This is a genomic window from Bacillus sp. OTU2372, assembly GCF_038440275.1.
GTDB classification, from domain to species: Bacteria; Bacillota; Bacilli; order Bacillales; family Cytobacillaceae; genus Neobacillus; species Neobacillus bataviensis_B.
Map to the genome: position 1 here is coordinate 57,672 of NZ_JASATK010000010.1, position 115,343 is coordinate 173,014.

At 36.3% G+C, this 115,343-nt stretch carries 108 protein-coding genes, 1 tRNA gene and 7 pseudogenes (1 of these 116 only partly in view); 94 read left to right on the forward strand and 22 right to left on the reverse strand.

Features of this window, described 5'->3' with window-relative positions; all coding sequences use genetic code 11:
* From AAHB15_RS16730 to AAHB15_RS16740, 3 genes and pseudogenes are all read left to right on the forward strand, one after another.
* Positions 1-205 carry the 3' end of a CoxG family protein gene (locus AAHB15_RS16730; RefSeq protein WP_144568051.1) on the forward strand. It extends 236 nt beyond the left edge of the window, so the window shows 205 of its 441 coding nt (coding positions 237-441); its start codon lies beyond the left edge, outside the window; it ends in the stop codon at positions 203-205.
* 856 nt (positions 206-1,061) lie between these two features.
* Positions 1,062-1,190, forward strand: coding sequence for a hypothetical protein (locus tag AAHB15_RS16735; protein WP_342042829.1), 129 nt, complete (start codon positions 1,062-1,064; stop codon positions 1,188-1,190).
* A gap of 26 nt (positions 1,191-1,216) precedes the next feature.
* Positions 1,217-1,858 (forward strand): annotated as a pseudogene (locus AAHB15_RS16740) (acyl-CoA dehydrogenase family protein); the annotation flags it as partial.
* A 162-nt stretch (positions 1,859-2,020) separates the two neighbouring features.
* Here the strand turns inward: AAHB15_RS16740 and AAHB15_RS16745 are convergent.
* Positions 2,021-2,308, reverse strand: a pseudogene (locus AAHB15_RS16745) (LLM class flavin-dependent oxidoreductase); the annotation flags it as partial.
* A gap of 53 nt (positions 2,309-2,361) precedes the next feature.
* On the opposite strand from AAHB15_RS16745, the gene AAHB15_RS16750 reads away from it, so the two are divergent.
* Positions 2,362-2,458: transfer RNA gene (locus AAHB15_RS16750), tRNA-Sec, on the forward strand.
* Positions 2,459-2,583: 125 nt separating this feature from the next.
* On the opposite strand, the gene AAHB15_RS16755 is transcribed toward AAHB15_RS16750, so the two are convergent.
* Positions 2,584-3,717: a site-specific integrase gene (locus tag AAHB15_RS16755; protein ID WP_342042830.1), complete on the reverse strand. Its 1,134-nt coding sequence runs from the start codon at positions 3,715-3,717 to the stop codon at positions 2,584-2,586.
* Between the two features lie 161 nt (positions 3,718-3,878).
* Complete coding sequence (locus AAHB15_RS16760; protein WP_342042831.1) at positions 3,879-4,358, reverse strand: helix-turn-helix domain-containing protein; 480 nt, start codon at positions 4,356-4,358, stop codon at positions 3,879-3,881.
* 14 nt (positions 4,359-4,372) lie between these two features.
* Here AAHB15_RS16760 and AAHB15_RS16765 point away from each other — a divergent pair, with 14 nt between their 5' ends.
* The 22 genes from AAHB15_RS16765 (at position 4,373) to AAHB15_RS16870 (ending at position 22,053) form a co-directional block, all read left to right on the forward strand.
* Positions 4,373-4,609, forward strand: a complete 237-nt coding sequence (locus AAHB15_RS16765) for a helix-turn-helix transcriptional regulator (RefSeq protein WP_342042832.1) — start codon at positions 4,373-4,375, stop codon at positions 4,607-4,609.
* The gene (locus AAHB15_RS16770; RefSeq protein WP_342042833.1) at positions 4,610-4,819 is read left to right on the forward strand and encodes a helix-turn-helix domain-containing protein; all 210 of its coding nucleotides are present in this window, start codon (positions 4,610-4,612) and stop codon (positions 4,817-4,819) included.
* Entirely contained in the window at positions 4,812-5,675 is an 864-nt protein-coding gene (locus tag AAHB15_RS16775) for a bifunctional DNA primase/polymerase (RefSeq protein ID WP_342042834.1), read from the forward strand. Before AAHB15_RS16770 ends, AAHB15_RS16775 begins: the two co-directional genes overlap by 8 nt.
* Entirely contained in the window at positions 5,665-7,350 is a 1,686-nt protein-coding gene (locus AAHB15_RS16780) for a hypothetical protein (protein WP_342042835.1), read from the forward strand. The genes AAHB15_RS16775 and AAHB15_RS16780 overlap by 11 nt, the downstream gene beginning before the upstream one ends.
* Positions 7,350-7,772, forward strand: coding sequence for a hypothetical protein (locus AAHB15_RS16785; protein WP_342042836.1), 423 nt, complete (start codon positions 7,350-7,352; stop codon positions 7,770-7,772). Before AAHB15_RS16780 ends, AAHB15_RS16785 begins: the two co-directional genes overlap by 1 nt.
* A gap of 160 nt (positions 7,773-7,932) precedes the next feature.
* Positions 7,933-8,154: a hypothetical protein gene (locus AAHB15_RS16790; RefSeq protein ID WP_342042837.1), complete on the forward strand. Its 222-nt coding sequence runs from the start codon at positions 7,933-7,935 to the stop codon at positions 8,152-8,154.
* A gap of 31 nt (positions 8,155-8,185) precedes the next feature.
* Positions 8,186-8,563 (forward strand): hypothetical protein, encoded by a 378-nt coding sequence (locus AAHB15_RS16795; RefSeq protein WP_342042838.1) that lies wholly within the window; start codon positions 8,186-8,188, stop codon positions 8,561-8,563.
* 499 nt (positions 8,564-9,062) lie between these two features.
* Complete coding sequence (locus AAHB15_RS16800; protein ID WP_342042839.1) at positions 9,063-9,974, forward strand: ParA family protein; 912 nt, start codon at positions 9,063-9,065, stop codon at positions 9,972-9,974.
* Between the two features lies 1 nt (position 9,975).
* Complete coding sequence (locus AAHB15_RS16805; protein WP_342042840.1) at positions 9,976-10,437, forward strand: hypothetical protein; 462 nt, start codon at positions 9,976-9,978, stop codon at positions 10,435-10,437.
* A 2-nt stretch (positions 10,438-10,439) separates the two neighbouring features.
* Entirely contained in the window at positions 10,440-11,117 is a 678-nt protein-coding gene (locus AAHB15_RS16810) for a hypothetical protein (RefSeq protein WP_342042841.1), read from the forward strand.
* 423 nt (positions 11,118-11,540) lie between these two features.
* On the forward strand, positions 11,541-12,170 hold the full coding sequence (locus AAHB15_RS16815) for a recombinase family protein (RefSeq protein WP_342042842.1): 630 nt from the start codon (positions 11,541-11,543) through the stop codon (positions 12,168-12,170).
* Positions 12,171-12,769: 599 nt separating this feature from the next.
* Positions 12,770-13,534 carry an SDR family NAD(P)-dependent oxidoreductase gene (locus tag AAHB15_RS16820; protein WP_342042843.1) on the forward strand — a complete coding sequence of 255 codons (765 nt, stop codon included), beginning with the start codon at positions 12,770-12,772 and terminating at the stop codon, positions 13,532-13,534.
* Between the two features lie 258 nt (positions 13,535-13,792).
* Complete coding sequence (locus AAHB15_RS16825) at positions 13,793-14,353, forward strand: TetR/AcrR family transcriptional regulator (protein WP_342042844.1); 561 nt, start codon at positions 13,793-13,795, stop codon at positions 14,351-14,353.
* A 385-nt stretch (positions 14,354-14,738) separates the two neighbouring features.
* Positions 14,739-15,392 carry an ArsR/SmtB family transcription factor gene (locus AAHB15_RS16830; RefSeq protein WP_342042845.1) on the forward strand — a complete coding sequence of 218 codons (654 nt, stop codon included), beginning with the start codon at positions 14,739-14,741 and terminating at the stop codon, positions 15,390-15,392.
* 217 nt (positions 15,393-15,609) lie between these two features.
* Positions 15,610-15,930, forward strand: coding sequence for a thioredoxin (gene trxA, locus AAHB15_RS16835; RefSeq protein WP_342042846.1), 321 nt, complete (start codon positions 15,610-15,612; stop codon positions 15,928-15,930).
* Between the two features lie 328 nt (positions 15,931-16,258).
* On the forward strand, positions 16,259-17,185 hold the full coding sequence (trxB, locus tag AAHB15_RS16840) for a thioredoxin-disulfide reductase (protein WP_342042847.1): 927 nt from the start codon (positions 16,259-16,261) through the stop codon (positions 17,183-17,185).
* Between the two features lie 112 nt (positions 17,186-17,297).
* Entirely contained in the window at positions 17,298-18,734 is a 1,437-nt protein-coding gene (locus AAHB15_RS16845; protein ID WP_342042848.1) for an MFS transporter, read from the forward strand.
* A gap of 826 nt (positions 18,735-19,560) precedes the next feature.
* Positions 19,561-19,830, forward strand: coding sequence for a metal-sensing transcriptional repressor (locus tag AAHB15_RS30220; protein ID WP_446715875.1), 270 nt, complete (start codon positions 19,561-19,563; stop codon positions 19,828-19,830).
* Between the two features lie 13 nt (positions 19,831-19,843).
* Positions 19,844-20,182: a thioredoxin family protein gene (locus AAHB15_RS16855; protein WP_342042849.1), complete on the forward strand. Its 339-nt coding sequence runs from the start codon at positions 19,844-19,846 to the stop codon at positions 20,180-20,182.
* Positions 20,183-20,502: 320 nt separating this feature from the next.
* Positions 20,503-20,799, forward strand: coding sequence for a hypothetical protein (locus AAHB15_RS16860; RefSeq protein ID WP_342042850.1), 297 nt, complete (start codon positions 20,503-20,505; stop codon positions 20,797-20,799).
* A 162-nt stretch (positions 20,800-20,961) separates the two neighbouring features.
* Positions 20,962-21,300, forward strand: a complete 339-nt coding sequence (ytxJ, locus tag AAHB15_RS16865) for a bacillithiol system redox-active protein YtxJ (RefSeq protein ID WP_342042851.1) — start codon at positions 20,962-20,964, stop codon at positions 21,298-21,300.
* Positions 21,301-21,390: 90 nt separating this feature from the next.
* A complete protein-coding gene (locus AAHB15_RS16870) occupies positions 21,391-22,053 on the forward strand; it encodes a carboxymuconolactone decarboxylase family protein (protein WP_342042852.1) in 663 nt (220 codons plus the stop codon).
* 659 nt (positions 22,054-22,712) lie between these two features.
* Here the strand turns inward: AAHB15_RS16870 and pdxR (AAHB15_RS16875) are convergent.
* On the reverse strand, positions 22,713-24,191 hold the full coding sequence (gene pdxR, locus AAHB15_RS16875) for a MocR-like pyridoxine biosynthesis transcription factor PdxR (RefSeq protein WP_342042853.1): 1,479 nt from the start codon (positions 24,189-24,191) through the stop codon (positions 22,713-22,715).
* A gap of 299 nt (positions 24,192-24,490) precedes the next feature.
* Between pdxR (AAHB15_RS16875) and AAHB15_RS16880 the strand changes: the two genes are divergently transcribed.
* From AAHB15_RS16880 to AAHB15_RS16915, 8 genes and pseudogenes are all read left to right on the forward strand, one after another.
* On the forward strand, positions 24,491-25,429 hold the full coding sequence (locus tag AAHB15_RS16880) for a DMT family transporter (RefSeq protein ID WP_342042854.1): 939 nt from the start codon (positions 24,491-24,493) through the stop codon (positions 25,427-25,429).
* 264 nt (positions 25,430-25,693) lie between these two features.
* On the forward strand, positions 25,694-26,386 hold the full coding sequence (locus AAHB15_RS16885; RefSeq protein WP_342042855.1) for an AzlC family ABC transporter permease: 693 nt from the start codon (positions 25,694-25,696) through the stop codon (positions 26,384-26,386).
* 1 nt (position 26,387) lies between these two features.
* Positions 26,388-26,699, forward strand: a complete 312-nt coding sequence (locus AAHB15_RS16890; protein WP_342042856.1) for an AzlD domain-containing protein — start codon at positions 26,388-26,390, stop codon at positions 26,697-26,699.
* A gap of 195 nt (positions 26,700-26,894) precedes the next feature.
* A pseudogene (locus AAHB15_RS16895) lies at positions 26,895-27,743 on the forward strand (DMT family transporter).
* A gap of 306 nt (positions 27,744-28,049) precedes the next feature.
* Entirely contained in the window at positions 28,050-28,337 is a 288-nt protein-coding gene (locus tag AAHB15_RS16900; RefSeq protein ID WP_342042857.1) for a hypothetical protein, read from the forward strand.
* A 13-nt stretch (positions 28,338-28,350) separates the two neighbouring features.
* Positions 28,351-28,530: a hypothetical protein gene (locus AAHB15_RS16905; RefSeq protein ID WP_342042858.1), complete on the forward strand. Its 180-nt coding sequence runs from the start codon at positions 28,351-28,353 to the stop codon at positions 28,528-28,530.
* A gap of 892 nt (positions 28,531-29,422) precedes the next feature.
* Positions 29,423-30,532 carry a flavin monoamine oxidase family protein gene (locus AAHB15_RS16910; RefSeq protein ID WP_342042859.1) on the forward strand — a complete coding sequence of 370 codons (1,110 nt, stop codon included), beginning with the start codon at positions 29,423-29,425 and terminating at the stop codon, positions 30,530-30,532.
* Between the two features lie 92 nt (positions 30,533-30,624).
* Positions 30,625-31,587 carry a zinc-binding dehydrogenase gene (locus tag AAHB15_RS16915; RefSeq protein WP_342042860.1) on the forward strand — a complete coding sequence of 321 codons (963 nt, stop codon included), beginning with the start codon at positions 30,625-30,627 and terminating at the stop codon, positions 31,585-31,587.
* Between the two features lie 445 nt (positions 31,588-32,032).
* Here AAHB15_RS16915 and pdxR (AAHB15_RS16920) read toward each other — a convergent pair whose 3' ends face one another.
* Positions 32,033-33,511: a MocR-like pyridoxine biosynthesis transcription factor PdxR gene (gene pdxR, locus AAHB15_RS16920; protein ID WP_342042861.1), complete on the reverse strand. Its 1,479-nt coding sequence runs from the start codon at positions 33,509-33,511 to the stop codon at positions 32,033-32,035.
* A gap of 222 nt (positions 33,512-33,733) precedes the next feature.
* Here pdxR (AAHB15_RS16920) and AAHB15_RS16925 point away from each other — a divergent pair, with 222 nt between their 5' ends.
* The 7 genes from AAHB15_RS16925 (at position 33,734) to AAHB15_RS16955 (ending at position 45,513) form a co-directional block, all read left to right on the forward strand.
* On the forward strand, positions 33,734-34,993 hold the full coding sequence (locus tag AAHB15_RS16925; RefSeq protein WP_342042862.1) for an MFS transporter: 1,260 nt from the start codon (positions 33,734-33,736) through the stop codon (positions 34,991-34,993).
* Between the two features lie 58 nt (positions 34,994-35,051).
* Positions 35,052-35,471, forward strand: coding sequence for an acyl-CoA thioesterase (locus tag AAHB15_RS16930; protein WP_342042863.1), 420 nt, complete (start codon positions 35,052-35,054; stop codon positions 35,469-35,471).
* A gap of 76 nt (positions 35,472-35,547) precedes the next feature.
* A complete protein-coding gene (locus AAHB15_RS16935) occupies positions 35,548-36,327 on the forward strand; it encodes a PhzF family phenazine biosynthesis protein (RefSeq protein WP_342042864.1) in 780 nt (259 codons plus the stop codon).
* Between the two features lie 1,585 nt (positions 36,328-37,912).
* The gene (locus tag AAHB15_RS16940) at positions 37,913-39,709 is read left to right on the forward strand and encodes a GmrSD restriction endonuclease domain-containing protein (RefSeq protein ID WP_342042865.1); all 1,797 of its coding nucleotides are present in this window, start codon (positions 37,913-37,915) and stop codon (positions 39,707-39,709) included.
* A 318-nt stretch (positions 39,710-40,027) separates the two neighbouring features.
* Complete coding sequence (locus tag AAHB15_RS16945; protein WP_342042866.1) at positions 40,028-42,613, forward strand: MrcB family domain-containing protein; 2,586 nt, start codon at positions 40,028-40,030, stop codon at positions 42,611-42,613.
* Positions 42,585-45,062 (forward strand): restriction endonuclease-like protein, encoded by a 2,478-nt coding sequence (locus tag AAHB15_RS16950; RefSeq protein WP_342042867.1) that lies wholly within the window; start codon positions 42,585-42,587, stop codon positions 45,060-45,062. The genes AAHB15_RS16945 and AAHB15_RS16950 overlap by 29 nt, the downstream gene beginning before the upstream one ends.
* A gap of 37 nt (positions 45,063-45,099) precedes the next feature.
* Positions 45,100-45,513: a DUF6884 domain-containing protein gene (locus tag AAHB15_RS16955; RefSeq protein ID WP_342042868.1), complete on the forward strand. Its 414-nt coding sequence runs from the start codon at positions 45,100-45,102 to the stop codon at positions 45,511-45,513.
* 222 nt (positions 45,514-45,735) lie between these two features.
* Here AAHB15_RS16955 and AAHB15_RS30225 read toward each other — a convergent pair.
* A pseudogene (locus AAHB15_RS30225) lies at positions 45,736-45,819 on the reverse strand (sigma factor-like helix-turn-helix DNA-binding protein); the annotation flags it as partial.
* Positions 45,820-45,846: 27 nt separating this feature from the next.
* Positions 45,847-46,014 (reverse strand): hypothetical protein, encoded by a 168-nt coding sequence (locus AAHB15_RS16960; RefSeq protein ID WP_342042869.1) that lies wholly within the window; start codon positions 46,012-46,014, stop codon positions 45,847-45,849.
* A 299-nt stretch (positions 46,015-46,313) separates the two neighbouring features.
* Here AAHB15_RS16960 and AAHB15_RS16965 point away from each other — a divergent pair, with 299 nt between their 5' ends.
* The 6 genes from AAHB15_RS16965 (at position 46,314) to AAHB15_RS16990 (ending at position 52,527) form a co-directional block, all read left to right on the forward strand.
* Entirely contained in the window at positions 46,314-47,732 is a 1,419-nt protein-coding gene (locus tag AAHB15_RS16965; protein WP_342042870.1) for a sigma-54 interaction domain-containing protein, read from the forward strand.
* A gap of 352 nt (positions 47,733-48,084) precedes the next feature.
* Positions 48,085-49,383 (forward strand): CitMHS family transporter, encoded by a 1,299-nt coding sequence (locus AAHB15_RS16970; RefSeq protein ID WP_342042871.1) that lies wholly within the window; start codon positions 48,085-48,087, stop codon positions 49,381-49,383.
* A gap of 11 nt (positions 49,384-49,394) precedes the next feature.
* Positions 49,395-50,732: an acyclic terpene utilization AtuA family protein gene (locus tag AAHB15_RS16975; RefSeq protein WP_342042872.1), complete on the forward strand. Its 1,338-nt coding sequence runs from the start codon at positions 49,395-49,397 to the stop codon at positions 50,730-50,732.
* A complete protein-coding gene (locus AAHB15_RS16980; RefSeq protein ID WP_342042873.1) occupies positions 50,713-51,024 on the forward strand; it encodes an AtuA-related protein in 312 nt (103 codons plus the stop codon). The genes AAHB15_RS16975 and AAHB15_RS16980 overlap by 20 nt, the downstream gene beginning before the upstream one ends.
* Positions 51,025-51,058: 34 nt before the next feature.
* A complete protein-coding gene (locus tag AAHB15_RS16985; RefSeq protein ID WP_342042874.1) occupies positions 51,059-52,165 on the forward strand; it encodes a chitobiase/beta-hexosaminidase C-terminal domain-containing protein in 1,107 nt (368 codons plus the stop codon).
* Between the two features lie 20 nt (positions 52,166-52,185).
* Positions 52,186-52,527 carry an MFS transporter gene (locus AAHB15_RS16990; protein WP_342042875.1) on the forward strand — a complete coding sequence of 114 codons (342 nt, stop codon included), beginning with the start codon at positions 52,186-52,188 and terminating at the stop codon, positions 52,525-52,527.
* A 403-nt stretch (positions 52,528-52,930) separates the two neighbouring features.
* Here AAHB15_RS16990 and AAHB15_RS16995 read toward each other — a convergent pair whose 3' ends face one another.
* Positions 52,931-53,551, reverse strand: coding sequence for an NAD(P)-dependent oxidoreductase (locus AAHB15_RS16995; protein WP_342042876.1), 621 nt, complete (start codon positions 53,549-53,551; stop codon positions 52,931-52,933).
* Between the two features lie 661 nt (positions 53,552-54,212).
* Here AAHB15_RS16995 and AAHB15_RS17000 point away from each other — a divergent pair.
* The 5 genes from AAHB15_RS17000 to AAHB15_RS17020 all read left to right on the forward strand — a co-directional run bounded on the left by AAHB15_RS17000 (position 54,213) and on the right by AAHB15_RS17020 (position 60,857).
* Positions 54,213-54,974, forward strand: coding sequence for an SDR family oxidoreductase (locus tag AAHB15_RS17000; RefSeq protein WP_342042877.1), 762 nt, complete (start codon positions 54,213-54,215; stop codon positions 54,972-54,974).
* A gap of 37 nt (positions 54,975-55,011) precedes the next feature.
* Positions 55,012-56,958, forward strand: a complete 1,947-nt coding sequence (locus tag AAHB15_RS17005) for an alkyl/aryl-sulfatase (protein WP_342042878.1) — start codon at positions 55,012-55,014, stop codon at positions 56,956-56,958.
* Positions 56,959-57,049: 91 nt separating this feature from the next.
* Positions 57,050-58,534: a spore germination protein gene (locus AAHB15_RS17010; RefSeq protein ID WP_342042879.1), complete on the forward strand. Its 1,485-nt coding sequence runs from the start codon at positions 57,050-57,052 to the stop codon at positions 58,532-58,534.
* Positions 58,524-59,732, forward strand: coding sequence for a Ger(x)C family spore germination protein (locus tag AAHB15_RS17015; RefSeq protein WP_342042880.1), 1,209 nt, complete (start codon positions 58,524-58,526; stop codon positions 59,730-59,732). Before AAHB15_RS17010 ends, AAHB15_RS17015 begins: the two co-directional genes overlap by 11 nt.
* A gap of 39 nt (positions 59,733-59,771) precedes the next feature.
* A complete protein-coding gene (locus tag AAHB15_RS17020) occupies positions 59,772-60,857 on the forward strand; it encodes a GerAB/ArcD/ProY family transporter (protein WP_342042881.1) in 1,086 nt (361 codons plus the stop codon).
* A gap of 246 nt (positions 60,858-61,103) precedes the next feature.
* On the opposite strand, the gene AAHB15_RS17025 is transcribed toward AAHB15_RS17020, so the two are convergent.
* A complete protein-coding gene (locus AAHB15_RS17025; RefSeq protein ID WP_144567043.1) occupies positions 61,104-62,312 on the reverse strand; it encodes a multidrug efflux MFS transporter in 1,209 nt (402 codons plus the stop codon).
* A gap of 143 nt (positions 62,313-62,455) precedes the next feature.
* On the opposite strand from AAHB15_RS17025, the gene AAHB15_RS17030 reads away from it, so the two are divergent.
* The 9 genes and pseudogenes from AAHB15_RS17030 to AAHB15_RS17070 all read left to right on the forward strand — a co-directional run bounded on the left by AAHB15_RS17030 (position 62,456) and on the right by AAHB15_RS17070 (position 68,117).
* Entirely contained in the window at positions 62,456-63,337 is an 882-nt protein-coding gene (locus tag AAHB15_RS17030) for a LysR family transcriptional regulator (RefSeq protein WP_342042882.1), read from the forward strand.
* A gap of 123 nt (positions 63,338-63,460) precedes the next feature.
* The gene (locus tag AAHB15_RS17035; RefSeq protein ID WP_144567041.1) at positions 63,461-63,784 is read left to right on the forward strand and encodes a thioredoxin family protein; all 324 of its coding nucleotides are present in this window, start codon (positions 63,461-63,463) and stop codon (positions 63,782-63,784) included.
* A gap of 220 nt (positions 63,785-64,004) precedes the next feature.
* Positions 64,005-64,184: a hypothetical protein gene (locus AAHB15_RS17040; protein WP_342042883.1), complete on the forward strand. Its 180-nt coding sequence runs from the start codon at positions 64,005-64,007 to the stop codon at positions 64,182-64,184.
* Between the two features lie 264 nt (positions 64,185-64,448).
* Positions 64,449-65,273, forward strand: coding sequence for an STAS domain-containing protein (locus tag AAHB15_RS17045; RefSeq protein WP_342042884.1), 825 nt, complete (start codon positions 64,449-64,451; stop codon positions 65,271-65,273).
* A gap of 524 nt (positions 65,274-65,797) precedes the next feature.
* Positions 65,798-66,127 (forward strand): DUF1904 family protein, encoded by a 330-nt coding sequence (locus AAHB15_RS17050; protein WP_098533599.1) that lies wholly within the window; start codon positions 65,798-65,800, stop codon positions 66,125-66,127.
* Between the two features lie 136 nt (positions 66,128-66,263).
* The gene (locus AAHB15_RS17055; RefSeq protein WP_098533597.1) at positions 66,264-66,443 is read left to right on the forward strand and encodes an H-type small acid-soluble spore protein; all 180 of its coding nucleotides are present in this window, start codon (positions 66,264-66,266) and stop codon (positions 66,441-66,443) included.
* 272 nt (positions 66,444-66,715) lie between these two features.
* A pseudogene (locus AAHB15_RS17060) lies at positions 66,716-67,487 on the forward strand (cyclase family protein).
* Between the two features lie 212 nt (positions 67,488-67,699).
* Positions 67,700-67,852: a hypothetical protein gene (locus tag AAHB15_RS17065; protein WP_335571834.1), complete on the forward strand. Its 153-nt coding sequence runs from the start codon at positions 67,700-67,702 to the stop codon at positions 67,850-67,852.
* Positions 67,853-67,922: 70 nt separating this feature from the next.
* Entirely contained in the window at positions 67,923-68,117 is a 195-nt protein-coding gene (locus tag AAHB15_RS17070) for a hypothetical protein (protein WP_335571835.1), read from the forward strand.
* Positions 68,118-68,722: 605 nt separating this feature from the next.
* Here the strand turns inward: AAHB15_RS17070 and AAHB15_RS17075 are convergent.
* Positions 68,723-68,866 carry a hypothetical protein gene (locus AAHB15_RS17075; RefSeq protein ID WP_335571836.1) on the reverse strand — a complete coding sequence of 48 codons (144 nt, stop codon included), beginning with the start codon at positions 68,864-68,866 and terminating at the stop codon, positions 68,723-68,725.
* Positions 68,867-69,641: 775 nt separating this feature from the next.
* On the opposite strand from AAHB15_RS17075, the gene AAHB15_RS17080 reads away from it, so the two are divergent.
* The 8 genes and pseudogenes from AAHB15_RS17080 (at position 69,642) to AAHB15_RS30230 (ending at position 77,035) form a co-directional block, all read left to right on the forward strand.
* Complete coding sequence (locus AAHB15_RS17080; protein WP_144567037.1) at positions 69,642-69,821, forward strand: hypothetical protein; 180 nt, start codon at positions 69,642-69,644, stop codon at positions 69,819-69,821.
* A 94-nt stretch (positions 69,822-69,915) separates the two neighbouring features.
* On the forward strand, positions 69,916-71,226 hold the full coding sequence (locus AAHB15_RS17085; protein ID WP_342042885.1) for a purine-cytosine permease family protein: 1,311 nt from the start codon (positions 69,916-69,918) through the stop codon (positions 71,224-71,226).
* Positions 71,227-71,258: 32 nt separating this feature from the next.
* Positions 71,259-72,353 (forward strand): DUF917 domain-containing protein, encoded by a 1,095-nt coding sequence (locus AAHB15_RS17090; RefSeq protein WP_335575317.1) that lies wholly within the window; start codon positions 71,259-71,261, stop codon positions 72,351-72,353.
* The gene (locus tag AAHB15_RS17095; RefSeq protein WP_342042886.1) at positions 72,353-73,936 is read left to right on the forward strand and encodes a hydantoinase/oxoprolinase family protein; all 1,584 of its coding nucleotides are present in this window, start codon (positions 72,353-72,355) and stop codon (positions 73,934-73,936) included. The genes AAHB15_RS17090 and AAHB15_RS17095 overlap by 1 nt, the downstream gene beginning before the upstream one ends.
* 244 nt (positions 73,937-74,180) lie before the next feature.
* Positions 74,181-74,486 (forward strand): annotated as a pseudogene (locus tag AAHB15_RS17100) (IS4 family transposase); the annotation flags it as partial.
* A gap of 154 nt (positions 74,487-74,640) precedes the next feature.
* Positions 74,641-75,159 carry an HTH-type transcriptional regulator Hpr gene (locus tag AAHB15_RS17105; RefSeq protein ID WP_342042887.1) on the forward strand — a complete coding sequence of 173 codons (519 nt, stop codon included), beginning with the start codon at positions 74,641-74,643 and terminating at the stop codon, positions 75,157-75,159.
* Positions 75,160-75,838: 679 nt separating this feature from the next.
* Positions 75,839-76,534 carry a hypothetical protein gene (locus AAHB15_RS17110; protein WP_342042888.1) on the forward strand — a complete coding sequence of 232 codons (696 nt, stop codon included), beginning with the start codon at positions 75,839-75,841 and terminating at the stop codon, positions 76,532-76,534.
* 348 nt (positions 76,535-76,882) lie between these two features.
* Positions 76,883-77,035, forward strand: a complete 153-nt coding sequence (locus AAHB15_RS30230) for a hypothetical protein (protein ID WP_446715876.1) — start codon at positions 76,883-76,885, stop codon at positions 77,033-77,035.
* A 226-nt stretch (positions 77,036-77,261) separates the two neighbouring features.
* Here AAHB15_RS30230 and AAHB15_RS17120 read toward each other — a convergent pair whose 3' ends face one another.
* Positions 77,262-77,702 carry a hypothetical protein gene (locus tag AAHB15_RS17120; protein WP_335575866.1) on the reverse strand — a complete coding sequence of 147 codons (441 nt, stop codon included), beginning with the start codon at positions 77,700-77,702 and terminating at the stop codon, positions 77,262-77,264.
* Positions 77,703-78,382: 680 nt separating this feature from the next.
* On the opposite strand from AAHB15_RS17120, the gene AAHB15_RS17125 reads away from it, so the two are divergent.
* From AAHB15_RS17125 to AAHB15_RS17145, 5 genes are all read left to right on the forward strand, one after another.
* Entirely contained in the window at positions 78,383-79,078 is a 696-nt protein-coding gene (locus tag AAHB15_RS17125) for a hypothetical protein (protein ID WP_342042889.1), read from the forward strand.
* A 774-nt stretch (positions 79,079-79,852) separates the two neighbouring features.
* Complete coding sequence (locus AAHB15_RS17130; RefSeq protein ID WP_342042890.1) at positions 79,853-80,152, forward strand: hypothetical protein; 300 nt, start codon at positions 79,853-79,855, stop codon at positions 80,150-80,152.
* Positions 80,153-80,398: 246 nt separating this feature from the next.
* Entirely contained in the window at positions 80,399-81,529 is a 1,131-nt protein-coding gene (locus AAHB15_RS17135) for an alpha/beta fold hydrolase (protein ID WP_342042891.1), read from the forward strand.
* A 102-nt stretch (positions 81,530-81,631) separates the two neighbouring features.
* On the forward strand, positions 81,632-81,760 hold the full coding sequence (locus AAHB15_RS17140) for a hypothetical protein (protein WP_342042892.1): 129 nt from the start codon (positions 81,632-81,634) through the stop codon (positions 81,758-81,760).
* A 211-nt stretch (positions 81,761-81,971) separates the two neighbouring features.
* Positions 81,972-82,841 (forward strand): 50S ribosomal protein L11 methyltransferase, encoded by an 870-nt coding sequence (locus AAHB15_RS17145; protein ID WP_342042893.1) that lies wholly within the window; start codon positions 81,972-81,974, stop codon positions 82,839-82,841.
* Between the two features lie 104 nt (positions 82,842-82,945).
* On the opposite strand, the gene AAHB15_RS17150 is transcribed toward AAHB15_RS17145, so the two are convergent.
* The gene (locus tag AAHB15_RS17150; protein WP_342042894.1) at positions 82,946-83,818 is read right to left on the reverse strand and encodes a LysM peptidoglycan-binding domain-containing protein; all 873 of its coding nucleotides are present in this window, start codon (positions 83,816-83,818) and stop codon (positions 82,946-82,948) included.
* 312 nt (positions 83,819-84,130) lie between these two features.
* On the opposite strand from AAHB15_RS17150, the gene AAHB15_RS17155 reads away from it, so the two are divergent.
* The 3 genes from AAHB15_RS17155 to AAHB15_RS17165 all read left to right on the forward strand — a co-directional run bounded on the left by AAHB15_RS17155 (position 84,131) and on the right by AAHB15_RS17165 (position 87,121).
* The gene (locus tag AAHB15_RS17155; protein WP_335571844.1) at positions 84,131-85,075 is read left to right on the forward strand and encodes an ABC transporter ATP-binding protein; all 945 of its coding nucleotides are present in this window, start codon (positions 84,131-84,133) and stop codon (positions 85,073-85,075) included.
* Complete coding sequence (locus AAHB15_RS17160) at positions 85,072-86,016, forward strand: ABC transporter permease (protein ID WP_342042895.1); 945 nt, start codon at positions 85,072-85,074, stop codon at positions 86,014-86,016. Before AAHB15_RS17155 ends, AAHB15_RS17160 begins: the two co-directional genes overlap by 4 nt.
* 364 nt (positions 86,017-86,380) lie before the next feature.
* A complete protein-coding gene (locus tag AAHB15_RS17165) occupies positions 86,381-87,121 on the forward strand; it encodes a DUF2161 domain-containing phosphodiesterase (protein ID WP_335571846.1) in 741 nt (246 codons plus the stop codon).
* 316 nt (positions 87,122-87,437) lie between these two features.
* On the opposite strand, the gene AAHB15_RS17170 is transcribed toward AAHB15_RS17165, so the two are convergent.
* A complete protein-coding gene (locus tag AAHB15_RS17170) occupies positions 87,438-87,704 on the reverse strand; it encodes a hypothetical protein (protein ID WP_335571847.1) in 267 nt (88 codons plus the stop codon).
* A gap of 193 nt (positions 87,705-87,897) precedes the next feature.
* Between AAHB15_RS17170 and fdhF the strand changes: the two genes are divergently transcribed.
* The 10 genes from fdhF (at position 87,898) to AAHB15_RS17220 (ending at position 102,271) form a co-directional block, all read left to right on the forward strand.
* Positions 87,898-90,816 (forward strand): formate dehydrogenase subunit alpha, encoded by a 2,919-nt coding sequence (fdhF, locus tag AAHB15_RS17175; protein ID WP_342042926.1) that lies wholly within the window; start codon positions 87,898-87,900, stop codon positions 90,814-90,816.
* Complete coding sequence (locus AAHB15_RS17180) at positions 90,809-91,351, forward strand: DUF1641 domain-containing protein (RefSeq protein WP_342042896.1); 543 nt, start codon at positions 90,809-90,811, stop codon at positions 91,349-91,351. The genes fdhF and AAHB15_RS17180 overlap by 8 nt, the downstream gene beginning before the upstream one ends.
* A 115-nt stretch (positions 91,352-91,466) precedes the next feature.
* Positions 91,467-92,261 (forward strand): formate dehydrogenase accessory sulfurtransferase FdhD, encoded by a 795-nt coding sequence (fdhD, locus tag AAHB15_RS17185; RefSeq protein ID WP_335571850.1) that lies wholly within the window; start codon positions 91,467-91,469, stop codon positions 92,259-92,261.
* 590 nt (positions 92,262-92,851) lie between these two features.
* Complete coding sequence (locus AAHB15_RS17190; protein ID WP_342042897.1) at positions 92,852-95,605, forward strand: response regulator; 2,754 nt, start codon at positions 92,852-92,854, stop codon at positions 95,603-95,605.
* The gene (locus AAHB15_RS17195; RefSeq protein WP_342042898.1) at positions 95,606-96,445 is read left to right on the forward strand and encodes a CheR family methyltransferase; all 840 of its coding nucleotides are present in this window, start codon (positions 95,606-95,608) and stop codon (positions 96,443-96,445) included.
* Positions 96,387-98,483: a PAS domain S-box protein gene (locus AAHB15_RS17200; protein WP_342042899.1), complete on the forward strand. Its 2,097-nt coding sequence runs from the start codon at positions 96,387-96,389 to the stop codon at positions 98,481-98,483. The genes AAHB15_RS17195 and AAHB15_RS17200 overlap by 59 nt, the downstream gene beginning before the upstream one ends.
* Complete coding sequence (locus tag AAHB15_RS17205) at positions 98,480-99,424, forward strand: sugar ABC transporter substrate-binding protein (RefSeq protein WP_342042900.1); 945 nt, start codon at positions 98,480-98,482, stop codon at positions 99,422-99,424. Before AAHB15_RS17200 ends, AAHB15_RS17205 begins: the two co-directional genes overlap by 4 nt.
* A gap of 165 nt (positions 99,425-99,589) precedes the next feature.
* Positions 99,590-100,129 carry a CBO0543 family protein gene (locus tag AAHB15_RS17210; protein ID WP_342042901.1) on the forward strand — a complete coding sequence of 180 codons (540 nt, stop codon included), beginning with the start codon at positions 99,590-99,592 and terminating at the stop codon, positions 100,127-100,129.
* A gap of 328 nt (positions 100,130-100,457) precedes the next feature.
* The gene (locus AAHB15_RS17215; RefSeq protein WP_342042902.1) at positions 100,458-100,832 is read left to right on the forward strand and encodes a FixH family protein; all 375 of its coding nucleotides are present in this window, start codon (positions 100,458-100,460) and stop codon (positions 100,830-100,832) included.
* Positions 100,833-101,032: 200 nt separating this feature from the next.
* Entirely contained in the window at positions 101,033-102,271 is a 1,239-nt protein-coding gene (locus AAHB15_RS17220) for a Bcr/CflA family multidrug efflux MFS transporter (RefSeq protein ID WP_446715878.1), read from the forward strand.
* A 127-nt stretch (positions 102,272-102,398) separates the two neighbouring features.
* Here AAHB15_RS17220 and AAHB15_RS17225 read toward each other — a convergent pair whose 3' ends face one another.
* Positions 102,399-102,572: a hypothetical protein gene (locus AAHB15_RS17225; protein ID WP_335573550.1), complete on the reverse strand. Its 174-nt coding sequence runs from the start codon at positions 102,570-102,572 to the stop codon at positions 102,399-102,401.
* 258 nt (positions 102,573-102,830) lie between these two features.
* Between AAHB15_RS17225 and AAHB15_RS17230 the strand changes: the two genes are divergently transcribed.
* Positions 102,831-103,472, forward strand: coding sequence for a vWA domain-containing protein (locus tag AAHB15_RS17230; RefSeq protein ID WP_342042904.1), 642 nt, complete (start codon positions 102,831-102,833; stop codon positions 103,470-103,472).
* A gap of 166 nt (positions 103,473-103,638) precedes the next feature.
* On the opposite strand, the gene AAHB15_RS17235 is transcribed toward AAHB15_RS17230, so the two are convergent.
* On the reverse strand, positions 103,639-104,550 hold the full coding sequence (locus AAHB15_RS17235; RefSeq protein ID WP_342042905.1) for a LysR family transcriptional regulator: 912 nt from the start codon (positions 104,548-104,550) through the stop codon (positions 103,639-103,641).
* 144 nt (positions 104,551-104,694) lie between these two features.
* Between AAHB15_RS17235 and gdhA the strand changes: the two genes are divergently transcribed.
* Together gdhA and AAHB15_RS17245 are read left to right on the forward strand one after the other, a co-directional pair.
* Positions 104,695-106,077, forward strand: a complete 1,383-nt coding sequence (gdhA, locus tag AAHB15_RS17240) for an NADP-specific glutamate dehydrogenase (RefSeq protein ID WP_342042906.1) — start codon at positions 104,695-104,697, stop codon at positions 106,075-106,077.
* Between the two features lie 378 nt (positions 106,078-106,455).
* Positions 106,456-107,667, forward strand: a complete 1,212-nt coding sequence (locus AAHB15_RS17245; RefSeq protein WP_342042927.1) for an ATP-binding protein — start codon at positions 106,456-106,458, stop codon at positions 107,665-107,667.
* A 65-nt stretch (positions 107,668-107,732) separates the two neighbouring features.
* Here AAHB15_RS17245 and AAHB15_RS17250 read toward each other — a convergent pair whose 3' ends face one another.
* Entirely contained in the window at positions 107,733-108,488 is a 756-nt protein-coding gene (locus tag AAHB15_RS17250; protein WP_335573545.1) for a hypothetical protein, read from the reverse strand.
* A gap of 211 nt (positions 108,489-108,699) precedes the next feature.
* Here AAHB15_RS17250 and AAHB15_RS17255 point away from each other — a divergent pair, with 211 nt between their 5' ends.
* On the forward strand, positions 108,700-109,374 hold the full coding sequence (locus AAHB15_RS17255) for a carbonate dehydratase (RefSeq protein ID WP_335573544.1): 675 nt from the start codon (positions 108,700-108,702) through the stop codon (positions 109,372-109,374).
* Positions 109,375-109,575: 201 nt separating this feature from the next.
* On the opposite strand, the gene AAHB15_RS30235 is transcribed toward AAHB15_RS17255, so the two are convergent.
* From AAHB15_RS30235 to AAHB15_RS30245, 5 genes are all read right to left on the reverse strand, one after another.
* Positions 109,576-109,989, reverse strand: a complete 414-nt coding sequence (locus AAHB15_RS30235) for a DUF1214 domain-containing protein (protein ID WP_446715879.1) — start codon at positions 109,987-109,989, stop codon at positions 109,576-109,578.
* A 15-nt stretch (positions 109,990-110,004) separates the two neighbouring features.
* Positions 110,005-110,271 carry a hypothetical protein gene (locus AAHB15_RS17260; RefSeq protein ID WP_335573543.1) on the reverse strand — a complete coding sequence of 89 codons (267 nt, stop codon included), beginning with the start codon at positions 110,269-110,271 and terminating at the stop codon, positions 110,005-110,007.
* A 24-nt stretch (positions 110,272-110,295) separates the two neighbouring features.
* Positions 110,296-110,967 (reverse strand): DUF1254 domain-containing protein, encoded by a 672-nt coding sequence (locus AAHB15_RS17265; protein WP_342042907.1) that lies wholly within the window; start codon positions 110,965-110,967, stop codon positions 110,296-110,298.
* A 118-nt stretch (positions 110,968-111,085) separates the two neighbouring features.
* Complete coding sequence (locus tag AAHB15_RS30240; RefSeq protein WP_420491175.1) at positions 111,086-111,256, reverse strand: spore germination protein; 171 nt, start codon at positions 111,254-111,256, stop codon at positions 111,086-111,088.
* A complete protein-coding gene (locus AAHB15_RS30245) occupies positions 111,204-111,515 on the reverse strand; it encodes a spore germination protein (protein WP_446715877.1) in 312 nt (103 codons plus the stop codon). Before AAHB15_RS30245 ends, AAHB15_RS30240 begins: the two co-directional genes overlap by 53 nt.
* 218 nt (positions 111,516-111,733) lie before the next feature.
* Here AAHB15_RS30245 and AAHB15_RS17270 point away from each other — a divergent pair, with 218 nt between their 5' ends.
* The gene (locus AAHB15_RS17270; RefSeq protein ID WP_335573541.1) at positions 111,734-112,225 is read left to right on the forward strand and encodes a DinB family protein; all 492 of its coding nucleotides are present in this window, start codon (positions 111,734-111,736) and stop codon (positions 112,223-112,225) included.
* Positions 112,226-112,390: 165 nt separating this feature from the next.
* On the opposite strand, the gene AAHB15_RS17275 is transcribed toward AAHB15_RS17270, so the two are convergent.
* Positions 112,391-114,217 carry an APC family permease gene (locus AAHB15_RS17275; protein ID WP_342042908.1) on the reverse strand — a complete coding sequence of 609 codons (1,827 nt, stop codon included), beginning with the start codon at positions 114,215-114,217 and terminating at the stop codon, positions 112,391-112,393.
* 450 nt (positions 114,218-114,667) lie between these two features.
* Here AAHB15_RS17275 and AAHB15_RS17280 point away from each other — a divergent pair, with 450 nt between their 5' ends.
* Together AAHB15_RS17280 and AAHB15_RS17285 are read left to right on the forward strand one after the other, a co-directional pair.
* Positions 114,668-115,153: a DinB family protein gene (locus AAHB15_RS17280; protein WP_342042909.1), complete on the forward strand. Its 486-nt coding sequence runs from the start codon at positions 114,668-114,670 to the stop codon at positions 115,151-115,153.
* A gap of 67 nt (positions 115,154-115,220) precedes the next feature.
* Positions 115,221-115,307 (forward strand): annotated as a pseudogene (locus AAHB15_RS17285) (DNA alkylation repair protein); the annotation flags it as partial.
* Positions 115,308-115,343 lie beyond the last annotated feature (36 nt).

Sequence of the window (115,343 nt, forward strand, 5' to 3'; positions counted from 1 at the left end):
AAAAGGTTTATCAGATAATTTTACAGGAAGCGGTCACTTTACTTCAGAAGATGTTAATGGTAAAACAACAATGACTTGTAGGGTGGAAGTCCATGCAGGCGGATTATCGGGTGCGGTGTTAACACCAATTATTAAATGGGCTGTTCCCAAAGTGGCATCTCGTTTAACAGAATCTATCGCACGTAAAATTGCAGTATTCTCATAGTTTTTGATATTTATTGACCAAGCAAATTTATATTAGTTATTTAATAGTAAACATTAAATAACGGGAGATTTAGTGAAAGTAGATTTTAATTTGTTTAAAACATTCTCATCATGTTTTAGTTATTCCATTATAGGTGTGCTTTCGTTGAACAATCGGGTTGCTGCTGCAGCCCCTTTTTCTAATTCAGCTAAAAAGTAGGTTTGTTCAATAATTTTCCACATTAATTGGTATTTATTGTATAATTGTAATTAGGATACCTTAGGAGGGAAGTATATGATATTAAATACAATAACACCTATAGCAATACTTGTTATTATTGGATTTCTAATGGTTATGTTAGTTAAGGTGTTAAAAAAATAAGGGAGTACAGGTTAGCTTATTCAAATACAATAGTCTTTTTTTATCCTTAACATAAAAATTTGTGAAGAATTACACTTAAAGTAACGGGGATCTTTAACACAATAAGGAATAAATCCCTCAGTTTGCTCTTTAACCCACCTGTTTAGTCCCTTCATCCTGCCAATCGGTAAACAAACTAACTCTAAAGTAGTCACAAAGCTAACACTTGATGTACATCCAAGTCATCAAATGAGGCAGGATGTTTACGAGAACCTTCCGTTAGCACCATTAGCTCAACATTTTGATCCCATTTTATCTAGTGCCTATACTCATGAAATTCGAACTTGGCTTGAGTTAACAAATCAGGCAAATAAGTGGATTATTTATGAGATAGTCTACTTTCTTTGTAGTATTTGTATATTAGACATTAATAATGCTTTTTATGTTCATTGAAAGGTTGGAATATTAAAAATATAATGGGAACAGTAAACGCTTACAATGGTAGGGAGGTAAATAATTGAGGTTTCAATTAACAGAGGAACAATTAACCTGGCAACAGGAAATCAGAGAATTCTTACGAGAAATAATCACACCGGAATTGCTTCTAGAAGCAGAAGTAAACCAAGGTAAAACACAGGTCCATTAGAAAAAGAGTAATGTAGAAGACTAGTTGAAAAAGGATGGGCCGCAATTAATTGGCCAAAGGAAATGGGGGGATTAGGTCTAACAGCTATGGAAAAGTTTATCTTCAATGAAGAATTTGCTTATGCAAAGGCGCCCCATCCTTCAGGAGCATCACTTTCCATTGTGGCACCGGCAATTTTTATGTTTGGCACGGAAGAGAATAAAAAGGAATGGCTCCCGAAGATCATGGCTAGTGAAGCCGATTTTGCCCTTGGGTACTCAGAACCTAATGCCGGGACAGACCTGGCAGGCCTTCAAGCAACCGTCGTCTTAGATGGTGATGAATGGGTCATAAATGGGCAAAAAACCTGGAATACATTCGGGCACAAGGTAACCCATCAATGGACAGATGTACGGACAGATCCTGCGGCGCCAAAACATAAAGGGATTTCCGTCATTATTATTCCAAATAATGCACCGGGAGTCACTCTAGTAAAACAAAGAACATGGGGAAATCATACAACAAATGATGTGTTCTTTGAAAATGTAAGAGTTCCAAAAAACAATCTGATTGGAGAGGTTAATCAGGGGTGGAGGGCAGTTAATCTCAAGAGAATCATAAAACTCCTAAGTGAAAAAGTAAAAAATAAAAAGGAAAAAGGCAATTTACCGTCTAAATCCAGAGGGTGAATTGCCTTTTTTGTATTGGGTTGAGATTAGTTTTTCAGTGGCCTCGCTGCAACTCAGGCTGTCTTTTTAATCATAAAGGTCTTATCCTTTTTGGTTTGAAAGTTAAAGGATGGAATTCATCAGTATCTTGAAACACATCACGCCATTTCATTTTTGTTATATTCATTTGCTTGTTTCTTTTGGTATAACAGGCGCTACTTCTGTTGCCAACCGCTCGATGTTCTCGGCGATCTTTTTAAAGGGCATACCACCAAAATCTATTTGTGCCATAAACCGGTGGTGACCAAACAACTCGTATTGGCGCATGATCTTTTCAATAATTTGCTGTGAGCTTCCCACAAAAAGGGCAGTTTCTTTACCACACATCTGTTCAAATTCTGCTCTAGATAAAGTCTCACTTACCCCATGCTGGCGATTAAGGAAATGCCAATAATTAGAATGGTACGGATAACTAAATTACTTTCAAGAGGCTGCCGAGACCCTTTGATATTACTGCATTACACGGGGCTGAATGGGGTACTGGTGTCCTCCACAGTCTTCAAAACTGCTTGAGACCTGCGTGCCAGGTCTGGTGGGTTCGATTCCCACGCAGTCCCGCCAACCTTGATATATAAGGGTTTTTGAGGAATTTCTGTGAAGTTATAAGAGGGGTTTTAAGTTTAAAAAAGTAAAAAATCCGCCTTTTGGTCACACTTTAATCACAACGTTATAATTAAAAATAATTTCTATTTTATAAGTTGCTCAAGTAGGAGAGCAGCTTCTTTTTGCATATTCGGTAAAACATGAGTGTATGTGTCCATTGTAATTCCAATAGTTGAATGACCCAGTCTCTCCGAAACCACTTTAGGATGTACTCCTTGTTTTAATAATAAAGTAGCATGGGTATGTCTTAAGTCATGAAACCTTATATAGGGTAAACCACTTAAGTCTACGATCTTACGATAATTTCTGGCCATTTCGGTTGGTTGAATTGGTTTACCATTTCTTTGAGCAAATACTAAATCCAAATCTTTGTACCCTTGTCCTATTAAAAGCTTGTTTTCTAATTGTTGTTTATAAATTTTTTTTAATTCTTTTATTAGAGAAGGGGTTACAGATATTGATCTGGTTTTACCTGATTTGGGCTCCTTAAACGTTAATCCTACATTTTTGACTTCCTGTAATGATTGTCGAACATAGACTATATTATTATCAAAATCAATATCCTGCCACCTTAAACCCAAGACTTCACCACGTCGCATTCCAGTATTAATCGCAGTTAAATAAATTGGATAATAAGGGGAATCTTTACTTACATTCAAGAAGACTTTAACCTGTTCATTGTCCCATGTTTGCATTTCAACTTTCCTTGTTTTGGGTGGAGTTACCGCCTCAGCCACATTCCTTACAATTAATTGCCATTTCACTGCATCTTTTAAGGCCTTAAAAATTAGCCGGTGGTGGTGTTTTACTGATTGTGCAGAAAGACCGCCTTCATCTATTTTTCCATTACTTAGTTTTTGGGCGTAATACTCTTGTAAGTGTGATGGTTGCAACTTGGAAATTTTAATAGGGCCTAATACTGGCTTTAAATGTAGATTAATCATGTATTGATAATTTTCATAAGTTCGGTGAGCAGTATTAGGTTTTGCATGATTTTCGAGCCAATAATCCAAGTATTCGCTTAGAGTAATTTCACTTGGCTCAAAATATGTTCCCTTATCAATTGCATTTAATTGTTCGTTAATATATTTTTCCGCTTCCTTTTTGGTTTTAAAGCCTCTTTTTCTTTTTTGCTTCCTTTTCCCTGTAACGGGATCCTTTCCTAAGTCAAAAACTACGTTCCATGAATTACCATCTTTTTTAATAGATCCTCTCATTATAAAACCTCCTAAAAAAATAAAAAAATTTTAAAGATATTTTTGGTTAAATCAAATGAATCACCCCCTTTACCTTAATCAAGATACCTTCCTAAGTACTTAATAAATTCATTTTACATAATTTGCCTCTTTTGCAATGATTCTACGAATAAAATAAATCCTTATTTTAGTAACACTTTTTCTATAAAGATAAGTATTTTTTCCTTTTCTTCATTAGTAAGCGGCTTGTTTTTAAAGCTAATACTCCCTTCATTACTTAACAAATAGAATAAATCCTTGGTTACTGTAAAGTCTCCAGTAATTTTTGAATGAGCTTTGATATTCCCTTCTAAATTTATATATCCCGCTTTATCCATTAATTCAGTATAAGAAACACCATAAAATAAAGAAAGCTTCTTTAATATTTCAGGTGTTGGCTTCCGTTGCTTTTTAGTTCGAGGGTCATACCCTTTTTCTAAAGTACTTAAGTAGGTGTGACTTATTCCTGTTCCTTTTTGTACATCTCTTAATGAAAGTTTTCCTCTTAATTCTTTTAAATAATTGCCGAATTCGTTCATTTTACCACCGCTTATAGTTAATTTTAATAAATATTGTACACCATGGTTGACAAAGTAGCAACCTTTAATATACACTCTAGTCATAGGAGGTGTAAATCATGAAGAGCAATAAGCTAAAAGAGGTTCGTACTAATCAGGGAATGTCTATTTCTGAATTAGCAAGACGTACTAACTTAAATCGTATTACTATTAGTAATATAGAAAATGGATATAGCAACCCAACAGTTAAAACGGTATCAATTATTTGCAAAGTACTATCTAAAAATCCAAATGATATTTTTTTTAACAATAATGTAAACCATGAAGAGCATTTGGGTGAAGGTGGGGAGTATTAATTGAGTGAATTAAATCCGAAAGACTATCCATTAACTTTACGTGTTGAAGATTTACAAAAGATTCTTAGATTATCTAAAGCATCAACCTATGATTTGACCAAACAGAAGGGATTTCCTTCCATACGTGTGGGGAGAAGAATTCTAATTCCTAGAGATGCATTTTTTAAATGGTATGGAGTCGATATTTATGAAGGAAAAGTAAATGAATAAATGGGTGAAGAACTTGAATAAAATATCGAAATTTCATAGAGCAGCGTTAAGCTATGCGGAAAAGTTGAATTGGGCAGTTTTTCCTCTCCACTCAATACAGGATGGGCGCTGTACCTGCTTAAAAAAGGACTGTAAAAGCCCAGGAAAACACCCTAGGATAACGGGGGGGTATAAGTCTGCAACAACTGATAAATTCAAAATTAATCAGTGGTGGGCAAAATGGCCAATCTCTAATATTGGTATTGCAACTGGGAAAATAAATGGAATTATCGTCATAGACATTGACCCAAGGAACGGTGGGAATCAATCTTTTGGAGAATTAATAAGTGAATTTGGACAACTTCCTGAAACTGTAGAGGCCGTATCAGGGGGAGGGGGACAACATATCCTTCTCAAATACCCTGGTTCTTTTAATTTTACAAATATTTTAATGCCTGGGATTGATATAAAAACGGACGGGGGGTATATCGTAGGTGCTCCTTCACTTCATAAATGCGGTCTGGAGTATGAATGGAAGATGACTGGTCATCCATTCAGGGTTAGGATAGCAGAATGTCCTGAATGGTTGGCAAGGCTAATTAAAGGGAAAAGCCTGGATCATAATAAAAAACCCGCTACATATTGGAAAGATGTTCTTAAAGGGGTGGGCAGGGGGGAGAGGAATATCGTTGCTACCCAATTAACGGGATACCTTTTAAGGAGGTATATTGATCCTTTTGCAACGCAGGAAATTATGGAAATGTGGAACGCTCGAAATACCCCTCCGTTAAGTAAAAAAGAACTTTACACTATTATAAATAGTGTTGCGAAGCAGGAACGAGCTAGGCGTAAAAGGATGGATAGGAATGGAAGATAATATTGCAAAACTAGCTGCTGAACAAGATGAAGAAAATACGAAGACCGAAAAAGAAACACAATCCCAAATTCTAATTAGATTAGCAGTATCGGATTCGGAATTGTTTCATACAGATGAACTTGAGCCATTTGCTACCTTTAAAGTGAAAAGTCATTATGAAACATATTCATTGAATGGGAGAGTATTCAAATTATGGTTGACTAAAACCTTTTATGATAAATACGGAAAAGTTGCTGGAAATCAAGCTTTGGCTGAGGCAATAAATATACTAAAGGCAAAAGCTCTATTTGAAGGAGAAAAAATGAACGTTTTTACCCGAATAGCTCAAAAGGATAATACAATATATATTGATCTTTGCGATGAAAGTTGGGAAGTAGTAAAAGTAACTTCCGAAGGCTGGGAAATCGTGAGCAATCCACCTGTTAAATTCAAACGTTCAAAAATAGCGGAGGAAATTCCAAAGCCCATTAGTGGGGGAAGTATAGAAGAATTAAAAAAATATATTAATTATAAAAATGAAACAGATTGGGTCCTTATTGTCGCATGGCTGCTTTCAACTTTACGACCAAATAGTCCTTACCCAATCTTAACTATACAAGGTGAACAAGGTAGCGCAAAAAGTACTACAACACGAGTTTTAAGAACTATTGTTGACCCATCCACAATGCCACTTAGATCATTGCCAAGGGAAGAGCGGGATTTATCAATTGCAGCTAATAATTCCTGGATCTTGGCATTTGATAATTTATCTGGTCTTTCTAATATGATAAGTGATGCACTATGTAAGCTATCAACTGGTGGCGGGCTTGCTACCCGAATGCTATTTACTGATGATGAAGAGGCCGTTTTTAACATTATGAGACCAGCAATATTAAACGGAATTGACGATATTGCTAAAAGACAGGACTTACTAGATCGCTCATTAGTTTTATTCCTGCCGTCGATCCCTGAAGAGCGTAGAACTGATGAAAAAACCTTTTGGAAATCTTTTAAGGAAGCCCATCCCATTATTTTAGGGGGGTTACTTGATGTTTTAAGCGGCGCAATTAAAGAACTCCCAAATACCAATCTAACGGCAAAGCCACGCATGGCAGACTTTGCACAATGGGCAACAGCAGCGGAGAAATGTTTAGGATGGGAAACCGGGACGTTTATGAATGTATACACTAATAACAGAAATGAGGCTATAGACCAGGGGCTTGAATCCGACCCAGTGGCGGTTGCAGTACAAGCCTTTATGGAAGAAAAAACAAGTTGGGAAGGGACAGTAGGGGAAACGCTTGATGAATTGAACAATTACACAGAGGAAGCAATAACAAAATATAGTAAAGCATGGCCGACCTCTAGGAAGTTAAAAGAAAGGTTAAGGAGAATAGCCCCCGCCTTAAGAGTAAAAGGAATTAATTATTTAGACTTAGGGCGTACGAGTAAAGGAGCAAAGGTAAGATTAGAAAAAACGGATGAATCAACACCATTATCTACATTATCTACACCAAATACGTCAAATCGATCTTTAACGGAAGATGATAGAATGACAGAAAGTAAAAACACAGTATGTGTAGAAAAAAGATCGTCACACAATAAATCACACTTCAGAACCATTCATGACGATAATGAAGATAATGTAGATAAAAAACCAAACTTACCCAAAATTCATAAAAGTGGGCTCATTTGATGTTTGAAGTAAAATTAATTCAATTAGCAGAACAGATCGGATGTGAAATGATACCTGAGGGAGAAAATATTAGAGTTATGAATATTGACTCCCTGCCTTCCCTCTTAAAAGTAAAAATTATTGAGCATAAAACACAAATACTAAAAATTCTTAAAAGAGATAATCAAGTAAAGAAAATGGGCTTTATAATAGGTCTACCTGGTCAAATATACTTTCGTTCCATTAATAAAAAAATCATTTTATACATGGAAGGGTATAACGGAATTTGGGAGTTATGGACGGAAACACTCCATGCGAACAGGAAGCAAGCTACAAGTACTAAAGTAATATACAGAAGTCCTGAATTTGAAAAGGTTATTATTAAAGCAAAAAAATTTTGTGATTTTGTTCAACAGAAGCAAAACAGTAGATATTTACAGTAGTTAATCATTTATCATCACATAGGAAATCGAATATTTATAGAATTAAATAGACTAAAATGTAATGAAAAATGGTCTTTTTATACACTTTTTGTAAACTTGAAATCGGTGAAAGCCCTGATATTATGGTATTTTCCTAATTTATAAAAAAAGGAGCCAAAAAATGAACGGACATTTCACTAAAAAAATTCGAATCAACAAGCCGCAGGACATTAGAAGAATGATAGCAAAGGTAATTAATATTTTGCTTCAGGATGGTGAAATGACAATAGATAAGGCCAAAACCATAGCAACGTTATCGAATACAGCTTTAAAATCAATGGAACTAGGTGATTTAGCGGAAAGAATGAACAAGATTGAGAAATTGTTAGAAAACCAGGAATAACACAGAAATTTTATGAAAGGACCGATTTTGAATGAGTTTAAAATCCCGGTTGAAACATCTCGAACGAAGCATAAAGCCAAAGGGAAAAGACCCAGTACAAGAGTGGCGTGAAAGAGTTAAAAGGAATGAAGAATTGGAAAGCCTTTCTCCCGCTATCGAAGAAGGAGATTTGCAAGCTTGCATTCGCTACTGCCAGCTGTGTGAGGAGAGTGTTGTTGACAGGACATTTTCTTACCGGGATGTTTATATTAAGGTTGCTGCAATGAACGAAGGCTATGAACCGAGATATGAGGATGAAACAGGGATCGATGTTTGGTATCACAATCTAAAGGTGACATATAAATATCTGGAAGAGAAGGGAAAAGTTCTGAATACGAAGGAACCTGATTTAAAAATTTGGAAATCTTAGGGGTTATAGGATTCAAATAAACTGTTAAAAAGTGCAATCAGTAATAAAAAATCACAACTAATCAGCCTGAGTCTCATATAAATATGGACTCAGGTTGTTTAATCAGAAGTTAACGAGAAGGAATTGAGTCTGTAAAAACAAAAGGTAAACAACTAGGTAGACCGAAAATGAGTCTAGAATCAGTGAGAGCCAAAAAACAACTTTAAAAGCAAATTATGAATTATGGAAAAGGAAGGGAATAAAGGCAGTTGATTTTATGAATCAAATGGGATTTAAGCAAAATACATTTTACAAATTATTTAGGTATATGAAGCGAGTATGCACTAGCAATGGTGTCTTTTTAAATTTTGATACAACAAAAGATAGCCCTCAAATTACTAAATTTGGAGGTTTTGTTATATAAGGAAGGTGTTAGAAAAACATGGAAGAGTTAGCCTGGAAAAATAAAAATAGTTACTATATACTAAAATAAAAACATAAGAATAGGGGAATAAGTTTTATGAAAAGAAATATAATTGCACTGCTTAATATGAAAGGTGGGGTAGGAAAGACCACTTTATGTAAAGAGATTGCTTATTTTTTGGCTAATAGTTATAAATTGGAAAATAGCAGGAAGAAGGTCTTAGTAGTTGATGTTGATCCTCAAGGAAATCTAACACAATCTATATTTGAAAAGTTTAATTATAAGCATCATTATGAAAGTGAAACCGATGTAAATAAAGACTATAAAGTTTGTACTGCAACTATTAGTAATGTTTTTGAATATAAATCTATAGTTGAAGGTGTAAAGATTGAAGACTTTATTTTAACTTTAAATGAAAATTTATCAATTATTCCCGGAGATTTAAATGCAGTCTTTTTTGAAAGATCGTCAGGTAGTTCAGAAAGTGAAAATGCTTTAAAAAATTTCATAGAAGATTTCAATATCAGAGATGAATATGAATATATATTCCTAGATTGCCCCCCAACTTTTTCTTTTTACACTACTGCTGCGTTACTGGCGAGTGATTTTTATGTTTCACCAATTCATCCAGACTCATATTCTATTTTAGGGATAGATTTATTATTCCAGGTTGTAGATAGATTAAAAGCGGTATATAGAGATAGATTCAAAGCTTTACCATTGGATCATTTAGGTGTTCTTTTTTCTAATATTCCACGAGATGCTAGTATTCAACAAGGGATGAAGGATATGATTTCGGACATTCGTAGAAGCGAAGTATTGAAAGAATTAAAAGTACATTTCTTTAAAGAGGCTTTTAGAGTAAATGCTTCTATTCCTAAGAAGATAGATTATTTTATTGCTGATTCAAACTCAGATTACTCTTATGATAATTTAAGGAAGATTGTAAAGGAATTAGAGTCAAGAATAAATTCTTTTGAAATACCTGTTCTAAAACAGGAGGTATAAGATGATTGAACATTTACATACTAGAGTTTCGAATATAAAAAAGGCTGACAGTGATGAAAAAATAAGATTCGAGCTATACAGTATAGTAACCGCTTTTTTGTTGTCAACAGAGATATTTAATAGAAATAGTCAAATTAAAGATTTCTTAATTTCTTCGAACCAGAATTTTAAAAATATTAGACCATATGCATATCATAGTAGAGCGATTTTGTTAGGGCAAGTTCTTAAAATAATTAAAAAAGAAACTAAATTGTTTAATTATAATTTTGCATTAGATATAAAAAACCACCTTGAAGAAGCTTTAAATAATGTATCTTTAAATGAAAATTTATTAAAGAGTAAATCTGAAAATAACAATTTAAGGGACAGTGATATAGATGTGGAAAAAGATAAACTGAGTGTAGAAAAGAAGCATAAGAATTATACTGATTCATTGTTCAACCGTTTTAAGAGGGGTGAGTAGAATTGTCAGACATAGAATTTTCTAAATATGAAGCTTTTGTTGAGAAGCACTTTCCGAATTCTCCTGTGCCAAATACAAAATTAATGCGGGATATTTATGATGTTATTCAGAATAACATAGAGTTTATGGACCTAATAAGACAAATAGATATAGAGACAAATGAAGAGAGAGAAACGTTATATCAAACCTTCTATTTACTTAATATAAGAACTCTTTATCATATGCCTTCTAACGATCAATTTGTAAATGGAATTATTATTCGAGCTATCGTAGAAAATTTATTTAGATTAAGTGTATCTTTGTTAAAATGCCCAATAGTTGATTTAAAAGAAGCGTCTTTTAGTACGATGAAAACAGCTTTAGAGTCAAAAGGTTTTCAACATCGATATAAGGATTTTTATGAGTGTTTATGTAATAATTTTGGGACATATTCAAAAGATGTTCATGGAGAGAATGTTCATAAACTTTCTGAACAAGAATTTCTTATCTCCATCCGAACTACAGAGAATGTAGAGCATTTAAAGAGAATTTTAAAAGTTTATAAAAAGATAAACGAGCTCATGATTCCATTCTTTTTAAAAGAAATACGAACAAAAAAAACAAATCTAAATGCTGCTAATTTGAATAGAATGTTAAATATAGTGGGAGATTCGAATTACAATATATTTTATGATAAATAAATCAGTTTTTATACGTAATTTATTTTACGTGTGTAGTATTTAGCCTGTACTATATTTTAAAGTGTCATTGCCGTTACATGGAGCCTCTGTGAGTAGAACCACCAGCAAGCGAGTATAAAATGGATAAGCCAATAGTGCTATTAAATTGCCTCTAAAACGTTTTACGTCTCTCTTTATCTAAAAAGCTTTCGTTTCAATTTGACTATTAGAACAGTGGATATTCCTCTGTTCTTTTTGAATTTGGTTGTTTAAAAAGGTATACCATTATAAACAGTATTACACTATTTAATTTATTAATGATTTATTAGTTGTAAAAAGTCTTAAAAACATTTATAAACGTTTGTAAAATGTTATATACCTTTATAAATTATTTTGTTATGATTTAAGTATCATACAGAAAAGCATCAAGGAGATACTTACATCATGAAAAATAAAATATTCGGTTATATTCGAGTAAGCAGTAAAGGCCAAAATATTGATCGTCAACTTAACGAAATGCTTGAACTAGGTATAAATGAAAGGGATATATTTTTAGATAAAGAAAGCGGGAAAAATTTTAATCGCCCACAATACAAAGCATTAAAACAGTGCTTACGTGAAGGTGACTTACTTTATATAAAGTCGATTGACCGTTTTGGCCGAAATTCCAAAGAGATTAAAAAAGAATGGGAAATCATTACTTCCGAAATAAAAGCTGACATTAGGGTAATTGATATGCCATTGTTGGACACAACCCAATATAAGGACACTCTAGGGAACTTTGTTTCCGAATTAGTATTACAAGTTCTTTCGTTTGTTGCGGAAAAAGAAAGAGAGGATATTAATAGGAGGCAACGAGAAGGAATTGAATCGGCCAAAGCAAAAGGTAAACATCTAGGCAGACCGAAAATAAGCCTAGAATCATTAAATGAGAAACAGACAGCAATTTTAAAAACTAAATATGAATCATGGAAAAAGAACGAAATAACAGCAGTTGAATTTATGAATAAAATGGATTTAAAGAAAAATACATTTTATAAAATTATGAAGGAATATGAAGTGAGTAGGCACTAGCAATAGTGCCCTTTTAAAACAAGAATAAGTTTGTGAAAAAATGTACTTAAGCTAACAGGAGTTTAGTTTAAGTGTAATGTTTCACAAAGTTATAGAAAAATCCAATCTTTTACTAAGAAAAAGGCTCCAGTTTATATTAGCGATTTTTATTTAATTATGTAACATTCGAATGGTAACGGGCGTTTATAAAAAAGTAGTGGTAGGAAATTTGTATTTTATACTTGACTGTTATTTTTTTTAAATATATAATTCAATTAATCAATTGAATATTTTAATAAAAGGTCGAATAAAATTATTGTTGTTCGTAAGGATCGATATTAGATGAACTTGAAGCAAGTAAATATAGCGTACCTTAATTTAAGGATTCAATTGTCCATTATATTTAGAATAAATAATACGAAATAGGAGGTTTAATTAAGACTTAATTACTAATATTAAGGAGGTGATGAGTTGATACCAGATAAACCTACCTATTAGTAGGTAGAGTGGTTAAATAAATTGTTTTTTGAAGTAAAGTATTTATGTAGAACGGTGAGAATTCTGCTAATGAAATTAAATTGTAGTGAAGTATTAAAATAAATTATTAGGAGATGAACAAAATGAGATTTGAAAATAAAACAGTTATCGTAACAGGTGGGGGAACAGGAATTGGAAAGTCTACAGCACAAAAATTTTATGAAGAAGGAGCAAATGTAATTATTAACGGCCGTAGGAAAGATGTTTTAACGAAAACTGCGTTAGAAATAGACCCATCAGGTAAGAAGGTGTTAGCAGTTTCTGGTGATATTAGTAATCGGGAAACTTCAACTAAATTAGTAAAGGTTGCTGTAGAAGCATTTGGTGGTATTGATGTACTAGTTAACAACACTGGTAAATTCAACCCAACTCCTTTCCTTGAGCATACGCCAGAAGATTTACAATCATATCTTGATACAATTGTAAAAGGAACTTTCTATCCTTCTCAAGCTGTCATTCCAGAAATGAAAAAAAGAGGAGGAGGAGCAATTGTAAATACGGGTTCAATGTGGGCGATTTCAGCAGTGGAGGCAACACCTTCATCAGCTTACTCTGCAGCTATGGCTGGACGTCACGCATTGACAAGAAATCTTGCCATTGAGTTTGCTGGAGATAACATTAGAGTTAATGCAGTAGCACCTGCGGTTGTAGAGACTCCAATCTACAATACATTTATGACTGAAGAAGAAGTAGCAAATGTGCTACCAACTTTTAATGAATTTCATCCAATTGGACGTAATGGTACTCCAGATGATGTAGCAAATGCGGTTTTATTCCTTGCGGACGCTACATGGGTTACTGGTATTGTTATGCCACTTGACGGCGGTGTCACTGCTCGTCTGAGATAATTTATTAGTATGGGTCAACCGGTTAATGGTTGGCCCATAATTTACGTCGTCCTTTATTGGTAAGATCAGCATGATATAAAAATAAGGAGTTAAGTAACTAATAAAGCAAAGTTTTTTTATTAGGCGGAATCTTATTATCTTTAATAAGCAGTATAGCTAGAACAACTTCGAAGTATAGTTGATCTTACTACTTAGTAGATGTCATTTTAAAGGGGGAAGTATGTTGACGGTATACTTACTAAATGGTAGATTCTTTGTATGAAAACACAAAATAATACTTTACAAAACATTATGGATATTGGCCAAAAATTAGTCCAGGAACGAGGATATAATGGGTTTAGCTATGCGGATATTGCAGAAGCTATCGGTATCCGTAAGGCTAGTATACATTATCATTTTCCTTCAAAGAAAGATTTAGTACAGGCTGTAGTTCTTCGGTATCGAAAGGATTTTATGGAAAGACTCCATAAAATTGATTTTCAATCACAAGACACAAATGAAAAAATTAATGGTTTTTTTGGAATGTATCGAGAAACATTGGAGAACAAAAACAAACTATGCTTATGTACAATGATGGCTGCAGAAATAAACTCATTCCCAGAAGAAATACGAAATCAAATAAATTTATTTTTCAGTGAAAATGAAAGCTGGGTTGAAAAGGTACTTGAAAAAGGAAAAGAGCTTGGTCAGATCAGTTCAACCAATGTTGCAAAACAAGCCAAGGTGTTAGTCGCTTACGTTCAAGGTGCTCAATTGATATCTAGGTCTTCGGGAAGTATCGAATATTTTGATTCACTTGTGGAGCATTTTAGTTTTTGAAAGGAAAGTGTTTTATTGTAAAGGTTAAATGAATACCTCTATTCATTTAACCTTTACCTATATTAAAAGAGAAGGGGTAATTCCAAATGGCTATTGAACGGTGTGGACGATAGTAACAATTTATTAACAGTATATAATAATTTTCCTATTCAAGTTCTTACTCCGAAAATAATTATCACTGTTTATTATTTTATTTTTCAGTGGTATTACCTCGCTTCTTAAAGAAAAAATACAAACACTTCTTATTCTGGAATTTAAAAGAACGATTTAATAAAATTCTTCAAACTTTATCCCTTAGACTAAAATAGTGACCTTGATTTGTGGTACTATAATATATAAATTATAATGAAAATAATATTCAATTGAATATGAAAGGATAAATTTTATGGAGCATTTAAATTTAGATTCTTCTTTTAAAGAAAGATTATATCAACAATACGCACGTATAGGTAAATGTTTATCTAGTGACAAGCGACTAGAGATTTTGGATTTACTTTCTAATGGTCCTAAATCTGTAGAAAATATAAGCCAGCAGTCTGGAATGACTGTTGCTAATGTATCCCGTCACCTTCAAGTACTATTAGATGCACAATTAGTAAAATTTAACAAAAAAGGAACCTATGTGATTTATTCATTAGCAGATTCTGCAGTATTGGATTTTTTAATGTCTTTATGGAAAGTTTGCGAAATTCAACTCTCAGATATACCTCGCATTAAAGATGAATTATTACAAAAATACGAAGATGTTCAAACTATTTCTAAAAGTGAGTTACTAAAAAAGATGGAATCCAAAACAATTGTTGTCTTAGATATTCGCCCTAAGGACGAATATGAGGCGGGGCATATTGCAGGAGCCATTTCAGTACCGTTGGAAGAACTTGATGAATATCTTCAAAGTCTTCCGAAAGATATTCCACTAGCAGCATATTGTAAAGGACCCTATTGTGTGTATACAACATACGCAGTTGAAGAAATGCAGAAAAAAGGATTCACTGCTTATCGAATAGAAGAAGGGGTTCATGATTGGAATAGGAAATAATTTGAAATTTATTTATTGTATGTTAAGGCACAGCTCTATTAGGGCTGTGCTTTTTTATTAAGGAAAAACATGGGTCTTATATAAATATATTCCTTGTAGAATTAGGCAAATTTATTGGAGTTGACGAAAAGCATTTCTAATTATATAATTCAATTAATCAATTGAATAATTGATTTAAAGAAAATAACATGACTAATAAAATTAAGGAGGATATATTATGGGTGCAATCTCATTAACAAATGAAACATTTCAAAAAACCGTTCAATCAGGTGTGACATTGGTTGATTTCTGGGCTCCTTGGTGCGGACCTTGTAAAGTTCAACTTCCAATTGTAGAAGAATTAGGGAAAGAAATGAAGGGACAAGCAACAATTGCTAAAGTCAATGTGGACGAAGAGCCTGAGTTATCTTCACAATTTGGCATAAGAAGTATCCCTACTTTGCTACTGTTTAAAAATGGTAAGGTGGTAGATATGATGGTAGGTGTAAATCAAAAGCATGTATTGAAAGATAAAATTTTAAAACTAAATGGAAATTAAATTAGGAATTGATGAAAAATCGGCAATACTTTTGAAAAGTTATTGCCGATTTCTTTCAGTAAAACTTTAAAAGGGCATATAGATTATTCATTCAAATTCAGGTTATAAACAAAGATAATATCAAATAAATGAGTTTAGATATGTTTATTTTGAGATCAAAGTTGAAAATTAACTTTTATTTTGTATTAATTATTTTTCCAAAAATGGTATTGCGGACGAATAGTTACTACTTGACGAAAGGGATTTTGATAACTATAATTCAATTATTTGATTGATTAATTGAATAAAGAGGAATTCAATTTCAACATAAAGTAGGGAGGAATTATTAATGTATAAATCAGTAATCATAGGTACAGGACCTGCCGGGTTGACAGCAGCAATCTACTTAGCCCGTGCCAATATGAAACCTCTTGTAATAGAGGGACCAGAACCAGGAGGACAGTTAACAACAACGACTGAGGTTGAAAATTTCCCAGGTTTTCCCGAAGGTATCAAGGGTCCTGAATTAATGGATAATATGCGAAAACAAGCAGAGCGATTTGGAGCCGAATTTTATACAGGTTGGGTGAAAAAAGTGGATATGTCGGAGCGTCCATTTAAATTACAGGTAGAGGGTAGAGGCGAAATTGTGAGTGAAACCCTTATTATCTCTACAGGTGCAAGTGCGAAATACCTAGGAATTCCAAATGAAAAAGAAAGTATCGGTTATGGTGTGAGCACCTGTGCAACATGTGATGGTTTCTTCTTTAGGGACAAAGAGATAATAGTGATTGGTGGCGGGGATTCTGCATTAGAAGAAGCCAATTTTTTGACACGTTTTGCATCCAAAGTTACTTTAGTGCACAGGCGTGAGGAATTGAGAGCTTCTAAAATCATGCAGGACCGTGCTTTTGAAAACGAAAAAATTGAATGGGCATTAAACAGGACTCCAGTCGAAGTAGTAAAAGGTGAAAGTGGAATAACTGGATTGAAAGTTATAAACAATGTATCAGGTAAAGAAGAAATTATCCAAGCTGAGGGGATTTTTGTTGCTATTGGTCATCGCCCAAATACGGATTTCCTGAATGGACAAATAAATACTGATGAAAATGGATATATCTTAACCAAACCGGGAACAACCGAAACAAACATACCTGGTGTATTTGCTTGTGGCGATGTACAGGACAGCAAATATCGTCAAGCTATCACTGCAGCTGGTAGTGGTAGTATGGCTGCAATAGATAGCGAAAGATTTATCGAATCTCAAGAACATTAAGAGCAGCTAAGGGTTTCAAAGTTCTTTAAATAAATACTTTCAATCGCAAGTAATAATAATTAGTAAAATCTAACACTTTTACTTTATTAAATATAAGATAAGGAGTGATAATTTGTCAGTTCTAGATAATAATTTAACAAATAATAATGAAAACACTAAATGGAGTTTACGTGTATGGGGTCTTCTTCTCGTAGTTTCGGGAGCCCTTTTCCTTGATGGGGTCGATCTTTCGATGGTAAACATTGCTTTACCTTCCATAGGAGAAGACCTCAATCTTTCCACTAGTTCGCTACAATGGATTGTTAATGCGTATATCCTTGGGTATGGAGGGTTCCTTCTCCTAGGTGGCCGAGTTTCTGATTTGCTAGGACGCCGTCAGGTATTTCTAACTGCGGTTGCAGTGTTCGGAGTGTCTTCAATATTAAGCTCTTTCTTGAGTAACGAAATTGCAATCATTGTTTTAAGACTTCTGAAAGGCATATCAGCTGGATTCACGGTTCCTGCTGGTATGTCAATCGTTAGCACGTCTTTCGTTGAAGGACCAAATAGAACGAGAGCACTTAGTATCTATTCAGTTATTGGGATGACCGGTTTCGCGTTAGGCCTTGTTTTCGGGGGACTTCTTACAGAAGTTGGTTGGCGCTCTACTTTATTCGCTCCGGGTCCAGTAGCTCTTGTGCTTCTTCTTGCAGGGTTACGACTAGTACCACAATCTTCTCGGGAACGCGTCTCACTCAAGCAGTTCGATATTTGGGGTACACTTACTATCACTGGTTCATTACTGTTGCTTGTATATGCACTTGTCGAAGCTCCTGAAAAAGGTTGGACAAATATTTGGACTATTCTACTACTACTTGTTAGTGTGATCTTAATGATGGTGTTTATTCTAATAGAAAAAAGACATCCGCATCCTCTTGTTCGCCTAGGCATTTTACGTTCAATGAAGTTAGTTAATGCGAATTTCGCTGCTATGATGTTGTTGGGAAGTTTCATGGCTTTCCAATTTATCGTAACAATTTACTTGCAAGATTCACTTGGTTGGGCACCATTCTTGGTAGCTTTATCATTTTTACCTTCAAGCCTTTTCCAAGTGGTTTTTGGCCCACGTATTGACCGTGTAATTAAACGCCTTGGAACAGCTTTATCTATTTTTATTGGCTTAACAATGGTATCTATCGCATATCTATTATTCTTTAGGGTTGATCCATCATTGCCATACTGGAATTTCCTTTTGCCAACGATGATCCTTATTGGTATCGGATTCGTTTTCGCCTTTCCTGGAGTTAATGTCCAAGCGACCTCAGGTGTAGCACCTGAGGAACAGGGTCTTGCATCTGGTCTTGTTAACACTAGTTTGCAAATTGGTGGAGCGATTTCTTTAGCTATCATAACTGCTGTACTCAATGGGTCAAATGAACCTATCCAGTCCAATCAACTTCTGCCTAATATGAATTTAGCGAATGTTATCGTTGCGGGATTGGCTTTGCTAGGTATGCTGTCATCAATGATACACCTTATCAACATGCGCAAGATGCAGAGAAACGGATAAACTTTAAAGGATGGCTAGTAAAGCCACAGGAGAACTCGTAAACGAGGTTTACCAGCATCAAAATATTGTAAAGGCATAAATATAAGAATCATTCATGTACAAATAATACATTTTCTACGTGCTAGGACCACAGTGTTAATGCAGTTTGATTCTTTGCAGATGATTCATCATCATGGATTACAGGCATTATTATGGCACTTGATGGTGGAGTTACAGCTCGATTAAGATAAAAAATAAAAAAGGAGCAATCATGAAAATGTTTGCTCCTTTTTCTATAATCAAAAATAGCGAAATAGATTAATTCATCTTTTGCAAGTATTTCCATTCCTTGATCGAAGATTTATATGACGAGTTTAAAGTGAGTGGTACTAAAATTAATTGAGAAACCCATCGGCCATATACTATGGCGGGTAATAGTTGTGTTTTTATAAATCAAAATTTTTTAGTAGTGAGGTTTTTAAAATTATTTATTTAGTCATTCCATTATTAACACTTATATTACTAATAATATATAAGAGATATTACCCTGTGAAAGGGATTCATTGTATTGAAAAAAATCAATTAAAAGATTCTACTATTATTGTATTAGATATTCGGAATTACAATGAAATCTCGAATTCCGATTCTTATACCTTGAATATTCCCTTTGCATACCTAAACCGCTTTTATATGGAAGTCCCCCCCGGTAAAATACATGTTATAGCTGAAGATAAATTAGAATTGAACTTAGGATTGCGTTTTTTGTTAAACAAAGGATTTACGATTAATAGTTATGAATTAATGCAATATCCATGCACTGATAATCAAAGAAAAGGATCTTGGACTAATGGAGTATGATCAACATGTTAAAAATCATTTGAAAAGAATTGGAGGACAAGTGAAATGGATATTAAACATGATGGAACAGGGAAAAGATTGTGGAGAGTTTTTACTTAATTATCAGCTACAGGCAATGCTTTATATCAAGCAAACACCCATCCTTAAGAATATTCAGGTAACAAATTTGATTATTTTTATACCATTACTGGTAATAGTATTTTGTTGGAAATTAAAAATAGTAAAAGTATATCAAATTAGATTTCTAATCAATAAATAAAGGAGGAACCAAAATGAAAAAGCTAGAAGAATTAACTTCGATGAATATGATAGAAGATTTTTTAAAAAATCATGAATTAAGTTTTTTATACGTGTCTAGACAAGATTGTGGTGTATGTCATGCTGTTTTACCAAAGCTAAGAGAATTGCTGGACAAGTTTCCACTTATTCATCTAGGACATATAAACGCCTATGAGGTAGAAGAAGTTGCAGCTAAATTCTCTATTTTTACTGTACCTTCACTAATTTTATTTATAGATGGTAAAGAATTACTGAGAGAGGCTCGGTTTGTTCACTTTGATGAGTTAGAGAAACGAATAGAGAAAATTTATGGAATGTATAATCAACAATAGAAATAAAAGTAAAAAAATAAGAATGATTATCTATAAAAGACGTAAAGATTAGATAAGAACATATGTTATTTATTAATGGCCAAGTAGCTGCAAAAATTAATTTGTATCTCTACCACCCTATACCTACTAGTAGGTATAGGGTGGCTTTATTATGTTGTCTCTTAATTCAACTTTGATTAGGAAGGTAAATTCCTCTTATATATTTGTGAGATAGAGACAAGGGGGGTATTTTCGCTTGACTTATAATAATATCAATAATATAATTCAATTAATCAATTGAACAATTGATTAATTTAAAATAAAAATGGAGGCGTATTATTTTGGAAACTACACCAAAAGCTTATCTTCAAATTACTTTAAATATTGATGTTGCTAATCGAGCAGATGCAGCAAAGGTTTATACTACCTATAAGGAGCCATTTTTGAAAGATATTCCTGGAGCGATCTCTAAAGAACTTTTAATTCGTGATGAAGATGTTCAGGTATTACATGGGTTTAACAGTGTTGCAGAAGCACAAACTTATCTTGAAAGCGAGCTTTTCAATAATGATGTTGTTGTTGGGCTAAAAGATTTGTTAAAGTCCGATCCAGAGGTTAGAATTTATAGCGCTAGCTAAATGTCAATGACGAGTTGTAGGATTAGTTACAAATTCATTTTTTAGTATTCTTGTTAATGATAAAGGGGGAGAGAGAAGTTTCCTCGGCTCCCTCTCTAAAAACAAGAGTTCTTTATAATACTGGGTAGCGTATTTACGATTATTGTGAGGGAGGGAAATGAAATGAAGTGGAAAGAAATAACAACATTAGAAGAGTGGGATGACACTTTAGAGAAGTCTACAAAACGTGGACAGGTCATTCTAAAGCATAGTACTACCTGTCCCGTGAGCTCTAATGCACTAAAAGAATACGAGCATTATTTAGAAGGCTTACCAAATAATAATGTAGACTACATTATTATTAAAGTAATCGAGTCACGCGCGGTTTCTAATAAAATTGCGGAGGACTTGAACGTCAAGCATGAATCTCCACAAGTTATTTTTGTTAAGGATAAATCTAAATATTGGACTGCATCACATTGGTCAGTTACGACTGAACATATGACAGCAGTATTAAATTAATCGAAAAGTAGAATGTTATAATAAGCCCTTTTTGTACCGACCGGTAGGTAGCTAATTTTCCTAATATTCAGATAAGTTGAGGAGATAATAATGAATAAAGATAGTCTATTTAAAAAATCAAATATTAATCGTTTAAATGAATTTAGTAAATTGTCTCCTGATGTATTTAATGCATTTGTGACTTTTGACAAGAAGGCACTGGGTGAGGGTAAATTAAGCTCGAAATTAAAAGAGCTTATTGCAATAGCTGTAGCACATACAACAGGGTGTCCTTATTGTATAGACCTCCATGTCAAGCAGGCAAAAAACAAGGAAGTATCAAAAGAGGAAATGGCTGAAGCAGTGATGATTGCCACTGCCCTAAAGGCAGGGTCGGCTCTTGCTCATGGAGTTAACGCTCTTAATGCTTATGATAAAAATGAAGATGATGAATTGTATAGAGCAGCTTATTTTAATCGATTAAAAGAATTTTCACAGTTAAACGGAGACACTTTTAAAGCATTTATTGCATTTGATCAACATGCAATGAAAGCAGGAGAACTTAGTGTTAAGGAAAAAGAGCTTATTGCAATAGCTGTAGCACATACAACAGGGTGTCCTTATTGCATTGATATTCACACTAAAGGAGCAAAAAAAGCAAAAGCGACGAAGGAAGAAGTTGCTGAATCTATTATGGTAGCTACAGCACTGAAAGCAGGATCTGCCCTTGCTCATGGAGTAAATGCATTAATTGCATTCGATGAGTCAATTTAACTTGGGTTTGTTAACTTTTAAGGTCAAAGCGAATAACTAGTTCTACCAAATATGGATTGAGAACTTTTCCTAAGAATCCTTCTATGTTTAGGGAAGAACTTTTTGCTGCGCATAATACTAAAACTTCACTTTAGTCGTTAAATAAAAGAGCCGATGGCTCTTTTATTAATTACAGAAGCTTTTGTACATTAATTTGTTATGATATTTTTGGACAATACCACATCATTTTTAGTTGTCGATATTATATAATCTTGTCATGTAGAATGCCGAAATAGTAATAATGGATAAAGGTTGAATGATGGTAAAACAAGAACCAATATGGTCTGTCAGTAATCATTCAATTAATTTCTAGAGAAACTGTATAGACTTTATATTTATACATGTTTGTGAAGCGGTGCTTATTATACTAAGATACCTTTATTTTATTGGAAATATTTCATAATTTACATTTTTATGTTAATTACGAAAATTCACATGATAATGCGTCTCCCTAGAAAATTATCCTTTTCCTCAACGAAAAAAGACCCCTCCAAATCTCAGGGGTTTAGTATTTGAACTTGGAATGGGATATCTAGGGCTTTTTTGAACTGGCATTACAACAGCTTTTTATCCATCTTTATGGATTGCGTTATTATTACAATAAAGCTCACTGCGTCATATTAAAAAAATGGTTTATTGCAACTTATTTTTTCTGATGGAATCATAGCATGAAGTATATTACATAATGTTGTAATTCCATGAGTTAATAATTCCTCATTCATATAGGAGTAACTAACTCGTAAATGATTATTTTCTTGTCCAACTGGGTAACATGCTGATCCTGGTAAGAATGTTATTTGTTGTTTTTTTGCCTCTGATAAAAGATAGTGACTATCTATCGAAGATGGTAGACTGATCCATAAATTTAACCCCCCTTCAGGTATTATCCATGATACTCCATCAGGAGAATGTTTTTTTAGTAATTCAAGAACCAAATCTCTTCGAATTCTTAGAGCCGTCCGCAATTTCTTGGTGTGATCTACCATTCTTTTAGAGTTAATTAAAGGAAGGATTGCCCTTTGTGAAAGTAAAGGACTTCCTAAATCAGCATTTGCCTTTGCTGCTAATAACCGATTGAAAATGGAGCCTGAAGCTGATAATATTCCTATTCTACAACTCGGTGCAATGGTTTTACTTAATCCTCTTAAATAAATCACATGCCCGAACTGATCCATACTTTTAAGGGGAACAGGTGGTTTCTTTTCAAAATAAATTTCACTGCATGGATCGTCCTCTACAATAATACATTGGATGCTTTGAGCTATATCAAGTAACTGCTTACGTCGTTTTAAAGTCATAACAACACCTGTTGGATTATGAAAAGTAGGAATCGTAAAGATAATTTTAGGTTTATGTTTTTCGCACACATTTTGGAGTATATCTATTCGCATTCCATCCTTATCAATAGGCACAGTGAGTATAGTAGCCCCCCTTCCACTAAAAACATCTATTGCTCCAGGGTAGGTAGGAGCTTCCATTACCACAACATCACCGGGTCCAACAAATGTACGAGCAATAAGATCAATACCTTGTTGAAGACCACTTGTAACTAAGATGTTTTCTGGTGTAGAGAGAACCCCTGACCTTTTTAAATACTCAGACATTTTACTTCTTAGTTGACTATCACCTTGAATGTCTCCATATATAGACAATAACTCTGGGTTTTCTGAAAAAACTCGTTGAACCTCTTGCTCGAAATATCGATTTGGTAAAAGTTTAGGATCTATCATAGATGATGAAAGATGGACCTTTTGAGTCCCAATATGATAACGAGCAAACTGGGATCTGGGTAAATAATCTTGAAGCGATAATTGCCAATCGTATGAAGGAATTGCTTCTTTTTCTCCAATACCTTCTTTTATTTTAGCTTTTACAAATGTACCTTTTCCTTGGGTAGAAGTAATAAAACCATCTTGTTCTAATTGCTTATACGCCTTCACAACTGTAACCAAACTTACCTCCAGTTGTTTTGAAAGGTTGCGTACTGAAGGCAACTTCAATCCTTCTTCCAAAAGTCCTGATCGGATACGGTCAACAATTGATTGATATATTTGGTTAGAAAGTGATATTCCAGTATTTCTTTGGACATCAATTTGCATAATAATTACCCCTTAATGTTATGCATAGTTCGATATAACTAAGTGAAAAAAATAAATTCATTATAACACTTTGTGGAGTTTTAATCATGCTAAGAAGTGAAACCACTTTTAAAGTGTTATAGAACCGTGTTGAGTGTTATATATGTGACGAAGTAATATAACACATAAAGTTGAAAGAGATTAGCCAATGCATTTTACTAATGTGTGATGAGGGGGAAATGGCATTGCCTGTTTTGAAAATGAAATGTTAAATTTTTAGGAAAATGGATACATAAGGGAAAAAAATTGGAGGGGAACTTGTGAATCAAAAACGATTATTAATAACATATGGTTTATTATTTTTTGTCACGGCTATTTGGGGGCTCAATATTGTCATAATTAAAGTATTGGTGGAAGATTTACCTCCACAAACAATGACGGCATTTCGAATTATGATGGCTGGGATTACAGCATTATTCATAATCGCTATTGGAAAATCCTTTCGTCGTTTATCGAAAAGGGAATGGATTTATACACTGCTCGGAATGTTATTTGGTGTCATTCTACATCACTCGCTTATAGCAGTAGGCTTAACAATGATTGATGCTTCTAATGCTTCTTTAATCCTCGCATTAGTACCGCTTACAACAGCATTACTTGCCGCCCTCTTCTTAGGTGAGCAATTAACCAGGTGGCGAATCATAGGTATTATTCTCGCATTTACCGGTGTCTTTTTTATTCAAGGCGGTTCATTCAGTAGTATGCAATTATCTAAAGGAGAATTGTATTTATTTATTGCCATGTTGGTGCAAGCCATTAGTTTTATTTTCGTAAAAAAAGCAACAGAAACACTTGATTCAAAACAGTTAACAACAATAATGTCCCTAGCAGGCTCAGTTGGTTTGTTGATCATCAGTTTTATAACTGAACCTAGGGGAGTCACTGAAATGACTTCTGCCTCTTTATTTATTTACTTTTTGTTGATCGTATCAGGGGTGGTGTCAACAGGAGTGGGCTATATTGTTTTTTATGGAGCTATTCAGCAGATAGGGGCAGGGCAAGCCGCCTTATTTGATAACTTTGTTCCGTTTTTTGGTCTTGTATTCTCCGCCCTTTTCTTAAATGAAACCATAACAGCTTCACAATTAATTGGATTTGTGTTTATTGTGGCTGGAATTCTATTTGGGACAAGTTATAGTGAAAAACTATGGGAGAAAAAGCATAAACGGATTAATAATACAAAAAAGAGTGTTGGATAACCTATACTCTCCCTAGTATTAGCAATTTGAGGTTCTTATTTCTCAACCTTGCGCAGAAATATTGTTATGGATATTAATAAACGGCTTACTATAAAAATAAAAAGACCATTAAAGACAAAAATAAATAACCACTTAACCAACCAAAGATACTTGAACCTAAATAATAAAAGATTGAATATAATGGAGTCACTTTGTTTAGCTGCATAAGTTAGAAATAAAAGCTATCCTACACTAGATTTATCGTTAAGGGAGATTTTAGGTACAATGATTCAAGCAATACAAAAAATAAAGTTTCCTTTTCAAAAAGGGGCTTTAGATGCCATTCCTATTAGTATCAGTACGTTTGTATTTGGGGCTATTTTTGGCGTAGTATCCATACAATCAGGACTCACTGTATTAGAGAGTTCACTCATGTCACTTGTTTCCTTTGCTGGTTCGGCACAGCTTTCGGTTTTGCAATTATTAGGAAAAACGGGTTTTTTCACACTGTTTATGACAACATTTTTACTGAACGCAAGACATCTCTTATATGGGTTAAGTTTGTCACCACATGTACAATATGAAAAAAAGACAACAATCAATACCATTGCCTTTCTATTATCGGATTCTTTGTTTGTACTTGCCAATGCAAAACAGAAAAAGGAACCTATTCAAAGTAGCTACTTAATCGGGGCAGGACTTATTGTATATTTAGCGTGGGGGATTGGTACAGCAATTGGTGCATATTTTACGCATTTTATGAATAGTGACAATACATTCGGTTTAGAATTTGCGAGTACAGCTTGTTTTATCTTACTTGTAATTAGTGACCTTACCTCATGGCGACGAGTATTCACACTAATACTCTGTGCTGTTTTTGTACTTGTTTGCTATACATTCTTTCCAACAGGTATCCTATTACTATTATCTGGCTTAGTCGCATTTGTTATTGGATATTTTTCAAGTGAGGACGTTTAAAATGGATATGACAATACTAATTATTATTTTATTAATGGCACTCGCTACCTTTTTAACACGCAGATTAATGCTTATTGTACCTGAAAAGTATTTAACTGTACGTGTGAAACGAGGATTACTTTATGTACCCATCGGTGTCTTTGCCGGACTTATTTTTCCAACCCTATTCCTTGAGGAAGGGCAGCTAGTATGGAAAGTCGATTACTTATTAACAACGGTTGTTTGTATTTTACTTATGCTATGGAAGAAAGATTTCCTCTTTAGCTTTATTGGCAGTCTAATATTTATTGTTGTTTTACAATTTATTATGTAAAAATAAAAACGAATAGTTAAAACATTAACACAAATAGGAGGTTTATTATGCCATTATCATCTATAAATCCATACGTTAGAAAGCCTGTTTCAACATCACCACCACCACCGATTACTCCTTTAAATACGCTTATATTTACAACAGAATAGGAATCTCCGAAAAATACGCTGTTTCGCAGATTCGAAGGAGTAGACGATGAAATCTAACATTCAGTTTATATTATCAATGATTATTTTCAGTACCATTGGTTTAGTTGTAAGATACATTGATTTATCTTCGAGTGAAACGGCTTTACTAAGTAGTTCAATCGGATGCCTATTTTTAATGATCGTATTTTTGGTGATTAAAAAATCCATTCCATGGAAATTAGTGAATGCGAATGCTTCCGTCTTATTTCTCTCTAGTATTGCATTAGGAGGGAATTGGATTTTCATGTATCAATCCTACAATTATACAACCGTCACTAACGCAACATTAGCTTATTATTTTGCACCTGTAGTTGTCATGATTCTCTCACCAATGATCCTTAAAGACCAATGATCGATCAAAAACATGGTTTGTATTGGTGCAGCGATAGTAGGGATGTTATTGATTGTCGGAAATGGCATAAGTGCATCTGGAAAAGGGGATCTACTTGGGATCTTTTTTGGGCTCGTTGCAGCTGTATTTTACGCTGCATTAATGTTATTGAATAAATTTATTCAAAACATGGCCAAGTTAGAGATTACCATCATCCAACTTGGAACAACTGCATTACTTCTCTTACCCTATGTGCTTTTTTCGAAGGGATTCAGTATCTTGGGAGTATCAAGATCTTCCATTCCCTTTATCATCCTATTAGGGATTGTGAACACAGGTATTGGATTTTGGTTGTTTTTTTCGGGTATGTAAAACTTAAAGGGACAGAGTATTGCCATGCTGAGCTATGTGGATCCATTTGTAGCGATACTGATCTCTGGGGTCATCTTACAAGAACAAATGACGATGATTCAAATGCTAGGTGGAGCACTCCTTTTGGGCTCTACATTTGATGAAAATGAATAATTTCATCGAAACTAAAGAACATCGCCGTTTTGTTGAATTTTGTGAAGCATGTAGGAATATCGCTTTATCGGTATTTGTCACGGTGTTCCAGGTGTAGGGAAAACAATTTCAGCCAAAACAATAGCTTCTTGGTACGATGTCGAACCGCTATTGGATTCGATCCGTGATGAAATAAAAATTGGAACTAAAATTAATTAAAGTCAACTTCGCACGATCTATTACAACGCTCCCACCTTTGGGACAAGCCAAATAAAAAAGGATTTATATAATATTGGACTTCGGCTAAAATATTTAGAAGAAAAAATCATGATTCAATCAGGAGATGAATCTTTTCAATTAAAAACGAGACTGAAAGAGATGGTTGATCTTGTCATTGTAGACGAAGATGATCGCTTAAAATTGCCAGGGATTGAGGTGTTACGGGAACTATTCGACGATACGGAAATTGGGATGGTGATGATCGGTATGCCGGGAATGCAACGAAAGTTGTCTCGATATCCGCAACTTTATTCCCGAATTGGTTTTTCTCATGAATACAAGACGCTAGGGGAAGATGAATTACAATTTATTTTAAAACCGATTAAGAGAGATTAGTAATTATAAGGGGATGGATCATTTTGAAAACTATGAGGCAATGCGAGAGTTAATTCGTGTTACACGTGGGAACTTCAGAATACTAGATCGAATGCTTGCTCAAATTAAACGAATCATGAAAATTAATCATCTATCCAGTATCAATAAAGAGGTTATTGATACAGCAAAGAGTATTCTTGTAATTGGCAAGTAACGGAGCTTATATCTGTAACAGCCATTTTTATTGAAAAAAATACGACAAAACAAATGAAAAGTAACAGACTTTCAACAAAATAAACCATCTAATTACTTAGATAGTTTATCTTATAAGATAAAAAGGGTAGCTTACAGCTACCTTTTTTATGTAATAGGTAAAGTTTTTAAAACGCGAAATAATATAGGCTCTCCTAAGATTATGGAAATTGACGACTGGCTTTATGAAAAAGATATCGATACGGGACGAGTATCGTGTGTAATTTACAGACTCGAAATCCCTATTATCCTCCTTCTAATTCGTACTGTAGAGGAGGTATCAGGAATTGTTTAAGGGAGATTCTTTAGTAGAAAGGGTAATAAGAGTTGAGTGAATAGAATTTGCAAAAGGAATTAGAGACGGATGTCCAGGTGAGATTCAAATTACGGACTATTAGCACCTTTTTCATAACTTGAATCAAATAGATGGCAGCATATAAAAAAAATATTACCTCGTCAAATTCGTCGCTCATACAGGATAAAAAAACAGAGAAAAAGGTCGATTCTGTTCTAAGCACACCTAATTCCACGCAAGATGAAGAAGAAGAAAGGGATGCTTTCCTCTTGACTGAAGAAATATTTAATAATATAATTCAACTATTCAATTGATAAATTGAATTGTAATATATGAGATTATTTTCTATACAATCGGCAATAACCTTGGAGTTTCTAACTGAATAATACCGTGCTAAAAAAATTGGAGGTATATTAATGAAGATTGAAGTTTGTTCGAATATAGAAACCCCATTTTGTTACATGGGGAAAGCTTATTTAGAAGAGGCCAATACTAAAAGGAAGAGATTTTTCATAAGCACATTTAGAAAGCCTACGCACGACCGGAATGAGGAAAGAATATGAACAATCCTATAGTTATCGTTGGCGCTGGTTTAAGTGGCCTTCGTGCTGCATCTCTGCTTACTGAACAGGGCATCAAATGTAGGGTTCTAGAGGCTAGAGATAGGATAGGAGGTAGAGTGTTGAGCACTCCAAGTCCAAACAGACCTGACTTGGGTAAATTTGACCTCGGGCCGACATGGTTCTGGCCTCAGCACGAGAGGACTATTGCTAATCTTGTCAAAGACCTGAATTTAGGAACTTTTGACCAGTACACCAAAGGAGCAATGCTTTCAGAGCGATACCACAACGAACCACCAGAACGTTATGTACTACCAGAAAACTCTGTTGAAAGGTCGGTGCGATTCATAGGAGGTGTGCAATCCCTTATTGATGCTGTAGTAAATACTCTTCCCCTAGGCATAATCGATCTAGAAACGCGAGTAACAGCAATTCGACTAGATAAAGAGGGTGCTATCACACTTGAAGCAGACCTTGCTAATGGAAAGAAAGAAAAAGTTTCTGCAAGTGCTGTTATCCTGGCATTGCCGCCTCGAATTGTGGCGCGTCATATTGAATTCTCTCCTTCTCTTGCTACAGATCTTATGACTGATCTTATAAACAAGCCTACGTGGATGTCAGGACAGGCTAAGGCAGTTGCAATCTATGATCGTCCTTTTTGGAGGGAATCAGGGCTCTCTGGCTTCGCATCGAGCTGGGTTGGGCCTTTGCAAGAAATCCATGATGCTTCTCCTGATACAGGCTCTGGTGCATTATTTGGTTTCTTCGGAATGCCAGCGAAAATGCGACGAGAACTAGGTGAGGATAAAATTTTAAAATTGGTCATTGATCAATTGGTTAGGCTCTTTGGCCCTTCTGCTAAAAACGTAAGTTCTATACTTTACAAAGATTGGTCCAGAGATTTCGAAACGGCTGTTGAGGAAGACTTAAATCCCCTAAGGGACTTTCCTATATATGGTAAACCACCGCAAGGAGGGGGATGGGAAAAGAAAATTATTTTTGCTGGTACGGAGACTAATTCACAATATGGGGGACATCTGGAAGGGGCACTTCAGTCAGCTGAACAGGCAGTTTTTGAAATCACAAATCAAAAAAACAAAACTTTATAAAGGTAACTTAACATCCAATTAAACAATTTAATATTTTATTTCTTTATTTTATGTTCGAAGTTCCATTACTAAACTGTAGGAGGTAATAGGTCATGAAAATAATGAAAGCTATACAAATTCCTTCCAAAGGCGAAAAGATGAAACTGGTAGAGATTCCAGTTCCCCAGCCTGGAGAAGGACAAGTACTGCTCCGAGTAGAGGCATGCGGAGTATGTAATGGAGACTCCATGGCTATTAAAGGGGCTTCTCCAGAGTATCCCCGCATTCCGGGGCATGAAGTGATTGGCGTAGTTAAAGAACTTGGCGCGGGTTCGACGAAGTGGAAGATTGGTGAACGTGTCGGCATTGGATGGCATGGAGGGAACAACCATGTAACGGGTCTGACAATGGACGGTGGTTACGCTGAATACATGGTTGCCTATGAGGATAGTTTGTCAAACATTCCCAATGAATTATCTGCATTAGAAGCAGCACCACTTATGTGTGCTGGTGAAACAACGTTTAGTGCATTAAGAAACAGCAAAGCTCGACCTGGCGATCTTGTAGCCATTCAGGGCATTGGTGGGCTTGGCCACCTAGCAGTTCAGTATGCAAAGAAAGCAGGATTTCGAACTGCTGCCATTTCGCGTGGCAGTGATAAAGAAAAACTGGTACTTCAACTTGGAGCACATCACTATATTGACTCAGAAAAAGAAGAACCAGCTCAAGCATTAAAGGCATTAGGTGGAGCCAAGGTAATCCTTGCTACTGCACCGAACGCTAAAGCTATTTCTTCTCTAATCAATGGGCTTAGTTCAGACAGCGAGCTAATTATTGTAGCTGGTTCTGGTGAGAAATTGGAATTGTCAGCAATGGACTTTTTAAAAGGACCAAATACGGTTAGAGGTTCGTTTACAGGTCAAGCAAAAGAAATCCAAGAAGCCGTTAACTTCAGTGTTCTCACTGATGTACGACCAATGATTGAAACTTTTCCTTTAGAACGTGCTAATGAAGCATATGATAAAATGATGGCAGCATCTACGCGATTTCGTGCTGTTTTGAATATTTCTGAATGAATTTTTAAATTAAACATCGCTAATAAATGCCATAACTAAAAGTGGTTCTTAATGAATCACTTTTTTGTCATTCTATAGCAATCATCTTATAGCAACTAACAGCATAAATGACAGCCTTTGTTGTTCTTTTATTTGATTGGATAGTTATATAACGTCAACATTGATATTTTTACTCATAGAAGAAACTGTTCAAAAACAGCCTTTACTCAATAGAAGTAAAGGCTAAGGAAATCTTAATAAGTTCTCGAATATTACTTTAGAAACGAATATAAATGTAAAAATGGAATTTGTGAATATTTTTCTTAAACTACGAACTGGGAGTTTAAAAAACACGTTATTTTTAATCTTAAATATATGTGGAAGCGTTAGGAAATTAAAAAAACCGTTATTCTTCTTTAGGTTAAAGGAGAAAACGGTCTTTTTTGCTTATATTTGCAATTCTATATTAAAAATATGGTGAGCCATCCTTCACTTTTCTTGATGAAATTTCCGAATGGAGAATTTTACATAATATTGTAATTCCTTGTTGTAAATGTTCCTCATTCATATAAGAGTAACACAATCTTAAATGTTGATTTTCTTGCTCAACAGGGTAACAAGCTGAACCTGGTAGGAATGTAAGTCCATGTTTTTTCACTTCTAATAATAGGTGATTCGTATTTAACCAAGAAGGAAGAGTTAACCACAAGTTCAATCCTCCTTTTGGAATTACCCATGACACGTCGTCTGGGGCGTGTTGTGAAAGTAACTCAAGAACCAAATCACGTCTTATTTTTAAAGCCGTTCTTAACTTTTTGATATGATCAATCATTCTTTGTGAATTGATAAAAGGTAAAATTGCTTTTTGTGTGAGTAAAGGACTTCCTAAGTCAGTATTTGCCTTGGCTGCTAATAAACGATTAAATATAGAGCCAGATGCAGTTAATATTCCAATTCTACAACTTGGTGCTAGTGTCTTGCTTAAACCTTTTAGGTAAATAACGTGGCCGCACTGATCCATACTTTTAATCGAAACTGGTGGCTTATGATCAAAGTAGATTTCACTACATGGATCATCCTCGACAACAATAATTTGACTGCTTTGAGCTATATCTAGAATTTGCCTACGGCGTCTTAAAGACATAACAGTTCCAGTTGGATTATGAAAAGTAGGTATTGTATAAATCATTTTTGGTTTATATTTGTCACATAAATTTTGGAGTATATCTACTCGCATTCCATCTCTATCAACAGGAACGGTGAGAATGGTAGCTCCTCTTCCACGAAAAACATCAATCGCTCCTGGGTAGGTAGGGGCTTCCATCACAACCACATCACCTTGTCCAACAAAAGTACGTGCAACAAGATCCATTCCTTGTTGTGAACCACTAGTGATTAAAATGTTCTCAGATGAAGAAGGCATCTCATATCTCTTCAAATACTCGGAAATTTCTTTTCTAAGTTGTGCATCACCTTGAATCTCTCCATATTGAGATAAAATTCTTGGGTTTTCAGAAAGCATTTGACGAATTTCTCGCTCTAAGTATCGATTAGGTAGGAGTGCTGGATCAATCATAGACGATGAAAGGTGAATTTTCTCTGGGACCTGATGATACTGGCCAAATTGAGATCTGGGTAAATAATCTTGAACAGATAACTGCCAATCATATGAAAAAGTATCTACTCTATCATCTTCTTCCTCTTTCCCCTTCTCTTTGACAAACGTACCTTTCCCTTGGACAGAGGTAATAAAGCCTTCTTGATCCAATTGTTGGTACGCCTTCACTACTGTAACCAAACTTACTCCAAGCTCATTCGATAGTTCTCTTACTGAAGGTAATTGAAATCCTTCTTCCAACAGTCCTGAACGAATCCGATCCACAATTGATTGATATATTTGCTTGGAAAGTGAGATTCCAACATTTCGTTGAATTTCGAATTGCATAATTAGTATCCCCTTAGTGTTATATATCGGTGTTGAGTGTTATATATAATTTAATATAGAATACCCATAAATAAGTTAATTATATTATAACACTTAAGGGGGTTCAAATTGCTGAAATTAAAGCATCAATGAATTAACCTTGAGATGAAAGGATGAAAGTGGAATCAACGATTATGGACAAAAAATATGCGATACGAATCCAAACGAAATTGAGGAGATATTATGGAAAAAAAGTTTCACTATGCTTGGATCATTGTTTTTGTAACATTTTTGGCGTTATTAGCTGTTCAAGGAGTTCGCCTTTCATTTGGAGCTTTTGTTGAACCTTGGGAAGAAGATTTTTCAATGGATAGAGGAACTCTTTCTCTTATTTCTACACTAAGTTTTATCATTTATGGCTTGTCGCAACCAGTGATAGGTAGACTCGTAGATATGCTAGGTCCTCGCAAAATCCTTTCTGTGAGTACCTTTATTGTAGGAGTAAGTATCTTTCTAACTTCATTTGTTCATCACCCATGGCAATTATTTATTCTATATGGCATTTTTGTTTCAATTGGCGTTGGCGGAGCCTCAAACGTAGCTGCATCAGTTGTCGTGACGAATTGGTTTAATGAAAAACGTGGTCTTGCTTTTGGGATTATGGAGGCAGGTTTTGGAGCAGGCCAAATGTTGCTTGTTCCAGGTTCTCTTCTGTTAATTAACTGGTTTGATTGGAAATTAACTGTGATGATTTTAGGTGTTCTTCTAACAATAATTGTGTTTCCCGTTGTATGTTTATTTTTACGTAATCACCCCCATGAAAAAGGCTTAGTCCCTATTGGCGGAGAGAATAGAGAAATACAAACAATGGAACCGAATAAAACAAACACAAAACTTCCATTTTGGGAAATTTTACTTAGAAAACAGTTTTGGTTTTTAATTTTACCTTTTGGCATTTGTGGTTTTACTTCAACAGGATTGATAGATACACATCTTATCCCTTTTTCACATAATCATGGGTTTTCATTGACTGTAACGAGTGCTGCAGTTAGTGTACTTGCTGGCTTCAACATTGTAGGGATATTAATTTCGGGATTTGTTGCAGACCGTTGGAGCAGTAGAAAATTTTTGTTTTATTTGTATAGTGCCAGAGCGTTATCAATTTGTATTCTTTTATATAGCCATCAGTCTACTTTACTACTTATTTTTGCCGTACTATTTGGTCTCGTTGACTTTGCAACCGTAGCTCCTACACAATTGCTGGCTACACAATACTTTAAAGGACATTCGGTGGGATTTATTCTTGGTTGGCTATCTCTTAGTCACCAAATCGGTTCAGCTTTAGGAGCATATTTACCAGGTCTTTTATATAGTCACGAAGGCAACTATAATGCTGCTTTCTTTTTCTCCATTATGATTCTTGTAATAGCATCTATTTTTAGTGCTCTGCTTCCTAGACCTAATATAAGGGAGGAGAAAGCAACAGAAGCGATACAAGCGTAAAAGCAGAGGAATTTAAGAAGATGATACTGAAATTTACAATTTAAAAGGAGGTTCTAATATGTTTGAAAGTGAGATCATAGTGCGTTTTAGTGAATGCGATTCATTGGGACACGTAAATAATGCTAATTATTTCACCTATTTTGAAGAGGCTCGGAGTGAGCTTTTTAGGATTTTCAATCCTACCTTAAGTATTAGTTCTTGGAATTTAATTGTTGCCTCTACCCAATGTGATTATATTCGTGAGATTAGTTATGCTCAAAAGGCTACTGTTTACACTTGGATTAGTCGAATGGGAAACTCTAGTTTTACAGTTGAACATGCTATTCAGGATGGAAATAATCATTGGATTGCTCGTGGAAAGGCTGTATTAGCATGTTTTGATTTTAAAACAAGGAAGTCTGTTCTATTAACTAAAGAGATGAAAGATAGCCTTTTAAAACATAATGAAGGGCCTTTAGATGTTCCTTCACTTAGATGAAAAATTTTATTTAATTTAATAGTCCATAATGGATTTTAAAATAATCATATTATGAAAAAACAAGGAGGTCTCAATAATGAGATATTATGTTGTAGATGCATTTGCTGACAAGGTGTTTGAAGGAAATCCAGCTGGAGTATGTGTCATGGAGGAGTGGCTTCCTGAAGACACTATGCAAAAAATAGCAATTGAAAATAACCTTTCAGAAACAGCATTTACTGTGAAGGAAGAAGATGGCTATCGGTTGAGATGGTTTACACCAGGAGGAGAAATCAATCTATGTGGTCATGCAACCTTAGCTACTGCTTATGTCATTATGAATTTTGTTGAAACTCAATTGGATACCGTCCAATTCGATACGATGAGTGGAGGGCTTACCGTTAACAAAATAAACGAACTGTATGAAATGGATTTCCCTGCAGTTGTTTCAGAAGAATTGCCTGTTACAAAACAGATAGCGGATGCTTTAGGAACCACACCGATAGCAGTTTATCTGAATAGAGATTTGTTATTAGTATTAGAGTCAGAAGAAACAGTGAATAATCTAAGCCCTGACTTTTCAAAACTAGAACAGCTACCAGAGGGTCTTGGAGTTATTGTGACTTCCAAAGGAAATAAATATGATTTTGTTTCAAGAGCGTTTTTCCCTAAGTTAAAAGTAAATGAGGACCCTGTTTGTGGCTCGGCACACTGTGGCTTAGTCCCATTTTGGGCGGAGAGACTACAGAAAAGGGAAATGGTGGCAAGACAGCTATCTAGTAGAGGTGGTACGCTTTATTGTAAGCATGAAGACACACGAGTAAGGATGGCAGGAAAAGCAGCACTCTATTCAATAGCTGATATAAATATCGGATAATGGCTGTTGAAGAATGGGGATTGCTGGGGTTTGTTGACAAATACTTTAATTGTTGTTTTGCACAACATATTGAATACTAGAAGCCGAAAAACAACTACTTAAATTTGTGATTTATTGGCTTCTTTATTTAAAAATTAGTTTGTCAACGCCCCTATGGCATATCCTCTTCTTAACGGGTTGCGTTGAAGAAGGATTGTCTACTCAAAGAGGAAAAAGCCCCACTCAATTGAGAAGGGCTGTATATATTATTTACATCTAAGTGTGTCCTCTTTTGTCCTTCGAGGTTTTATATTGCATTTAAAACCTTTAAGTAAAACTATTTAATAACGTTGATTTTAAGCCCTTCTTATACACCATTTCTTTCTATTTTATATGAAAATGAATCGGCGGTATGATGTAATAATTCCTGGTCTCAAATAGGTTCTTTGTCAAAAATGAAAGAAGAGGATGAGATTGTATAAACCGCAGTGATTTGTACAGTCTTTAGAAGGTTTTAATAGTTTTTTCTTATTGTTAATCCGGGGGACACTTTGGGGACAAATTTGAGCAAACTGTTTCCTAAAACAAAATCTTAATCATAATAAGGCTTATTGAAGTCCTTGTTATATCAATACTTTCATAGTTAAACTGTTATATTCATAAAGTACATCCATCATTGACAGGGTTGGGGTCACTGGTTCCAAAAAACTTATTCTCCCTTTGTGTGACAAATGGAAGAAGAGGAGGTCTGTTTAAACCTCCTCAATTACTTATTTAATCCTACAATAAAACAAGAAAACTGGTCACACCTTTGGTCACAACTTGGTCACAGAATAGATGTTTTTATATTTAATTAGAAAAAATTAAATGATATATGTCTTATCAAAAAGGTCATTAAATCAAGAATCTACGGTATTATTTAATACTAAATGGTATCAAAAAAGATACCTTCCCTCTAACTTCAAAACCGCTTGAGACCTGCGTGCCAGGTCTAGTGGGTTCGATTCCCACGCAGTCCCGCCAAAATAAGATTCATGAAACAACACCGAATAAGTGTTTGGACTTATTCTCAAACAGATTTTGACCAGTCTCACGAAAGGCTGTGTTGGACTGTAATGAAAAACCGTTTTGGACTGAGACATAAAACCTTTCAACCTCTTTTCGTAATTTTTATTATGGAAGGGGTTTTTTATTTTGCGACAAAACCAATTGAGAAGGGTTAAACTTGAAGCGAATGCAGTAAATTTATTTTTGAGCAGCTTTTTTTTATGTAGGACATTACGAATGTATATGATTCTTGTATATTCTAATTATTCCATGACGTAATCGATTAAGAACTACTTTAAAGTTAAAACCTTGTTAAAGAAGTAAATGGTATCAATATTTATTAACCAAACCTGTATTATCAGGGTATTCGGGAAGAAGATTCTCTATTAAGCTCAGATTGGATTAATAGTGTCAGGAGAACTAAATCTACATAATGAGCTTTCAACTATGAAATGATATAATTTGGTAGTAAAATTTGGTTGTTATAGGGTATTCCTTTTAATGAAGGTATAAAGAGGAAATTTAATTTAACCAATTCGTAAACAGGTAGGTGTTTGTTTTGAGTAAATATTTTGTAAATAATACATCAATTGATACGATAATGGGTTCAATAAAAAGCGGTGAAATTGCAATTCCGGAAATCCAACGGCCATTTGTATGGGATTCCAGTAAAGTTAGAGATTTGATGGATTCACTTTATCAAGATTATCCAATTGGATACATTATTACTTGGAGAAATCCAGATACAAAATTAAAAGATGGTACAACTTCACATGGAAAAAAGATCATTATTGATGGCCAACAAAGGATTACTGCAATGACAGCAGCACTTCTATGTCAAGAGGTAGTAGGGGCGGATTATAAGAAAAAAAGAATAAAGATATCTTTTAACCCAAAAGAGGAAAAATTCGAGGTGTATAATGTTGCCATCGGTAAAAATCCAGAATGGGTAAGTGATATCTCCGATTTCTTCAGAACTGGTTTTAATATGTTTGGTTTTGTACAGCAATATTGTACAGTCAATGATATTGGAGACCAAAATAAAATAGGGGAGATCATTAATAGATTACTAAGTATTCGATACAGTAACATCGGAATCATTGAGCTATCTCACGAACTAGATATTGAAACAGTAACTGAGATCTTTATCCGTATTAATTCCCAAGGGGTTGTCTTAAGTCAAGCAGATTTCGCTATGTCAAAGATCGCCGTCAGCGAAATTTATAATGGAGTAACGATTAGGAAAACCATTGATTACTTTTGTCATTTAGCAAAAAATCCCGCTGACTTTTCTGCTATACAAATGAACGATGAGCAGTTTGTAAGTACACCATATTTTGAGAAAATTAAATGGATTAAGGATCATCATGAATCATTATATGTTCCTGATTATTCTGATTTGCTTCGTGTTGCATTTACTTCAAAATTTCTTCGTGGAAGACTATCAAATTTAGTTAGTCTACTTTCCGGTAGGGATTTTGAAACAAGAGATTATAAAGAAGATATTGCTAAAAATTCATTTAATACTCTTGAAGAAGGAGTATTATCTTTTGTCAATGAAACAAACTTTAAAAGGTATTTAATGATTGTAAAATCTGCTGGGATTATTAATAAAAGTTTGATTCGTTCACAAAATACTTTAAACTTTGGTTACATACTATATTTGCTGCTTAGAGATAAAAGAGTGGACCAATCCATTATTAATAAAACGGTACGGAAATGGTTAGTACTTTCTATCTTAACTGGCCGTTATTCTGGATCGCCTGAATCAATGTTCGAGTATGATGTTCGTCGTTTCCAACAAGTAGAGAACGTAGAGAAATATGTTCAGAATGTGGAAGAAGGTGAGTTGTCGGAAGCGTTTTGGAATAATATATTAGTTACCCGTCTAAATACTTCTGTTGCAAGCAGCCCATATTTCAACCTCTTCCTCATGGCTCAAATAAAAAATGGTGATAAAGGATTTTTATCAAAGGTGGTAGAAGTTAAACATCTTATTGAGGAAAGAGGAGATATACATCATATCTTCCCAAAAAAGTATTTACAGAGAAATGGGATCTCAAATCGCGGACACTATAATCAAATAGCCAATTATGTATACACACAGCAAGAAATAAATATAGCTATTAAAGATCAACCTCCAAAAGAATATATGCAAAAGATGATGGAGCAATGTAGTACAAAAAAATTAAAATTAGGTGAAATTGATGATTTGAATCTTTTAAAAGCAAATCTACAAGAAAATTCTATACCACCTGAAATTTTTGAAATGAATGTTGATAATTATAATGAATTTCTAGAATTAAGAAGAAAACAAATGGCACAAAAAATTAAAGAATACTACTTTTCTTTATAAAAAATTTTTTGTTTGAGGTTACTTAATATGCTTAGCTATAATAAATTAGTTCGCGATCATATACCAGAAGTAATTGAAAGCACAGAGAGGCAATTTTCTATAAGAATTCTTACTAATAATGAATATATATAAGAATTAAAAATTAAGAGCTTTGAAGAACTAAATGAATATGTAAATATACTGCAAACTAAGAAGAGCTTACAAAGCTCTTTTTAGTTTGTTTTCCTTCAAAGGTTCGTTACAATAAATGTTATATTAATGAGTAGCTGGCAAAATAAACTAAATGGTTTATTTAATGAACATCCGGAGTGATTTCAATTGTTAGAGAATATTGTTATTGAACTATCAAAAAGGTTAAGTCACGTTAAAACATTAAGTACGAGAAAAGAAAATAAAATTACGAAGTTTGACGACAAAGGTTTGTGTGTCGAAACTGAATCGTCTAGAAGCAAATATCAAAAAAGTGAAAGACAGGATCCTTTTGAGTTTATTTCATTTGATTTTATTCTAGAAGGTTGGCATGAGTTTATTAGCGTAAGAAATGTTGAAGCGAATGATTTTAAGAAGACTAGGGGACGGACATCATTCTTAATGGCTTTATTCTCGAACCTTCCATTTGTTGAAGCTTCAACTAGTGGAAAAACTGCCTCTATACATTTACGGGAATTCAAAACAGATGAATTACCTAATGTACAGTATCAGAATTTAAAGGGTTTCTTTGAAGAAATGGGTACGGGTACATATGATCCAGCAGAATTAAGTAAACATTTTGGTGGCAATTTATATCGGATTAAATCGAGAAACAGACAGGATGCTCGATTGATTGGTTTTGTTAATGAATTTAATGAAGTAAATCAATTTATGTTAGATGAATATATCGAAGCGGAAAATAAAGATCAATACATCCAAAGAATCCTTTTAAACCTCGGATATTTTAGAATTGCACTAATTTGTTTAGATCTCCTTAGAAATCTTCCGAAAAAGGAGAAAAAGGTTGCTTTGGAGGAATTAGGTATGCTTATTGTTCGTAATTCCCAAGGTGATAATCTTATGGTGGAATCTGTTGCAAAGGATAGGACAAATTACCTGTTTTCGTGGTTAGAAAACACCCAATTAATTGACCCAAACTGGATACCAACCGAAAATTTCTTCGATACCCTAAGCACAAAGGAGCAAGCAATTGTGAGTGAAATAAGAAGTAGTCTAGTTAAAGTAATGAATGAATACCTCGATGCTAAACGGGAAGGATTTGGTGGCCACCCACTTGGAGGTTTTGTTCGGAATGATATTCCTAAGGAGGTCCAACGATTAGATTTTATTGATTCCGCAAAGTATATGGTAACTGGGTCGGTTGGTCAAGGGAATTGGGCCTCTGTACCATGGATTGCAATCATGAACAGGAAAATTACCGTTTCTACTCAACGTGGGTATTATAAAGTCTATCTATTTAGTGAGGATTTGAAAACTGTTTATCTTACACTTGCACAAGGCGTGACGGAAACCTCAAAAGAAGAGATGCAGCGAATAAAGGAAGAAATTCGTAAATCCATACCTGCATCTAGTAAAGTAAAAAAGGATGACGACATCCATTTAGGTATCAGTACGAAAGCTAAACAATATGCTCAGTCTACTGCAGCTTATATACAATACCATATTGATAATATACCAAATGAAAGTACATTAGTTGCAGATCTTCAAGAAATGGTCAGGATCTATGAGGATTATATTGCACTAAAAAATGGGTACAAGACTACTGAGTCAATTAATTCAGAACAGTACATAATCCGTGAAACAGGAACTACCAACCTACATGATAAAGAACTAATTGATCATATCCATTCCTACATAAAAAGCAAAGGCTTCTTATACAAAAGAGAAGAAGTAATTAACTTATTCCTTTCCTTAAAAACCAAACCCTTTGTCATCCTCTCCGGTATATCTGGGACTGGAAAGACAAAAATGGTTCAATGGTTTGCTGAGAGCGTAGGGGCAACGGAAGAGAATGGGCAATTTGCTTTGATCCCGATTCGACCGGATTGGAATGATGGGTCCGATTTGCTCGGCTATGTGGACATAAAGGGAGACTTTAAAGAGGGACCGCTGACAAAGGTGATCAAGAGAGCTGAAGCTAACCCTGACTTGCCCTATTTTGTGTTATTAGATGAAATGAATTTAGCTCGGGTGGAGTATTATTTCAGTGATATATTAAGTGTAATGGAAAGCCGCAAATGGAAAGACAGTAAAATTGTTTCGACGAATTTGCTATCAATGGAAACAGCAGGTTTTGATCTAAAATTGCCGAATAATCTATATATTGTTGGAACTGTTAATATGGATGAAACGACTCATCCATTTAGTAAAAAGGTATTGGACCGTGCAAATACCATTGAGTTTAATCGTGTCGAACTTGGAAATCTCGCTTTCTTACATGATCTAGATGAAAAGGGGCCTGCTGTTATTGGACACAAATCCTTTGCCTCTATCTATCTTCATCTTAAAGATGTTTATCAAAAGCATACCGTTATAGTAGACCGTGTGACGGATGAGTTAGTTAAAATGAATGAAGCCCTTCAATTGATTAATGCACACGTTGGCTACCGTGTTCGCGATGAAATTTGCTTTTATATAGCGTATAACATAGAGAGCGAATTAATGTCCTTTGAGAAATCACTGGACCATTGTATTTTACAAAAGGTATTACCACGGATCGCCGGGAGTGATACACGGGTCGATCAATTGTTAAGGGATCTTTATCTGCTTTTCACCACTAAACAATTCGAGGAAGATCTGGATATAGGCGTATTGGATCTGGAGAATGCAATCTATCCTCAAAGTGTAGCAAAGGTTGTCGAAATGCTAAGGAGGTTAAGAGAAGATGGCTTCACTTCCTTCTGGATCTCGTGAGGATGTTGAATTAGTTCATATTGAAACAGACGTACTATCTCTGATTCTAAAAGGAAAACCTTATCATAATCGGTATGAAGGATTAAAGCATTATCGGAGCATGGACTATCATGACGTAATGGAATTTTCTGTACACGGCGATAATATGCAAGAAATTAAGGTCTACGATATAAATCAACAGCAACTAGTAGAGCCTTCGAGGTTACGGCCGATTTTTTTTGAAAATGGAATTTATCAACTCATTGTTTTACTGAAGAACGGTCAAGAATTGACCTTTTATCATGAACATCCGCTATTGAGACAAGCCGTTTCACTTGTGAAATTTGGCCATCAATCAATGCTGATGGGGAATCTTCAGTTTCAAAATGAAGTCGGGTTTAGTACCTTTGAAATCCGAGCTAACAACAAAACGATATTACAAGTGACGTTAGAAATCTTTCCTTCTAAGTTGGATTATAAAAATGACTACAAAAAGTTATTGGATGAAGTAAATGATGAGATCTACAATTTGGCTTTTCATTTCATTCGTAAAACGTATTTAGGAGCAAGACTAAAGCTGGATGGGAATCCTTCGAGAACAGAATTTTATCGTTTAATAAGCCATCATTTTCACCAGTTTTTACAAGCCATTTCACGAATTGAACAACAGCCCCATCATAAACTGGAAAAAACGTATGAAAAGGCAAGAGGGGATCAGCTAAGGAAGCTGGATTCAACCAGTAGAAATTATTTACGTAAGCGATCGAGTGTATTTGCTGAGGTAGAGAAGGGGATCCTTTTTGAAAGTAAACATCTTATGCCGATTGAAGGCCTACAAATAAAAAAGGAGTTAACCTTCGACACGATCGAAAATCGGTACGTCAAGTGGATGATGGTAAGACTGGTACATAAGCTCGAGGATTTACTTGAGAGCATTCTAAATTGGAATAAACGTTCCTTGGTGGAGCCAGACCCTGAATTGGTTGAAGGGATTAACAAGATGATTAACCAGCTTCAAGCAAGGTTGAAAAATTCCTTTTGGACGAAAATTAGTAAATTGGACCGGTCAGTGATGAGTTTGGTCCTGCAAATGTCCCCTGGCTATAGGGATGCATTTCAGATTTACCTAACCGTTTCTAAGGGATTGGTCCTGGAAGGGAAAATTTATCAGATGTCCGTTAAGGATGTAGCGACATTATATGAATATTGGACCTTTCTTAAGCTAGGACAAATCCTAGGTCAGAAGTATAAGCTGTTAAGCCAGGACATTGTTCAAGTCAATCGCGAGGGCTTGTTTATTAATCTTGAAGTTAATAAAACGGCAAAACGAGTTTTTAAACATCCCATTACGAATGAAGAAATTGTATTGACCTATCAGAAATATGAAGGCGGATTACCTACTCTTCCTCAGAAGCCAGATACGATGCTAAGCATCGAGAAAAGGGGAAGAGATTACACCTTTAATTATATTTTTGATGCGAAATATCGAATTGATTATGCCCAAGCTGACGGCTATTATCAAAAACGCTATAAAACACCAGGCCCTATGGAAGACGATATCAACACCATGCATCGCTACCGTGATTCGATTGTTGCGTCAATGGTTGACGGTCCTTATGAAAGGACAGCCTTTGGGGCATATGTTTTGTTTCCGTGGGATGATGAAATAACCTATCAGGGCCATCATTTTTACGAAAGTATTAATAAAGTCAACATTGGCGGGCTGCCGTTTTTGCCAAATGCGATAACCTTAGTGGAACGATTTGTCGAGAGATTGATTGACAAAAGTCCAGAGGAAATCCAGCAGGAAGGGATTCTGCCACGCGGTACATTAGCAGAATGGAAATCTAGTCTCGATGAAGCGGTTCTTGTAGGACTCGTTTCAAATGCGGAAGATTATGATCATTTTATAAAACAAGGCTATTATTCGATTCCTGTTGAGAAACTGAAAAAAGGATGGCAAGAAGCTAAGTATATTGCTTTATATGTCAAAAGTGGTGTTCGTATGGAAAATGGAGTATTGGTATATGGGAAAATTCAAGAGGTCCAGCCAGCAAGAATTAATGAAAAGGATGTTATAAGGTTTAAGGTAGGATATTGGATCAACCTTAATCCTATTATCAAGCCAGTTCATTATGGAATCTCTAGTTATATCCTCACGACACTCAACACCTTAAAAGAAGCAAAGGAACTTCCTGAATTGTTTATGAAATCAAAAGATGAAATGCAGGTTTGGAGAATGCTGAGAAGGGTGTCAGATCAGATTAAACTTGATCTTAATCATGCTTACCTTGATCAGGCATCACAAATAACGGAATATAGTATTAAAGAGATTAGAGTTAGAATGAACAAAGGTAAGAGCAAAATTGAATTTATCAAAAATAAAGAAATTAAGACTGTTGAAGTGGAAGAATTAGAAAAGAATCCTACTGGAGTTTTTCGTGTTTTAATGGCTATATTGGCTGGGTAAAGTTTTTTAATCTTTGATGGTTTTAAAAGGAGTTCAAATGGCTAAATTTGCGTTAATTAGTTGCTCAAAAGTAAAAAAGGACTACCCGTGTCCTGCAAAAGAAATGTATATGGAATCCCAATTATTTAGAAAAGCAATCCATTATATAGAAAAACAAGATTTTAATGATTGGTACATTTTATCAGCAAAGTATGGGTTATTAAATAAGGAAACCTTCATTGAGCCCTATGATGTAACTTTAAATAATATGAATGCTGGTGAAAGAAAAGAATTGACTGAAAACGTTTATAAACAAATACTAAAGCTAGAGCCACTTCAATTATATTTTTATGCTGGAAAGAAATATCGAGAGTATCTAATCCCTCTTTTAGAAAAGAAAGGGATTCAATGTTATGTTCCACTTGAAGGTTTGGGAATAGGGGAACAACTAAGTTTTTATAAAGTCAATTGAGTAAATATTTACAAATTCGAGATTCAGGCACTTTCAATTCACATGCGAATATTAATAAAAGTTGAAGTATTAGTTATCGTATTTTGTATGTATCCATCTGAAATTCTTTTTTTTAAAAAAAAGCACATTTTTTCATCGGTAATAATAAAAAACATTCTACCGTCAAAAAATGTGCGTTTTTATGTGTTTAAGCAGAAATCCAATCTTTTTTCTAATCGGGTATTATAGACTTCTAATAGCTTTTGCCTCGATTTTGCGAATTCGCTCCCAAGTCACTCCATATTTTTTACCGACTGCCTCAAGTGTTTTTTGTCGGTCAACCTTAAAACCAAATCAATCAATAAGCACATCTTTTTCTCTTTCTCTTAAGCAATCCATAGCGATATATAGTTTATCGTATCGATCAATGTTTTCAATAGATAAATATGGATCCTGATAATCAGACATAGCCATTCCTAAAAGTTCGACATGATCATTGGATATAAACTCAAGTAGTTCCATATCACCGTCTTCCTCCGAAATGACACCATTCAAGGATTTCATTTGAAAGTGGTTGTTTTCAATAAGCTTTAACTGTTCATATTGTATCTAGGGTGATGTTTAATGCCTCACAAACAAAATCTTTATTCATTTTATTTTCATTACTAATGGCTTGTCTTTCTATAATGCTATGGTGTCTTTGAATAGAATCTAAAACCATAAAAGCACCTCATTCTTAACTAAAGAATACCAAATAGTGATAGAATATTCTGTAAACAGTTAGATAATTCAAAAATAATAGAAAAGAGGATGTTTAAAAAGTGCTTCTAAAAAATAATACAACCGATTTCCCTTTCGAATCACAAATTGAATGGTGGAAAGCGATAGTTTATTCAATTAATGATGGTGTTTTAGTAATCGATCATGAAGGGATCGTTAGGCTTATTAACCCGGAGTATACACAAATAACAGGAGTAACTCGGGATATTATTGGAAAGCCTTTGAAGGAATATCGTCCTGGTGCCAAATTAACTGAAACATTGATAGACCAAAAATGCCGAGTAGGAGTTTACAGAAAAACAGAGGACAGGGAATATATTGTGGATATGGCCCCTATCATAGTAAATAATCAAATAATAGGGGCTGTATCTGTTTGTAAAAGCCTGACAGAAGTCCATAAACTCTCTCAAGAATTAAAGAAAAAAGGGGAAAAATTAGAGCAACTTGAAAAAAGAATGAATTCTCTTTATGAAGCAAAATACACATTTGAAGACATTATCGGAAAAAATAGAGGATTAAAAGAAGTCGTTTATGTTGCAGAAAGGGTGTCTGAATCAGATTTGCCCATTCTCGTTACAGGGGAGAGTGGTACTGGAAAAGAACTGTTTGCGCAGGCGATACATAATAAAAGTAACAGATTTAGCCGGGCTTTTATCCCCGTCAATTGTGCCGCAATTCCATCATCTCTTTTAGAAAGTGAACTATTTGGTTACGGAGAAGGTGCTTTTACCAATGCTAAAAAAGGTGGTAAAATAGGACTCTTCGAAATGGCAAATAACGGAACCATCTTCCTTGATGAAATTGGAGACATGTCATATGACCTTCAGGCTAAACTATTAAGGGTTTTACAAGAAAAGAAAATTCGAAGAATAGGTGAAACGAGTGAAAGGAATATTGATGTAAGAATCATTGCTGCAACACACCGTGATTTAGAGCAGCTTGTCAAAAAGAACCGTTTTCGTGAGGACTTATTTTACAGATTAAATGTGATAAGTCTTCATATACCTCCTCTTCGTGATAGAAAAGAAGATATTCCAGACATTGTCCAATTTCTGCTTAAATCAACGGAAATCAATTTGTTACAGAACAAGTTCCCTGCCAGTTATTCCATTGAAAATCAAACCATGAATTTTTTGCAGAGGTATGAATGGCCTGGGAATGTCCGTGAATTAAAGAATGTTATGGATTATGCTACCTGTATGGCGGAGGGAACAGTCATAAAGATCGATCATCTTCCCGAGATTATTACGAAAAAGAATGTCCCATTCATCGAATCAGGTGAATCTCCGATAAACCAAACTTTACAAGAAGCAATGGTGGCAGCTGAAAGAAACTTTATTCAGTATACGATCAAAAGATTTGGTCATGATATTGAAGAAAAGAAAAAAGCTGCCAACGTGCTAGGAATATCACTAGCTACTTTATATAATAAACTTAAACGCCACCAACTAAATTTCTAAACTATTAGAATCATGCCATTTTCTTTTCTAAATAATTAGAAATGGAGCAACCCTTCAATTATAGTGAAAGGCAAGGAGAAAAATAAAGCTTTGTTCTAAATAGTTAGAAATACAATTAAGAAATGGGAAATTAGAGAGAGTGCATATCTTGAACGCGCTTTCTTTTTTGTTTGTGTAAAATCTTAATAAATCAAGCAATTTTATCATATGATCGCTTAATTCAAGTTTAATAAAGCAAAATAAAACGAATTTGGCATAGTACTTGCAAGTAATTATGATAGGTTAACCATATTTTGAAAAGGGGGATAGGTGTTTAATCTTTCATAGCGGTTTAAATCAAAGGGGGGGTAGAATGTTAGCACTTTTAGGCTATTTAACCATTGGGGTATTTCTTTTTTTAATTATGACAAAACGTCTTTCCGTTATTATTTCGCTCGTTCTTATGCCGATTGTTTTTGGACTTATTAGTGGAGCCGGAGCTAAGTTAGGACCCATGATGCTTGATGGGATTCAAAAGGTTGCACCAACGGGAATTATGGTCGGTTTTGCGGTTTTGTATTTTGGGTTAATGATGGATGCTGGTTTATTTAATCCCATCATCTCTTGTATGATTCGCATTGTTAAAGGAGATCCTCTAAAAGTTGTCATAGGTACAGCCATCGTAACGATGCTTGTTGCGTTGGATGGTGAAGGGGCATCCACCTTTATGATTACCATCTCAGCATTCCTTCCTCTTTATAAAAGACTGGGGATGAATCCGCTTGTACTGTCGGGTGTTGTTGCTTTAGGAGCTGGTGTCATGAATATCGCACCGTGGGGAGGACCAACTGCAAGGGCGATGACAGTCCTTCATACGGACTCAGTTGAATTGTTTAACCCCGTTCTCCCAGCCATGCTTGGAGGGATCGTATGGGTATTATTCTCAGCATTTTGGCTTGGAAAAAAGGAGAGGGCACGACTTGGAATTATTGATGTAAAGAATCTATATGGTGATGTTATGTCGGAACAAGCAGCTGCTATTGAAGGAAAAAGACCACAAATGTTTTGGTTCAATGCGTTATTAACCCTATTACTGCTTATCGCACTTGTCATGGCATGGCTGCCAATGCCTGTGTTATTTATTGTTGCATTTGTGATTGCTTTGCTTGTGAATTACCCAAAACTACGTGATCAACAAGAGCGACTAACTAATCATGCAGGTAATGTTGTAATGGTATCCACCATGATTTTTGCAGCCGGTATTTTTACAGGCATTCTTACAGGAACTAAGATGATTGACGCCATGGCCTCATCCTTCGTTTCCATTATTCCTGCACAGCATGCAGAGCTTTTACCTATTCTTGTTGCTATTACAAGTATGCCTCTTAGTCTAGTGTTTACTCCAGATGCTTATTATTTTGGTGTCCTTCCAATTATAAGTGAAACGGCTTTAAATTTTGGAATGGACTCCATTGAGGTAGGGCGTGCAGCAATTCTCGGTCAAATGACAACAGGCTTTCCTTTAAGTCCGCTGACAGCCTCAACTTTTATACTGGTTGGATTATCAGGTGTAGATTTAGGCGAACATCAGCGTTTTATTTTTAAATGGGCTTTTGCAACAACCATTGTCATGACCATTATTGCATTAGCAACAGGAGCTATATCAATTTGAGGTGATAAGAAATGATTAGAATTGGATCAGGAGCAGGATTTTCAGGCGATCGACTAGAACCCGCCGTAGTATTAGCGGAAAAAGGACAGTTAGATTATCTGGTATTGGAATGTCTGGCTGAACGAACCATTGCATTGGCGCAAAAAAGAAAACTCTCAAATCCAAGTTTGGGATATGACCCATTATTAGAAAAGAGAATGGCACTTCTCTTACCGATCATCAGTAAAAACAAGGTTCGACTTATAACCAATATGGGGGCGGCTAACCCTGTTGGTGCTGCAGAAATGGTAGTTAAGATGGCTAAAAGTCTAGGAATCTCCTTAAAGGTTGCAGCCGTTACGGGTGATGACGTACTGACTCACATCCAAGGTCATGATCAAACATTGGAGACAAATACCGATCTTTCCAACTACCAGCCGTATATCTCTGCAAATGCCTACTTGGGAGTAGAGGCTCTATTACCTGCGCTGGCATCTGGAGCTGATATTATCATTACTGGACGAGTCGCCGATCCCTCACTCTTTGTTGCTCCTATGGTTTATCATTTTGGCTGGTCTCTAGATGATACGAATCGGATAGCGCAAGGAACTGCTATCGGTCATTTGTTGGAATGCGGGGGTCAGATTTGTGGGGGGTATTTTGCAGACCCTGGGAAAAAGGATATCCCAGATTTGGCATTTTTAGGATTTCCCTATGCAGATGTGTCACAAGATGGAAGCGCTATAATAAGCAAAATAGAGGGAACGGGAGGAATCATTTCTTTAGCAACAGCGAAGGAACAGCTTTTGTACGAAGTAACGAATCCAAATGAATACATTACTCCAGATGTCGTGGCTGATTTCACAACCGTTCATTTAAAAGAAATTAGACCGAATCAAATTGCTGTTTCAGGATGTACCGGAAAAAAGAAACCTGAGAAACTGAAGGTAAGTGTGGGCTACCATGCCGGCTTTATTGGGGAGGGAGAAATTTCCTATGCGGGGTCAAATGCGTTAGGAAGGGCAAAGCTCGCAGGAGAAATCATCCACGAACGACTGAAGGATGATTTTACTGAACTTCGACTCGATTATATCGGCAGTTCTTCGGTTCATCGAACATGTTTTGGTCAGAAGGAGTCCCCATATGAGGTTCGTTTGCGAGTTGCGGGTAGAGCCGAGACCAAGGAGAAGGCGTTAAGAATTGGTGACGAAGTAGAGGCACTTTATACAAATGGACCAGCTGGTGGCGGTGGAGCCCGAAAGTATACAAATGAAATCATTGGTATTGTGTCAACCTTATTACCAAGAGAAAAAGTTAAACCGTCAATGGTTATTAGGGAGAGTATAATAAGTGAAGAAAAAATTATATGAATTAGCTCATAGTCGTGCTGGTGATAAAGGAAATACGCTAATCGTATCGATTATTCCCTATAATGAAGAGGATTACCCATTATTGTGTGAAAGAATAACTTCCGAAAAAGTAAAAGACCATTTAAAAGATGTAGTGGAAGGGACTGTTATTCGTTATGAGGTTCCCAATATTGCAGCACTCCAATTTGTATGTCAGCAAGCCCTTCTTGGAGGGGTGACGACTTCATTGAGCACCGATACTCATGGGAAAAGCTTGAGCTATGCATTGTTGGAGATGGAGATAGATTGGTAGATATAAACGCGAACAAGGGAGGAAACAAAATCATATGTTAAAAAAATTAACCAATCTCATGGTACTAACCTTTCTTATTTTACCTGCATTCACCGTAACAGCCTTTGCTAAAAATGATGAAAATAAAGGAATTGTCGCTCCCCCGATCTCCTCATTACCGGAAGGGGCTTATTACAAGGAGCAAACCGTCATCCTAAGTTCTTCGACACCAGGTGTAACTATTTACTATACACTTGATGGAAGTACACCTACAAAGAGTAGTATCTTATACACTACCCCCTTTCAAATACAAGAAGATACGACTATTAAAGCCATTGCCATAAGAGGGGATGCCAGTAGTAGCGCTTTAACAACTAGTAAGGGGAATATTACTAGTGAAATAGCTACTTTCACTTACACTTTTGAAACTAGAGAATCCATTGCTTCGAAATTTTTAAGCTTCACCTACGACTCTATGCCATATCGACTCTATGTACCTGAAGGCTACGATTCACATAAGGTTTATCCTCTTGTTTTATTTTTACATGGTGGAGGAGAACGGGGTAATGATAATATAAAGCAGTTAACAGCTAATGATGGGGCAGTTATCTGGGCGGCACCTGAAAATCAAGCAAAACATCCTGCTTTTGTGTTGGCCCCTCAAGCACGAAATGTACCGGATGGAGGATTTACGGTCACACGAGATTCTAATAACATAGTTAATTTAAGCCGAGTTTTTGAGTTTTCAACCGATTTACAAAAGGCTTACGAAATCCTCCAACATGTGAGACAGAACTATCATATTGATTCTAATCGTTTATATTCCACAGGCTTATCCCAAGGGGGATTTGGTACATTTAATTTAAATATCGCTTACCCTAATCTATTTGCTGCAATGGTTCCTATAGCAGGCGGGGCTGATCCAGATAAGGTATATGTACTAGCAAAAAAACCGATCTGGGCCTTTCATGCAGAGGATGACCAAGTCATTCCTGTTTCCTTTTCACGAAATGCTATAGTGGCGATTAAAAATGCTGGAGGAACCCCTATTTATACTGAATACCCAGCTGAGATGAAGTATAACCATGGATCATGGGTACCTGCTTATGAGAATAAAGAGATGATTGAATGGGTATTTAAACAAGTTAAATCTTCAAATTAATTTTAAATATTATTAACAATATGGCAAGTTTGTTTGTTCTATTAGGAGGAAAATTGGCAGACAAATTTGGTCATAAGCCAATTCTAGTAATCTACTTTTTGATCGCGAGTGTATTGCTTTACTCGCTTAGCTTTAAATGGGATATTGCAGTTCTCTCCATCTTGGTCTTTATCATCGGTGGCATGATCATCAATGCGAATCAATCCTTATTATATGCCTATGTAGGAGTGAACTACCCGCTTAACTTCCGTTCGACAGCAACTTGGGGAAATGTTGGATTTGGGCGGCTTGGAGGAGCTTTTGGACCAACTATCATGGGAATTCTCTTAACCGCTCATGCTTCTGTTACTGTAAATCCCTAGTATTCGCCTTACCTGCTCTTGTGGCGGGACTCGTGGTCCTGTTGACAAAGAATATGGCCCATTCGTCAAATAAAGCCAGTATGAATATAGCTTATATAATTAAAAACGCGTAATAATAAATCTAACGGGTTGTCCCTATGGGAGATGTATAGTGAAACGTATCATTCCCAACACGCAAACAAGCATCGGTTTTTAGCACCGATGCTTTTTGCGTTTAGTAAAAAAAGAGATGTTAATTTTACAACATCTCATTTACTTTTCATTAATTGTTATTTTTAGACTCTAATTTATATATAGATATTCTGAAAGGAAGCTTTAGTTATAGAGTGGGGGATTGTTGCCGCATCTCATGATCTTTTGTAAAAAGCAGGCTAATCCAATATGATAGTGTGTAAGAATAATATTAATAGGCGATCCCTACACGTGATTTTATATACTCGCTTGTTTTTATCTGTTTAAAAGTAAATTCAGCTGTATCCGGTACCGATATTTTAGCTCCATCCTCCGGCAAAAAATTTCGGTCTATTCGATATTTGCCTACCTTTTCTCCATCCGGTAAGTACGTAGGACAGACAATCGTCCATTCGAGGGTTGATTGTTTGAGCATATCGTAAACTTTATGATGTTCTTTCGCTGCACGGGTTGACCTCTGCCTTGATTCATTTGATTGATAACGCAGAGAATTTGGCATCGTTCTACTTTGAAGAATACCCGCCGTTCCTATCGTTATGATACGTTTTATACCTTCGTTTTCCATTGCATCGATTATAAGTGGCATACTTTCTGATAGAGTGGTTGTGCCATCCGTATTTAGTGCACTAATCACAACATCATTCCCACGCATAGCATGTACGATATCACCTTTATTTAAAACATTCCCTTGAATAATGGTTAAATTTTCATTAATTATTTGAACCTTCTCTGGAGTACGTACTAATACCGTAACATGATGTCTGTCATGAAGGGCATAAGTCACTAGTTGACTCCCAACTCGTCCCGTTGCACCTAAAATTAAAATATTCATATGAAAAAGTCTCCTTTTGTCGTTATTGTATTTTACTATAAAAGTTATTGTATTGTCTTGTTCAACGAAGAGGGCAGCATTCCTGTAAGGAAGGAAACTTTTTCCTGTTTCTATCGTATAAAGGATAACATAATGATGTTTTGGGAGGTGTATAGATGGATTACGGATAATGGAGTATAGCTCTTTTACTTTAGTCGCACTTAGTAAGATTGAAGGGAGACGTACCCTCATGCACAGGATAAAACTTATGTTTAAAGTGTTTCTAAATGAACCTTTGTGGTTCAAAATACTAATTTCTATAACTTTCCTTGCTTCCATTGTTTTAAGCAGTTCATTTTTTTCAAATCATGCTTATTTACGTAGTTGTTCCAAATTCGCAGCGGCTATCTTCTTTTGTGCTTACGCTATTAAATTTAAGAGGAATTTTAAAACGGCATTACTCTTTTATGCTTGTTCTGTAGTATGTATTTTCCTATCCCTTAGGTTATTATTCTAGTTTTAGGATAGAAAAGATGAAGATTAATAGACTTTCTATAACGGGGGCTATTGTTCAATAAGTGCCAGCCGTTTCCCTTGTCCGATAGGATGGTTTAGTTGAATAAAAACCCCAGCTTCTGAATAATACAATAGAAGGAATCCAATTAAACGGGAGTGTTGTACCTTGAGGATACTGGTCACTGGTTCAACAGGACAACTAGGTTCAACTTTGCTTAAGCAACTAAACGGTTCTGATTATGAAGTTAAACTAACTTCAAGAAGAAAACCTGAAGGAATTGAACATATCGAGTGGGTTTATAGCGATTTATTGACTGGTGAAGGCATAGAAGAAGCAATAAAAGATGTGAATGTAATCATTCACGCAGCAACAAGTCCGATTATAAATTCAAAAATAGTGGAGGTTTCAGGTTTTAAGGAGTTTTTAGGGAAAATTCAACATATAAAACATTTTATTTATCCGTCCATTGTTGGAATCGATGAAATACCTTTTAAATATTATCAGCAAAAATATGAAGCAGAAAATTTGTTAAAAAATAGTTCGATCCCTCATACCATTGTCCGTGCCACCCAGTTCCACCATTTTGTAGAAAATATATTTATATCCAAACCCCTGTTTAAAAGATATATTGTCCCGGGAAACGTTAAATTTCAAAGTGTGGATGTTAGTGAATTTGCCAATCATCTTATCGATTTAGTGGAAAAAGAACCACAAGGAAGAGCGGATGATTTTGCTGGGCCAGATATTATAACTTTAAGTGAAATGGCTGAACTGAAAATCAACATAAATAATGAACCAAATAAAGTTTTAAGCATTTCTTTACCAGGAAAACTGTACAAATCTTTCTCTGATGGGAAAAATACTAATCCTATACGAAAAATGGGGAACATTACATTCGAGGAATATCTACTTAATAAGATGGTTTAAAGATATTTTAAGGGGAGGTTATATGGGAGGTGTAGGCATGGCCTTATCTGAAAATGACAATAAGCTCGATGATACCAGAAAACCAGCAACATCTAAGACTAGTTGGGTCAATAAGATTTTTTATAAGGAAATTGATTGGGGAAATTTAAAAAGGGAGCAAGCGTTAGTAAAGGAAAATCTCTTGGAAAATGTTCCTTTGCCAGTTATTCAAGGAAAACCTACTAGTTTTCCTGTTTGGGATTTAAGGAAATATGCTTTCTTGTTAAATGAACAAACTCCTGATACGGTTCATCCAAAGCTATGGGAACATGCCAAATTAAACCTTCATACAGGATTATATAGAATCACAGACAATATTTATCAGATAAGAGGATTTGACATCGCCAATATTAGCTTTATCAAGGGGAGGTCGGGGTGGATTGTCATTGATTGTTTAACTAGTAAGGAAACCGCACAAGCTGCCATCCAATTAATGCAGTCGTATGCAGGTGATTTTTCAATCAGTGCGATTATTATAACCCATTCACATGCGGATCATTACGGCGGAATTTCAGGAATATTAGAAAACGTAAGCGTAGAATCCGTAAAGGTGTATGCTCCAGAGGGTTTTATGAGGGCCGTGATTGAAGAGAATATTACTGCAGGGGTCGCTATGAATAGACGTGGTATATTTATGTTCGGGCTGCACCTCCCAACTGATGCTAAAGGACAGATAGATGATGGTCTCGGTAAAACGATATCCACTGGAAAAGTGACGTTAAGTGGTACTATCGAAGAAATTTCTCCAGCTAGTCCATTACCCTATGTAGAAAAGATTATTGATGGGGTTACTTTACAATTTCAACTTACTCCAGATACAGAAGCTCCTGCAGAAATGAATATTTATATTCCAAGTGAAAAGTCCTTATGTATTGCAGAAAACGCCTCCGTAACGATGCATAATTTATATACATTAAGAGGTGCACAAGTTCGTGATCCTGTGGCTTGGGCATTCTATTTACAAATAGCTATTGATCTATTTGGTAATGAGGTAAGCAGTATATTTGGTGCACATAACTGGGCACGTTTTGGTCGTACAACATGTATCCAATACTTAGAAAAACAAAGAGATGTATATCAATATATCCATGATCAAACGTTGCGTTTGATTAATCAGGGGTTTACTTTGGAAGAGGTTGGAAAAATGGTGAAGCTGCCCAGGAGCCTAAGTGACGAATGGTATAACAGTTCATTTTACGGAACAGCCAATCATAATTCTAAGGCGGTCTATCAAAGATACATGGGTTGGTATAATGGAAATCCAATCGATTTAAATAAGCTCCTCCCAGAGGAATCTGCTAGAAAATACGTGGAATATATGGGAGGAGAGGAAGAGATTCTTGAAAAAGCAAAAAAATCTTATCAGAATGGTGAATATCAATGGACAGCAGAAGTACTAAAACATGTGATTTATTCTAATCCTAACCATGAGGAAGCGAAGTTGCTATGTGCCGATGCACTAGAACAATTAGGGTATGTTGCAGAATCAGGGCCATGGAGAAATGAGTATTTGATGGGCGCACAAGAGCTGCGCTTTGGCAAAAGACTTATTCCGATATCGACAAGAACAAAAGAGGTTTTCGATGCAATACCTCTCCAAAGTGTTTTGAATCTATTAAGCATTCGGATTGATGGTCAGTTAGCAGGAGATTTTGATTACAGAATAAACTTTGTGATTCCTGACCGTAATGAAAGGGCGTCAACGGAAATAAAACGTGGAATTTTCAGATATTTGAAGGATGATCTTTTCACAGGTGCAGAGGTAACGGTCACAATGTGGAAAGAAACATTATACAATCTAGTATCAACTAATAATCATACCAATCATTCAGTTATTATTATCCAAGGAGATAAACAGATATGGCACTCTTTCTTGGGAGTCATAGATAAAATAGACCCTAATTTTAATATTATGACGCCGAGGGATTCAAAGGCGGAAGTATAAAGTGCGCAGGTTCTCAATTATGAGTCCTGTATATTTTTTTTCTTCTAAGAAATACTAACATATCAATACCAATTGAACCCAGGTGATGAAAATGACCGGTAACAAAGACACTTCAAGTGTTCTAGGTAACAATATAAATGCCATAAAGAAGATCTTGGGGGAGAGTTCTGATTTACAAATAAGGAACATTACCTTGAAGGGTCAAGATAAGAAAGCAGCCATGTTGTTCATTGATGGGATTGTAGACTCGGATGGGATTCAGGAGTACATAATTGAACCATTATTAACATATCAAATTCCCTTTTTTCAATCAGATGAAGAACTGCTTTCGTTTATGGAAACAGCGGTTATTCAAACAAAAAATATGACACGAGTAGAAAATATAAATCTTGCTTCAGTTGAGTTACTTACTGGAAAAACGCTGCTCATAGTGGATAAATGCAGCACTTTCCTTTCAACAGATACTACTAAATGGAACGGTCGCAGTATAGAAAGTGCTAAAGGACAGCGTGTTGCAAAAGGTCCTGACCAAGGTTTCAATGAAAATAGGAGTACTAACATCTCTCTTGTCCGAAAAATAATAAAAAATACGAATGTCAGAGTCACGACCAAACAATATGGAACCAATACCCATACAGATATATCTGTGATGTATTTGGAAAACGTGGTGGATAAACAAGTGCTTCAAACCATCTATGACCGCCTTGACCGCCTTCATTTGGATGCTGTGCTGGAAGCAAATTATATCGAGTCGGTGCTTACGAAGGAGTCTATGTCTTTTTTTCCGCTCATGCTCAATACAGATAGACCTGATGTAGTCGCTGCAGAAATACTGGAAGGCAAAATCGCCATCTTTGTAGACGGTTCTCCATATGTACTGATTGCTCCTGCTGTGTTTATTCAATTTTTCCAAACACCTGAGGACTATTATTTTAGTAATACAGGTTTCATTAATACAAGATTAATTCGTTTTTGTTTATATTTCATCTCATTGTATCTTCCAAGTATTTATGTAGCTTTTATGACCTACCATGCAAACCTTTTGCCAGTGAAACTGTTAGTGGGATTTGTTTCACAGCGGGAGTTGGTGCCATTTCCAACATCGTTAGAAGTAACTATATTAATTTTTGTAATTATAGCCATAAACGAAAGTTCCACAAGGTTACAGCAAAACATTGCCGTAACCATTTCCATATTTGGAGGAATCATTTTAGGGCAGTCCGCCATTGAAGCACAATTAGTTGCACCTGCCAGTTTGGTGATTGTGAGCCTTACCTATATTTTATTAAGTGTTATTCCAATTTACCAATTGCGCATAACAGGAGCAAATATCATTCTTTGCTTTGTTGTTGCAGGTGCGGCCCTCGGCTTATATGGTATTGCTCTCTTGTCACTATTATTATTGGTTCATATATGCTCATTGCGAAGCTTTGGAGTGCCCTATTTATCTCCTTTTGCTCCTTTCGTTGCTCATGATCTAAAAGACAGTGCGATTCAGATATCACTTGTGGAAATGACAAATGATGAGTCTCATTTTATGTCAGAAGAAACGATGGAAGAGACAAATGAAAAGTAATAACAAGGTAAAGCGCAAGCATATGAAGTCAAATATAAATATAGTTTTAGCAATTGGAATCATCCTTTCTATAATAGTAAGCAAACAGGTTCAGGACACGTTGTTAAATAAACTTAGTGTGGTTTCCGCGATCGGGATTGATAAAAGTAAGTTTGGGTATATTGCCAGCCTGCAAATATATAATCCTGCCTCCAATAGCAAAGAAGGAGCATCAGAAACCGGTGCTTATACATACAGTGCAAAGGGAAGAACCATCCCAGAAGCAATGGAGCGTATTGAAAATAAATTAGCACGGCCGATATTCTTAGATAATACGGAGGTAGCAGTAATAGGGGAAGAATTAGCCAAATCTGAAGGCATTTCTTCTATTTCCGATTACTTTATGCGAGAATCCAATTTACCTGCCAATATCAGGTTTGTTATATCCAAGGGAGTATCAGCGAATAAACTGCTTCAGATCTTTACCCCTGTACAAAAAATTTCCGGAAGCAGATTGGAAGAAATGCTAATACGGAAACGACTTTCTTGGGGGAAGTTGTCAGATGTAACCTCTAATCATATAAGGGAAAAGGCGGTTCAGAATCGAACGGAATTGACCATTCCTTATATCAGGATGAATGGTTCTTTTTCTAAAGGAACATCGAAGCAAAATATTGAAAAGGCTACTCCGGAGACAATTCTATCAATAGATGGATTAGCTGTTTTTCAGGATCAAAAACTCTCGTATTTTCTTTCTTCAGATGAAAGTAATTTATATGCTTTAATTCATGCCAAAATAAAAAAAACCTCCATTATAACAAAATGCCAACGACAAAAAGGATATGTAACCTGGAAGGAGGTAAGAAGTAAGCCAGTTATTCGAATAAATGACAAAAAGGGGATTCCTACCTTTTCTCTCATGCTTCAATTAACAGGTAAGCTTTCTGATGTTTCGTGTAAGATCGACACTTCCAACACGAAAAACATTGCTTCCTTACAACATGAGGCAGAACACGACCTTCAACAACAGATTAATCAGTTGATAGCCAAAACGCAAAATAAAAAAACCGATATAAATGGTTTCGGTGAAGTCATGTATAGGAAACAGCCAAATAGATGGAACAGGAGCAAAAAAGATTGGAATTCCATCTATTCTACGGTAAAAGTTCAGACAGATGTAAGGGTAAAAGTTTTAGATGTGGGAGACATTTCATCGTAAGGGCAATTAAGCTTGACACGGAAAGGAAGAGATAGATGAATGGTCAAAATAGCATCGATAGAATTATTCGCCTTAATGGTCAACTTTTTGCTCGGAAGTGCGATCGTCGTTGGCTGGAATTTTAATACAAAACAAGATATTTGGATCACAAATTTTTTATCATTGGCTATTGGGATAGGATTATTTTATCTCTATATGCTTCTTCATTCTTTTGGAAAATGGAGTAACTTAATTGAAATTTTAGAATTAGGATTTGGAAAATGGCTGTCTAGAATAGTGGGAATCATGTATGGTCTTTACTTTTTATATATTGCAGGGAGAGTGTTAAAGGATTTCTCTTTCTTCATAGGTTCAGTGCTTTTTAACAATGTCTCTTTTTGGATTATTTCATTTACTTTTTTGTTTGTGGTGTCCTATTGTTGTTATCTTGGTATTGAAGCGATAGCAAGAAGTTCTTTACTACTATTTGCTTTTACTGGTGTGATAATTTTCGTACTCATTATATTAGGATTTATTTCTCCCTATTTTGAAATTAGCCGTCTAACACCCGTTTTCAGAACAAGCTGGAAGCAGGTAATGTCTGCTGTTTTCCCAACTGGATTAACTTTTCCATATGGTGAACTCATCGTATTTACCATGTTATTTCCGTATGTAGACGATAGAAAGGGCTTACGAAGATACGGCTGTATTTCGATTTGTATCACTGGTGTGCTTCTTTTTTTAGCAGGTGAGATGATACTCGGTTTGTTAGGTTCAGAAACGGTTACTTCTTATATCTTTCCCTTTGTAAAGGCGTTGGAGCTAACCAGCTTATTAGAGACTTTACCACATTTAGAGGTTTTGGCGGTCATTATCAATTTAATAGGGGGATTTATTAAAATTTCGGTGTTTATGTACAGTGGTCTCATGATCTTTGAAAATTCGTTTCCAAAGATCAAACGAAATCGACTACTAGTGACTTCGTCAGCCATAACGTTACTATCGACATTTATTTTGTCTAAAAATATCATTCAACACTTGTTTATTGGATTAAAAATTGTTCCGCTTTATATGCATATTCCCTTTCAACTTCTAATACCTGCAATCTTAGTCTTCATTTTAGCTATAAAAAAATATATAGCCTGAAACATGGGGATGGTTCTCTTGTCTTTTTCTTGGGATTTTTCGTAAATGATTACTTGAGCTTGATGAGGGTACATTTAATTTATGATTTGTTGGATGTCAAAAGGGAAAGTATTTTCAGCATGCTTTTGAATTCAGTATAGATACCCGCATTTTGTTGGCGGTACCCCGTTAACCAATGTCTAAGCCAAGGGTTTAACATGATTAAATAAAGAAAAAAAGAAACACGCTGAAATCTCAGTGTGATTCTTAATGACTATGTGACATGGTCCTTCTTCTAATACCAATATGATTAATACTGTAAACCCATAATGCATTTAGCAGTAATAAAGCACTTGTAGTGAAGAACACATAATGTATGCCAAAGAATGCTGCCATTTGCCCGCCTAATACAGATCCTCCCAGAGTACCAATATACTGTGCAGATTGATTATACCCGAAAACACGACCAACAATTTCATCTGGTGCACTTTTTCGGACAAGGTTGTTAATGGATGGCAATAATCCAGCTGTGGCAAGTCCTAGACAGAAGCGCAGTCCCATGAGTTCCCATGGTGTTTTTACAAATGCTTGAGGAATAAAGATAATTCCTGCAACAATAAGTGCTCCGATCAATATTTTTCTTGAACCAATCCGGTCAGCAAGCTTACCTAAACGTGGAGCTGCGATCACATTGGCTAAACCGGCAGCAGCCACCACCATTCCCGCTATCATAGATAAATGGCTTGCATGTGGTGATAATTCTTTTACATAAACAGTAATTAATGGCTGAATGGACATATTGGCAATTTGTAAAATAAATGTGCTAGCAAACAATGAAATTAGCAATCTCGTATCAGGAACTAGCTTCCAAACTTGGTTAAAGGCTAATGGTGTTTTATGAACTGGCGTAAATTCTTCTTTTATTAAAAATAGAACGGCAAAGAAGGCGATTAACAATAACAGGCTTGTTACAACAAAACAGCTTCGAATTCCAGAGAATTCTGTAATAAATCCCCCCATTAAAGGACCTAGAAGTCCGCCACTGACGGAGCCTGTTGAAAGTGTACCGAGTGCCCAGCCTGAATTTTTCTTCGGTGTTTGTGTTGCAACTAATGTAACCGATGCTGAAATGTAACCGGAAACGGCACCCATTAACATCCGTAATGCGAGCAATTCATAAACGTTTTGTACAAATGCCATCATAAAAACGACAATGGCCATTCCGAGGCTTGCACGGAGTAACATTAGTTTTCTGCCCTTTTTATCTGCAAGTCTTCCCCATATAGGCGAAACAATGGCTGAGATTAAAAAGGTTGAACCAAAAATCAATCCAGACCATTTTTCAATATCTGAAGTTGCGTGTACTCCTAGCTGTTCTATATATAAAGGGAGCATAGGGGATATTTGACTCATCCCAGCGGCCGTCACAAAAGAACCGAACCAACAAACAAATAAATTTCTTTTCCAATTCTCCATATAAACACCTTTCTTATTAGTTAGAATTTATTTCGACTTCCAAAATAATTTATATCGTTAATCATACTCCAAATAATTGATAACGACTAATATATATATTACTATTTGCTTATAGGTTTAGGATTATCAATAGAGGTGGACAAATGGATTTCTTACAATTAAGGTATTTTCAAACCGTTGCCGATTTTGAACATATGACAAGGGCTGCCAAAGAGCTTACGATTGCACAACCATCACTAAGCCAAACCATTTCTCGTTTAGAGGAAGAGCTGGGTTTTTCCCTTTTTGATCGAGAGGGAAGGAATATTAAACTAAATCAATTTGGGAAAATTTTTTTAAAAGGAGTAGATAAGGCTTTTTCTGAATTAGAATCTGCCAAGCTTGAGATGGCGGAACTAGCAGGAGAGAGCAGGAATCAAATTTCACTTTCGGTCATGCATATCCCATTATTGCCGAATATTATTAGTCAATTTCGTAAGACATATCCATTCGTCAATTTTCAAGTAAGTATGCATTCTCCTTTGCGACTTGTGGAACAATTGGAAAAAGGGGAAATCGATTTATGTGTTACTTACTTTCCTATTGAGAAAGAAGGAATCAGCTGGATTAATCTTATGGAAGATGAAGTATTCATCGTAGTCCCAGATACCCATCATTTGGCTAGGAGAGATAGCATTCAGTTAAAGGAAGTGGCAGATGAACAATTTATACACAGAGAGCCGACAAATCCCTTCAGGATGCTAACAGATGGTTTTTGTGAAAAAGCAGGATTCACACCGAAAATCGCCTTTGAACTCGAAGAACCGGGATCCATTCATCACTATGTAGAGGAGGGATTGGGTGTATCCTTTTTAACCGAGCATACCCTTCGCTATTCACACTATGAAAAAATAGTTCCATTGCATATTGAACAGCCTGTCTGTACAAGAACGATAGGAATGGCATGGAAAACGGAGCGGTATACTTCAAAGGTCGTTCAGGAATTCCGGGAATTTATGATTGGGTATTTTAAGGAATTAAGCTAAATGAAGCATGGGTATTAAACACTGTAACTCCTTATTCTAATCAATCATATATATTGAAAAAAAGGTAAAACGACTTTACACTAATGTTATAGTAAAAACATGAATTTGAAAGGAGGGGTTAAAATGGAGGCGATTACTAACTTTGAAACATTTGATCAAGTCATTTCGCGAACTCAACCAGTTATCGTTAAGTTTTTTGCTGGTTGGTGCCCGGATTGCACGCGGATGAACATGTTCATTGATGAAGTGATTAAGGATTATCCTCAATATGAATGGTACGAAATCAATCGTGACGATTTTCCTGAGTTATCTGAAAAATATTCTGTCATGGGCATCCCAAGTTTGCTTATATTCCAAAACGGAGAAAAACTTGCTCATTTACATAGTGCGAATGCCAAATCTCCAGAACAAGTTAGAGAGTTTTTGGACGAACAGAATCAAAAATAACATTGATACGACCAGAAATCTCTGGTCGTTTTTTGTATTTTATTATGGTTTGATCGGATAGAGGTAAACATATACTTCTTGTTGACTATGGCCGAGATAATCAGAAGGAAAAACATAATTAATAGCATATTAATCAACAAACTGACCATACATATTATTGTTCATATAAAAATTACAGTCCTAATAACCAACCTTCCTTGTTTGTATATTAAAAAATAAATTGGAAAAGAGTCAAAAGGAGTTAATTGGTCGCACAGATAAATTAGAAAAAGGTCAAGAAGAATTTATTTCAGGTCATAAGCAATTAACGATTCAAATGGAAAATGTTGAGAAGGGTCAGCAAGAGATAAAAGATATTGTTAAACACACATTTGATGTTAATTCAGATGTAGAACTTTGAATCTGAAAAGTTTGGACACTCCCACGACGTCCTCTTCATCTTCTTTACTCTTTTTCTTTATATTCTTCATCATAAACAGTTTCTACTTGTTGGTCTGACTCTGAATTAAAATCCAAGCCTATTCACCTCTAGTATTTTTTAAAAATCATATAATTATAGCTTATTTCGATAAAATAGTAATTTCTAAGCTCTATTTTACTACAACAACTTACGGGATATTATAAGGTATAATAACAATAGAAGGGAAGAAGGAGGTTATACGAAATGAAATTAGATAAAATAGCTGCCTATTTCATGGACAATTCTTCTTTAGTGGCATTACAAATTGTTGAAGGTGTCCTTCATAGGATGAATTTAGTGATTTCCGAAGAAGAAAAGCAACAGGCTATTGTCATGTACATAAAATTTTTTCAGTATTTAGGGAAGTCAATTTTGGAGGATAAAGAGGATGTTCCTGAGGATCTTCTAGTATGGAGTAAACAAAACGCAGAACATCAAGTCACTTCAGGAGGGAAAATATCCGAGATTGCGGTTAGGTATCCGCCCACTAGAGCAGTCTTTGCTGATCTTATCACCAAACTAAGTGACGACTTTGCCATTTCATTAAAGGAATGGACAACTATTATTACAAAGTTTAATTCAATGCTTGATATAAGCTTAAACGAAACCATTTTAGCATTTGAAAAGCTTTCAGAAAAATACAAGGAAAAGACGAAGAAAGAATTGGCGGAACGGTCGGCGCCTGTCGTTTTGATTCAGGAGGCTGTTGCCGTGTTGCCATTAGTTGGTGAAATAGATTCTTATAGAGCAAGTTATATTGTAGAAAGGGTAGTTCCTTCTATCTCCGATCTGCAATTACAATATATTATTATTGACTATTCTGGCATTTTACATCTGAATCAAGAAATTGCAAGATACTTGAAAGAGATTGGAGATATTCTAGTTTTGTTAGGTATAGATGTTATTGTTACCGGGCTGCGTCCTGAACTAGCCATGACTGTTGTGAATAGTGGAATGGACATGTCTGCCTATAAAACATTTATCCATGTCAAGCGTGCGTTAGATTGGATTAATTCAAAAGCAGATTAGTACCCACATGATTACGATTACTTTTGCAACTCTAATCGCAGCAGTACTGTCCATTATCTCAAAAAAATAATCCACCCTTGAGTTGCCGGCTCAGCTGGATTACTCCTTCCTAGCCGGCAGCCCTTAGGCGAACCGTTATTCTAGCCCGGACATGTTGCTACAAGTCTGGTCTTTTTTAATTTATTCAAAATAAGTTCTATTTTACCTAATTTCTATACGGAAGTTAGGGATCAATTAGATCCAATTTAATAAACTCATCAGCCGTTTCTTCGGATTAGATTTTTGGTAAAGAAAAAAATGAGAAGAGTGGGTTTGAAAGAAGTAAATAGCAGAATTAGGAGTCTACAAGAAACTGTACCTTATTTTTAAAGCATGGAAAATGATTCAATAATAATAAGAAACTCGAGTGATCGATGTGATCCCGGTTCGTATTGCGTGGAGAATGCAATAAATGTGGACATGATGTAGCTAGGGTGATTGATCAGAGAGCATCATACCTATAATGACTTCTGGAGGAAAATAAAATGCCCCAATTAATATTTAAAGGAATTTCGGTCAATCAAGTGAAAAAAATCAGTACCCTGTTAGTAAAGGAACTAGCAGATCTTTGTGAATGTGAAACTGACAATTTCACGTTAGAAATTCCTCAATCAACATTTGTATTTAATGACAATGAAGTTCAGGGATTTCCATTTATTGAGGTGAAATGGTTTGAACGAGGCCAGGAATTACAAGATCAATTTGCCAAAATTATCACAAAGCACGTCCATTCAGTAAATATTACTGAAGTGGAAGTTGCCTTTAGTGTCTTTTTGGAGGCGGCCTATTATTTAAATGGAAAAAATTTCGCATAGGGCTAGGGTATTCTCTATTACATAGGCATTTAGGATTTGTTATAAGACTTATTTTTTCACCCCTTTTTAAGATAAATACAAAACAGGTATTAGACAAATACTGTTCCCTGAAAGAGATGGAAGGGTGGTGAAGTTTTTGAAGGTACAAAGGGCACATGAAATTTTAAATGCTTCCGCTATGATCAACGTTACGTATAAGGATGTACCTGTTTTCATTGAAAATGTGGACAGAGGTCAAGAAATGGCGGTCATTCATCCTGTTGGAGAACCGGACAATAAACAAAGTATTCCAGTATCAGAATTAATAGAGCAATAAAATCGATAAAATATAAAAAATGTAAAAGTACTCATTTGAGACACCGCGCTTTTTGGTGTCTTTTATTTTTGCTTTTTTGATGTGTCTAATCCTCTCATAGTAAATATTAGGTCTTTATTTTAAGTGGTTGAATAGGGGTGGTGTTACAGAGAGAACTAGATTTTTCAGATGAAAACCGGAATAGATTCTATGATTTGTTCGTAAATTTTAAAAAGTCAAATAACCCATAAAAGATGTTTACTCCCATTATCATTGAAAAAGGGGATTGAAAAATGAATCGAACGAATCTGCGTATCATTGATTTAAGTGTCCCGATGGACAACCAAGCCAAGGAGCCATTTCCTCCTGAAATCGTCTATGAAACACATGAACAGGGAGCCCAACAAGCGGCACAGGTTTTAGGCCTGAAACCAAGCGATTTTCCTGACAATGCAGCCTGGGCGGTCGAAACGGTTACGTTAACTTCTCATACCGGAACGCATGTAGACGCACCTTGGCACTATGCGGCACATACAGCGGGACAACCTTCCAGAACCATTGATGAACTCCCTCTTGAATGGTTCTATGGTCATGGAGTGCTATTTGATTTTAGCGATAAGCCCCCCGGATATGAAATTGAGGTAGAAGACTTTGAAAAACAACTAGAGGAAATAGAGTATCAACTACAGCCATTTGATATTATCCTGGTAAGAACAGATGCTGATAAAAAGTATTATCAGGACAATTATGCGGCTGTTCATGCAGGTGTTTCGGCGGAGGCGACAAGATGGCTGATTCACAAGGGAATTAAGGTGATGGGAACGGACGGTTGGGGATGGGATATTCCCTTGTATAAACAAGCAGAGGATTATAAGAGGAACCCACGTGAAGGTGTTCTTTGGGCCCCCGCATTATGTTGGAAAAGAAGCGGAGTATTGTCAAATTAAAAAACTAGCAAACTTAGAATTGCTTCCAAAAAGAACTGGTTATACTGTCGCGGTTTTTCCTATTAAAATCAAAGGTGCCAGTGCTGGTTGGGCTAGGCCTGTGGCGATTTTTGTGTAAAGATGTAAGGCGGGGAAAAAACCCTGCCTTTTCAATTAACTATGAAGTTCAATCCGTAATCACAATAACAGGCGGTATGGTATCATCAACCCTTTGTTTCGACACAACTTCTTTTCATTCCTCAAAACTTCTCATTTTTCATCAAAGGGAAATTTAGCTTCTCTAAGGAATTAAGAGTACGTATTTCATTTTTTAAGCGGGGAGTTGGTAGGGTGCAAAAGAGATGGAAAATGAGCTTAATGGGCGGAATGGCTTCAGCTTTAATATTATCGGCTGCTGCAACTAATTCCGTTCCAAACGTTCAAGCCAAAAAGGAGAATGCGTCTATTCAATTTAACTCTTCAGAATTCCTCCAACACAACTGAAAATGGTCATTTCTTATTAAGATTCCCTAATTAATCGGTCAGAATAAATTATAAATTAAGGAGGTGAAAAATGGACAAATCATTCTATAAAGAATTTGAATTAAGTGGAAGAGAAAATGAAAAATGGGAACGTGATAAATTAGTAATAGAACTTTTCGAAAAAGGTGTAGAAATTGAAGAGATAGCGAGAATTGCTGGCTTATCTGAAGAAAAAATGGATGAACTTTTTCCTAGACTTTATTTAACGATAGGAACAAATTTATGATTCCACCATTCAACTCGGTGATACTGAATGTTCGAACCCTTAATGATTATAATTACTTTTACAAGTCTAATCGTTGCAGTACTGTCATTTAAACAAAAATACTCCACCCTTGAGTTTAGGGCTCGAGTGGAGTATCACATCACATTAGCTGCTTCCCCTTAGAGGGAACCGTCTATTGCTGGATCGGAATGTTGCTGCATGTCTGGTATTTTTTAATTCATTCATTATTAGTTTAATATTTAACGGATTTCTATTCTATCCTAAAACTTTTCAAGGAGGTCTGTCTTAAAGAGATCAATGAGATTATTGTTTATCCAGACTAGGACCTGTAGTGAGGAGTAGGACTATCTTGTAACTCTATTTTAGAAAGCTCGAGTTTACAACAAGCGTTCATCATTCAAAATCATTTGAACCGATTTATAGTTTCTTAGAAGTGATTACAAGTTTACAAGGCGATAAATTTTAACTAGATTTCAAATGACTCGGTTCCTTGGGAGTTAAGGTTCCCAATACTTGATCATACTATAGGGAACACCGTCTAACGGAAGAATATTAATACTTTTTAAATTCATATTCTCGCTATCAGGAATGATTATGAATGTTTCTCAGTTCTTTTTGTTGACCTCTCCTCTAAATTTCTTATATACGAGATCACTTGCGATCTCTAAGGGAGAAGGTTCGATGGTCCCAACCATTTTGTAACTATATTTACCAATTTGATACTTACCTTCTAAAACCAAATATTTCATCTAGGTTCGTCCTTTCCTTTTTGATTCTTTACCCTTTTTCATCCTCAAACAACCTTCTCGCTTTATTTTCAAAGAACTCAGAGGAAAATGTTTTATGTGTTATACAAGGTTAATTGATTTCCATAAGAGTAATCTTCCGCAATTGGGCCATTTTGCTGAAATAACAACGAAAGGAATCGGTCCAATATGGAAATACTGCAATGGAATGCAATTTCTTATTAAATATTGAGCCGAGAAGAATTCTTTGAATACGATCTTTATGAAAAGAAAAACTTTTTGCGTTTTCATCAGATAGAATTTCTTCTATCCTTTTTACGAAAAAGTGTACTTACAGTAAACCTAAAAAGAATATTGAAACTAATAGATTAAAATAAGGGGGGAATAGGACCCACTTGATCAAAAAAGACGACTCAAAATTTAATTTTAGAATTTTAGAGTCGTCTTTTTCTATACACTATTTAGTTCCCACCGAAAAATCGAAAGATTTTCAGTGCCCTCTGGTTTTTGCCCGGTTTTTCTTTGTGCGTTCAGAAATTATGTTTTTGACAATCTGTAAAAAACAGCCATTCAAGCAGCCAATTTTTTGTAATTATTAAATAATTATTGTAATTGTTGATGTAATCGATTACTATACTGATGTAAGAGATATTAAGAATTTTTAAAGAAATAACATGAAAATCTGTTATTTTTTTTAATGAAAAATGTAATGGATTACATTGTGTTTAAGTCTCTTATCCTAACCAGGGTTTGGATTTCAATAAATGGAGGTGGTTACTTGAAATCAACCGAAGAAACACTGAAGGATTTAAAAAAAGATTTGCTTCGGATCGGTTCGACTAACCAAAGGGATTATGATTTGTTAAGGAGGAAAGGACAAGTGCTTAGCACAACCATTTGCCGGAGGTTAAAACAAAGTTGGCCTGAAGTTGTTGAAAAGACTGGTGTAAAGTTTTAGATGAGCTAGTTTTTCGTATTTAAGAAGGAATCGGAGGAAATCCTCCGTGTAAAAAAAGGAGTGTAAAAAATAACAATAAGGGGGTTTTTAAATTATGGCTGGTAAAAAACATTTAGGAGATGATTACTCCTTATCAAGGGTTCCGAAATCAGACAGGCAGTCACTCTGGAGTATCACGATTGTCCGGGTTGGTTCGCTCGCAACAATTTCTCAGTTTTTATTAGGTGCTTCATTAGGTTATGGAATGACCTTTTGGCAGGCGTTTTGGGCAACGATGTTTGGAAGTGTAATTTTAGAGGTTATTAGTCTTCTTTTAGGGTTTGCCGGTGCCAAGGAAGGTCTTTCAACGAGTTTATTATCACGCTGGGCAGGCTTTGGGCGCTATGGATCGAGTATTATCGGTGCGATTATTGCAATCTGTTGTATAGGCTGGTTTGGCGTCCAGAACTCCGTTTTTGCCAATGGTCTCGTTCAGGCAACGCATGGTGCCTTTACTCTTCCTGTAGCTGCAACGCTAACAGGTTTAGTGGTAACCACTTTGGTAATATTTGGATTTAGATTATTGAGTACAACTGCTACGATTGCCGTTCCAGCTTTTTTATTGGCTGTTGGTGTCGGAATTTTTCAACTATTAAGCAAACATTCAATTGTTGACTTAATGGGAAGCGCTCCTGCCGGGAAGCCGTTAACAATGGGAGTTGCAGCAACAATGGTTGCTGGCGGATTTATTATTGGCGCCGTCATTACGCCGGACTTTAGCCGTTTTGCAAGAAGTGGAAAAGATGTATTCTGGATGACGATGATTGGAACAATCTTGGGTGAGCTTGGCATCAACATGATCGCGGTGTTAATGGCCCTTGCTGCCAAAACAAGTGATGTTGCCAGCATTATGATGCAAACATCCGGCTGGCTTGGAGCTCTGGTGGTTGTTGCATCTACCGTTAAAATTAACAATTTGAACTTGTATTCATCATCGCTGGGTTTTACGACAATCTTTGACTCGGTCTTTTCTATCAAACTCAATCGCGGAATCGTTACGCTTGTAATAGGTGTCATTGGAACGGCCCTTTCTGTTCTTGGCATTCTTGACAAATTTGTCAGCTTTCTTGTTTTCTTGGGCATTCTGATTCCGCCGGTTGCGGGTATTATGGTTATCGATTATTTTGTATTAAAATCGCATCGAAAAGTATTGGATGAAACTAGAACAAAAGGAACATTGCCACCGGATGCGGAAAAACTAAGCCCTGTTACTTTAATTGCCTGGGCAGCAGGATTTGCAGCAGGTTATTTTGTGAAGGCCGGCATTCCGTCAATCAATTCGCTTTTAGTAAGTGCAGTCGTTTATTATGTTGGGATGCTTATGACGAGGTCCGCGAAAAGCAATGTAAAAGATAAAGCTGCCTAATGAATTTTTTGAATATTGGAGGTATTAAGACTATGAGAAAAATAGGAAAGCAGGAAATTGAAGATATTGCAGTTGGAGCAGCCTTGCTCGGAACAGGTGGGGGCGGGGACCCCTACATTGGAAAGCTTATGGCGCTGCAAGCCATTGAAGAATTTGGGGAAGTTACCCTATTAGATGCAGATGAAATACCGGATGATGTTCTCGTCGTGCCGTCCTCGATGATGGGGGCGCCGACGGTTATGGTTGAAAAGGCACCAAGCGGTGCGGAAGCGATTGCTGCCTTTCAAGGTCTGGAAGCCTATTTAGGGAAAAAAGTATATGCGACATTTCCAATTGAAGCTGGCGGAGTGAACTCGATGATGCCGTTTGCGCTTGCGGCACGCTTAGGGCTGCCGGTTGTCGATGTGGACGGAATGGGCCGGGCGTTTCCGGAATTGCAGATGGTTACCTTTTACTTAGACGGGATCTCTGCGACACCGGGGGTACTCGCCGATGAAAAAGGAAACACCGCTGTGTTGAACACAGTCGATAATGTATGGACAGAGCGGATTGCTCGGGCCGCGACGATTCAGATGGGCGGTTCGATCATGTGTGCGATTTATCCGATGACCGGCAAGAATTTAAAGGAAAGCGGCGTAAGAAACATTTTAAAGCTGGAAGAAGAAATTGGGAAGTCGATTCGGCTTGCGAAACAGAACAATGTAAATCCAATAAATCAAGTTCTGAAGAAGGTTGGCGGGTTCGAATTGTTCCAAGGAAAAGTCAGTGATATCAATCGGAAAACCGAAACAGGCTTTGCCAAAGGAATTGCGACAATCGAGGGACTTAATGAATACAAAGGAGAAACACTTCAACTCCGTTTTCAAAATGAACATTTAATTGCTCAGACTGACAAGCGTCTGCTTTGTGTCACTCCGGATTTAATTGCAGTGCTTGATGCGGAGACAGGTCTTCCTGTGACGACAGAAGGAATCCGCTATGGTGCCAGATGCGTTGTCATCGGCATTCCTTGTGATCCAAAATGGAGAACAGAAAAAGGTATTGCGGCGGTAGGTCCGAGATATTTTGGCTATGATGTCGATTATGTTCCGGTAGAAGAGCTTGTGAAAAAAGGAGTGTTAGCATAATGGGAATTTATCGAATTGGAATTGATGTGGGCGGTACACATACAGATGCCGTTTTATTAGATGAAAAGAATCAGGTGCTCGCGGAAACGAAGTCGCCAACAACGGAAGATGTGGCGACAGGCATTTATACGGCCATGCACAAAATCATTCACGAAGCCAATGTTCCCCGCGAGCAAATTAAATATGCCATGCTTGGAACAACCCATTGCACCAATGCGATCGTCGAAAGAAAAAGATTGAACAATGTGGCGGTGGTCCGGATCGGTGCACCGGCAACCTTAGCTGTAAAACCACTCATCGGTGTCCCTGAGGATCTTCGTGAAGTCCTCGGAAAATATGTCTACTTTGTTCGCGGCGGCCATGAATTTGATGGCCGGGAAATTGTTTCATTAGATGAGGAAGATTTGTACCGGATCGCCGAAGAAATAAAAGGAAAAGTCGATTCGATTGCGATTACTTCCGTGTTCTCTCCTGTATCGAAGTCCCATGAGGAGCGTGCCAGTGAGATTTTTAAGGAAGTGTTAGGCGAAAATGTGGCTATTTCGTTATCTTCTGAAATCGGCTCTGTCGGGTTATTGGAAAGAGAAAATGCCACCATTCTCAATGCCTCGGTTGTTAATGTGGCAAAGATTGCCGCCGATGGATTTAAGAACGCCTTGAAAAATGAAGGGATTCACCATGCGAGAATCTTTTTTGGACAAAATGACGGGACGTTAATGTCTGTCGAATATGCAGTGAAATACCCGATCTACACGGTTGCCTGCGGCCCGACCAATTCCTTGCGCGGGGCATCCTACTTAACCCAGTTGTCCGATGCCATTGTGGTGGATGTCGGCGGGACGACATCAGATGTGGGTGTATTGGTTCAATCTTTCCCGAGGGAATCTTCTCTGGCAGTTGAAATTGGCGGAGCACGGACAAACTTCCGCATGCCTGACCTTGTTTCGATTGGACTAGGCGGCGGTACGATTGTCAGAATCCAAGAAAATGGAGAATTCACGGTAGGACCAGACAGCGTAGGCTACCGCCTTCCAGAAAAGAGTTTGATTTTCTGCGGTGACACGTTAACGACCACAGATGTGGCAGTTGCGCTTGGCAAAGTGGAGCTTGGTGATCCATCAAAAGTCACTCATCTTGATAAGGACCTATTAAATAAGGTCTATGCGAAGATGGTTGAAATGGTGGAGGAAGCGATTGACAAAATGAAAACAAGCGCTGCACCGGTACCAGTTATCCTTGTTGGCGGCGGAAGCATACTATTGCCGGAAACATTGAACGGAGCTTCAGAGGTTATTCGTCCAGAGCATTCAGGTGTGGCCAATGCGATTGGGGCAGCTATTTCCCAAGTCAGCGGACAAGTAGAAAAGATCTTTGTTTTAGACGAAATCGGAAGAGAAAAAGCCCTTGAACTCGCAAAGACTCAGGCTATGGAAGAGGCAATTAATGCTGGTGCAGACAAGGACCATCTAGACATTGTAGACATCGAGGACGTTCCGCTTGCCTACCTGCCAGGAAACGCTACTAGAATCCGCGTCAAAGCAGCGGGGGCACTGGCGCAGATTCTTGAAGAAGTATCGATTTAAATATTTAGTGACACGATGTACCTGCCATCACTTAAAAGATAAGTAAAATGATAAAAATGACGGTATTAAAAGAGCCTATTCCATAATAAGGAAAGGCTCTCAAATTTGGAGAAACTATTATCAAGAATTAATAAATAAAACATATGAGCGATTAAACTTAGAAAGAAGGTTTAATTTACGTTCATACGAACGTCAAGGTAAAGGTGAATTAGGTACTGTACATTTAGATCATATAGCAGCTGGAATCGAATTACTTTTTAAAACATGGAAATCCTTCTTTGAAATCGATTATTGTAATGAGATTAAAAAAGAGCGATTAGAATGTCATCTCTATGGTCAATTAATTGCCATCCTCCTTTGTTCTTCCACCATGTTTCAAATGCGGCAGCTATTACTTACCAAGAAAAAACAAGAACACTGTGAATATAAAACCATTTAAATCATCAAAGATTATTTTGTATTACTGTTTCAATCGATACAAAAAAGCACCCAAGAGCTATCAAATGTCCTGCTTCGCATGTTTAACCTCCAACAGAAAAACGGGCGAAAATAAAGCCCCCTTGATCACATCCAGATGGGGTACCTCCAGTTGTGGAGGTTTCCACATAATTTACCTGAAATTTTCACATTATTTACAACTTTATTAATTTTCGTTTTATTGGCATAATAAACCTATTATAATTTCAGAAAGGTGGTTGAAAAATATGAGAGGGAAATTTAATGATTATACAATTAAGGAAGCCTTATTTTTTAGTCAAAGAATAATGCAATTAAGCAAAGCACTCTGGAAAGCAATTGAGAAGGATTGGGAGCAATGGATAAAGCCTTATGATCTTAACATTAATGAACACCATATTTTATGGATTACCTATTATTTAAAAGACGCTTCCGTTTCAGAGATTGCCAAACTCGGAGTCATGCACGTTTCAACTGCCTTTAATTTCTCAAAAAAGTTAGAGAAACGAGGATATTTACATTTTTCCAAAAGGGAAAATGATATGAGAAACTCATATATTCAATTAACGGAAAAAGGGGAAGAATTATTTTTAAAGATTTTCAAAGATTATGATCCATTACAAAATCAAGTATTTAAAGGAGCCTTACCATTACACCATTTATACGGGAAATTTCCTGATTTCATTGAAATGATGACCATTGTTCGAGGCATATATGGGGATGAATATATGGAAAATTTAGAGTACTCTTTTGATTGTATTGAATAAAATTCGCTTCAAAAAGACGGAATAATCAAAAAAATGGCAAGTAAGTCATAGGTTTAAAAAGCGCTTAGTCATGGTTTGTAAACAGTCTTGGAGGATTAAACAGTAGAAACTAAGGAAAGGTTAAAGGAATTATCAGACTATATTTCTGCATTGACAGTTACTATATGAATGTTTGACAGAAGAAAATTCAGAGCACAAGAAAGTGTATATTAAAGTGAAGCTAAATGCATTAAGAGATATTAGAAAAAAACTAAATAAGTTAGATAAAAAATGATTCATCTTATGAATATTTTATGCAATAGAAGAGAAGATACTTCTTCCATAATCGGGCGCGTTTATGGAAGATTATAAGCCTAATTCCTCGATAAAAACATGGAGGGATTAGCCTTTTTCATATTTCAAAATCATTGAATTGATCCTATTGGTAAATCCGTTGGGCAGCAAGTGGTACATTTCACGGCAACTACTGGTGAAAAACATGGCAGAGGTGGTACATTTTATTGGCTGTAATCAGAATTAGAGAGTCTACAGGAATTGTAGGCTTTTTTAACTCTCAAAAAATTCGAAAGGGGCAACTTTATATTCTTTATATGAGGAAATATAAATATAATAAAAACCATAGGTCAACGACTGTTGCTATATTCTTACAATTACTTCAAAGAAAATAGGTGGATGGAGTATGTCAACCTTAACAGGATTTCTCCCCAGCTCATCCGGTTTTAAATTTGGAAACAACTTTCCACATGTTCCATTAAGGAAAATAAAAGTTTTGGGTCAGCAGATTCCTATCGGTGATGCATCGTATGGTCTTTGTGGCGGGATGATTTATGCGGTCATGGATTACTTTGAAGCAAAAATGCAGATTCCGTCCAATACGACAGCACCTTCCTCTGGCCCATTGTTCGAATATATCGTTAATCGGCAGATTGAAAGCTTTCATTTGCCTTTAGGTCTTATGAAATATATGGTTTTGATGAATCCTTTCCTCACGGATCACGAAACAAAGGTTAGTCATAGAGGAGTTGCACCGCACGGAAGGGCATGGAGAATGATCAAAGAAGAATGGCCGAGAATAAAAAATGATCTCGATACTGGAAAGCTCTCACCGCTTGGTTTAGTCCGTGTCAAATCCCTGAATCCTTTTGAAATAAGAAGAAATCATCAAGTTCTTGCCTATGGGTATGACTTGAATGAAAACCATCTGTCCATTCATATATATGATCCTAATTTTCCAAATGATGATCATGCATCTCTATCCCTAAATATTGAAAAGCCTGAGTCCACAACAAGCGTTTTACATTCAAAATCATCTGATCCGATTTATAGTTTCTTTAGGACGGATTACAAGTTTAAAAGGCCGGTAGTTTTGAACTAGTTGGCAAGCGGCACGCTTATTTCTGTGGACTATGGAGCCTGCTGCAGATTAATTAGGCCATACTCATTAAGGTAAGTAAAGAAAATTAGCGATGCTTATAGAAGCATCGCTAATTTTCTTTCTATTAATACTGCATTTGTGGGATTTTCACCTAGTTAGTCTGGAAGTACTAGGGACGGTGAATTTTGTTGAAGAGGCAGTGGAATCAGGGATTGAAAGCATTATTATTAAAACCAGACGCAATAAAAAATCGATTTAAGATCATTTTGATAAATCAGTTCATATGAGCCATTTGCTGTACTGCTAGGTGATAATATTATGATTTGAGAAAAACCTGCTTTAAAACAAATGATCGATACTTGTCATCAGACGAAACAATCCGTGGTTGGTGTGAAAAAAGTGGTTATGGAGGATGTTTCAAAAAATGGTGTTATTGACCCGGGCAGCAAATTTGATCATCATTTGGCCAAAAGCATTGGTGATTTGCGGTTTGAAATGTGACAGGGATGTAAGCGCAATCATTAATATACTCCATCGAGCAATAGAATTATTATGATAAAATTTTTGGGGCTAGTAACTTGCCTTCGTGGAGAGGACGGCAATAGCCGACTCAATGAAACGAGAAGCTCTCCAATTCATTGGAGAGAGGTTAACAGAGTATTTAAGTGTTTTAAATTAAAAGTAACGGGAGTCTGACCCCCATTACTTTTTTCAAGTTTTACATTTTTTAATAGTTTTTTTGTAGTATTTTATCTAATTCACGGACTTTATCATAGGAATTTAGTAATTTTTCTGGTACCAAGGTTCTGCCATAATCCCAGGCATTGGATTCTATTTTGGCTAGAAGTTGTGCTTTTTTTTCATCCCCGAAATACTTTAAAACCCTTAAATCATGTTTGTTGTTCTTAAAAGCTAAATAATATCCGAGCTGATGATAGAGAATAAGTTTTACACAGTCTGCATCTGTCTCTTTAATCTTAAAGTTAATATTAGCTATGTATCCATTAATTTGTAAATAGTTAAACTTAATCGTGGTATTTGATACGTTAAAACTCATAGGTGAGGGTATGTTATTGTTAAATTCATAATCAACAGTTAATTTGTGTTCCTGCAATGTATTTTCAATTATTTTCTCAATATCTCTTATATAAAGCATCTTATCGATCACGACCTTTCAAAATCTTTTCCTTTTTATTTTTCAGAAATGATAGTGGAAAGTAAATCCTACTATTTTCCTTTATACTTTTTTCCTAGCACGTATGAGCTGATATACTTAAAAAACTGAAAAAGGCTTGCCTGTTATTTTTATAAAAGATTTTTTATTATAATTCTTAAGATTATTCAAAATTAACTATTGAATAAACACTACGATATTCTTATTATTTATGTTTTTATCGTGAATGTTGATTCTATGCGGTTTTCATTAGAAGAGGATAAGGAGGGGGAAGTGGGACTAATATAAGTAGGTATAAGCAGGCCGAAGGAATATCTGTGCTTGTCCTATTCAAGGGTACCTGAGTTTACAAGGTATCTTGATCAAGAATTACTGGAGAAACAGGAAGAAGACAGGAATTGAAAAGATAAAATAGCAGAATTGGTCTACAGGAAATGGTTTGAACTCTCAAAAGCTTCGAAAGATAAGTGGACAGTCCACAGCAAACCAAATTATCTTTCCGGTCGTGAAAAGCTAAGATTTATGGGATTTTGTTATTAATAGACTAATGACATGATTGGGGTTAGCTAATTTTTATCGTCAATAGATGGGAATATGCATAAAATAAATCCCATTAGTGAAAGACTGTTGCTATATTTTTACGATGATTTTACATAAAGTAGGGGGAAGTCAATATGTCGACCTTAACAAGGTTTCTGCCAAGCTTATTCGCTTTTAAATTTGGAAACAGCTTTCCACATGTTCCATTAAAGAAAATAAAAGTTTTGGGTCAGCAGATTCCTATCGGTGATGCATCGTATGGTCTTTGTGGCGGAATGATTTATGCGGTCATGGATTACTTTGAAGCCAAAATGACGATTCCGTCCAATCCGACAGCTCCTTCCTCTGGTCCATTGTTGGAATATATCGTAAATCGCCAAATTGAAAGCTTTCACTTGCCCTTAGGTCTTATGAAATATATGGTTTTGATGAATCCTTTCCTCCCGGATCACGAATCAAAGGCTAGTATTATAGGAGCTGCACCTCACGGAAGGGCATGGAGAATGATGAAACAGGAATGGCCGAGAATAAAAAAGGATCTTGATACCGGAAAGCTTTCCCCGCTTGGTTTAGTCAGAGTGAAGTCCCTTAATCCATTTGAGATAAGAAAAAATCATCAAGTTCTTGCCTATGGGTATGACTTAAATGAAAACAATCTGTCCATTCATATCTATGATCCTAATTTTCCGAACGATGATCTTGTAACTCTATCCTTAAATATTGGAAAGCCTGAGTACACAACAAGCGTTTTTCATTCAAAATCATCTGATCCGATTTATAGTTTCTTTAGGACGGATTACAAGTTTAAAAGGCCGGTAGACTTTAATTAGATATTTTCTCTCAGGTCCATTCACTCAACAAATGGTAATTTGCTTTTTCCAAGGTAATGGAAATCTATCACTCTAAAAACCATCTCCGGTTATACCTTCAATATCATTTTTAAAATAGGTAATAATCCCCCTACATTTGAGTTACACTTGGGATCATAAAAAAGCTTGCTGCCTTTACTTTTACGATCTACTTCTTCAAATGAAATCAGACTGCGTTTCCCTTGAAAACTTTTTATTATTTTAAAATCTTTACTTTGGAGAACAGCGTATGTTTCATTATGCAATGGGAGGATAGTTCAATAACAAATTATGATAAATGGCTCTTGTTACATGATCCAGCGTATTATAGGTTTAAAACAACTTCTTCGTGACAATTTTATATTTGCTTTATTTATGTAGTTTAATTTAATGGGAGAGTTACTTATGAAGATTTATAACGCTAAAATTAACTTTAAAGTTAAAGAAACAGATGAAAAAAATCATTCTATATCATCAGCTCGGTTATTATTTAGAATTCAGGAAAAATACACGAGTTTTAAAGCTTCTCATATATGGTAAAGAAGATGAAAAGAAACACCTTTTAGCAGAAGTCGAAGAGAATGCTTGGGAATATGGAAGAACACTGTACCTGAATCTCTATTAAAATCATATGATCAGGTTCGAGAATTGGATAAGGTTATGTTGAAATTCTGAAAAGATCAATGGGTCTGTTCTACCGTTTCTACTCTAATCGTTACTTTTATAGTAAAAAATACAAAGGAAAGTGGTTGAAAGATGTACGTTACAGGATATATTACTCAAGAAGAAGAAGCAGTGCTCCCTTTTTTCAACAGCCATGATGAAGCTCTCAAATGGTTTAAGAATAAATACCGTAAAAACTTCATATTAACCGGTACTGAAATTATCGATGAACAGAATTGTCATATTTATTATTTGATTTTAGATTGGGAATTATATGAAGCCGGTCAGAATGAATTAATGACAAAAGGTATTATCACAGATGCCATTAAGTACATGGGCAGTTATCAAGAGATTCAAGTCTTTGATGATGGAAGTATTCATATCGCACATTAAACAAATCCCCTGCTTTAATGAGTAGGGGGTTTGTTATATTGGTTTTTTTTGCAAAATATCATTATCGTAAAATTTTTGTTTAAAAATGATTGTCCTACGCCTTTTAGCATGGTTGGCTTATCGATACCCTCTACAACAGATACTGTTTTATCTAGTTAGTAGTCCTGGCAATCATAATAGGTACCCAATTACATACAAATAGAATGGAATCAGTATGTTTCATTTAAAAAAATGGAGGAATTATCTATGTCGATACCTACAATTTTAATACCAGGTATTCAAGGTACCAAGCTTCTCAATACAAACACACTAGATTTCGATACCATTTGGTCAATGATTCAGAATAGGTATGAAACGATCTATGACCTCCTTTTAAAGCAAGACAGCCGTTTTGAGGTCAATCCTAAGTCGATCATCGAACGGGGGGATGTTGAGGATGTTGCCTATCGGGAAATCGTTCACGTACTTGAACGAAAAACCAAGCAGCCAGTTTATATTTTTGGGTATGATTGGAGGCAATCCTCACTTGATACAGCCAAACGTTTAGCTAATTTTGTTGAATATCTTAAGGAGAAACTTTCTGTAAAAAAGTTTAATTTTATCGCCCATAGCATGGGGGGAATGGTGCTAAGCAGCTATTTGAAAACATTTCAAGGAAATTATGATTCAATTGAACATGTCATATTTGCTGTAACTCCTTTTAGCGGTTCAATCCAAGCTCTCATTTCTTTAACGATGGGTGAGGGAGGAATTCGCTATCCGATGTTTAATTCGAGTGATGAGTTCCGAAAAATTGCCCGTACGTTCCCTTCTGTTTTTGAGTTGTGTCCTACCTATCAAAATGCGGTCATATTTGAAGATGGGGCTAATTTTAATATTTTTAACCCTGATCATTGGCAATCCAACATCGGCGATGATGACTGGGGGATGTTCTTGAATCGAATCAGTCACATGAAAGCCTTTTATGACCGTCAAAATCCAACCATGATTAATTTAAGGGAACTTCCACTTGAGGTGAGGAACAGGTTCCTTATTCTAATGGGAATGGGAGTAAAAACAAAGAATAAAGTCATTGTTCAACCGGTAAGTCCTGATGGAAGGGTGAAGAATTTTTTTAACTTTGATTCAATAGATTCCGAAGGTGATGGTGATGGGGTTGTACCGTTTGAAAGCGCCTCTATTTATAAAAATGACATTTTGACACTTGGTATCAAGAAGAAATGGACTGATTTTTCCTTTCATGCTCTCTTCTTGAATGATGGTAGAGTTCAATCAACCATTACCCGTTTTTTATTGAATCAAACGTCCGAACATTTCAATGGATCACCATGGTGGACAGTTGTTGATGACTCAGTCACCCTGATTCCAATTGAATAATAAGCATGTCGCTGTTGAACCTGATACAAACTGTCCCGTCAGCTGCTTTCACCAGCGTTAGAGATCATCACAAACGATGAGCTACGTGAAGGGGTGAATTTCATGAGAAATCTAGAGAAATATGCGGAGGAGAAAGGTGAAACCGTAGATTATCATTTTGGTGATGTGAACTTAAAGGTTTTACGGGTAAGGGGGTCTAAAGTTGGCCCCTTATTTTTTCTGAAAAAATAGGAAATTAAAAGTTTCCTGTAAATTCAACCATTGTGGATAAATAACCTCTATATTTCCACCGCTACGAATTGTATAGGGCGATGGATTATGATGATCAAATTTAGTCATTTAAGCCGTTTTCATTTTCGTTTAACTGGCCATAATGATAAAAAGATTGATCGATGTTGGTTCTACCGCATGATTAGAAGGCCAACAACCAGGAGAAAAAACAATGTATGAAATAACCGTAAGACTCCCAACTAAGAAGATTGACAGAATTATTACTCATTTATACCAAAAAGGCTACTATCAAACCTTTTACGAGGTTCCATTAGATGTAGTGACCGATGCCAACGGCTATGCCTTTGTTGAGAAGCGTAATGAAACAACAGAACTTAATATCTATATAAATAATTATATCGAAGCAAAGGAACGACGTAATTTATTAGAATTATTAGCGATTGACGAATCTAGTCTGGTGGTTAAGGAAGTTAATGAATTGAATTACCAGCAAACGTTTGATGATATTTTCCTTGAGAATGGCTGGGTCATCACGACACCGGATAGAAGGAATCATTACCACAAAGATAAGCGGATTGTACTTGACTCCCAAGGGAATTTTGGTACAGGCTATCATGAAACCACAAAAGATTGTTTGTACTTCATATTAAAACATGATTTTTCAGGCTTGAGTGTGGCGGATATCGGAGCCGGTTCAGGAGTCTTAAGTGTTGCTGCAGCCCTTAAGAGGGCAAAATCTATCGATACATATGATATCCAACCGGTCGAGCGAGAAATACTGTATCAGTGTGAATTAAATTGTGTCAAGCCGGTGAATGTGTTTCAAAGTGATCTAATCAAGAATAAAAATCGAATCAACAATGAATATGATATGATTTTTCTTAATATCGGAACGCAGGAAAATATTGATATCCTAAAGGCCCAAAGACTCTTAGATTGTAAAGACACTACATTTATATTATCAGGCATGCTTGAATGGAATTACCATCGGGTAGAGACTTTATTTAAAGATGCAGGATTTCTTTTGAAGGAAAAGAAACAAAGTAACGAATGGGTGACATGCGTTTTTAAGACCAAATAAATTGGTAATTTATAGGTAAAACATAATCTAAAAAGCAAGAAAGGATCCAGTATGTTTTACTGAATCCTTTATTAATGTATGAACACAGTTACCATTCATTCATATTATTGGGTTTTTCGTAAATCCAAATATTGCACTGTCTTTCCATCACGATCAATCTGTACAATTAATTGGTCCTTGTTAAATTTATAAATGATTTGTTCACATTTGGCACTTTCATAGCAGGTAACGATCTTTACTTCATTTGGGTTTCCATACAGCTTGAGGATTTGGCTTTTCTCAGTGGGAACGGAAGCTGTTTTCAAAAATTCGGGGTACACTTGTAATTGTTCAATGGAATCATTTGCTGCATTGAATGTTACACGAACACCAGCACCATCATTTTTATAATAAAGAGACCTGGTATTCTTATCGTCCTCAGTTTTCGATGGCTGCCCGAATTTTTGAACAATCTGTTTGTAGGAAGATCCTACAGTGATTCCATTAATATGAAGAGGCTTCTCTGTTAAAAGGAAAGCATCTTTTATCCCGTTATTCTTTAGCTTCGTTTTCATTTTCTCCGCTTTCGATTTACTCGAAAAAGCCCCGGCCTGAACACGGTATAAGCTTTTACCATTTATGACTTTCTTCACAACGACCGCTTCAATCCCTTTCTTTTTCAAGAAAGTGACACGTTTATCTGCATTCGCTTTCTTGCTAAAAGAACCAGCGACGACAACATACAATGGTTTGGTTTGTTCCAAATCTGGAATCATTAATTCTTGACCAGCAATGATCTTGCTGCTTGTTAACTGGTTGTATTCCTTTAAATCTTCAACGGAAATATTGTATTTTTTCGAAATGCTATATAATGTATCTCCTTTCTTTATCTTAATATAAATATCCTCAGCAGCTGCCTTCCCATTGCCGAAATAAAATACCGACCCCATTAAAACAGTGCAAAGTCCAACCTGTAGGAACCGTTTAAATCTATTCATTTATTATCACCTCATATATTTTGACGAGGTAATTACAAATTCGATTCTGATAAATAAGCCCATTTTTGTTAGGAAAACAAAAATAGGCACATGACATCCTTTTTAAAATGGAATCAACAAGGATATAGCGGTGGCTTTTTTGATGCAGTTTGTCATTTGATCATGTTTTTTTCTTAACCTTAAGTTAGAGTGATTAAAAATATAAAATTAATGTAAATTTGGAACTTTTTGGTTCATTATTCGTATATAATGTTAGGTATGTGTTTAAAGGTTCTATAAAGATATCATTTTTTAAAGAAAGAGGAGGAACGTATGGGGGTAAATACCTTAGAAGTACAATCGTTAACGAAGGTCATCGGCAAGAAGAAGATCGTAGATGATGTCAGCTTCAGTGTAAAAAAAGGGGAAATCTTTGGCCTTTTGGGTCCTAATGGAGCAGGGAAAACAACCATTATCCGTATGATTGTCAGCTTGATTAAGCGGACCGATGGAGAGGTTCGTGTTAATGGCCATAACCTCGATGGACAATTTAAAGAGACAATGAGTGAAATTGGAGCAATTGTTGAAAATCCGGAATTTTATAAGTATATGAGTGGCTACAAGAATTTAAAGCATTATGCGAATATGGCCATTAAAGAAGTTTCAGATGAGCGGATTATGGAAGTTGCTAGGTTAGTAAAATTAGAAGATGCCATTTACCAAAAGGTTAAGACCTATTCGCTTGGAATGAGGCAAAGGCTGGGAGTGGCCCAGGCGTTATTACATAACCCGTCACTGCTTATTCTCGATGAGCCTACAAATGGATTGGATCCTCAAGGAATTAGAGAATTTAGAGATTACTTACATGCCCTTGCACAGGAAGGTATTTCAGTTCTGGTATCCTCCCATCTTTTAGCAGAAATGCAGCAGATGTGTGATCGTTTTGCCATAATTGAAAAAGGTAAACTAATACATATTTCTTCCATGAAAGAAACGATGGAGGAAGACGAAAAGACGGAAGTCATTTTTGAGGTAAGCAGCAGCCAAAAAGCTGTTGATGTGCTGAAAGGACAATTTGAAGATATCGATTTCAAGGTTCTTGCAGACGACCAATTCTCAGCCCATGTAGAGAAAACTACGATTAGTACCATTAATAAGCTGTTAATCTCAAAGGATATAGATGTCTATGGCATCAGCAGGGTAACCGTTTCGCTCGAAGACCGCTTTTTGGAGATAACGAACAAAGAGGTAAAGGAGCATGGAGGTGTAATGCAATGATTGCCTTAATACGAAATGAACTTATGAAATTGTTTCAAAAAAAATCGAGCTGGATTTATCTAATCATCCTCGTACTCGCAGTCATTGTTGCGGGGATTATCTACAATAAAGTATCAGGTGAACCCGATCCGAACTGGCAGGAGGGTATGAAGGCTCAAATTGTTGAGTTGCAGCAGAATGCAAAAACGGCATCAGCTCAAGAAAAACAGTTTATTATGAATGAAATTGAACAAAAGCAAAAATATCTGGATGAAAACATTAATCCAAATGCTATTAGTAACTGGCATTTTATGAATAATGTTGTATTCAGCATGACGACTTTGGTGACATTATTGGCGGTGATTGTATGCAGTGCCAGTGTGTCCTCTGAATTTGCAGATGGAACGATTAAGCAGCTGTTAATCAGACCGCATCAGAGATGGGCTATCCTCCTGTCCAAATATTTATCATTAATGATCTATTCGCTTATTCTTGTAGCGACACTTATTACTGCTGGATATCTTGTTGGTTTGATTACGTTTGGTAATGGGGACTTTACAGCCAAAATCTTTGAGATGGCGATAGACGGGCAGAAGGAAGCAGAAGTCGGCCCGCAGTTCTTCCTTAAGATTGCCTACTACCTTCCGAGTTTGTTGGTTATAACGGCCATTGCCTTTATGCTCTCTACTTTATTTAAAAGTCAGGCATTGGCGGTGGGAATTGGAATCTTTGTCCTGTTTATCTCTTCCACCTTGGGCGGATTAATTGTGCTTCTTGCAGAAAAATACGAATGGGCAAAGTATTTAATTTTTCCGCATCTCGATTTAACCATTTATGCGTTGCAGGATAAGATTTTGGGGGACATTACTCTACCGATATCACTGGCTATTCTGGCCGTGTATTATGCCATTTTTATGATCCTGACTTTCGTGTTTTTCCAAAGGCGGGATATTAGTATATAAGAAAAAAGGCTGGAGAAAACATTTGATCGTAGCCGTACTGTTATTTAAACAAAAATAATCCACCCTTAAGTTTAGATTTCGGGTGGATTATTAGCACAATAGCCGATCCCCTTTGAGGAAACGTCTATTGCTGGACCGGACATGTTACTGCATGGTCGGTTTTTTTAATTTATTCAATAATTTGATTTATTATAATCTATACCTTTACTATCTCCAAATTTTTAAAAGGTTTAAATCTGCTTTATTTTAAAAGGTGTAGAATTCTTTCCCAAGAACAAATTATAGGTTACATTTAATTTATGAAACTAACTTTTTAGATAAAAAAAGAAATAGTATTTAGGTTTGAATTGGATGGTGAATGCATATGAACGAAACAAAAAAGCTGCAAGAAATGGATTTGTATAAACCAATTCAGACTTTTTTTGTAAAGGAAGGTTATGAGGTATACGGTGAGGTAAAAGATTGTGATATCGTTGCTGTTAAAGATGAGGAGCTAGTTGTCATTGAATTGAAGCTTACATTAAGCGTTGATTTGCTCATACAGGCTGCCAAACGACAGCGTATAACGGATCAAGTATATATTGCCATCCCAAAACCTAAGTATCGTTTAAATTCAAGACGGTGGGCTGAAAAATGCCATTTAATTAGAAGGCTGGAGTTGGGGTTAATTGTGGTTTCGAATCCATTGAAACGAGCAAAGACAGAAGTAGTCTTTCATCCATCACCGTTTGATCGTCGTAAAAGTAGGGGGCAAAGCAAATTAAAGAGAGAAGCTGTATTGAAGGAAATCAGTGGTCGAAGTGCGGATTTTAATGTTGGTGGAAGCAATCGGACTAAAATCATGACAGCTTATAAGGAAAATTGTATTCAAATAGCTTGTTACTTGAGCCATTTTGGGCCGTTATCCCCGAAAAAATTAATTCAGTTGGGAACCGGAGACAAAACTTCTTCTATTTTAGTTAAAAACTATTATGGCTGGTTTGAAAGAATCAAGCGAGGCACTTATTGTTTAACTGAGAAGGGCCAAGAAGAAATAAAGGAATTTCCTGATCTTTTGAATTTTTACTTAAATAGTGTTAGCAAGCAAGATGGCAATCCCGATTGAGGATGTTGTTCTTTATTAGGTTGGTACTCATTGCATATAGATTACAACGGCGAAAAATGGACGGGAGAAAAAAGATTTTCGATTGTCTACAACAAGACACAATAAAGTTCAATCCCCACTCGTGAAAAGATTCTAGCATTTTTAAAATCAATGAAAAAGTAGGCATGCAAGAGATTAATATCTGAAATATCGAAAATCCGGATCAAAAAAAGTTGGTGTTGGGGAACACGATTCGTTCGTTCCCCCCAGATCTTAGAACGAATTACAAGTTTACAAGGCTGGTAGATTTTGTGTAAAGGAGGCTAAAGCATTTTATTTAGGGTAATCCTTTCCCCGGTTCCCAATACTTGATCATACTATAGGGAACACCATCTAATGGTTGGATATTACTACTATTTACATTCATATTTTGGCTGTCAGGAATGATGATGTATATTTCTCCGTTCTTTTTGTTCATCACTCTTCTATATATCTTATAAAAGAGAGCACTCGCAATCTCCAAGGAAGAAGCCTCGATTTTTCCCACCACATTGTACTTATATTTCCCAATATGACTCTTACCTTTCAAAATCATATATTTCATAAAATTTCGTCCTTTCCTTTTTGATTCTTTACCCTTTTTTCAACTTTAAACACTCATTACTCATTATTTAATATAAAACTCAGAGGATTTGGTTTTCTTTTTTCGATAGATGGGGTACTAAACAAATAAATAAGATAGAAAGGATGATGCCATTTTGGTAAGAAACCTACGAGTTACGATCAATGGAGTAGAAATGGAGGCAGCGGAAGGCCAGACGGTCCTGCAATTCCTGAACGACAGCTCTATTGAAGTTCCACAGGTGTGCTATCATCCCAGCCTTGGACCGATTGAAACGTGTGACACTTGTATCGTTGAAGTAAATGAGGAACTTGTCAGGTCCTGTTCAACGGTTTTAAAGGATGGGGATATCATCAGAACGACGAGCCCACTTGTGAAAAAATCACAGACAGCAGCGATGGACAAGATTCTTCACAACCATGAATTATATTGTACAGTTTGTGATTACAATAACGGCGGCTGCGAAATACATAACACCGTTAAGGAGATGCGCATCAACCATCAAAGTATTCCGTGGAAGCAGAAACCGTATCAGGAGGATATGTCGAATCCTTTCTACCGCTATGATCCTGATCAGTGTATCTTGTGTGGGCGCTGTGTGGAGGCCTGTCAAGATGTCCAAGTGACAGAAACGCTGAGAATCGATTGGGATAGAGAGCATCCACGGGTCATCTGGGATAATGATGTTCCAATTAACGAATCCTCCTGTGTATCGTGCGGCCATTGTTCGACTGTATGTCCGTGTAATGCGATGATGGAAAAAGGAATGCTCGGGGAGGCCGGTTATCTGACAGGCGTTGAAAAAGGAACACTCCGTTCGATGATTGAGTTAACCAAAGGAGTGGAGACAGGTTACGGGTCGATCCTTACCGTTTCCGATATGGAATCGGCGATGCGTGAGGCGAGAGTGAAACGAACCAAAACCGTCTGTACGTTCTGTGGTGTCGGCTGCAGTTTTGATGTTTGGACAAAAGGACGCCAGATTCTAAAGGTTGAACCAAACGTAGAGGCACCAGCGAATGGAATTTCGACTTGTGTGAAAGGAAAATTCGGCTGGGATTTTGTCAACAGTAAAGAACGATTAACGAAGCCACTGATCCGAGAAGGTGACAGCTTCCGTGAAGCGGAATGGGATGAGGCCCTTGATTTAATCGCAAAACGGTTCCTTGAGATTCGCAGCCAATATGGACCGCAATCGATGGGCTTCATTACTTCCTCAAAATGTACAAATGAAGAATCCTATTTAATGCAAAAATTGGCTCGACAGGTGATGAGTACAAACAATGTTGATAACTGTTCCCGATATTGTCAGACACCGGCAACGGTTGGACTGCACCGAACGGTTGGTTATGGCGGTGACGCTGGTTCCATTAAGGACATCGCCAAAGCAGGACTGGTAATCATTGTTGGTTCCAATACAGCGGAAGCACACCCTGTATTAGCTACAAGGGTCAAGCGTGCCCATAAACTACACGGGCAGAAATTAATTGTGGCAGACCTTCGTGAACACGAGATGGCAGCCCGGGCTGATCTATTCATTCACCCAAACGCGGGATCCGATTTGGTTTGGCTCTCTGCTGTGACCAAATACATGATTGATATGGGCTGGGCGGATGAAGAGTTTATCCAAAAGAATGTAAATGGTTTTGAGGAATACAGACAAAGCCTTTCGCCTTATACGTTAGGCTATGCTGAAGAGAACACGGGTCTTTCCAAAGAGACACTTATTCAGATTGCAGAAATGATTCGTGATGCAGATGGCACGGCTATTCTTTGGGCGATGGGTGTTACCCAACATCTAGGCGGCAGTGACACTAGTACAGCCATTTCTAACCTATTGCTAGTAACGGGTAACTTCGCACGGCCAGGTGCCGGAGCGTACCCGCTCCGGGGCCATAATAACGTTCAAGGTGCAGGCGACATGGGCAGCGCACCGGAAAACTTTCCAGGATATCAGCGAGTGGACGACCCAAAAGTGCTGGAAAAATTTGAACAGGCTTGGGGTGTCAAGCTTTCCTCGAAAGTAGGAATTAATAATCACGATATGATTGAAGGTATACATCAAGGTATGGTCAAGGCGATGTATGTAAAAGGAGAGGAAATGGGTTTAGTTGATTCAAACATCAACCATGTTCATAAGGCCTATGAAAAACTTGAATTTTTTGTCGTTCAGGATATCTTTTTCTCCCGGACTGCCCAGTATGCGGATGTCGTTCTGCCGGCAAGCCCAAGCCTTGAAAAGGAAGGAACGTTTACGAACACAGAACGCCGTATTCAAAGGCTGTATCAAGTCTTTGAACCGCTTGGTGACTCTAAGCCTGACTGGGAAATCATACAATTAGTGGCAAACCGGCTTGGTGCCAACTGGAATTATAAGCATCCAAGTGAAATTATGGAGGAAGCTGCGATGCTGATGCCGATTTATGCAGGTGTTACCTATGAAAGATTAGGAGGTTATAAGAGTTTGCAATGGCCGGTAAAACCGGATGGGACAGATACACCACTGCTTTACAGAGATGGGTTCCCTTTCGCGGATCGAAAAGCTCGGGCTTATCCTGTCCAATGGACAAAGCCGCTTGATTTTGAGGAGCAATATGATCTTCATTTGAACAATGGACGTTTATTAGAGCATTTTCATGAAGGGAATCTCACATACAAATCAAAAGGAATTTCAGATAAAACTCCAGAGGTTTTCCTTGAAGTATCACCGGAGCTAGCAGCAGAACGCGGCCTAAATGACGGAACATTTGTCCGTCTGACGTCACCGTTTGGTAATGTGAAGGTGAAATGTATTATCACTGCTCGGGTTAAGGGGAATGAAGTGTATTTGCCCATGAATGACTCAGGAGACGGAGCGGTCAACTACCTGACAAGCAGTGCAGCCGATAAGGATACCGACACCCCTGCTTACAAGGATACTCGTGTTAAAATGGAGATTTTACAGGAAGTGGGGATTAATCCTCTGCCAAGAATAAATTTCCGATACGGGAATCCACAGCCGCAAATGGGTGTCCAAGTCCAAAAGAAATGGGCCCGAAAGGATTATGTCTTCCCGGGTGATCTTGTGAAGGAAAGGGAGCGGTCGAATGGCTAAAGCGATCAGACAAATCGAGCGAATCGAGCTATCCGAAGAGGAGAAGCGTAAAAAGGATATACGGCAAATAGAGGATTCCCTATTAAAAAATAAGCAAGCGTTACTTGATACACTTGATTTGGTGCGTCACATGCACGATCAAGGGGTTATTCCTTTATTGAGCGGATTATTTGCTGAGGGCGACAAAGTGCTGCAAATCCTTATTAACAAGGCGGACTCGAAAGAAACAGCCAATACTTTAAAAAATCTGTTGTTGATGGTGGGTATTCTAGGAACATTAAATGTTAAACAGCTTGAACCCATTCTCCTTAAGTTAAATGCTGGAATCGCCAGAGTGTCAGAAAGCAAGGATGATGATGGCGAGATCGGTTACTTCGATATCGTCAGGTCATTAAAGGATCCTGAAATTAACCGATCGATTGCCTTTTTCTTTGAATTTTTGAAAGGAATGGGTAGCGAAACAAGCCATTTGGAACGGACAACCCAGCTGCCGGAGCATCAGGCACAACATGCCAATCCCGACCACCATCTGTAAAACTCTCATACCGTTCTTGGCTGAAGCTAAGCTGAGACCCGTTTATGTTTGATGGTGTCGATACCCATCTAGACCTTGTAGAGAAGGGTAAAAAAGCGAGGAGAGGAGGGAGACTGTGCTAAACGAAATCACCACTTGCCAACACATTGTTAAATATAATGGGTATACCTTTATCGAACAAGAGGATGACATCGCGGTGGAATCAGCATTAACCATTATTATTGATGGAGAAGAGTTTGCCACCATGGTGTGTTCGCCATCTGAGATCCAAGAATTGGTGGTGGGCTTCTTAGCCTCCGAGGGGATCATTCGCGTTTTTCAAGATATTCAATCGATTCAGGTAGATGAAGAAATGGGATTCGCGTACGTGGACCTCGTAAATAAAGAAACTCACTTAAAAGAGATCCATTCCAAGAGGTTCATTGGTTCCTGTTGCGGGAAAGGGCGTCAATTTTATTTCTATAATGATGTAAAGACAGCAAAGACCATATTGACCAAGTTGACCATTACACCACGCCAATGCCATGTCTTAATGAAGCAGCTGCAAGAAAGTTCAGCTCATTTTCAGAAAACGGGTGGTGTCCATAATGCCGCCTTATGTACAACGGACGGGATCGTTATAACAAGGACAGATATTGGCCGGCATAATGCACTAGATAAACTTTTTGGTTACTGCTTAATCCATGGAATTCCATTGAAGGATAAAATCATTGCTTTTAGCGGAAGAATTTCCTCAGAAGTCCTCCTCAAAGCAGCTAAGATTGGCGCGAGCATTATCCTATCAAAATCTGCACCTACTAATCTCGCATTAGATTTAGCAGAGGAGCTTGGAATTACGGCGATTGGTTTTATTAGGGGAGGGGGCTTTAATGTCTATACCCATCAGGACCGGATTCTGGGACTAGCCTAGCCATAGTCCTTCATCCAACCGAAATACAAAAAACCAGATATATAAACTAAAGGGAGAACACCTTTCGATTTCTCGTGAAGGTGTTCTCCCTTTCTCTATCTATATGAATTAAAATTCTATCTTAGATAACTTAGTAAAATTTGGTCCAATATTATTAAATAAATAGCATCTTGTCTCCAAAATGAACGGTAATGGAGCAGAAGAACCGTCCCCATGCTTCAGAAAATCCAGGATTATCCAATGATCTTCTTTTTTAAAAGAACTTTTCTAGATATAGCGATTATGATAAACTAACTAAGTCTATACTCACTTTTGATATAAATATAATAATATTTTTTGAATCCAAAACACCAAAGTAGTACTTAAATTTCTTTCTATATTAGATTTCATTTTTACAAGAGTTAACTCAATCTGGCTTATACATATAGTAAAGACCAATCAATTGGTCCATTATTTTTTGAATTTTTAAATTTTTCCCATCTTCATTTTTTTGTCCGTTAATACTATAATGTTCTTTCATTATTCATTTTATTAAATAAACTATATCCAAATCAAAATACATTTATAGAAACCAGGAGAATGAAGTCTATATGAAATTTAGAACAAAGCTTTATGGTGGGTTAGTCCTTATCTTACTTTGTAACATTATTTTTCTAGTCATTTTATTTAAGATGATCAATCAACAGACCGTTACGATGAATTCACTAGTTTCAGAGTTAGACGAGAGGAAGTTGATGGCTTCCACGATAGAGTTCGAGGTAGGGAACATGGGCAGAGAACTTAGTGAGATTGCCTCCATTCCACCTGATCCTGTTTTAACTCAAGTTATGAACGAATGGGAGCAATCAAGGGTAAATATGCGGTCTTCGATTGAAAAGCTTGGAAAGATGGATAACCGTAAAGAAACACAGGCCTTAATTTCTAAATTTAATACGCTCTTCAAAACATATGAAGAAGTCGGAAACCAGATTATTATTTTACAAAAAACCGATAGAAACGCTGATTTCGACAAGCTCATTTGGGGAGATATCAAACGCGATCGGGCTCGGCTCTATCAGATTACAGATTTGTTATATACCCTGCAGGAACAGGAAATGAAAGATCAACTCCTTCGGACAAGGCAAGCCTATAACCTTGAGTTACGTATGATTTATATCGTTGTTGCCATTGGTTTTCTAATCGGCCTATTTGTTGCCATTTGGATCATTAGGGGGTTAACCAAAAATTTGCAGCGGGTTTCTTCCGTCATGAGCGATGTTGCTCTTTATCATGGTACAGAGTTTCCACGAATTGGGGTAACGACGAAAGACGAAATTGGGAAGATCTCCCGTGCCTATAATCGAATGGCTCAAGCATTGGAAGAAAAAGCGGTACAGGAAAAAGCATTAATTGAAAAAGCCGAGGAACACAGCTGGCTTAAATCAAAAGTGGCTCAGATGACTTCCATGTATACTGCTGTCGAGGATTTTAAGGCTTTGTCCCGCTTATTTATCCAAAATATCACACCTATGGTAGATGCCCACTATGGAGTTTTTTATATTAAAGAATGCAACAACGGTGAACAACGTCTGGTAAATATGGCTTCTTATGCCTTTAAACATGATCCGGTTACATCAAGAAGCTTCCATCTCGGTGAGGGCCTTGTAGGACAAGTTGCGGCGGAAAAGAAACCGATGATGCTTTCGGAAGTTCCCGACAATTATGTAAAAATTGCTTCTGGAATTGGAGAAGCAGCGCCCAAACATCTAATGATTCTACCTGCTGAATTTGAAGGGGAGGTCTTGGCTGTTCTTGAGGTTGCTTCCTTTAAACCATTTAATGCCGTTCAACAAGCCCTTCTCCAGGAAGTCATGGCTCATATCGGCATAACCATCAACAGTATCGGAAATCGAATGCAGGTCAAAAAATTATTACAAGATTCTCAAGCATTGACAGAAGAGCTGCAAGCCCAATCAGAAGAGCTTCAACAGCAGCAAGAGGAACTAAGAATCATGAACGAGGAGCTCGAGGTACAGTATCAAAATTCTGAGCATAAAAAACAGGAATTGGAGAAATTCAGTAATGCCCTTGAAGAGAAAGCACAGGAACTTGCTCTTACCTCCCAATATAAATCCGAATTTCTTGCGAATATGTCGCATGAGCTTCGTACCCCTTTGAACAGTTTATTAATTCTTGCTCAAATGCTAATAGAAAAAAAGAATGAAAATTTAACCGAAAAACAATTGGAATACATCCAAACCATTTATTCATCTGGAAATGATTTGCTTCATTTGATTAATGAAATTTTAGATTTAGCAAAAGTTGAGGCTGGAAAAATGGAGGTTATTCACGGGGAAGTAGCTTTGGAGAAAATTACTACCTTTGCAGAAAGATATTTTTCGCCTCTAGCTCGTCAAAAAAATTTGGAGTTTAGTATTTTCTTAGATGATGATTTACCGGAAAGCATCTACACCGATGAGCATCGACTCAATCAAATTTTGAGAAACCTCTTATCCAATGCATTTAAATTCACCGAAAAAGGGTGTATTTCCTTCCTTATCAAGAAGGTTGGTCCAAATGAATTAGACAAGCACGATTTTGCTGGGCAGAATGAACCAATGATCAGTTTTACCATTGCTGATACCGGAATTGGTATTTCAAAGGATAAGCAGCAATTAATTTTTAATGCGTTTATGCAAGCGGATGGTACGACTAGCCGGAAATATGGGGGGACAGGCTTAGGTTTATCGATTAGCCGTGAGTTTGCCCACTTGCTTGGGGGCTGTATAGATTTAAGAAGTGAAGAAGGGGCTGGAAGTTCCTTCACTCTTTACTTGCCTATTCATCATTTGAACGAAAATGAAAATCAAATTCCATACCTTTTGGAAACGGCGGCTGCACTTCAAGAAGAGGAAAGCCATTCCTTTACCGGGAGTGAGTTTCAATCGGATGGACACGTAATTGACGAAGATACACTGGAATACTCGTTAATGAATGGGAAGAAAATTTTAATTGTAGATGATGATATGCGAAATATTTATGCCTTATCCTCTGCTCTTGAGGAATATGAAATCGAGGTTCTATTTGCAGAAAACGGCAGAGAAGGGATCGACGTGTTACAAGAAAATCCAGATATTGACCTCATATTAATGGACATAATGATGCCGGAAATGGATGGATTTGAGGCCATGCGCAACATTCGTACGAAACCGGAATTTCGGGAATTACCAATTATTGCTTTAACAGCCAAGGCGATGAAACATAACCGTGAAGAATGTATCCAGGCTGGTGCGTCTGATTACATTAGCAAACCGATTGATTTAGATCAGCTTTATTCACTGATACAGGTTTGGCTATATAGATAGGTGGGGATAACCATTACCAATATCGATCAACTGCAGAAAATAGAGATTGAGTTATTACTAGAAGCGATTTATCGTCATTATGGATATGATTTTCGGAACTATGCCGCTCCCTTCATTCAAAGAAGAGCTTTGAATCGAATGACTGCTGAAAAGCTAAGGACTGTATCCGGATTACAGGAAAAGGTTTTACATGACCCCCTTGTGATGGATAGGCTGTTTTATGATTTTTCTATTAATGTAACAGAAATGTTTCGAGATCCTTCTTTTTTTAAGGTTCTTCGAGAGAAGGTCATCCCGATTGTAAGAGAATATCCTGCGATCCGAATCTGGCATGTCGGCTGTGGTTCTGGAGAAGAAGTTTATTCGATGGCTATTTTGTTGCACGAAGAAGGCGTATTGGAAAAAACCAAGATTTATGCTACTGATATCAATCAAGTCAATTTAGAAAAAGCGAAACAAGGTTCTTTTCCCTTAGAAAAAATGAAGCTTTATACAACCAACTACATTCAATCTGGGGGAGAGAAGGCTTTTTCAGAGTATTATTCGGTAAAAAATGAACAAGCGGCGTTTCATTCCTTCTTGAAAAAGAATATTGACTTTTTTCAGCACAATTTGGTTACCGATCAATCATTTAACGAATTTCATATCATTATTTGCCGCAATGTGATGATTTATTTTAATAAAGAATTACAAAATCATGTTCATCGCTTATTTTACGAAAGTCTATTTTATTCGGGTTTTTTAGGGCTTGGAAAAAGAGAGGAGATACGTTTTACCGATTATGCAAAATACTATGAAGTACTCCATTCAGCAGAAAGACTTTACCGAAAAAACAAATAAACCGGACACGGAAATGATAAATATTTTAATGGTGGACGATCTTAAGGAAAATTTAATTGCATTGGAAGCTGTTCTCTCTTCACCTAGCTACCGTTTAGTTACGGCTAGGTCGGGAGAAGAAGCGTTAAAATGCATTTTAAAACAAGATTTTGCAGTCATTTTGTTGGATGTTCAAATGCCTGGACTCAATGGCTTTGAAACGGCAAAGCTTATTAAAGCCAGAAAAAAGTCAAAGAATATACCGATTATCTTTATAACCGCCATCAGTCAAGATATGGAACATGTTCTCCATGGTTATTCTGTTGGTGCCATTGATTACATATTTAAACCATTTAATCCAGAGACATTAAAACAAAAAGTAGAACAGTTTGTTAAAATCTATAAAAGTCATACGGAAAGTTTAAAACATACTGAGTGGAAAAATTCGATTGAACTTGAGGAAGTTAACCATAAATTGAATCGTACAACCGTTGATTTATATAAAACGGAGACTCTAGCAAAGGTGTTGGGGGAAACATTGATGGACACGATTGTCACCTTTGATGAATCTGGGGTGATTTTATCCATCAATCCGATGGTACGGAAAATGTTTGGTTATAACAAAGAGGAATTAATTGGGAAGCATGTAGCCGCTATTCTCCCTGTGGTAAAGCAAGAGGGAGATCGGATGGCTGTATTATCCATGCATGCACTTACCAATTCTACAGTAGGGAAAATAATGGAAGGTGTTGCCTTACGGAAAGATAAAAATCGATTTCCTGTCGATATTCAAATTGGAAAAGCAACCATCGAAAACACTCCTCTTTTTGTTTGCACGATTCGTGATGTGACAGAACGGAAAGAAATAGAGAAAATAAAAAACCACCAATTCAATCTTCTAAAAAAAGTAGTGGAAGAGCGTACGTTAGATTTGTTGTCTACGAATGAGAAGCTTAAAGCGGAAATTCAGGTGCGAAAAAAGATAGCGGATGACCTATCTTTTTCCCATGAACGATTTAAGAAAATATTTGAAGCTAGTCCTTGCTTAATGGCGATTCGTTCCATAAGGAATGGAAGATTTATTGATGTTAACAAAGCATGGCTCCATTATACAGGTTATGATTATGCAACAGTAAAGAATCAAGTTTTTGACTGGGCCCTTTTTACGTGTGTGGATGGGAATAAAGTCGATTTAGTTGATCCCGAATGGAATAAAACTTTGAGCAATCTAAAAGTGACATACCAATCTAAAAACGGGGAAAGGCGTTCCGGATTGTTATCCACGGAAGTCATTGAAATACAAGACGAAGCATGCGTTCTCATCGTGGTAAATGATATTACTGAAAGAGAGAACTTAGAAAAAGAAATGTTACGTTTAGATCGATTAAATCTCATTGGCGAAATGGCGGCTGGAATTGCGCATGAAATCCGAAACCCCATGACGACTGTACATGGATTTTTGCAAATGTGGAAAAGTAACAACCAACCGCTGGCACCTGAATTCATTGATATAATGCTGGATGAACTAAACAGAGCAAATAGCATCATTAAAGAGTTTTTAACACTGGCAAAAAATAAAGCAAGTAATAAAACAAAACAATCTTTAAGTAGAATCATAGAAGCGATCCTTCCCTTAATCAATGCAGAAGCAGCCCTTGCAGGGAAAAGTGTCCAGTATCAATCGGAGCCATGTCCTGAACTTTTCTTAGATGAAAAAGAAATTCGGCAGCTTTTCTTGAATCTTGCCTTAAATGGACTTGAGGCGATGGATATGGGCGGGACTCTTATCGTTAGCACCTACAGTGAAGAAGAAGAGGTTATTTTAGAGGTGAAGGATAGTGGAATAGGAATTAATCCAGACAATCTAGACAAAATTGGCACTCCATTTTTTACGACAAAAGACCAGGGGACGGGAATGGGGCTAGCTGTTTGTTATAGTATCGCCGACCGTCATCAGGCAAAAATCAAGGTTCAGACAGGGCATGAAGGAACAAGTTTTTCTATTTGTTTTAATCGTTTTTTAGATGAAAGTCTATACTTGAATGGTGAGAAACAGTGAAGAAAAAGAGTTTGATCCTAGTTGTTTCTACCGTTTTTATCTGTGGTTTATTGGGTTATTTTTACAAAGCATTAGCGGCAGAAAAGCCGACCGTTGCTGTGGTGTTGAAAGATACAAAGTCGGAGTATTGGTCGATCATTGTCTCAGGAATTGAAAAGGGAATGACCAATTTTGGAGTGAAGGGAAAAATTTATGCTCCCACTCAAAATAATGAAGATCAACTCACCATTTTGTATAGGGTATTAAAGGAAAAACCGGACGCACTCATATTCTCTCCGACAAATCCTTCAGAATCTGTACCAGTATTAGAGGAATTTAAAAAGAAACATATTCCGGTCCTGCTCGTGGATACGGGGGTCGATTGGGCTGGTCAAACTTCCTTTATTGGAACCGATAACCCTTCATTAGGTGAAAAAGCCGGAGAGGTATTATCTTCGATGCTGCAGCCGGGATACAAGGTCGCCCTTATTGGCAAGATTTCAAAAGATAACGTAAGTGAGGACCGGATCCAAGGGGCAAAAGATGCTTTGCATACAGTGGGAATTGACACGGTCGAAGGGTATATACTCGTAGATGATGACGATGCCAAGGTTAAGCCAGTCATCGATGAATTAATGAAGAGTAATTCTGATATCAAAGGCGTTTTTGCCTCTGATGATGGGATGGCGTTAGAAGTCATCAAGTATCTTAACCAAAAAGGATTAAACCTTCCAGTCGTAGGCGCAGATGGAATTATCGAAATGCTGAAATATGTTGAAAAAGGAACGTTGAAAGGCTCAGTTGCGCAGAATCCATATGATATGGGCTATATCAGTGTGGAAAATGCCTTAAAAGCGATAAAAGGGCAGCGAGTAGAAAAAAGTATTAACAGTGACGTCGATATTATTACATCTGATAATGCTAAAAGCAAAATAGAGTTTTTAGAGGGATTAAAAAACTAGAAGGTTAAACCAGTAATCCTATCACATTGAAAAAAGCCAAATAGTCCTCACTCTCATTCAGAGTGGGGACTATTTGGCGTACAATTCTTCATAACTTTTAGAATTGAAAAAGATGGAATGGATAACTTAAGCAAGTACAGGTTATAAAATTTTGGAGTGGATATAATGAAACATCCAACATTTGAAGATATTAAAAACGCAAGAGAAACACTAAGGGACATTTCAATTAATTACTGGTTCCAGGATGACCTATTTACTTGGAGGTGGTGGTTGTTGCTGGTTGCAGCCATTATTCCGTGGCTTATTTGGATCAAGTTTCATGATCAGAAAAGAACATTCGAAATCATGTGTTATGGGCTAATTTGGGCAATGTTAGCATCTATTACAGATGTTATTGGGGCAGACTTGATCTTATGGGGATATCCACACAAGTTGTTACCAATGGTGCCTCCTTTACTTCCAGCTGATATTACAGTCATTCCCATTTCTTTTATGTTTATTTATCAATACGCAAAAACTTTAAAAACATACTTGTTGCTCTCCTTAATACTATCTGCAATCTTCGGGTATATCATAGAATTCCTATTTATAAAAATCGGGATGTTTGCTTTACATAAGTGGACACATACCTACTCATTTATTGGTTTTTTTATACTATCTTTAGTGGTATATACATTAATAAAAAAACTTACGCCTAAAGTATAAAACAAACGAATAGTAAAAGTAAAAAGCTAAGCCACTAACCAGCTCGGGTCTGTAGTGGCTTAGCTTTTCTTTTCCTCTTCCCATTATTTTTATTTTAAATTGTGAGAGGAAATTATCAGTACCTTTAGACATTAAGTTAAAATGTTTGTATCTGTCATGATTTTAGTGATAATTTTAAATAGGCTTAAATTTGCCATTGCGTATGGAAACTTTCTGTCAGAAGATGAATTCTGTTTCTTGATGTTTAGGGAAGAGTGTACAATAAATGTCTAAATTATAATGTCTTAATTTATTTCAATAAGAAAACCTTTAGAAAGGATGAGGTGTAATGAACAAATTTACGAGTCTAATCATTGGCCTATTATTGGTTTTTATGGCAGGATGCAGTTCAAATAACTTTGATCTAAAGCTAACTACACCCAAATCATTTACACCAGGCCAATTAACTCCTATTCAATTAAAAGTCTTAGACCTTGAGGGTAAACCCGTAAAAGGTGCTAAGGTTAGTGCAAAATTGGACATGCAAGGGATGAGTCATGGAGATACTTCATTGAAGTTGCAGGAAACAGGAAATGGCGTGTATGCTGGGAAAGCTAACCTTGAGATGGAAGGGGATTATACTGCAACCATTCAAATAGATTACAACGGAGAAAAATCGCTGAGAGAAAAAAGATTTTCGATTGTTTACAAGAAGGCACAATAAGTATTAGAAAGTGCATTTTATTAAATATAATGCAGGGGGACGGAGCAGAAGAACCGTCCCCCTGTTTTTTCAAGCAAAAAGCTCGAAAATTGAAAACGTTACCATCGATTTTAATTGTTTACCCGTGAGCAAGGTTCAGGTTATAATAAGGTTTATTAATTTAGGATATCGAAATATTTTTAGAAAGGCGATGGACATTGATTAAACCTAGTGGAAAAAAACGAATACAGCTGGCTATACTCTTAGGATCACTTGGACTATTAGGACCTTTTACAATCGATACGTATTTACCGTCTTTTCCAACGATTGTAAATGATTTTGGTACTACAGCTTCACTTGTGCAAATTAGTTTAACATCCTGTTTATTAGGATTGGGATTAGGGCAATTGTTTATTGGTCCTTTGAGTGATGTCAAAGGCCGCCGACAACCCTTGCTGATCTTTATCACCTTGTACTTACTTGCTTCTATAACATGCGCGTTGGCGCCTAATATCTATTTCCTTATCATCGCTCGATTAGTCCAAGGCTTTGCTGCTGCTGGCGGACTTGTCATTTCAAGAGCAATTGTTCGAGATCTTTTTAGTGGAAGGGAACTGACCAAGTTCTTTACGATGATGGTGTTAGTGGGGAACCTCGGACCGATCGTTGCACCGATTGCTGGAGGGGGAATTCTTGCTTTTACCAATTGGCATGGGGTTTTTATTGCGTTGGCTATAGTAGGTGCAGTGTTGCTCATTACTGTTGCTTTAAAATTAGAAGAAACTCTGCCGACAGAAAAACGTGTTCCAAGCAATTTACCACAAATCATGAACAACTTTGGTTCTTTATTCAAAGATCGGACGTTCATGGGGTACGCACTAACGCAAGGTTTTACTGTTGCAGGTATCTTTGCCTATGTATCTGGGATTCCGTTTGTCTATCAAAATATTTACCATGTCACACCGCAGCAATTTAGTTTATTATTCGGGACAAATGGAGTAGCATTAATTATTGGAAGTCAGTTAGTCGGCCGCTTGGCTGACATCATATCGGAGCGGACCTTCTTAAAGATTGGGTTAGCCATCTCAACCATAGCGGGTGCATGGTTACTCGTTGCTTTGTTATTAAAAGCACCGCTTTTCGCCGTCGCGATCCCGATCTTCTTTTTTGTAGGTTCCATCAGTATTATTGGAACCACGTCTTTTGCTTTAGCCATTGAAACCCAAGGACATATTGCAGGCAGTGCCTCTGCCTTATTAGGGTTATTGCCATTTGTACTAGGCTCATTAACGGCTCCACTGGTGGGAATAGCAGGGGCGTATACAGGCGTTCCTATGGGGGTCATCATCTTTTGCTCAAGTTTTCTTGCTTTCCTATCCTATTTTGTATTGGTTCGGAAATCTTCGCTTGGGATACAAATTTCAAATGATCAGTGTTCTGTAAAGAAACCCAGTATCTAAAAATATAAATTTAAAGGAGAACACATTTCGATAACCACCGAATGTGTTCTCCTTTATTTATCTACTATTAATCTTAATAAGAACATATAGTTTAGGATTTTTCCTTTCAATATATTTTTATCTAAGGTTAATCCGTATATCTAACACCTTTTAAGATCATATTGACCTTTAATTTAGTATCTTGGACAATATTTTTTCGGAATTCTTTTGCCTTTTTGAAAGCATCCATCATTCCTGATGCTAAAATCTTAATTTCTCTAGTACCGACGGTTTCTTCTAGTAGAAAAATATATTCTTTCATGCTGTTTCACCTCTCAAGTTGTAATTTTAATATAATTATATACGAATTTGAAAGCGATTACCACCATTATTTGTGAACGTTTTCAAACAATTAATAGGATAAGGTAGAACGAATTACTGGTAGGTATGTGATATGGTGACGAAGCAGAAGAACCGTCCCCATGCTTCCCATGCTTTGCTGAAATGTCGCTTTCAAAGCGACCAATATCTTTGAAATGAGTGTTATCCTTTGTTTATCAAAGGACGGGGGAGTATGATCATGAAAAAAGATCTAACTGAATTAGTGTTTATTTTGGATAAAAGCGGCTCTATGGTAGGGCTTGAGGCAGATACCATAGGCGGTTTTAATGCTATACTGAAGAAACAGCAAAAAGCGGAAGGAGAAGCCCTTGTAACAACCGTATTGTTCGATCATCGATACGAATTGTTACATGACCGAATTAATGTAAAGGGTATCTTTCCTCTTACTGAAAAAGATTATGAAGTAGGAGGTACTACTGCATTATTAGATGCGATTGGATTTACCATTCAAAAAATCGTAAATGTACAAAAAAGAACGAGTGAGGAAGAACGGGCAGAAAAAGTATTATTCGTAATGACAACAGATGGAATGGAAAATGCTAGCAAGGAATTTACAGCGGACAAAATTAAAAATATGGTTCAACACCAAAAAAAGAAATATGAGTGGGATTTTCTGTTCCTTGGAGCCAGTATTGATGCGAGCTCAACCGCTGCACGTTTTGGAATCGGTGAAGACCACGCTGTCGATTACCATGCCGAAGAAATCGGAACGGAATTAAATTATGAAGCGGTAAATGAAGCTGTTAGCAGCCTGCGAAGTGGCAAAAAGATTAACCGAAACTGGAAAAAGGAATTGAGAGAGATTACAATCAGCGTTTGAGGAATAAATAAATTTATTAAGCTGGATACTGTATCTTTTTTTCGAAAAACTGATGGGTATTGGAGGAATCTAGTATCTGTTAAAAATACAAGGTCAAGAGTTGATACTCCTGACCTTATTGTTACTTTATCATTAAACAAAAACGTATGCCCCTGGGTGTCATGATTTAATTTCTAAATTCATTTAATCTTTCATACGTTTCAAGTAAGAAATGATAAAACAATTCTTCAGTTGGGAGTAATTTGCGTTGTGTCGGATAGATGACACCGACTGTTCGTGTGAGATTCGCATCATTTAGGGGAATCACGACGGTAGACCGCGGTGTATTATCGATCAAGGTTGTCTCTGGCATCAATGCAACCCCTAATCCTGAAGAGACTAACCCTTTTAATGCATCAATATCTTTTCCTTCAAATGCGATTTGTGGTGAAAAACCTGCATCCTTACAAGCTTGAACAACTTGTTCTCGAAATTTAAACCCTTCAGGCAGGACACAGAATGGGTCATCCTTTAAGTCCCGTAATCGAATCGATTTCTGATCAGCTAATGGATGATGAAAAGGGATGAGGGCCACAATAGTTTCTATGAAAAGGGTCGATCCTTTAATTTTTTTCTCTTTATCCTGGTTGACCATGGGGGCAACCAGGGCCAAATTAAATTCCCCATTTACCACACCATCTATTAAATCATGATAAAGACCATTGTTCATCTGAAATTTAGCTTCTGGGTACCGAAGACGAAATGCATAGATGATGGAGGGCATTGTATGAGCCGCCATGCTAATAGGAAATGCAATCCGAACAGTCCCTTTTTCAGGATCTAAATATTCTTCTACTTCTCGCTTAGCGTCCTCCATCATATTCCACACTTGTTTCATCCGTTCATAAAAAATTCTGCCAAGAGGGGTTAATTTGACTCTTCTTCCCTCACGTATAAAAAGCGCTACCCCTAATTCTTCTTCTAAATTAAAAATTTGTCTGCTCACGGAAGATTGGGCAACATGCAAGGCATCTGCTGCTTCTGTTACATGTTCTCTTTTTGCGACTTCTAGGAAATATTGAATTTGCCTCGTCTCCATCTATTTATCACTCCAATTAATGCGTTTAATGCATTGATTTCATCTAAAATGAATATTGAAACTATCAATTATAAAATTATAAAATGAAAACACATCAAAGAAAAGAAATTTTCTCAACTTTAAAACAATTAGGGGCTGAATGACATGAAAGTGCTGGAAGAAGTAGAAATGAATCAAATGCAAATCGTGAAAAATCACGTTAATCGTTTATTTGAACAGGTTCAAATGCGTAACCCGAATGAGTGGGAATTCCTGCAGGCGGTTAAAGAAGTCCTTGATTCTCTAGTACCTGTCCTTGTGAAAAATCCAATATATATAAAACAAGCCGTTCTAGAAAGAATCATCGAACCAGAGCGATTGATTTCCTTCAGAGTTCCATGGGTGGATGATAACGGGAATATAAAAGTGAATCGTGGATATCGTGTCCAGTTTAATAGTGCTATCGGACCCTATAAGGGGGGACTACGATTTCACCCTTCAGTTAACACAAGTATTATCAAATTTCTCGGGTTTGAGCAAATTTTTAAAAACTCCTTAACAGGTCAGCCAATTGGCGGTGGAAAAGGCGGATCTGATTTTGATCCAAAAGGTAAATCTGATATGGAAATTATGCGTTTTTGTCAGAGTTTTATGACTGAACTTAGCAGACATATCGGGCCAGACATCGATGTTCCCGCTGGTGATATAGGAGTAGGTGCTAGAGAAATCGGTTATATGTTCGGGCAATATAAAAAATTAAAAGGCGCTTATGAAGCAGGTGTTCTAACGGGAAAAGGGATCGGGTATGGAGGAAGCTTAATCCGGAAAGAAGCGACAGGATATGGTTTAGTATACTTTGTAGATGAAATGCTGAAAGCTCAGGGATTAAGGATGAATGGAAGCACTGTTGTGGTATCTGGTTCGGGTAATGTTTCGATTTATGCGATGGAAAAAGCCATCCAGTTTGGTGCAAAAGTGGTAGCATGCAGTGATTCAAGTGGCTATGTATATGATCCAAATGGAATTAACCTAGATACAGTGAAACGATTAAAAGAAGTAGAGAATAAAAGAATGTTTGAATATGTCAAAGAACATCCAGATGCAATCTATCAAGAAGGCTGTTCTGGCATCTGGGCGATCCCATGTGATATTGCATTACCATGTGCAACCCAAAATGAGATTAATAAGGAAGCGGCAGAAATGTTAGTTTCGAATGGGGTAAAGGCAGTGGGCGAAGGGGCAAATATGCCATCTACTCAAGAAGCTATCGATTCTTTTATGGATCATCATGTTTTATTTGCTCCTGCCAAAGCAGCAAATGCAGGCGGGGTTGCCGTCTCTGCTTTAGAAATGGCGCAAAATAGTGCACGTCTGGCTTGGACACAAGAAGAAGTAGATAGGAAATTACGAGATATTATGAAAGATATCTTTAGTAAGAGTATGAAAGCATCAGAAGATTATGATGCTCCTGGGAATCTTGTAGTCGGTGCTAACATTGCTGGATTCTTAAAAGTAGCAGATGCTATGATTGCACAGGGAGTTATTTAATTATTGTATCCATCTGTTTTTCTATAATTTATGTTACAGTCTACACCAACCGGAGAAAGCGTTAAAGTTCGGGGCCACTTTTAGTGGCTCTTTTTGTTATTCAAGTCACGATGCAGGTTAGTTATTCTTGAAAAACTACCATGTCTTGAAGAAAAAAAGAAAAAATACAAAAGTCGACAAATGAACATCATTTTAAAGTATAATATGGAATAATTAGTAATATAAGGTCCTTTCTTAAAGCATTGTATTTGTATGGAACTGTCATAAACATACAGACTATTATGATTGCCCTTATATTGCAGCTTTCAGATAAAGATCAGAATATGAAAGGTTACGAAGATGAGTTTATTAAAGGATTTTTTGCTGCAACTAACGTTAATGGTAATACCGATATTTATTTATTTTACTTTTATTACGGAGAGGGTAAAGCGTAGTGAAAATAGAACCCTAATAATGTCCATATTGTGGGGAATATCCATTATATTTTGCATGTCCTTTCCGGTGAATTTTGGTCAAAATGCTCGTTTGGAACTAAGAATTATTCCTCTCTTATTCGGAACCCTGTACGGCGGATTTTGGCCAGGAATCATCCTATCAGCTCTTATCATCCTTTATCGACTTTACTTTGGAATAAGTATAGGATTCTATAATACTGTTCTTGTCTTAGTGTTCTCACTGCCTGTCATCTTGTTTTTTCAAAGATCGTTTGCAAGTTCGAAAAAAGATAAAAGGGTTAAAATTGCCGTTAGTCTTGCCTTTTATTACTGTGCTATTGGCCTTACTTTTTCTGGTTTTCTAAGAGGTTTTTCTGTCGATCATTTGAAAGTACAGATCATTCATCTTTTCTTTGTAGTGGTCGTAACTTATTTCTTGACTATGTTAAATGAAACAATCGGGGAGATCCATAAACTGCGATTAGAGATGCAAAAATCGGAGAAATTACGGGTGATAAGTGAGTTAACAAGTGTTTTCGCTCATGAAATTAGAAATCCGATGCAAGTAACTCGTGGCTTTTTGCAACTTTTGAACGAACCTGATTTGTCTAAGGAAAAGAAAGAATATATCCAAATATCCATTGAAGAATTAGATCGTGCCAATGAAATTATTAGTGATTTTTTATCTTTTGGAAAACCCACAATTGATAGTAATGAAAGAATCAATGTAAGTTATCAATTGCATCGTGTAGTTAATATTATTAAAGGTTACTCCCTGAACCATAGTGTTGAGATTAAAACGGATATTCTTGAGAACTGTTGGATTTATGGGAACCCTCAAAAATTAAATCAGTCTTTGATTAATATGTTGAAAAATGCGATAGAGTCAATGCAGAATGGTGGAATTGTTTGGGTAACCTGTACTTCAACGGATGATGGATATATAAAGATTACCATTAAAGACCAAGGAATTGGTATGACAAAAAAGCAAATTGAAAGGCTTGGATCTCCGTTTTATTCTTTAAAGGAAAATGGGACAGGACTTGGAATGATGGTGAGCTTTCAAATAGTCCATTCTTTCAAAGGTAAAATACAAGTGAACAGTGAAACGGATAAGGGGACTGAGTTTATTATTCTGTTACCCCAGATAGCCTAAAGTTTAACCCAATAAAATTGAAAGAGCCACTTAAGGCTCTTTTTTTAAATACAAATAGATAATAGTTAAGCTGGTTGCTTTTCATTTCTAGTTGATCGTGCTTCCTTTTTCTTTGATTTAGATCTCTTTGATTTAGACACTCTAAAGAAAAGTATCAATCCGGCATTAAACATTAGAGTCCATACAAGTGCGAATTGATTACCACTAAAATATATTCCTAAAATAGGAATCAACAGTAATACGATGCTTTTCAGATAATAATTTACTTTAGGATTAATGACCATTAAAGCTGAAATTATAACAAGCACCGAAGTTATCATGTTATTTCCAAAAAAGGAATGATTAGGATAATTCACATAAAAGTAATACCCAAATGATCCTAAAATGGCAAATATGGAAAGATAAAATCTCATAAATGAACTTTTATAAAACAGAATCCAAACGGCAATAAAATTAATTCCTGCACATATTCCAACTACAAATAATGTATGCGTAAAATTACTAATAGGATCTTTCATAAAGTTCAAAATGAATTTGAAGTTGAAACAAACAGCTCCGACTATAAAAATCTTAAAGACTAGTTTTACCCAGAACATCTCCACTTTCTTTTTCTTTTTAGACGAACGGAATCTGGTTGGCGTGTATACTTCCGCTTCGTTCTCTTCATCGGCTTTTTTCTTATTTCTTTCCAAAAACCATTGTTTAAATCCTCTTTCTTCTTGTTCCTTCTCTGCGTCTTGACTAGTAGAGGAATCTCTTTCTTTATATTCTTCATCATAATCTTTTTCTACTTGTTGGTCTGCCTCTGAATTAAGCAACAATCCGTATTCACCTCAAATATTTTTTTATCATTATATCTTATTTCAATATAAATAGTGATTTTTAAGCAACTTTTAATACAACATTTCCTGTAGACATTAATGGAAAACGCTTCTAAAAACTAAATAAAATTTGTGTGGTGCATGTCCATTCCTCACACGATCTTTTTGCATAATATGATTCTATAACATAAATTGTAAAAGAGGTGTTTTTTTGGGAGACAAAAAAAAGTCAACTTCGCATAACCCTTCAGACTGCTGTTTTGAACCATTTATTAGCTCCAACCCGATTACTTCATTTAATCCCGTTTCACACTATCCTACTATTGATAAAACATCATTTATTAGTCAGTTTTCCAGTGTAATAGGTGATGTTACCATTAGAAATAATGTTTATGTTGCTCCAAATGTCAGTATACGTGCTGATGAAGGAACCCCTTTTTATATCGGTTCTAATACGAATCTCCAAGACGGAGTCATATTACATGGTTTATTAAATAGAAGAGTTTTGGCTGGTGATAAAAGCTATTCGATATATATTGGTAATGAAGTGAGCATTGCTCATCGAGCCCTTGTCCATGGTCCTTGTTTTATTGGGGACAAGGTATTTGTTGGCTTTAATGCTATTGTTTACAATGCCATTGTGGGGAAAGGCTCATTTATTTCCTATAATGCAGTCGTTACAAATGGTGTTCGAATCGCACCGAATCGATTCGTACCACCAGGAGCCCAAATTGATACTCAAGCAAAAGCGGATGCACTTTCGCCAGTTCCAAATGATAGTAAAGAATTTGCATTTGAAGTTCAAAGAGTCAACCAAGAATTCCCTGCATCTTATCACCTTTTATTTGGGAAAAATCGCTGTTCCTGTGGATTGGCTCATAACTAACAGTAAAGAATGAAATATATGCTGGATTTAACAATTTATATCACTCTAAAATGAATTGGGAAGCTGCAAAAAATGCAGCTTCTATTACTTAAAACGTAAATGGTTGGACCCCAATATAATTTAGAATAACCTTTAAAGTAATCCAAGTTTTAGGATAGTACCATAACCCATAATTTATGTACTTTAAGAGAATATAGATCCTTAATTAACTTTTTTAAACGGTGGAATAGTGTATGTCCTGTCTAATATTTCTTTCTCGCCATTATAGAAACGCATCATTAGATAGAAATCACCCTCAGAAGCTGGTAACCAATTAGATTCATGTCCCACAGGAGCCTCATGTTGAATATAAATATCTAATGATCCATCCGCATTAAATTTTAAACCTTCTGTTAAGCTACCAATTTTATATCTATTAATAGGATTTTCTACAAAGAAATGATCCATTCCATAAAGTGTGATGGACCAAAATTCCCTAACCTTAGGTAACTCTTCGTTATTAAAATGAATTACATATTTATTTTGACCATTTAATTGAGTTTTTGATCTATCACCATAAGTAACAGCATATGTAGCTTCTTCTTTTGGTAAACCACCTAAGACTGCATTTGTAATAACCGCTCTAGTGAATTAATCATGCCCATAATTACCGATATTGTCAGGGGCATATGTCCAATATTTGGATCTCATTGTATTTGTTATGGCAGCAAGTGCATCTTCGAATGCACGCTTTATTTGTTTTTCATATCGTTTATTTATTCCACTTGGATTATTAAATCCTAATCTTGTAAATTGGTCTTGTAATACTTTTTCATCATTGGGTGCTGGATATTTCTTTATTAATTTATTGTATACATTAATAAATTGAGTCGGTGTTAACTTTTCAATTGAATTCATTGTTAAAAACATATTTCTTGGTTCTTAAATAATTGGGTTATGACCATTTAATGTTTTTAAATTAAACTTTTTATTTAATTGATATACGATATTCTGATTCTCTCCTGGATAAACAGTCGTTCTAATTAGTAACCAAACAATACTAGTGGGTGCTTTAATTACATTAATACCACTTGGAGTTTTCTCCTTCCAATTCGGACCGATAACTAAAAATTTATTGGGTTTTGTTCCGGTTGTTCTTTTTCCTACTGTTGCAAAAACATTATGCCACATATCAATAAACGAAGCAGAATAATACCTTCCATTTGTATCAGGTGTATTGAATATTAATGGACCATTTGATAAATCAAGAAAGGTATAATTATAAAGTGTATCTTGATTTGGTGCCACAACCATTCGATCTTTTGCTGTTAATAGGCTCTCTTGAGGAACAAAACGATTCATTTGTATAGTTTTCTTATCACCTTCAGAATATGATATCAGTTGTCTGGTCCTTTCTAATATAAGTAAAGGATATGCATAGGTATAGGCTGTCAAAGCTTGGCTATAGACGTAATTATCATAAGAATTAACTACGGATTCAGATATTGGTGAAGTTTCGGCTTTTGCAGATTCCAATGTGATATTTTTTGATTTTATAGGCATTGTAACTAAGAGATAAGTAACAATTAAGAATATTATCTTGTTTCGAATCATTTAAAAGCTCCTCTCTAAACAATAATTAATCTAAGGAGATAAAAATAAATAGTAATCATTCTTAAGAACACTAGAAGTTGCTACAAAAGCTTCGATTGTGGGCAGGACTAATTGTGCTTCAATTGCAGACTGCCCTACTAGGGCTTTCTACACTGCGAGCGTTCCATTCGGTTGTATCAGCTGAGAGGAACGTACTAATTCCATCCATTATGATCAGGGTTTTACCATTCAGTAACTCAACTGAAGCAAGATTTATATCTTCCACTCGTGTAAACTTTTTTGCTTGAATAACAAGCTAATTCCATGAAGGAAAGCAGTTCGTCATCAGTTTGGAAACTTGGTAGGTTATATGTTACTAAGGGTTCTATTAAATATTGCTGAATAGCACTAGAATCGACGATTTGGTCGATGAACAAAATCGCAGCCTTTTTATCTAGACCTGGCATAGTAATGTCCCTAATTTGAATATCAGAGCTCTTTCCCAATAACGTCCATAACGCTTTTATATTGTTACCGAGAACACTTGAATTCTGATCGTTAACGGTCATTATTATCACCTAAGTTTAATTGAAATTGATAATTTATTATCCCTGGAAGGGTAAAAAAATATGCGTTGGTTGAATCTCTAAAACTAAAGGGTCAGTTTATTTAGCAATATCGACCAAAAGAGATGGTCTTTTGTTAATAGAAGTGGAATATTTAGTAAAGATAGGGTTTTCCTTTACAGGTATTGAATAAGTAGTTATATTTTTTTTAGGTGGGTGTTATGATGATTCAACACGAATATAAATGGGTTCGACAGACCAGAGGGACTCTGTTGGATTTTTGTAGGAAATTAGATCCCAATCATTTTACTCATAAAAATGGTTTCGCTTGGCAAAGTGTAAGAGACACATTGGTTCATATAGCAGATTGCTATGTTGCATGGCTTAGCTCATTTGTTTTATTGAAGACAAAAAAACCACTTACACCTAGAGAAGAACTACATAATATCAGTTTAGAAGAAATAATCGCTCGATTTGAACAAGTGGATTTAATAGTCAATGAATTACTTGAACTACATGGAAATCAATTAAACGTTCTGATTGAGAGAGAAATTCCTTGGAGGGAAGCACCAGAACTAGTGTCTATTACACCGGGTAAGTTGTTAATGCATACCATTACTCACGAGTTTCATCATAAGGGACAAATAGTAGCCATGCTTCGTCAGATGGGTTATGAGCCCCCAAATACAGATGTTTTAGGAACAGAAGATTAATTTATGTAAGAAGTATTATCGGCGATGATTAAAAGACATCGCCATTTTCTTTGTGTAAGTCACTGTACATAGAAAATACTACCTACAAAGGAAGGTAGTATTTAAAGATATAACAAACGGACAGGTTAAATTAAGATGAAACCTTTCTTGTTGTCCTAATCCGAATTATTTTTTGAATCTGAATGGTACGGTTGAGACAATCACATTTTTCTGATAAATGAGATAAAGTCGTAATAATAAACTTGATTGATTATGCAAAATATCATGCCATCTTTTCTTCGTAATGAATTGAGGAATCAGTACAGTTAGTGTGTATTTTTCTTCATTTGCTTTATCTTCTACAATTTCGATAAAGCGCGCAATCGGTCTTAGTAAACTTCTGTAAGATGTATACAACGTCACAAGGCGGATATCCGGTTGCCATTCCTTCCAATTTTCCTCCATTTGTTTTTCGCTCTCTCGGTCAAAAGCCACGTAAACAGCAATAACAGAGTCACCGATTAACTTAGCATAGTTTAATGAATTTTCAACAACCTTTGTAATGCCAGCTACCGGAACAATGACGATATTACCCTCTAACGGAAGAGCCTCATCACCCGCTTTAATCATTAACTGCTCACCAACGGCATCATAATGTTTTTTAATCCGGTGGCAAACAAATACGATAATCGGTAAAAATATGAGCACATACCAGACTTGAGAAAATTTTGTGATAAAGAAAATGACGACAACGGTAAGGGTAATCAAGGCACCAATTAGATTAATCATCATTTTAAATAGCCAACCAGAAGGTCTATCTTTTATCCATTTCACAATCATACCTGTCTGAGACAGTGTAAAAGGGATGAATACACCCACTGCGTACAATGGAATAAGCTGTTCCGTTTGCCCTCTAAAGATGATAATCAACAATATGGATGCCACACTAAGAGTAATGATTCCATTTGAATAGCCAAGTCTATCCCCTCGATTTAGAAACATTCTCGGTATATACTTGTCTGTTGCGAAGTTAACTGCTAACAGAGGAAAAGCAGAAAATCCAGTGTTTGCAGCAAGTACCAGAATAAGAGCAGTAGTTCCCTGAACAAAGTAATACATTAAATTTCTTCCAAATATCTCTGCAGCCATTTGGGAAACAACCGTTTCTTCCGCTTTAGGGGAGATTCCCAGCCAATAAGCTAAAAACATCGTTCCAGTGAAGAGAATTGCTAAAATAAAGCCCATAATCATCAATGTATGGACAGCGTTTTTAGCTTCAGGTTCTTTAAAATTCGGCACGGCATTCGAAACAGCTTCTACTCCTGTAAGAGCTGAGCAGCCCGATGAAAATGCACGCAATAATAAAAATAAACTGATACCGTGAACGGCTGCCCCAATTGGTGCATGTAAATTAGAAGCAATCTGCCCGCTTACAATTTGCCATATTCCCACTCCAATAAGAAGGACTAAGGCCAATACAAATAAATAGACGGGATAAGCGAGGACTGAAGCTGATTCCGTAATACCTCTGAGATTCAAAATGGTGATCAAAATAACTAACAAAGAGGCAATACCGACATTAAAAGGGTGTAATTGAGGGAATGCGGATGTAATCGCATCGGTGCCAGCTGAAACACTTACGGCTACTGTTAGAATATAATCAACTAATAACGAGCCGCCTGCTACTAATCCAGCGTTTTTCCCCAAGTTACTTTTCGAGACAACATAGGCACCACCGCCATGAGGATAAGCATAAATAATTTGGCGATATGACAAAATTAGTGCAGTTAAAAGGATTAGAACACCAATACCAATCGGAACCGAATACCAAAAGGCAATCATACCTAAAGTGGATAACACAATGAGAATTTGTTCTGGACCATATGCCACGGAAGAAAGGGCATCAGATGACAGAATGGCAAGTGCTTTTAATTTACCTAATCTTTGTTCACCTAATTCACTCGTTTTAAGCGGTTTCCCAATTAAGGCTCGTTTAAACATAGAATAACGCATACAGGTTACCTCCATATGATTAGAAGCATTGAACTTAGAATCCATTCATTAAATAAATGTGTTATGCGTTTATACTACCCGTTATTATCTTTTGAAAATCATTGATGATATATAAATAAGTAAGTTAAAAAAACACAAAATAGAACTTTATGTAGGTAGTTTATTAAGAAGATTTAATTTCATCTTTGTTCGTCCATGTTTCTATCTGATACTCCTGCTAAGTTGAGCATAAATACGAGTGGTTCCATTTTCCTTGTGATCAGTAAACTTTGATTAACATCCAGTGGCGAGCTCCATTATTAAATGGCGAAAATATCTATTCAATAATAGGGCAAGGTTGTTGAACAGGAATTCAACCTATATTTGTAGAAATAGTAATATTTAAAAATATTTGTGTACTCTTATGGTACTTTTACAGATCAATCATTTTCTAAATGGGGAGGGGCTTTTATGCAAATTTTTTTTAGATATAACTGGTTGGTAAGAGAAGACTGGTATCGTTGGTGTGAAGAGTTAATTGAAGAAGAACTTCTGCAAAAACGAACGGGTGGAATGGGAAGTATATTGCATACACTTTTCCATATAGTTGATGTCGAATGGAGCTGGATACGTCTCTTACAAGGTAAAACTGACTTTCAGGAAAGTTTCGATAGTTATAAAAGCTTGAAAAAGGTTCGAAAATTGGACGCTGAATTTCATTTAGAAGTGGAAAACTTTGTGAACAACTGGGATGCTAGTATGGAAAATCGTTTATTTTACGATACCTTGCCAGATGGAAAAATGGTGACGGATACTTGGGGTGAAATCATGCGACATACCATTGCTCATGAAATTCACCATATAGGACAATTATCAATTTGGGCACGGGAAATCGAAAAAAAGCCTGTCTCTGCAAACCTTATTGGTCGGGGTCTTTCCTCTCATTCCAATAAATAATTCAAATAGAATTTACTTTAGACTACAATGAAATGGATATGTTTATAAAGGAAGGAAGTACAAAACGATGGATTTCGAAATGGTTATGCAGGAACTGGAAGCGCTCGGCAAGGAACGAATTAAAATGACCTACATAAGCAATAGTGCACACGAACATGATATGTTTTCCAAATGACCTGCGAGAAAAAAA

Coding starts and splice junctions, on each gene's coding strand:
- trxA (WP_342042846.1), top strand. CDS start 15,610: ATGGGTGCAATCTCATTAACAAATGAAACATTTCAAAAAACCGTTCAA.
- AAHB15_RS17215 (WP_342042902.1), top strand. CDS start 100,458: ATGAACAAATTTACGAGTCTAATCATTGGCCTATTATTGGTTTTTATG.
- AAHB15_RS16930 (WP_342042863.1), top strand. CDS start 35,052: ATGTTTGAAAGTGAGATCATAGTGCGTTTTAGTGAATGCGATTCATTG.
- AAHB15_RS16890 (WP_342042856.1), top strand. CDS start 26,388: ATGGATATGACAATACTAATTATTATTTTATTAATGGCACTCGCTACC.
- AAHB15_RS17110 (WP_342042888.1), top strand. CDS start 75,839: ATGTCAACCTTAACAGGATTTCTCCCCAGCTCATCCGGTTTTAAATTT.
- AAHB15_RS17090 (WP_335575317.1), top strand. CDS start 71,259: ATGAGAAAAATAGGAAAGCAGGAAATTGAAGATATTGCAGTTGGAGCA.
- AAHB15_RS16815 (WP_342042842.1), top strand. CDS start 11,541: ATGAAAAATAAAATATTCGGTTATATTCGAGTAAGCAGTAAAGGCCAA.
- AAHB15_RS17155 (WP_335571844.1), top strand. CDS start 84,131: ATGGGGGTAAATACCTTAGAAGTACAATCGTTAACGAAGGTCATCGGC.
- AAHB15_RS17005 (WP_342042878.1), top strand. CDS start 55,012: ATGGCCTTATCTGAAAATGACAATAAGCTCGATGATACCAGAAAACCA.
- AAHB15_RS17015 (WP_342042880.1), top strand. CDS start 58,524: ATGAAAAGTAATAACAAGGTAAAGCGCAAGCATATGAAGTCAAATATA.
- AAHB15_RS16790 (WP_342042837.1), top strand. CDS start 7,933: ATGAACGGACATTTCACTAAAAAAATTCGAATCAACAAGCCGCAGGAC.
- AAHB15_RS16925 (WP_342042862.1), top strand. CDS start 33,734: ATGGAAAAAAAGTTTCACTATGCTTGGATCATTGTTTTTGTAACATTT.
- AAHB15_RS17130 (WP_342042890.1), top strand. CDS start 79,853: ATGTACGTTACAGGATATATTACTCAAGAAGAAGAAGCAGTGCTCCCT.
- AAHB15_RS17160 (WP_342042895.1), top strand. CDS start 85,072: ATGATTGCCTTAATACGAAATGAACTTATGAAATTGTTTCAAAAAAAA.
- AAHB15_RS16970 (WP_342042871.1), top strand. CDS start 48,085: ATGTTAGCACTTTTAGGCTATTTAACCATTGGGGTATTTCTTTTTTTA.
- AAHB15_RS17020 (WP_342042881.1), top strand. CDS start 59,772: ATGGTCAAAATAGCATCGATAGAATTATTCGCCTTAATGGTCAACTTT.
- AAHB15_RS17035 (WP_144567041.1), top strand. CDS start 63,461: ATGGAGGCGATTACTAACTTTGAAACATTTGATCAAGTCATTTCGCGA.
- AAHB15_RS30220 (WP_446715875.1), top strand. CDS start 19,561: ATGGAGTATGATCAACATGTTAAAAATCATTTGAAAAGAATTGGAGGA.
- AAHB15_RS16905 (WP_342042858.1), top strand. CDS start 28,351: ATGGATCATTTTGAAAACTATGAGGCAATGCGAGAGTTAATTCGTGTT.
- AAHB15_RS17025 (WP_144567043.1), bottom strand. CDS start 62,312: ATGGAGAATTGGAAAAGAAATTTATTTGTTTGTTGGTTCGGTTCTTTT.
- AAHB15_RS16910 (WP_342042859.1), top strand. CDS start 29,423: ATGAACAATCCTATAGTTATCGTTGGCGCTGGTTTAAGTGGCCTTCGT.
- AAHB15_RS17280 (WP_342042909.1), top strand. CDS start 114,668: ATGCAAATTTTTTTTAGATATAACTGGTTGGTAAGAGAAGACTGGTAT.
- AAHB15_RS17010 (WP_342042879.1), top strand. CDS start 57,050: ATGACCGGTAACAAAGACACTTCAAGTGTTCTAGGTAACAATATAAAT.
- AAHB15_RS17270 (WP_335573541.1), top strand. CDS start 111,734: ATGATGATTCAACACGAATATAAATGGGTTCGACAGACCAGAGGGACT.
- AAHB15_RS17170 (WP_335571847.1), bottom strand. CDS start 87,704: ATGAAATATATGATTTTGAAAGGTAAGAGTCATATTGGGAAATATAAG.
- AAHB15_RS17145 (WP_342042893.1), top strand. CDS start 81,972: ATGTATGAAATAACCGTAAGACTCCCAACTAAGAAGATTGACAGAATT.
- AAHB15_RS16765 (WP_342042832.1), top strand. CDS start 4,373: ATGAAGAGCAATAAGCTAAAAGAGGTTCGTACTAATCAGGGAATGTCT.
- ytxJ (WP_342042851.1), top strand. CDS start 20,962: ATGAAGTGGAAAGAAATAACAACATTAGAAGAGTGGGATGACACTTTA.
- AAHB15_RS17045 (WP_342042884.1), top strand. CDS start 64,449: ATGAAATTAGATAAAATAGCTGCCTATTTCATGGACAATTCTTCTTTA.
- AAHB15_RS17050 (WP_098533599.1), top strand. CDS start 65,798: ATGCCCCAATTAATATTTAAAGGAATTTCGGTCAATCAAGTGAAAAAA.
- AAHB15_RS17150 (WP_342042894.1), bottom strand. CDS start 83,818: ATGAATAGATTTAAACGGTTCCTACAGGTTGGACTTTGCACTGTTTTA.
- AAHB15_RS17200 (WP_342042899.1), top strand. CDS start 96,387: ATGCAAAATACTATGAAGTACTCCATTCAGCAGAAAGACTTTACCGAA.
- AAHB15_RS16975 (WP_342042872.1), top strand. CDS start 49,395: ATGATTAGAATTGGATCAGGAGCAGGATTTTCAGGCGATCGACTAGAA.
- AAHB15_RS16830 (WP_342042845.1), top strand. CDS start 14,739: ATGGAGCATTTAAATTTAGATTCTTCTTTTAAAGAAAGATTATATCAA.
- AAHB15_RS16985 (WP_342042874.1), top strand. CDS start 51,059: ATGTTAAAAAAATTAACCAATCTCATGGTACTAACCTTTCTTATTTTA.
- AAHB15_RS16960 (WP_342042869.1), bottom strand. CDS start 46,014: ATGGAACTACTTGAGTTTATATCCAATGATCATGTCGAACTTTTAGGA.
- AAHB15_RS17260 (WP_335573543.1), bottom strand. CDS start 110,271: ATGAATTCAATTGAAAAGTTAACACCGACTCAATTTATTAATGTATAC.
- AAHB15_RS16915 (WP_342042860.1), top strand. CDS start 30,625: ATGAAAATAATGAAAGCTATACAAATTCCTTCCAAAGGCGAAAAGATG.
- AAHB15_RS17030 (WP_342042882.1), top strand. CDS start 62,456: ATGGATTTCTTACAATTAAGGTATTTTCAAACCGTTGCCGATTTTGAA.
- AAHB15_RS17265 (WP_342042907.1), bottom strand. CDS start 110,967: ATGATTCGAAACAAGATAATATTCTTAATTGTTACTTATCTCTTAGTT.
- AAHB15_RS16900 (WP_342042857.1), top strand. CDS start 28,050: ATGATTCAATCAGGAGATGAATCTTTTCAATTAAAAACGAGACTGAAA.
- AAHB15_RS16780 (WP_342042835.1), top strand. CDS start 5,665: ATGGAAGATAATATTGCAAAACTAGCTGCTGAACAAGATGAAGAAAAT.
- AAHB15_RS16855 (WP_342042849.1), top strand. CDS start 19,844: ATGAAAAAGCTAGAAGAATTAACTTCGATGAATATGATAGAAGATTTT.
- AAHB15_RS16820 (WP_342042843.1), top strand. CDS start 12,770: ATGAGATTTGAAAATAAAACAGTTATCGTAACAGGTGGGGGAACAGGA.
- AAHB15_RS16825 (WP_342042844.1), top strand. CDS start 13,793: ATGAAAACACAAAATAATACTTTACAAAACATTATGGATATTGGCCAA.
- AAHB15_RS17140 (WP_342042892.1), top strand. CDS start 81,632: ATGAGAAATCTAGAGAAATATGCGGAGGAGAAAGGTGAAACCGTAGAT.
- AAHB15_RS17105 (WP_342042887.1), top strand. CDS start 74,641: ATGAGAGGGAAATTTAATGATTATACAATTAAGGAAGCCTTATTTTTT.
- AAHB15_RS17070 (WP_335571835.1), top strand. CDS start 67,923: ATGGACAAATCATTCTATAAAGAATTTGAATTAAGTGGAAGAGAAAAT.
- AAHB15_RS16755 (WP_342042830.1), bottom strand. CDS start 3,717: ATGAGAGGATCTATTAAAAAAGATGGTAATTCATGGAACGTAGTTTTT.
- AAHB15_RS17230 (WP_342042904.1), top strand. CDS start 102,831: ATGAAAAAAGATCTAACTGAATTAGTGTTTATTTTGGATAAAAGCGGC.
- AAHB15_RS16800 (WP_342042839.1), top strand. CDS start 9,063: ATGAAAAGAAATATAATTGCACTGCTTAATATGAAAGGTGGGGTAGGA.
- AAHB15_RS16950 (WP_342042867.1), top strand. CDS start 42,585: ATGGCTTCACTTCCTTCTGGATCTCGTGAGGATGTTGAATTAGTTCAT.
- AAHB15_RS16955 (WP_342042868.1), top strand. CDS start 45,100: ATGGCTAAATTTGCGTTAATTAGTTGCTCAAAAGTAAAAAAGGACTAC.
- AAHB15_RS16760 (WP_342042831.1), bottom strand. CDS start 4,358: ATGACTAGAGTGTATATTAAAGGTTGCTACTTTGTCAACCATGGTGTA.
- AAHB15_RS17075 (WP_335571836.1), bottom strand. CDS start 68,866: ATGAAATATTTGGTTTTAGAAGGTAAGTATCAAATTGGTAAATATAGT.
- AAHB15_RS16995 (WP_342042876.1), bottom strand. CDS start 53,551: ATGAATATTTTAATTTTAGGTGCAACGGGACGAGTTGGGAGTCAACTA.
- AAHB15_RS16785 (WP_342042836.1), top strand. CDS start 7,350: ATGTTTGAAGTAAAATTAATTCAATTAGCAGAACAGATCGGATGTGAA.
- AAHB15_RS16870 (WP_342042852.1), top strand. CDS start 21,391: ATGAATAAAGATAGTCTATTTAAAAAATCAAATATTAATCGTTTAAAT.
- AAHB15_RS17275 (WP_342042908.1), bottom strand. CDS start 114,217: ATGCGTTATTCTATGTTTAAACGAGCCTTAATTGGGAAACCGCTTAAA.
- pdxR (WP_342042853.1), bottom strand. CDS start 24,191: ATGCAAATTGATGTCCAAAGAAATACTGGAATATCACTTTCTAACCAA.
- gdhA (WP_342042906.1), top strand. CDS start 104,695: ATGAAAGTGCTGGAAGAAGTAGAAATGAATCAAATGCAAATCGTGAAA.
- AAHB15_RS16795 (WP_342042838.1), top strand. CDS start 8,186: ATGAGTTTAAAATCCCGGTTGAAACATCTCGAACGAAGCATAAAGCCA.
- AAHB15_RS17190 (WP_342042897.1), top strand. CDS start 92,852: ATGAAATTTAGAACAAAGCTTTATGGTGGGTTAGTCCTTATCTTACTT.
- trxB (WP_342042847.1), top strand. CDS start 16,259: ATGTATAAATCAGTAATCATAGGTACAGGACCTGCCGGGTTGACAGCA.
- AAHB15_RS16775 (WP_342042834.1), top strand. CDS start 4,812: ATGAATAAATGGGTGAAGAACTTGAATAAAATATCGAAATTTCATAGA.
- AAHB15_RS17165 (WP_335571846.1), top strand. CDS start 86,381: ATGAACGAAACAAAAAAGCTGCAAGAAATGGATTTGTATAAACCAATT.
- AAHB15_RS16990 (WP_342042875.1), top strand. CDS start 52,186: ATGGCAAGTTTGTTTGTTCTATTAGGAGGAAAATTGGCAGACAAATTT.
- AAHB15_RS17225 (WP_335573550.1), bottom strand. CDS start 102,572: ATGAAAGAATATATTTTTCTACTAGAAGAAACCGTCGGTACTAGAGAA.
- AAHB15_RS16805 (WP_342042840.1), top strand. CDS start 9,976: ATGATTGAACATTTACATACTAGAGTTTCGAATATAAAAAAGGCTGAC.
- AAHB15_RS17125 (WP_342042889.1), top strand. CDS start 78,383: ATGTCGACCTTAACAAGGTTTCTGCCAAGCTTATTCGCTTTTAAATTT.
- pdxR (WP_342042861.1), bottom strand. CDS start 33,511: ATGCAATTCGAAATTCAACGAAATGTTGGAATCTCACTTTCCAAGCAA.
- AAHB15_RS17235 (WP_342042905.1), bottom strand. CDS start 104,550: ATGGAGACGAGGCAAATTCAATATTTCCTAGAAGTCGCAAAAAGAGAA.
- AAHB15_RS17095 (WP_342042886.1), top strand. CDS start 72,353: ATGGGAATTTATCGAATTGGAATTGATGTGGGCGGTACACATACAGAT.
- fdhF (WP_342042926.1), top strand. CDS start 87,898: ATGGAGGCAGCGGAAGGCCAGACGGTCCTGCAATTCCTGAACGACAGC.
- AAHB15_RS17085 (WP_342042885.1), top strand. CDS start 69,916: ATGGCTGGTAAAAAACATTTAGGAGATGATTACTCCTTATCAAGGGTT.
- AAHB15_RS16885 (WP_342042855.1), top strand. CDS start 25,694: ATGATTCAAGCAATACAAAAAATAAAGTTTCCTTTTCAAAAAGGGGCT.
- AAHB15_RS17180 (WP_342042896.1), top strand. CDS start 90,809: ATGGCTAAAGCGATCAGACAAATCGAGCGAATCGAGCTATCCGAAGAG.
- AAHB15_RS16935 (WP_342042864.1), top strand. CDS start 35,548: ATGAGATATTATGTTGTAGATGCATTTGCTGACAAGGTGTTTGAAGGA.
- AAHB15_RS17135 (WP_342042891.1), top strand. CDS start 80,399: ATGTCGATACCTACAATTTTAATACCAGGTATTCAAGGTACCAAGCTT.
- AAHB15_RS30245 (WP_446715877.1), bottom strand. CDS start 111,515: ATGACCGTTAACGATCAGAATTCAAGTGTTCTCGGTAACAATATAAAA.
- AAHB15_RS17245 (WP_342042927.1), top strand. CDS start 106,456: ATGGTAATACCGATATTTATTTATTTTACTTTTATTACGGAGAGGGTA.
- AAHB15_RS17210 (WP_342042901.1), top strand. CDS start 99,590: ATGAAACATCCAACATTTGAAGATATTAAAAACGCAAGAGAAACACTA.
- AAHB15_RS30230 (WP_446715876.1), top strand. CDS start 76,883: ATGATCGATACTTGTCATCAGACGAAACAATCCGTGGTTGGTGTGAAA.